The following is a 115,343-nucleotide window of genomic DNA, read 5'->3' as shown; positions in this document are numbered from 1 at the left end:
GCAGGCGGAACCGCGCCACCAACCGCAACCGGTACAAGATCCGCAACCGCCGCTGACAGAAATCCAGCGACGAAAACAAGGCGTGCGCGATCTGGAACGACGTCAACACACCGTGGTCGTAAAGCCAGCCCAACAGCACACGGTCACGGGCGGTCAGCTGGGACTGGACCCGAAGAACCGGATCATCCACCGGCCACCACCTCCTTTTCGGTGCGGATGCCAGCCCCAGGGGGAGAGACCCGAGACCAGGCAGGGTCTGTCGCAGGACAAGCCGACAGCGCTGACAGCCGGCCTGACCTGCGATGTGATACAGAACAAGGGGTCCGTTCCGGGGTCCGGTTGAAGACTGACCTCAACACCGACGCCAACCCGGACCCCGCAACAGGCACCGAAACGGAATCTGTCACCGCCACCGGCACCAAGCCGGAGCGCGCGACGACAAGATGGGCGACGAACACAACAACTCCTTGATCGAGAACAATGAAGATGGGCGACGACCGTCACGACGCCGCAGGGGTACGCAGCCACAGGCGACCGCGGTGGGCTACGGAAAGACGCGCTGTGGAGTTGTCAACGAACACAGGACCCGGCGCACCAGCCGACCCAAGGGGCGGACGAGGACAGCAACGACCGACACGACCACCACAAGGGCAGCAGCGGCAGCAGGTAGCGGCGGAGCAGGGCGGTAAGCAGCCGCACCGACAACGGGCTCGTCTCGGCCTGACACAGATGCTCTGGCGGTCGCAGCATCGCAACGGCCCGATGGAGCGTCGGCTCAACCAGCCGGAGAAAGATCCTTCATCGCGAACCCCCTGTTACCGAGAACTATCGACGGCCCGCCCACCCCAAGCCCCGAACGACCGGCAGCGCTCCCGAAGAAGCGTCACCAGACCGGCCGATCAGACCCGGCGGGCAGACCGCCACGCGGTCACGTGCATACCAGTACGCCTCCGCCAGCAACACCCTGTCAACCAGCATTACCAGCAGCCAATCGCCACGCTCCCCGACCCAGCCGGACGCAATGGCACCCGTTAACCCGCACTGGCACCCAGTGGCACGAAATCCCGGCCGACACAGGCAGAAAAAATCTTGTACCAACCGGACCAGATGTCTCACATTGCGAGACAAAGCTCTCGCGGACAGGCCAGCCAGAGCTACGGCACCGCTTCCCGCTCCCGAAACCACATGCCGGACAGCGATAGAAGGACCGACCGGCGGACGTGCCCCGCCCCGGCAGCACCCCACCTACAGCACGAAGGCGTGCTCAGCCGACATTCCTTCGACCCCGGCCCGATCGGGCACTACCTACCCGACACCTCCCACGCACCGAAGGCGAGATCCACGAGCAGGCGAAGTCACGCCCACCCGCCCCTCATGCCGATGACTTCGCACGTGATCATGCGAGGTGAGCAGCGCAAGCGGGAGGCAGAGACCGTGCCTGCAGGTCCGTTCGGCGTGGGCAAGACTGCAATGGGTAGGCAACAGTATTCGCTATCAAATCCCAAGCGCTGCCTTGATTGCGGCGGCAGCAACGGTCGTTCCGATCGCTGTGGCTCCGGAGAGTGCCCACTTTCCCGCTTGGCGGAGATGGGTCATCGCGCGGGGTCCATCGCCGGCGCTTGCAGCAAGCTGAGCTTTGCTTACTTCCGCGACGGATTCGTCATGCTCCGCAGTATCCGCCTCCTTTCGCAGATGCGCTCGGAGATCCTTCAGCTGTGCGCTCAGTTCATCGACATCGATTCCGGAAGCGGCGCCATCCCAAATCTGCTGAAAATTCACCTGCTCGGCTTTTGCATATCGACCAACAGCCCCCGCTTGGCCAACAGTATAGCTATCACTCATGGCTGCCCTAATCTCTACGATCGAATCCGACACTTGGATGTTTTGCTGCAACCCATCAATAGTCGACGAGTTATTTGAGATCAGTAGTCGACTTTCGATGATGTCAAGCACACGCAAAAGAACTGTAATCTCGTCAGGTTTACCCTCCCCGGCCATGCTAACGCTCAGCTTCCGACGATAAACGTGCATCCTCCGCGCGACGCTGAAGTCTTATCGCCTCAGCGGTTTGACCCAGGACCTCCAGCGTACTCGCGAGATTGTTTAGGCTTGTTGCGACGGCAGGATGGCTTGCGCCGAATGCCGACTCAGTGATCGTCAGCGCTCGTTGTTGGAGCGGCAAAGCATCGGCTGGCCTCCCCAAGTCCGAGTAACTAGTCGCCAAATTTCCCAAGTAAGTTGCGACGCTTGGGTGATCTGACCCGAGTGCAGCTTCGGCAATATCTAACGCACGCTTTTGAATGGGCAACGCCTCGGCAGACCGCCCCAAGGCGCTCAGCGTACTCGCGAGATTGTTTAGGCTTGTTGCGACGGCAGGATGGCTTGCGCCGAATGCCGACTCAGTGATCGTCAGCGCTCGTTGTTGGAGCGGCAAAGCATCGGCTGGCCTCCCCAAGTCCGAGTAACTAGTCGCCAAATTTCCCAAGTAAGTTGCGACGCTTGGGTGATCTGACCCGAGTGCAGCTTCGGCAATATCTAACGCACGCTTTTGAATGGGCAACGCCTCGGCAGACCGCCCCAAGGCGCTCAGCGTACTCGCGAGATTGTTTAGGCTTGTTGCGACGGCAGGATGGCTTGCGCCGAATGCCGACTCAGTGATCGTCAGCGCTCGTTGTTGGAGCGGCAAAGCATCGGCTGGCCTCCCCAAGTCCGAGTAACTAGTCGCCAAATTTCCCAAACTAATTGCAAGGTCTGGATGATTCGGGCCAAATACCGCTTCAGTGATGGCTGAAGCCTGCTTAAGGAGCGTGGCTGCTTCACTGGGCCGACCCACGGCTCGGTAACCAGCAGCAAGATTACCTTGATGGACCGCCACGTCCGGGTGGTCCGGGCCGAGGGCGGCCTCGGCAATAGCCAGAGCACGCTGCTGGAGCGGCAACGCCTCAACAGGTCGACCCAAGGCGCTCAACGTGCTCGCGAGGTTATTCAGTCTGGTCGCGACCGCCGGGTGGTCCGGGCCGAGGGCGGCCTCGGCAATAGCCAGAGCACGCTGCTGGAGCGGCAACGCCTCAACAGGTCGACCCAAGGCGCTCAACGTGCTCGCGAGGTTATTCAGTCTGGTCGCGACCGTCGGGTGGTCTAGACCGAGGGCGGCCTCGGCAATAGCCAGAGCACGCTGCTGGAGCGGCAACGCCTCAACAGGTCGACCCAAGGCGCTCAACGTGCTCGCGAGGTTATTCAGTCTGGTCGCGACCGCCGGGTGGTCCGGGCCGAGGGCGGCCTCGGCAATAGCCAGAGCACGCTGCTGGAGCGGCAACGCCTCAACAGGTCGACCCAAGGCGCTCAACGTGCTCGCGAGGTTATTCAGTCTGGTCGCGACCGTCGGGTGGTCTAGACCGAAAGTGGTCTCCGTGATAGCCAGCGCTCGTTCTGCATTGGCAAGGGCGACGCTGTATTGCCCTTGGATCGACGCGAAGCGGGCGGATGCCTCAAGCAGGGCAGCAACCTGTCCTGATACTGCTTCTGAAGGAAGGTGATCCGCAAGAAAGTCAATGTGCGGAATAAGTTCACGCCATGCCGGCCATGTTCTGAGATCCGCCTCCATGTCTTCGATCGGAATCGAACCGGTGAGGGCGCGCACGGCTGCGGCGGCCGGACTTTGAGACGGATCTGTCTGCGCGTACTTCTGTCTAGCTTGCCTGCGAAGCATTTCCTGCACTAGCGGGTGAATCGAAATCGTCTCGGCATTGAGCGATATCATGCTATAGGACGCTAATACCTGCAAATCCCGGTCGACCGACTCCGAATCCTCTATTGTCGACGTCAAATAATGTCGAGGGATAGATGTCGGTGCAAAGTAGGCCAGGACCTCCACCAGAAAAATTGCAGACTCTCGCCGATCGTTGATGACTGCTAGCGTTACGCCCCAAACGCGGGCGATATCCTGGAGTCCTCGACTTTCCGATTCCACGGCCTCCATTGGCGGCGGTGCCAGCCTCTGCAGCAACTTCAAATACGTAGTTGCGGAAATCTGCCGCTCCACAATGTAGGCGCCAGCTTGGTCCAGCGCGAGCGGTAGATAGCCCAGCTCTGCCGCCAGTTCGGCCATCGCTGCGCGTTCGTCGCGCTGGCCGGTGATACCCGCGAGTAGGGTGACTGCGTCCTCGACCGTTAGGACATCGAGTGGCAACAAAGCAGACCTTTGCCAGTCAATATCGTGGCGCGTGGTGAGGATGATGTTTCCATGCTTGGCCAACTTGGACAACAATGGCGCAACGGTCCGGCGTTCATTCACGTTATCGAGAACTAGCAGCCAGCCACTGTGCGTATGCAACCACTGCATTGCCCATCCAGCCGCGTCCTCCGTAGTCGTGCCGAGGGAAGCATGGGCTGGTTCGAGTCGACGCGCCAGGTCCGCCAGTGAGGCCTGAAGTCTTTCCGCGCTATCCGCAGCCGCCCAGAACACAAGGCCATATCGGTCCGCGTTGCCGGAGGCGTACTGTAGAGCCAGTTCGCTCTTGCCAATTCCGCCTAGCCCTGACACGGCTTGAATCACCGCACTAGCGCTCGCCCCGTCAAAGACTTTCTGCAGCCTCTCAAGGTCGCCGGCGCGACCCACGAAATTCCGGACGGGACTGCGCGGAAGAATCACCAATCGACTCGGTACCGGAACCTGATCCGGCGGCCGCAAAGCTCCGAGTGCGCCGTGATAGATTGTCGCGTTGTCGCCGGTAACGGCGATCCCCGACACATTGTTGATGCTGATCGATCGAGTGCCAGGAGCTGGCAAGCCGGTGACCGATTCGCCGGTCATCGCTGATTGAGGATTCGGCGGTCACCTGAGCTTGCGGCGCCCGGTATTGACCCGATCATAACTTCCTACTCCCTACGAACATCCAAGGGCATCGAGCTCATTTGCAGCGTGCATGCAACCTCATGAGGGCGGCGGACCTATCCAACGCCTGTCCGACTGATCGGCTGTCGCGACACCGGTCTCCTGCGCACCTGGTCGACCTCGCCCGATGCCATCGTCGCTATCACATACGGCATCACCGTAGTCACGCTCTGCCGTGTTCAACGCCACCAGACCTGTTTACACGAGAGGACCACGCCTACAAAAGCACCGATCGGACACATTGACCTCATGATCATGACTTTGGCCAGAGCGGTCAAGGTCTCGTCTTGTGGGGCTTACTCTCATGCCGCCGACCGGGCGCGGTGGGGAAGCCTTGCCGTATCACGCGGCGTGGCGGTCGTGCTGTGCAGCCCGCACCAGATGTCCGGCAGTCTTACGTGTGGTGGTTGGTGGTGTCGAGGATCAGCAGGAACCGGGCTTTGGTGTTGCTATCGGCGAGCGTGAGCGTCTCGTCCAGGGCGGCTTGTGTGGCCATCGTCGGTGGCGGTGTGGGCGTGTGGTGGTGTTCCCAGCCGGAAACCGTCTCGGACGCTACCCCGAGGTGGCGGGCGAAGTCGGGGACGGTCATCCGGAGAGCCTCGCGTAACGCGCGGGTTTCCTGTCCGGTCCACCGGCCGACGACCACCGTCCCACACCCATAGTCAGCCGTCGCCGCGTGAGTGGCCCGGGTGGCGGTCTGGCCGGCGCGCCGCTGGCGTTCCTCGTCCCGCGCCTGCGCCCGCTGGGCGTTGAAGTCCCGTACCAGTGCAGCCATCTGGTCGAACGCCGCGAGCAGCGCCCCTTGTGCATCGACCGCCCGGTCGGCGTCCTGCCAGAACCGACGAACGCTGGTGTCCCGGCCGATCTCGGCGTTGGCTACCGAACTACGGGAGTAACAGATGCTCTTGGCGAGCTGCATCTGCGTCAGCCCCCGCTCGGCACGCCACGCGGCCAACCGCCGACCGAGATCCCTACGCGCCTCGGCCACCTGCTGCTGACTGATCAGCCCCGGCAAGCGCAGACCCGACGAACTCCGACCGTCCACGGCCGGCTGCGTGACCCGCACATTCGTCATCGGTGCCGCCGGTCCGAAAGCCGGGACACCTGGCAAAGGCTTGCCGTAGTCGACGGCACACTCGGTACAGCCGCGAGACGGTCCCGCGCGACATCCGACGGTTCGATCCTCACTTCGACGGATCCCGTGAGGACCGCGACAGCGCCGGTCGTGCGTCGTGACGGACCAGCGCCGTAACAGTCTCGGCGTGGACGTTCAGGGTCACCCGCACCGCCGCCGCTCGGGCCATGATGACCGCACCGTCCGCGGTCACTACCGATACCGGGCGGCCCGGGTCGGCACCGGGTACGGGTGAGGTCCGGTTAGCTTCTGGTCCTGGTTTCTCGGGGCTCGCTTCAGGGTCTTGGGCGTGTCCCTGAATGATGAAGAACCCGAGGTCGGCGTTGGTCGTCTTACCGAGGACTTCCCGCAGCGCCGTGCGGTACGGCTCGAACGGCCATCGGTGCTCCCCTCGTTCGAGCTTGCCGATGTAGCGGGCGTCGACGGCGCTGCGGCATCCTCCGTGCGTGTGGGTGTGGGCGTTGACCGCGTCGGCCAACTCCTGTCGGGGCATCGGGCGCCCCGAGCCCGACGGAGACGGCAGCGCCAGCCGAGTTGCGCCAAGCAGGTTGTTCGGCCCTGGGTGATAGGCCACGACGTTGTTCTCCTGATGTGTTCGTGTGCTCTCGTAGCCGGCGACCGGCCAGGGAGAAGGAGGGGCTATGTCACTGCTTGCGTACGGTCAGGTGGAGATCCTGAACGGCCAGGTGGGTGAGGTCGGGTAGCTGGTCCTCGTCGAGGGTGACCCCGTGCAGGTTGCCGAGCCCGGTCTTCAGGTCGTACAGGCCGTTGCCCCGCAGGTCAGCGCCATGGAGGTGGCAGGAGTCGAGTTCCAGGCGGCCCAGTTGGCAGGACCTCAGGACGATGTTGGGTAGGCGGCAGGACGACCAGGTGGCGTCGGTGAGAAGGCAGTCCACGAAGGCCACGGCTCCGGCTGCGGTGACCCGGGTGAGGGCCGCGTAGTCGAAGCGACAGCCCTCGAACAGCACGTCCTTCAACCGAACATCGGTCAGGCGGGTGCCGGTGAACCGCGAGCCCGTGACGGCACAGCGCTCCATACTGACGCCGGACATGGTGGTGCCGGAGAAGTCGGTACGGGTGATCTCGCAGCCGAAGAGGGACCCGCCCTCCCAACTGATCTCGCTCACGTCGACACCGACGAGCCGGCTGCCACGGATGGTGACGCCGTCCAGGGTGATGCCACGCCAGGAGGCGTTCTCGATGGTGGCGTCAATGAGGTCGTCGGTTGGGTCGCTGATGGTGTCGAGATCATCAGGGTCCAGCTCCGGGAGCAGGATCCGCAGTTCGCCGACTGTCGTGGTCCGCATGTGGTCCTTACCTGTTTCCGAGGGGCGGTGCGAGACGGGCCGGCCGTCGCACCGCCGAGTGTCGGGAGTTCGCTGTCAGCGCTTCTTCTTGTTCCAGTTGTCCCAGCCCGGGCGGCTGTCGAATTTGCCACGGTTGTCCCAGGTGGGCCGGTTGTCGAACTTCGCGGCGTCGATCGACGCTACCGCCCGGGAGGTTGCGACACCGAGACGGTCGAGGTGGTGCGGCGGAGCGTTGACGAGGGCGGCGAGGGCGTCGGTCATGCTGGTCCTCCGGTCGGGGTGAGGTGGTCCGCGGTGGCGTGGACGAGGGCCTGTCGGGTGGTGCGGCAGAAGTTGGTCTCGCGGACGGTGAAGGTGCCGTGTTCGAAGTAGCGGTTGCCGGCCTGTCCGCCACGGCAGAAGTCGTAGAACCCGCACCGGTCGGCGCAGTCGTTGAGCGCGGTGACGAACTCGGTCACGTAACGCAGACCGCCGGCCCGGCCGATCATCGCGATAATCGGTTCCTCGACCACGTTGCCGGCAATGAAGTCCCCGTACTCGGAATCGGTGATGCCGAGCAGTTCCGGTGACAGGAGCACGACCTGGCCGTCCCAGGACACCGTGGGAATCGGTTCATGGGGTGTGTGGTCGACGTGTCCGGCGCGGGCAGCGGTGAGGTAATCGGCCAGCCGGTCCAGGTCACGGATACGCAGCCCGCTCCCGGCGGCTCGGCGTTGCACGAGCCGCCGCCAGAATCGGTACGCGCCCTCCTCCGTCACCGGTTGCCGGGCGGCACCCTCCTGCTCCTCGATGTTGAAGCCCACAGACTGGCACCCAGGCAGGTCGGTGAAGAAGTCAATGAGGTCGTCGGCGTGGTCGATGGTCTCCGGGGTGACGACACAGATCACCGAGTACTCCAGACCCGCGTCAGCGAGCATCTGAACGCCGCGCATCGTCCGATCGACCGTCGGCCTACCGGCGTAGTCGACCCGGTTGCGGTTCAGGGCGCCAGGGCCATCGACGCTGACACCGACCGCGAACCCGTAGGCGGCGAACAGGTCACACCACCTCTGGTTAATCAACGTGACATTGGTCTGGATCTCGTGACGCACCCGCCCCGTTCGCCGTAGCGGCTCGAAGGCGGTGAGCAGGTTCCGGAAGTGGCCGATCGGCGTGGCGGTGGGCTCGCCTCCGTGCCAGACGACGCTGACGGGATGCTCGCTGCCCTGCTGCTCGATCGAGGTGGCGCAGGCCCGCGCCACCTCGACGGTCATGAGGCGGCGGGACCGACGGTCAGGCAGGTAGCAGTAGGCGCAGTCGAGGTTGCAGAAGCTCGTCGGCTGCACCACCAGGGTGTGAAACACCTCCGCGATCGCCGGTCGCCCCACAGCGGTGATCACACCGATGCCGCTCACGATCACTCCTCCTTCGAAGACACTGGTGCGTCGGTCGTCGCCCCGGGAGAGCCGGCGCGTCGCCTGGCCCAGTCGACGAAGCGGTCGAACAGGTCCTCGCAGTTGCTCGTCCCGCTGGCGTCCGGCTGGCTCAGATCGTCGATGGCCTCGTGCAGACATCCGGCCAGATAGAGGAACAGGCCGATCCGGTTGCCCGCGTACTCCGTCAGGAGCGCGCTCCTGGCCCCGTCGCAGGGCCATGGATGGCCGCAGGCGCGGCAGCCCCAGTGCGGACGCGACGGCACATGCTCATAGCCCATCGGGCTGCGACAGCCCGCCGCAGTCGCCGGAGGGTTTCGGTCAACGCTCACCGGCGGATCTCCCCTCGGGTCCGCTGCGCGAAGAACCGACGCCACACATGGGTCAACAGCGGCGGGTCCGCGGTCCCCGCCGGCACGGGCTCTGTCGACGCCGGTGGGCCGGGCCGCTCCTGCTGGCCGTTCGCGTAGCGGGAGGCGTACAGGGTCATGCCCGCTCCCCCGTCACGACGCGTCCTTCGCAGTGGTGGGTCCACCGGACCCCGGTGGACCCACCACTGCCGGCCGGCGGATCGGCAGCGAGGTGACCGCCGCCCGCCCACGCAGCCCTTCTGGCGGTACGCGAACGAGGAGTCAACGGTGCTGCCGGCGGACTGGCCGGTGACGGCAGTTGCGGAGGCGTCGGGTCGCGTTCCGGCCTGTCACCGCTCGGCGCATCCATCCGAATCTCCCTGCTCTGAGACTGCCGCTGACCTACCGGCGCGCCCTGGGAAGGCGGCCCGGCACACCCACCCTCGCCCGGGGCAGGGCATGCACGGAATGTCCTGTCGGTGCACCGCCGGTGCACCTGCGGTAACCCCAGGTGCCGCTACGATCACCAGGCAGGAGACGGTCCGTCGGGAGGACGTGCGATGACTCCGATCACGACCTGGACCGGCCGGGATGCCACCGCCCTGCGCCAGGCGGCGCGGATGAGCGTCACCGCCTTCGCCGAGCACCTGGGCGCGGCCCGCCGGACGGTGGCCAAGTGGAGCAGCCAGGGCGACAACGTCATTCCCCGCGCCGATATGCAGGCCGCGCTGGACACCGTGCTGACCCGAGCCACACCCGACGTCCGCGAACGCTTCGCAGCCCTGCGGGCGACGGGCACCAACGGTGCAGCCGCGAGCACCACGCCACCGCACACCGGCCCGGATGCCGATACTGGTGAGGACAGCCACCACAGCCCGGACTCGGATGGTGACGTGCAACGGCGAGACTTCCTGCGCAGCGCTGCGGTCAGCGTCGCCGCTGCCCCCGGCGTCGCGCCGGTGCTCGACGCGCTCGTCTCGCCCCGGCAACAACCCGCCACGGTGTTGTCCGTGCAACAGTTCTCCGGCAAGGTGGCCGCCGTCAAACGCGACTACCAGGCCTGCCGATACGAACGGGTCCTCGACCAGCTCGGCACGCTGTTACCCGCTCTCGAACCCGCCAGGACGGACGCGGCGGGCACACAGCGAAGGCAGGTCGACGTCCTGGCCGCCGAGCTGTACCACGTCGTCGGTAGCGTCCTGCTCAAGCTGGGCGACCGTGGGATGGCCCTGGTCGCCGCAGAGCGGAGCACCCGAGCCGCCGCAACGAGCCAGGACCCGGTCGCCGTCGCCGCGAGCGCACGGATCATGACCCACGCCCTGATGAGCAACAACCACGACGAGCAAGCCGTGACCCTCGCCGCAGACGCCGCCGCCGCACTCGACCGGGACACCCGCCTCGCGTCGACCGACGCAGTCGCCGTGTACGGCGCCCTCGTCCTACGCGGCGCCGTCGCCGCAGCCCGCCGCGACGACCGGCACACCGCACACACCATGCTCGACGAGGCCACCCACGCCGCGACCCGACTCGGCTACGACGGCAACGACCGCTGGACAGGCTTCGGCGCCACCAACGTCCTGCTGCACCGGGTCAACATCGCCCTCACCCTCGGCGACGCCGGCACCGCCATCACCATCGCCCGCACCATCCCCCTCGGCAAGGTGACCCTCGCCGAACGCAAAGCCACCCTCTACGTCGACGTGGCCCGCGCCTACACCCAGTGGGGACGCCACGAACAGGGCCTCAACGCCCTCCGCACCGCATACGAGATCGCACCCGAAGAGATCCGCTGCCGCCCAGCGGTCCACCGCCTCACCAACGACCTCGCCCACCTCGCCACCGGCCCGGTACGCGCCGCAGTCGTCGACTTCACCCAGACCGCCGGGATCCCCCAGTGACCCCAGGGCACCTCCAGATCGTCGTCTGCGCCGCCGGTCCCGCCCCCGACGTCACCACCCTGATCAACACCGCACACCAACGGTCCTGGACCACGGCGGTCACCGCCACACCCCACGCGATGGACTTCATCGACATCCCAGCCATCGAAAAGTTGACCGGCACATCCGTGCGATCCGACTACCGGGCATCCCCAGGTACCCGCCGCTCGCAACCCGCCGCCGACGCACTGGTCATCGCACCCGCGACCTACAACTCGATCAACAAGATCGCCCTCGGCCTCGCCGACAACTACGCCATGACCACCATCGCCGAACTCATCGGACGACACATACCCACCGTCATCGTCCCCTTCGTCAACACCGCCCTCGCCACCCGGCACCCCTACCGCCACGCCGTGACCAGCCTCCGCGACGAAGGCGTACACATCCTCCTCGGACCCGACCACAACTGGGAACCACACCCACCCGGCACCGGCAACGACCGACGGCTCACCTTCCCCTGGACCACGGCATTCCACGCAGCCGCCGCACTCGCTAAGAAAGCGCAGCCGCAGACGTAACGGCCGCCGGCCGGATCAACCCGGTCACCTCCGTCGACCGACGGCCCGACGCCCACACCACCCGACCAAGCAGCAAGATCATCAAACAGCGGGCAGACGCACAGGCGATGCGGGGGTCCGGACGTCCGCCGACAAGCCGTTCGTCCACCGGAAGCCGGAACGGTCCAACGGCTCCCGAGCACCCACCGAGACACCGGACCACCAACAGAAACGCCAAAAGACTCCGACCCAGGGTGAAACCCCAGGTCAGAGCCCTTCTGGTGGTGCGCCGCCAGGGACTCGAACCCCGAACCCGCGGATTAAGAGTCCGCTGCTCTGCCAGTTGAGCTAGCGGCGCTCGTTGGCAACGGAGAGAACCCTAGCACGCCTCCTGAGCGGGGTTCCAATCCGATACCCGGCTCCACCCTTCGGACACGCTTAAGGGTCAAAAACCCCTAAATCCCTCACGATTGGCGGCGCGGGCGGTGGTAGCTGGCCGTCATGCGGCACGATGTCCGCCAGGTACGCGAGAACAGAGGTGGGAATGGGCATGTTCGCGCGGGCCGGGGCGACGGTAGGCGCCCTGAGCCTGATGGCGTCGCTGGCACTGACCGGGTGCGGTGACGACCAGAAGAAGGCGGAGTTCGTCGACGGTGCGCCCGCCGTCGGCAGCAGCGTCGCCGCCGAGACAGGAACGGCACCGGCCGATCCGGCCACGAGCGCCGACCCGACGCTCAAGGTCAGTCCGGCAGACGGGGCCAAGAGCAGGCCGGTCAGCACCGAGATCTCCGCGAAGCTCCCCGAGGGCGGCAAGGTGACCGACGTCACCCTCACCGCCGCGAACGGCGACAAGGTCGAGGGCCGCTTGCGCGCCGACGGCTCGTCCTGGGTGCCGAACAAGCCCTTGAAGTACGGCACCCGCTACACGGCCACCGTCAACGCCGCCGGCGCCGGCGGCGAGGCCAAGCAGGGCACCAGCACGTTCACGACGATGGCCAAGCCGAAGTCGATGATCGCCTCCGGGCTCTACCTGTTCAGCGACAAGACGTACGGCGTAGGCATGCCGGTCGTCACCGAGTTCCACCCCGGCATCCCGGAGAAGGACCGGGCGGCGGTGCAGAAGCGGATGTTCGTCCGCACCGACCCGCCACAGCCCGGCGCGTGGCACTGGGTCTCCAACGGCACCCAGGCCTACTACCGGGCGCCGGAGTACTGGAAGCCCGGGACCACGATCAGCGTGCGGATCGCGCTGGCCGGCATTCCGCTGAGCAACGGCAAGTACGGCAACGTCGACCGGAGCGCCACCGCCAAGATCGGTCGGGCGTTCGAGATGAAGGTCGACAACGCCACCAAGCAGATGAGCGTCTTCCAGGACGGCCAGCTGCTGCGGAAGATCCCGGTGAGCCTGGGCAAGAAGAGCACCCCCTCCTCCAGCGGCACGATGGTGGTGATGGAGAAGAAGGAGTCCACGGTCTTCGACACCCGCGACGACCCGGACCCGGCCAACCGGTACGTCACCGAGATCGATTTCGCCCAGCGGCTGACGTGGGGCGGCGAGTACATCCACGCCGCGCCCTGGTCCGAGCACGTCCAGGGGCGGCAGAACGTCTCGCACGGCTGCGTCAACGTCTCGATGGCGCAGGCGAAGTGGCTCTTCTCCCAGACCCGGGTCGGCGATCCGATCACTATCAAGGGGACCGAGCGCAAGCTCACTCAGGGCAACGGCTGGACGGCCTGGAGCCTGAGTTGGTCCGAGTTCGTCAAGGGCAGCGCCCTGCCGGTGCCGGAGGGCGGCGCCGGGCCGGCTCTGGCCTGACAGGACCGTCGACACGGGGCGGGCGCCGGATTCCGGCGCCCGCCCCGTCATATGTGAGCACGGTTCGCCAGATGCGCCTTTCGCCGGTTTCCGCCATCCTGGATCGAGTGTTTCTCTTCACCCCCGGCAACGGGTACCTGTTTCCGTGCGTCAGTGAGAGACGATGGGCAACCGGGGCACCACGACAGTGAGGGAATCATGCGCGCAACCCAGGACCAGCTGACCCGGCGCGGTGGTCGACGCCGCGTCTTCGCGGCGGGGCTGCTCGCCGCCGTGTTGGCGCTCACCAGCGCCTGCACCGACGGCGAGGGGGGCAAGCCGTCGTCCTGGCAGGGCGGCGGCGAGAGCGCGCCCAAGGCCGCGGCGACCATCACCGAGCCCGCGGCCGACGCGAAGGACGTGCCGGCGTCCACGGGCATCACCTTCACCACGAAGGAGGCCGAGGACACCGCGGTCGAGTTGAAGGACTCGGCCGGCGCGCCCGTCGCGGGCGCGCTCGCCGCCGACGGCAAGAGCTGGCTGCCCAAGGGCGCCCTGAAGTACGGCGAGACCTACACGGCCACCGTCACGGCGACCGGCGACGACGGCAAGCCGGCGCAGGCGACCAGCACCTTCACCACCATGGCCAAGCCCGGCAACCAGGTACGCGTCAGCAGCTTCCTCGGCGACGACCAGGTCGTCGGCGTCGGCATGCCGCTCATCGTGAAGTTCAGCCGGGCCATCCCCGAGGACTACCGCGACGACGTCCAGCGGCGGATGACGGTGACCTCCACGCCGGCCCAGGAGGGCATCTGGCACTGGGTCAGCCCCACCGAGATCCGGTACCGGCCGAAGGAGTTCTGGAAGGCCGGCAGCACCATCTCCTACCGGGTGCAGGCCGGCGGCCTCCCCCTCGGCGACGGCTGGTACGGCCGGGCGGACCTGACGGTCGACATCAAGACCGGCCCAGCGGTGATCATGACGGTCGACAACAAGACGAAGCGGATGACCGTCACCAAGGACGGCAAGGTGATCAAGACGATCCCCGTCAGCCTCGGTAAGAAGAGCACGCCGTCGTCCAGCGGCACGATGGTGGTCATCGAGAAGCTGCGCAAGACCGTCTTCGACACCTTCGAGGAGCTGGGTCCCGAGGACGGCTACCGCACGAAGATCGACTACGCGCAGCGTCTCACCTGGGGCGGCGAGTTCATCCACGCCGCACCCTGGTCCGAGGGGCAGCAGGGCAGCGTCAACGTCTCGCACGGCTGCGTCAACGTCTCGATGAAGAACGGCGCCTGGCTGTTCGACAACACCCGCGTCGGCGACCCGATCACCGTCAAGGGCACCGAACGCAAGCTCGCCAACGGCAACGGCTGGACCGACTGGAACATGAGCTGGGACGAGTACGTCAAGGGCAGCGCCCTCCCGTACGACCCGGACGCCGCCGCGCCGGACGCCGAGGAGGCCCCCGGCGACGCGACCGAGTCCCCCAGCGCCGAACCGACCGCCTGACCCACCCCGGGGCTCTCGCCCCAGGCGGGAACGACGAAGGCCCCCTCCGGTCGGAGGGGGCCTTCGTGCTGAGGGTGACTGATGGGAATTGAACCCACGACAACCGGGACCACAACCCGGTGCTCTGCCAACTGAGCTACAGCCACCATGCGCTCCGCTCCGGCAGGACCGGGCGGCGTGCGGGACTAATAATAGCCTCACCCCCGCCACCCACGTCCACCGGGTTCCCCGCCCCCGTCCCGGCCCCCAGCCGCGGCGACGGGGGATCTGGGTGCGAAGTGCCCCTGAAGGGGTCGTTTCGTGCCAAGATCCACGAGCATGTGCGCCTGCTGCTACGGGGCGGCGATGGTCGGGTCCGCGCCAGGATCGCCCTCCCGCTGCAACTGTTCCTCGAACATGACGAACGTCCGCCGCCTGATGCCCTGGACCAAGGCCCGCTCCTCCGCCGTCAGAGCACGCCGCTCAGCGGCAGCGACATCCTCGACGGCCCGCACGGTCTCGTACAACGCAAAGATCGGGCCATCGCCCCGCAGATAGTAACCGCGATACGCCTCCACCTCCTGAACGAAATCTTCCGGCGGCCGCGTGAAGATTTCACCGCCCACGGCAAAGACTATCTCCGCAAAGAGCTCATCTTCCCTGTTCCACCCGCCGTCATCTATGGAGACTCGCCACACGCACACTCCACCATCAGGCGACGATACGATCTTGACCGGCGATGCATAGTATCTGAAATACGAAGGAAGAACGAGGCCGGGGGTAGGATTCATGCACTTTCCTGTAGAGTGGAGGTTAATGCGTTCCAGAAGAGTCCCTGCTGACGCCTGATGATACCACCGACAATCGCCGACTCTCGCGCCGTCAACACCCGACCCTCCTCAAGCGCCAGAGCCTCGATGTCTCGCTTGACCTCAAAGAGTGAATGCTCCCAAACGGCCACCTCGTCCAACGCCGCCAGGTGCAGGCGAAACTCCGCCACATGACCATTGGACAACCTGAGCAGTAGTTGAATGTCGCGGTAGCCGCTCCCCTGCGGATTTCGGAAGCGGTCGTTGAACTCCACGATCCGCACCGCAGGATGCCCTCGCAGCCGGTCGAGGGCTCGATACAGGTCGCCAAGCGAGTCGAACTCAACCTTTGCGGCGGCAAGATCGGTCAACCGCGAGGCCTCCCCGTTGTACTTCTTGATCTTGTCTTCAGCGCGCTGCCTAGCCTTGGGCTCGGTCCGCCAGCCTGCCACGCCAACCACGCGATCGCCCTCGTGCGCAAGTTGCTGCGCGAGTACGGTCAACTCCTGCTGCGCGACCGCTGCCTCGCGATAGAGGGTGTCCAGGTATTCAGACCGATATCTGGCATCCGTTCGACGGACATGGTCGAATCCTGGCTGGACCGCGCCACCCGCCTCTGGCGCGACGCTCTCACTGACCCTGCGGTGCTCTTCGGTAAGAGGCGTCGACTCCGGTCTCGATGCGCCCGGATCCTGGGGAGGTGCGCCCATTTCTTCAACCTCATGCACCACAGACTGGAGCACTTCGAGGGCCTGCGGGTGACTTGCCAGGTGATGCAGCGTAACCGGGCGCGCAATCAATGATCTGGCCAACTCCGGCGTCGCCAGTATCAGCCTCACCAACTTTGGTTCCGTCACCAACTGATTCACCAGCGTCTCGGCCAGACATGGTTCACCGGCCGGTGGAGACCGCCAGGTCTGGTCCAGCATGCGTCGGACGCGGCGGTCTTCAAAGAGCGCGGACAGATCCTGCACTGCCGCCTCGGTCAACTGCGGTGCAAGGCGCCGCAGCGTCGGCCCGTCCATTTCTGTCGCCAGCTCGACCGGCGTAACACCCGCACTGAAGATCTGGTCAAGGTCAGAGTTGGCCGTCACGACCCTTCGCGGAGAGATCCCACGCGACGTCAAGACCGTTCGAGCCTCCTCGCGGGCGCTACGGACCTGGTCGCCCGCGAGGTTCGATTGAATCGAACCTCGCGGGGGATCATCGTCGGGGCTACCGGTGCCATCCTCCTGCGCCAGCACTGGATCGGCCGAGCCGGGGCCTTCCAGCAGGTGCATCCGGTTGACGTACAGCTCGTCGTCCGTGGGGTCGTCGGGGCCGGGCCGCCACTCCCGCGACCGGTCCTCCGGCTGCGGCCGTTGCCACTGCTCCGTCACCTCGGCCCGCTGGCTGAACTGCCCCGGCCCGGCCCCGGCGAACGGCATCGGTCGCCCGTCCGCCCCGAGGACCAGAGCGTCGATGCCGGTCACGTTGTGCGGGGCCGGCAGCCCGCTGTGCAGGTAGATCGGCATGTCGGACACGATTCCGCTCTGCGGATCCAGGTAGAGCACGCCGCCGTCCTGGTTCAGCGCCACCCAGGCGTGCGACCCGCCACCCTCGTAGGTGGTGATCAGGAACGCGTAGCTGCCGTGCCCTCCGGCGCGTAGCTGCCTCTCGATGCTGCCGAACCCCCGGTTGACCACACTCCACCTGTCGTCGGCGGGGGTGCCGTCGTCGGGGTCGACGAGCTGCTGGAAGCGCCCGCCGGTGGCGTCCTCGACCCGCCCCGGGCCGCCGAGCTCGCCGCCGAGCGGCCGGCTGATGTCTCCGGCGGCGTACGCGTCGAAGGTGCGGGGCGCGGAGACCCGGGGGCGGCCGTGCATCCACGTCTCGTAGAGGGACAGGGTGCAGTCCAGGCAGTTGATGCCCCGGGTCGGATCGGCGGCGGGCCCGCCGTCGTTGGCGAGCCGGAACCAGCCGCCCCGGCGGGGATCGGCGGTGCGCAGGACCTGCCCGCCGGCGTCGCGGGGCATCGCGCGTTCGAGGTCCGACTGGTGCAGGGCCAACGGGGGCCGGAGCCCGCCCCACTGCCCGTACCGGCGGGACCGGTCGATCGGCGGCGGATGGTCGTCTCCGGTGAGCGCCGAGGGGCCGCCGGTGTCCACCTCGCCGACGACGAGCGACGGATCGTCCGTGTTGATCGAGTAGAAGTCGAGGGGGTCGCTGATCTCGACGAACTGCGGCGTGACCGTGCCGGCTAGCACCGCGTCGGCCAGTTCCCGCGACTCGTGGGCGGCCCGCTCGTCCGCCACCGCCATCCGGTGCCACGACGTCGCGAGGTAGTCCTGCCCGCGGTGCTTCAGGCTGAGCGCGTAGGCGGCGTACTCGCTGGCGCGCCGCTGGAAGAACTCGAACCGGGAACGTAGCTCCTGAGAGTCGTCGTATCGCCGGTTGTCCTCGTGCAGGGCGCGCTGCTGGTGGAAGCGGGCCTGGTAGCGACGCCGGTCGTACGCCTCGCGTTCGGCCCGCCGCCTGGCCTGCCACTCGGGCGACCTGCGCGGCGGCGGAACGGGATGGTCCGCGGACGGCGACCGCGGATCCAACGAGTGCAGCAGCGGAAAGCGGGGTGGTGGGGGCGGGAACGGGCCGTCGTGGCCGGGGGCGGGCGGCCCGGCCACGCCCACCGCGCCCGCGCCGGCCGCCGGCGGGGCCGCCGAGGCCACCGGGGGCGGCGCGACGGTGCCGCTCGCCGGGGCCGGCAGGTGGGGCTTCGCCGGCCCCCCGGGCGCGCCGCCGTCGGTGACGGAAGCGGCGACGGAAGCGACGGGGGCGGTGGCGACGCCCGGGGCGGTGGCGACGGACGAGGGCGGCGGCCCGGCTCCCCGCGTGTCGAGCTGCCCGGGCTCGACCAGGGCGACGGAGGACAGCGTCGGGGCGGCCGTCGCGCGGGGGGCCACCGGCCCGTCGGACGCGCCGGGGGTGCCCGGGGACTGCGCCGCCGGCTCCGTCGGCGCCCCCGCCAACGCGGTCGACCCGTGGCCGGGATGGGCGCCGCCGGCCGGGCCGGCGGAGTGGACGTCGCCGGGCGGTGAGTCGGGTGTCGCGGGCGGGGACGCCGGCTGGTGCGTCCGCAGCGCGTCGCCGGCCGCCTCGGCCGGGGCGGGCTCCGGCCCGGCCACCCCGAGCGTCGGGGCGACGGGGCCGGTGCCCGCCCCGTCGCGCGGCAGCGGGACGGTGGGACGTTCCGGGCCTGTGCCGGGGGTGCCGTCGGTCGGGGTCGGGACGGGCGTCGCATCGGTCGGGGCCGGTGCGGGTCCGCCGAGGTCGGTCGGGGCGAAGGACGCCCCCGCGAGAGCGGCCATCCGGCCGTCGAGGCGGTGGTGCAGCGCCGTGTCGGTCTGGGCGGTGGTCGACCCGGTGGCGCCGGACGCGGCGGCCCGGGCCGCGTCCTCCAGCGACACCAGGCCCTGCCCGGTGGCGACGTTGGCCGCCTGATCGGCGATCACCTCGCCGGTCATCTCCCGGCCGAAGTGCTCGCCGACCCGGGCCGCCCGCCCGGTCGCGTGGCGGCCGAGGCCGGCCAGCGGTGCGGCCGCCCCGCCCGCCAGGCCGCCGAGCGCGGACATCCCCGCGTCGGTCACGTCCAGGCCGTGCCGGCGGCCGGTCGAATTCTGGTACGCCTGCGTGGCGAGCGTGATCCCCGACTCCTCGGCCGCCTCCTCCAGGCCGCCGCGCGCCGCCTTCCGGGCGAGGCCGCGCATGCCGCCCTCGGCCACCCGCTTGGCGGCGCGCTCGCCGGCCTCCTTCAGGCCCTGCTTGAGGGTCTTGCGGGCGAGCTGGGCCAGCAGCTTCTTGAAGATCTGCTGCACGACGAAGCGGCTGGCGGCGATCGCGGCACCGGCGGCGGGCGAGGCGGCACCGGCGGTGAGCACCGCCGCCACCGCGAGGGAGAGCAGCTCGACGACGAGGATGCCCAGCTCGATCCAGACTTCGAGCTTGGCGCCCTCGATGTCGCAGCCGCACCCCTCGACCAGCCGGCCGAGGTCACCGCTCACCGCCAGGAGCACCGGCAGCGGCGCCTCGTCGCCCTCGGCCACCCGCTTCCAGGCCGCGTCGAACGCCTCCGCGACCGCACCGACCCCGCCGTATCCGCTGCGGACCTCGCCGGCGGCGGCGACCGCGTCGGCGCGCGGGCCGGCCAGGGCGTCGGCCACGGCGTACCACTGGTCGGCGAGGTCCCAGACCGCCTTCTCGTCGCCCTCCGGCCACTCCACCCCGATCACCCAGTCGAGCGCCTCGTAGACCCAGCCGGGCAGCTCCCAGGGCGAGTAGTCCAGCGGGTGCGGGATCGGGCTCGGCAGCAGGGTCACGGGGGCCTCGGGTCGTCAGCGCCCGGCGGGCCGCTGGTCGGAGATCCGGTCGAGCCGGCCGGCGTTGTGCGCGTCCGTGCGCACGGAGTTGTCCACCGACCGCACGACGTCCTCACCGAGGTGTTCCAGCGCCCGCCCGAGGCCCGTCCAGGCCCGCAGCAGCGTCTCCTCGAACCCCCGGTACTGCTTCTCGAACGCCGCGCCGATGTCGTCCCGCCCCCAGGGGCGGGCGGCGCTGGCGGCCGCGAGCTGGCCCCCCACCCGGGCCCGCCGGTCGGTGACGGCCTCGCCGGCCGAGGCCAGGTCGGCCCCGCCGCGCCGCGCGCGGCCCGGATCCAACCAGAGCTGTCCGTCGGTCACGTCGCCCGCTCCCCGCCCCGCATGACGGCGTCGGCCCGGCCCAGCAGGGTGTCGAAGTCACCGGTGCGGAGGAACTCCATGGCCCCCGACCCGGCCGGCAGGTAGCCCGCCACGAGTTCCTGGGTGGCGGCGGCCGCGGCGGCGGTGGCGCGGTGGACCGTCGAGGTGATCTTGCGGCTCAGGGCCCCGGCGTCGCGGGCCTGGAGGGCGGCGGGGGTGAGCTCCACCGAGACGACGTCGCCCCGGGCGCCGGCCACCACCGTCACCTGGCCGTCGTCGGAGCGCGCGGTGACCCGCAGCTCCGCGAGCCGGGACCGCAGCTCGTCCAGACCGGACCGGAGCTGGCGGTATTGCCCGTGCACCTCGTCGAACCGGGCTCGCAGCGCCCGGTTGGCCTCCCGGTCCACGCTCTCGGCCAACGTCGACCTCCCCGTCACCCTCGGTACGGCAGACCATACCGGGCGCCACGGATTCCGTGGGGTCCGGTAACTTCGGGTGGGTGATCGACCGTCAGCAGGCCGAACAGCTCGCCACCGTCTGGGCCCACCGGGACTCCCAGCGACTCGGGCACGAGTGCGCCCCGCTGGTCGAGGAGTTCGACCTCGGCTACCTGATCACGTCGACGGTGACCCCGTCCGCCGCGGTTCTCCCGGGCGACCTGCCGACCACCGTGGTGGACAAGGAGACCGGCGAGGTCTCGACGTGGCCGCGCCTGCCGTTCCCCGCCGTGCGGGAGATGTACCGACGCAGCCGGCCCGCGCAGCCCGCGCCGCGCACCGTCGACCCGGCGAGCCAGTTGCTCCGTGAGATCCGCCGCCTGCCGACCCCCGGCACGGCCGCGCACCTGACCGTGGGCGGCCGACTGCACCGCGCGGGGGGAGCCAAGGGCGAGGCGGTGCTGCGGCACCACCGGCTCGTCCGGGACTATCTCGACGCGCAGCCGCCCGGCCACCTGGTCCGGGGGGTGGACCGGCACGCCGAGCTGATCGTCGTGTCGGACGCCCTGCACGAGCACGACCACGAGCGCGCCGCCGCGAGGCAGGCCCCGGCGACCCTCGACGAGGCGCGGGTCCTCTTCGCGGGCAGCCTCTTCGAGCTGTACTGGGTGCGCGAGCCGGGCGACCCGGCGGGCGGGCCGGGCGACCGCCCCTGCGACTCGTGCCTCCGCTTCCTGGTGCACATGAACGTGCTCCCCTGGTCCGACCTGGGGTTCCGGCAGCCCCGGGTGCCGGAACCGGCCCCGGCGCCCGAGCCGGGCCGCTTCCCCGACGAGGTGGCCCACGCCCTCGTCGCCGCCGGCTGGGCCCCGCACGTCGGGGACGAGATCATGGCCGCCGCCGCCGTGCGGGACGTCACGGCCGTCGCCGGAGCCAACCACACCCACGTCGCGTTCCCCGCGGCGGTGGAGGCCATCACCCGGTTCCCCGGCCTGATCGGGTCCCGCCGCGGCCCCGGCCAGCAGGTGTGGATCTCGCGGTTCGACGTCATGCCGCACCTGGTCGCCCACAACGCCGACACGCTCGCGGACTTCGCCGCCGTGCTCGGCGCCCGGCTGTTCCCCCTCGGCACGGAGAACCAGGAGAGCATCATCGCCGTCGACGAGCGGGGCCGGGTCTTCGCGCTGGACCAGGCCGGCGAGTGGTTCCTCGGCGACGACGTCGACGCCGCCCTGACCACCCTGCTGCTCGGCCGGGCCCCCGCCCGCGTCCGCGACGACGGCACCTGGTGACACCAGCCGACGAACGCGACGCCGCCGGCCGGAGGCGCTACAACTGCACCCCGGTGAGGACCAGCACCCGCGCCTCGGTGTAGTCGTCCATGGCGCTGCGCAGGCCCTCCCGCCCGACGCCGCTGCCCTTCACGCCCCCGTACGGCATCTGGTCGGCCCGGTACGACGGCACGTCCCCGACGATCACCCCGCCGACGTCGAGAACCCGGTGAGCGGCGAAGGCGACGTCGAGCCGGTGGGTGAACACGCCGGCCTGCAACCCGTACGCGGAGTCGTTGACGGCGGCGAACGCGGCCGCGTCGTTCTCGACCCGGGCGACCACGAGCACCGGCCCGAAGACCTCCTCGGCGCACACCTTCGCGTCGGCCGGCACGCCGGACAGCACGGTCGGCGGGTAGGTGGCCCCCTCGCGTCGCCCGCCCACCTCGATGGTCGCCCCGGCCACCACGGCCTCGTCGACCCACGCCTCGACCCGCTGCGCGGCCTCGACCGACACCAGGGGGCCGACGTCGGTCAGCGGGTCGGCCGGGTCGCCGGTGCGCAGCGCCTCCACGGCGGCGACCAGCCTCGGCAGGAAGGCGTCGTAGAGCCACTCGTGCACGTACACCCGCTGCACGGCGATGCACGACTGCCCGGCCTGGTAGTTGGAGAAGGTGGCGATCCGCTGCGCGGCGAAGGTGAGGTCCTCGTCGGTGTTCCAGTCCTCGCAGATCACCGCCGCCGCGTTGCCGCCCAGCTCCAGGGTGACGTGCTTGTCGGGCACGGCCCGGCGGATGGCCGCGCCGACCGGCCCGGAGCCGGTGAACGACACCACCGGCAGCCGGGGGTCGGCGACCAGCTCGGCGGCCCGCTCGTTGGGCAGCGGCAGCACCGAGAACATGCCTGCGGGCAGCTCGGTCTCGGCGAGGAGCTCGCCGAGCAGCAGCGCCGACAGCGGGGTGGCGGGGGCCGGCTTCACGACGATCGGCGCGCCGACGGCGATGGCCGGGGCGACCTTGTGCGCGACCAGGTTGAGCGGGAAGTTGAACGGCGCGATCCCCAGCACGGGCCCCTTCGGCGCCCGCCGGACCAGCGCGATCCGCCCGGTGGCGGCCGGGTCGGTGTCGAGGCGTTGCAGCTCGCCGGAGCAGCGGCGGGCCTCCTCGGCCGCCCAGCGGAACGTCGACACCGCCCGCCCCACCTCGGCCCTCGCCCACTTGACCGGCTTGCCGTTCTCGGCGGTGATCAGGTCGGCGACCTCGTCGGTCCGTTCGGCGAGCCGCCGCGAGACGTGGTCCAGGGCCGCCGCGCGGGCGTGCGCGGGCAGGGCCGCGGCCTGCGCCGCCACTGCGGCCGCCGCGGCGACGGCGGCCTCGACCTGGTCGGGCGTGGCGAGCGTGGTACGCCCCACCGGGCGACCGTCGTACGGGTGGGTGACGGTCAGCTCGCCCTCGCCGTGTGCGGGGCGGCCGGCGACGAAGAAGGCTCTCGGCTCCACACCTCGGCAGCGTAGCCGAGCCGCCGCCGCACGGTAACCAGCAACTCCCGCACGGAAACAGTCGCTCATGCCCTTGTCTGCCGCGAATTCAGTAGCGAAGATGGCAGTCAGATTCCGATAACCTCCGCTGTCCGCATCCCCGGCATCCCTCGGAGACACCTGATGAGCGACCAGCAGCAGCTGCGCAACTTCGTCAACGGCGAGTACGTCGATCCTTCCGACGGCGGGTACGCCGACCTGGTCGACCCGTGCACCGGCGAGGTCTTCGCCCAGGCGCCGGTCTCCGGCGCGGCGGACGTGGACGCGGCGATGCGGGCGGCCTCCGTCGCGTTCGAGACGTGGCGGGACGCCACCCCCGGCGAGCGGCAGAAGGCGCTGCTGAAGCTCGCCGACGCCGTGGAGGCGCGGGCGGCCGACCTGGTCGACGCCGAGGTGCGCAACACGGGCAAGCCCCGCCAGCTCACCGCCGAGGAGGAGCTGCCGCCGGCCGTGGACCAGTTCCGGTTCTTCGCCGGGGCGGCCCGGCTGCTGGAGGGCCGCTCCGCCGGGGAGTACATGGCGGGCCACACCTCGTACGTGCGGCGGGAGCCGATCGGCGTCTGCGCGCAGGTCACCCCGTGGAACTACCCGCTGATGATGGCGGTGTGGAAGATCGCCCCGGCCCTCGCCGCCGGCAACACGGTGGTGCTGAAGCCGTCGGACACCACGCCGGTGTCGACGCTGCTGCTGGCCGAGATCGCCGCCGAGTTCCTCCCGCCGGGCGTGTTCAACGTGGTCTGCGGCGACCGGGACACCGGTCGTACCCTCGTGTCGCACCCGACCCCGCAGCTGGTGTCGATCACGGGCTCGACCCGGGCGGGCATGGAGGTCGCCTCCGCCGCCGCGCCGGACCTGAAGCGGACCCACCTGGAGCTGGGCGGCAAGGCCCCGGTGGTGATCTTCGACGACGCGGACGTGGCGGCGGCGGCCGAGGCGATCGCCGTGGGCGGCTACTTCAACGCGGGCCAGGACTGCACGGCGGCGACGCGGGTGCTGGCCGGTCCGGGCATCCACGACGACTTCGTGGCGGCGCTCGCCGAGCAGGCCCGCAACACGCGCACCGGCGCGCCGGACGACGCCGACGTCCTCTACGGCCCGCTGAACAACGCCAACCAGCTCGCCCGGGTCAGCGGCTTCGTCGACCGGCTGCCCGACCACGCGAACGTGCAGACCGGCGGTTCGCGGGTCGGCGAGCGCGGCTTCTTCTACTCCCCCACCGTCGTCTCCGGGGTCCGGCAGGCCGACGAGATCATCCAGCAGGAGGTGTTCGGGCCGGTCATCACCGTGCAGCGCTTCTCCGACGAGGACGAGGCGGTGCGCTGGGCCAACGGCGTCGACTACGGCCTGTCGGCGTCGGTGTGGACGCGCGACCACGGCCGGGCGATGCGGATGACCCGCCGGCTCGACTTCGGCTGCGTCTGGGTCAACACCCACATCCCGTTCGTCTCCGAGATGCCGCACGGCGGGTTCAAGCACTCCGGGCACGGCAAGGACCTGTCGGTCTACAGCCTGGAGGACTACACCCGGATCAAGCACGTCATGCACAACATCGAGGGCTGACCCGTGCCGTCCTCGGAGGAGCTGCACAAGCGGCGGGGCGCGGCCGTGGCGCGGGGCGTCGGCAGCGTCGTCGGCGCGTACGTGGACCGGGCCGGCGGCGGCACGATCACCGACGTCGACGGGCGGGAGTGGATCGACTTCGCCGCCGGCATCGCGGTCACCAACGTCGGCAACTCCGCGCCGCGCGTCGTGGCGGCGGTCCGCGAGCAGGTCGAGCGGTTCACCCACACCTGCTTCATGGTCGCGCCGTACGAGTCGTACGTGGCGGTGTGCGAGCAGCTCAACGCGCTCACCCCGGGCGGCTTCGAGAAGCGCTCCGCGCTGTTCAACTCGGGCGCGGAGGCGGTGGAGAACGCCGTGAAGATCGCCCGGCACGCCACCGGGCGGCCGGCGGTGGTGGTGTTCGACCACGCGTACCACGGGCGGACCAACCTGACGATGGCGCTGACGGCGAAGAACATGCCGTACAAGCACCGGTTCGGCCCGTTCGCCGGCGAGGTCTACCGGGTGCCGATGTCCTACCCGCTGCGCGACGGGGGCCTGTCCGGGGCCGAGGCGGCGGCGCGGGCCATCGAGACGGTGGAGAAGCAGGTCGGCGCGGAGAACGTGGCGGCGCTGCTGATCGAGCCGATCCAGGGCGAGGGCGGTTTCGTCGTACCCGCGCAGGGGTTCCTGCCGGCGCTGCGCGAGTGGGCGACGGCGGCCGGGGTGGTCTTCGTCGCCGACGAGATCCAGACCGGGTTCTGCCGCACCGGCGACTGGTTCGCCTGCGACCACGAGGGCGTCGTGCCGGACCTGGTGACCCTGGCCAAGGGCATCGCGGGCGGGCTGCCGCTGGCGGCCGTGACGGGCCGGGCCGAGCTGATGGACGCGGTGCACGTCGGCGGCCTCGGCGGCACGTACGGCGGCAACCCGGTCGCCTGCGCGGCGGCGCTCGCGTCGATCGAGACCATGCACGAGCTGGACCTGGCCGCCGCCGCCCGCCGGATCGGGGCGACGCTGGCCGACCGGCTGCGCGCCGTCGCCGCCCGCGACGCGCGGATCGCCGAGGTACGCGGCCGGGGCGCGATGCTCGCCGTGGAGCTGGTGCAGCCGGGCACCCTGACCCCGGATCCGGCCGCCGCGGCGGCGGTGTCGGCGGCCTGCCACGCCGCCGGCCTGCTCACCCTGACCTGCGGCACGTACGGCAACGTGCTGCGCTTCCTGCCCCCGCTGGTCATCTCCGACGCGGAGCTGGCCCGGGGCCTGGACATCCTCGACGCCGCCTTCGGCTGAGCCGGGTCCTGCGGAACGGCCGGCGACCCGTCATCGGTCGCCGGCCGCCCCGCAGGACCCGGCCTCAGGGCAGCACCTCTCTCCGCCCAGCGTCTCTCTCCGCCCAGCGTCTCTCTCAGCGCAGCGTCTCGCAGCCCAGCGTCTCTCTCAGCGCAGGACCTCGACCACGTTGCGCCGCACGACGTTCCTGCCCGGCTCCCGCACCAACTCCATCGCGGCGGCGTTGAGCAGCACACAACTGCCCGACGGGCCGGTAACCACCACCGTCACCGCACGACCGTTGTCCAGATTGGTCACCCGCAACCGCGTACCCACCGCGAACCGGTCACTCGTCGCCGCCGGCCCACCACCCTCCGCCGAGAACGTCACCGAACCCTGACACACACTCTGCCGCGCGGGTGTCGCCGTCGTCCCCGTGGGCTGGGCATCGGGCTGGGCGGGCCGCCCTCCGCCGGGCTGGGCCGGCACCCCGCCGGGCTGGGCGGGTGTGCCGCCGCCGTCGAGGCGCTCCACCACGTTGCGCCGCACGACGTTCTTGCCCGGCTCCCGCACCAACTCCATCGCGGCGGCGTTGAGCAGCACACAACTGCCCGACGGGCCGGTAACCACCACCGTCACCGCACGACCGTTGTCCAGATTGGTCACCCGCAACCGCGTACCCACCGCGAACCGGTCACTCGTCGCCGCCGGCCCACCACCCTCCGCCGAGAACGTCACCGAACCCTGACACACACTCTGCCGCGCCGGTGCCGTCTCGGCGAAGCCGAGCCCCGTCCCGACCGCCACCACCGCCGAGGCGACCACGGCCATCCCCGCCGCCAGGACATGCGTCCGCCGTATCCTCACGTGCCTCTCCCGTCGTCCGATGATCGGCCTACGCCGAGCGGTACGGCCTGGGAGCGCTGCCGGGTTCAGCCATCCGCCAGGAAGGTTTCCGATTCCGGAAACCCCCACCCCACCCCACCCCACACTGCCCCACACTGCCCCCGCCCTGCCCTGCCCCCGCCCCCGCCCCCGCGATCTTGCACTTTCGGCCCCCGTGATGCCCGAATACGCCGCTTTCGTCGGGGCCCAAGGTGCAAGATCGCCGGAGCATTGGGGCCGGCGGTCAGGGGAGGAGCGCACGGATCGTCGTGACTATGTGGGCGGGACGGCGGTAGAGGTCACGGTCGGTGAAGTGGCGCATCGTCCAGCCCTCGGAGGCGAGCCAGTTGGCGCGGTCCCGGTCATATCGGAGCCGCTCGCGGTCCAGGTGGGACAAACCGTCGTACTCGATGCCGATCCGCCGTCGGCGGTACCCCAGATCCAGCCGGTAGCGCCTGGCCCCGTCCTCGTCGAGCACCCAGACCTGCGGCTCCGGAACGGGAAGGCCGCCATCGATCAGCACCAGCCGCAGCTGGCTCTCCTGACGACACTCGGCCCGCCCGTCGGCCAGCGGCACCAGAGATCGGGCTTGGCGCACGCCCGGAAGCCCGCCGTGGGACAACATTTCCTCGACGAGGCCATCTCGGCTCACCACGCCCGCCCTCAGCACGGCGTCCAGCACCGGCAAGGCGTCGAGTCGCCGAACCGTACGCGCCAGATCCACCGCGCAGCGCGGGGCCGGCGCGCAGGGCAGCCCTCTCACCAGGACCGGCTCGACTGGCACCGCCGAGTGATGAACCACCACACCTGGCAGCCGGGGCCGGGGCACCTCAGGAGGCAACTGCACATGCACGGCACCCTCGGGAAGGACGCCGAAGCCGTGCAGGCGAGCCGCGGTGTGGCGGGACAGCATCGCCTCGGACGGCAGGCACAGCAGCAGCGCTCGTAGCGCGTCGAGATCCTCGATGGGACCGTCCGCGTAGACGCCTCGTCGCGCCCGCACGACCTGCCCCTTCGCCAGCCGGTTCCGAAGCCGCTTCCGGCTGGTCGACCTCAACACCGACGTCGTACGCCAAAGCTGGGTTCCCATGCCGGCAGGCTGCCCGACGACCCACCCCGACGCCTGACCAACCCTCGCCCCTGTGGACAACGACCGCCCCTGTGGACAACCCCCCAACCCCGCCCCACTGTGCTAGCGCCCTTCCCCTCCCCCTCCACCCCTCGGCGATCTTGCACTTGCGGCCCCAGAAGTGGGCGATTCGCGGCTTTTGACGGGGCCCAAAGTGCAAGATCGCCGACGACTTGGGGTGGGGTGGCGAGGGCAGGGGGTGGGGTGGGGGTGGGGGGGTGGGGGGCGAGGGGGGTGGGGGTTAGTCGTCGCAGCCGTAGCCGTCGTTGTCGCGGTCCAGGTCGTAGATGTCGTCGCCGATGACCTTCACCGGGCCCGTGACGTACGCGGGGCCGTTGCCGCCGCCACCGGCACAGTCGACGTCGCTGGCGATCGGCACGCAGCCGCTGTAGTTGGGGTCGCAGCGGCGTTCCTGCTTCGTGCCCACCGCGACGACCTGGGTGACCGGCTGCTTCGTGACGGCCGACCGGAGCAGCTTCCGGCCGGTGGGCACCCCGTCGGTCAGGGTGACCTGGTACGTCAGTGTGCGGACCCCGTTGACTCCCCTGGTGCGGACGACCCGCTTGCCCTCGGCCAGGGACGAGTCCTTCACCGTTCGCTCGGCGTACCGGATCGTCTGCGTCTCCTGCTCGGTGCGCGTCTCCACGGTCGGGGGCGTGGCCGTCGGCGACGACGGAGCCGCGGAGACGGTGGGCGCCGGCGCGGTAGCCGGCGCGGCCGCCTCGGACACGGCCGGCTCGGGGGCGGCGACGGGCGGGCTGGCCTTGGCGGCCACGGCGGTACGCCCCTGCCCCGGGTCGTCGGCGAGGGTCCCGACGACGGCGGCTCCCGCGCAGCAGAGCAGCACGGTCGACAACAGCACGCCGCCCAGGACGACACCGACCCGCTGGCCGGGCTGGAGGCGACGGAACCATCCCGCCCGGGCAACGGACGGCGCGACGGGGGCGGCGGGGTTTCGGTGGTACGGCGGCTGATGGGTCACGACACCGATTGTCACCAGGGAGGGGCGGCTCGGTAACCGCCGTACCGATCCTCAACGACGTCGATCGGCAAACCGGCCGATACGTACAGTCCGGGGTGGAAACCGGGCAGGCGGCAGCGTGCCCCATCCGGGCGGGCACATTCGTACGGGTCGGCGCGGCGCCTCCGCACGGGGTCGGCGCGGCCCGCCTTCCGGCCGTGCGGGTCCCGTTAAAAGGGGGCCCTTCCTATACCGAAAGCGTTAACAAGGTGCCCTTCCTTTACCGCCGGTCCTCCAGGCCCCAGGGGGAGCCGTAGGCCGTCAGCAGGTCTAGGAACGGGCGCGGGGGCAGCGCCTCGGGGCCGATCACGCCGGTGCCGGCCCACTCGCCCGTGGCGAGGAGTTCCAGGGCGACGACCGGGTTGACGGCGGTCTGCCAGACGACGGCCTGGTGGCCGTACTCGGCCATGGACCATTCGTTGTCGACGACGTGGTAGAGGTAGACCTCGCGGGGCCGGCCGTCCCTGCCCACGCCCGTGACCCAGGTGCCGGCGCAGGTCTTGCCGCGCATCCGGTCGCCGAGAGTGGCCGGGTCGGGCAGGGCGGCGGCGACCACGTCGCGCGGGGACATCGGCACGCCGCGCACGGTGACCGGCTCGGTGGAGTCGAGGCCGAGCTTGTGCAGGGTACGCAGGACCTCGATGAACTCCTCGCCGAGGCCGTACTTGAAGGTGACCCGCCGGGCGTCGACCCAGCGCGGGATGAGCAGCACCTCCTCGTGCTCGACGTTGACGCACTCGACGGGGCCGATGCCCGCGGGGAAGTGGAACACCTCGGGCTCGCTGAACGGTTCGGTGGTGAACCAGCCCCGGTCGCGTTCCCAGATCACCGGCGGGTTGAGGCACTCCTCGATGGTGGTCCAGATGGAGAACGACGGGGCGAAGTCGTAGCCCTCGACGGTCAGGTTCGCGCCGTCGCGTACCCCGATCTCGTCGATCTCGGCGAAGAGTTCGTCGGCGGCGTAGCGGGCGAAGACGTCGGACAGGCCCGGTTCGACGCCGATGCCGCACAGGGCGAGCCGGCCGGCGGACGCCCACCGGTCGGCGACGGCGAACTGCTCGTCGCCGAGCTTGACGCCGGTCTCGGCGTAGGGGCGCTTCGGGTGCGGGTGGGACAGGGACATGGCCATGTCGAGGTAGTCGGCCCCGGCCGCGTACGCGCCGTCGAAGATCGGCATGACGAAGCGCGGGTCGACGGCGTTGAGCACGTGGGTGATCCGGTGTTCGCGGCACAGCGCGGCGACGGCGTCGGCGGAGGAGGCGTCGACGGTCGCGGCGACGAACCGGTCGCCGTGGCCGGCGACGGCCCGCGCGGCGCGGGCGGCGTCGGCGTCGGCGACGACCATGGTGTCGAAGAATGTTCGGCGGGCGGCGATGGCGGCGGCGGCGGAGCCGACCCCGCCGGCGCCGACGAGCAGGATACGCATCAGGAATCGAACCCCAAACCAAGACGATCGAGCGTACGGAGCCACGGGTTGCGCCGGCCGTCGCGCGCGTCGGCGCGGGCCAGCGACCAGCGGGTGAGGTGGATGCCGGCGGCCCGGACGGGCTCCGGCGGGAACGGCAGCGGCCTGCCCCGGACGAGGGCGAGCCGGGTGAGCGGGGTGTCCGCGCCGGCCAGCAGGTCGAGCATGACCCGCGCGCCGAACCGGGTGGCCCCGACGCCGAGGCCGGTGTAGCCGGCGGCGTAGGCGAGGCGGCCGCCGTAGGCGGTGCCGAAGAACGGGCAGAACCGGGTGCAGGTGTCGATGACGCCGCCCCAGCGGTGGCTGAACCGCACGTCGGCGAGCTGCGGGAAGGTGGTGAAGAAGTGCTCGGCGAGGGCGGCGAAGGTGGCCGGGCGCTGCTCCAGCTCGGGGGCGACCCGGTTGCCGTGGTGGTAGACGGCGTCGTAGCCGCCGAACAGGATCCGCCCGTCGCGGGTGATCCGGTAGTAGTGGAACTGGTTGCCGGTGTCGGCGAGGCCCTGCCGGTTGCGCCAGCCGATCGCGTCGCGCTGGGCGGGCGTCAGCGGCTCGGTCATCAGCGCGTAGTCGTAGACGGGCACGACCCAGGCGCGCAGCCGGCGCAGCAGCGGCGGGAACGCGTTGGTGGTGAGCACGACCCGGCGGGCGCGCACGACGCCGGGGGCCTGCTCGACGCCGCCGGCCGTGCTGGCGGCCACGGCGGCGGCGTCGCCGCGCAGCCCGGTGACCCGGGTGTGCTCGTGGATCCGGACGCCCAGGTCGAGGCAGGCGCGGCGCAGGCCCCAGGCGAGCTTCGCCGGGTCGAGCATGGCGACCCGGTCGCGGTCCCACATCCCGCCGAGGTACGTCGGCGAGTCCACCTCGGCGCGCACCTCGTCGCGGCCGAGCAGCCGCACGTCGTGGCCGAAGCCGCGGGCGAGCTCCGCGTCCTCGGCGAGCCCGGCGAGCTGGTACGGCCGCACCGCCACGGCCAGCTCGCCGGTGCGCTCGAAGTCGCAGTCGATGCCGTACGCGTCGACGGTGGCGGCGATCGCGGCGAGGTTCTCCCGGCCGAGGCGTTCCAGCTCGGCGACCTCCCCGGGGAACCGGGCGACGCCGTTGGCGAGGCCGTGGGTGAGCGAGGCGGAGCAGAACCCGCCGTTGCGCCCCGACGCGGCCCAGCCGCAGGTGCCGGCGTCGACGAGCAGCACGTCGGTGTCGGTGTCGGCCTGCTTGGCGAGCAGGGCCGCCCAGAGCCCCCCGTACCCGCCGCCGATCACCAGCAGGTCGGCGGTGTGCGCGCCGGTCAGCGGGGGCAGCGGGTCGGGGCGTTCGGGCCGGTCGAGCCAGTACGGTACGGGCGCCGCGTCGGCGAGCGCCCGGCCGGTATGCGGGAGGATCATGACGGGCTCTTCGCCCGCCGGCCGGTCGCCGGTGCGACCGGGAGGGTGTGCCGGCGGGCCCGCCGCCCGCGCAGCGAGCTGAGCCCGACGAGCAGCAGCGCGACGGCGAACATGGCCGTGCCGATGACGTTGACCTGCGGCGGGATGCCCCGCTGGGCGGCACCCCAGACGTACATGGGGAACGTGACGGTGGTGCCGGCGTTGAAGTTGGTGATGATGAAGTCGTCGAAGCTGAGCGAGAACGCCAGCAGCGCGGCGGCCACGATGCCGGGAAGCACCAGCGGCAGGGTGACCAGGCGGAACGTCTGCCACGGGCTCGCGTACAGGTCGGCGGCGGCCTCCTCCAGCCGGCGGTCCATGCCGGCGAGCCGGGCCTTGACGGTGACCACCACGAACGACACGCAGAACATGACGTGCGCGATGACGACGGTCCAGAAGCCCTGCGGCACCCCGGCGGAGACGAACAGGGCCAGCAGCGAGGTGCCCATGACCAGCTCGGGGGTGGCCATCGGCAGGAAGATCAGCACGTTGATCCCGGAGCGGCCGGTGAACCGGTGCCGCACCAGGGCGAACGCCATCAGCGTGCCGAGCACGGTGGCGACGACGGTGGCGATGAAGCCGATCTGCACGCTGCGCACCACCGCGTCGCACATGTCGGAGGTGGCGCAGGGCTGCCGCCAGTTGTCGAGGGTGAACTCGTTGAAGTCGTACGACAGGCGGCTCGACGGGCGGTTGAACGACAGGGCGGCGACCACGGCGATGGGCAGCGACAGGTAGCCGAGGACGAGCAGGGCGACGCCCATCACCCAGTGGTCGGCGAGCCAGCGGGACAGTTTCACAGCACCTCCTCCGTGCCGGCGCGGCGCAGGTAGACGAAGACCACCGCGAGGATCGCCGCCATCAGCAGGAACGACAGGGCCGCGCCCTGCGGATAGTCCAGCCGGACCAGGAACGCCGAGTCGATGACGTTGCCGACCATGTACTCGTTGGGCGTGCCGAGCAGCTCGGCGTTGATGTAGTCGCCGGTGGCCGGGATGAAGAACAGCAGCGTGCCGGCGATCAGGCCGGGCATCGACAGCGGCAGGGTCACCCGGCGGAACGTCTGCACCGGGCTCGCGTACAGGTCGCCGGCCGCCTCCAGCAGCCGGTAGTCGAGCCGCTCCAGGCTCGCGTACAGCGGCAGCACCAGAAACGGCAGGAAGTTGTACGTCAGCCCGAGCACCACCGCGACGGGGGTGGCGAGCAGCCGGCCGTCGGGGCCGAGCAGGTGCACGTCGCGCAGCAGCCCGACCAGAGCGCCGTTGTCGGACAGGATCGTCTTCCACGCCAGGGTGCGCACCAGGAAGCTGGTGAACATGGGGGCGACGACGCAGACCAGCAGCAGGTTCTTCCACCGGCCGGCCTTCTGGGCGATCGCGTACGCCAGCGGGTAGCCCATCAGCAGGCCCAGCACGAGCGCGATGCCGGCGTAGAGGAACGACCGGCCGAGCTGCGGCCAGTACGCCTGCACCGCGTCGGGATAGTTGCCGAACGCCCAGGTCAGCGCGTACCCGGTGGAGAGCGAGCCGGCGGGGTCGTAGAGGCTCGCGGCGGCGAGCTGGAACAGCGGCACGGCGAAGAACAGCAGCAGCCAGGCCGCGCCGGGCAGGAGCAGCAGGTACGGCAGCAGCCGGTGCCGCCCGCCCCGGGGCGGCGGCGGGGGTGTCGCCGGTTGCCCCGTCGACGTGGGAACGTGGGCCAGCGCGGTCACGAGGACGCACCCACCGGCTCGTCGAGCAGGCCGGCGGTGGCGTCGTCGGCGCCGGGCGGGCGGGGCAGCAGGAACGCGTGCCGGGGGTCCCAGTGCGCCACCACGGACGCGCCGACGGGCACCCGGCCGCCGAGCCCGCTGTTGGCCGCGAACGCGGTCAGTTCGCTGCCCCACCCGGTGCGCACCAGATACTGGGTGCTGACCCCCACGTACGAGGCGTCGGTGACCACCCCGGTCACGTACTGGTGGCCGGCGGGGACCCGGTCGGCGGCGTCGACGAGGTGCAGCTTCTCGGGACGTACCCCCAGGTAGACCGGGCCCGACGCGACGCGGGCGCGGGCGGCGGGCACGGAGTAGCGCGCGCCGTGGGCGGTGACCGGCACGTCGGACCCGGCGGGCCCGGCGGCCTCGGCGGCGAGCAGGTTGGACTGGCCGAGGAAGTTCGCCACGAAGGCGGTGGCCGGGTATTCGTAGATGTCGGCGGGCGCGCCGAGCTGCTCGATCCTCCCGGCGTTCATCACCGCGACCGTGTCGGCCATCGTCATGGCCTCCTCCTGGTCGTGGGTGACGTGCACGAAGGTGATGCCGACCTCGGTCTGGATGCGCTTGAGCTCGATCTGCATCTGCCGGCGCAGCTTCAGGTCGAGCGCGCCGAGCGGCTCGTCGAGCAGCAGCACCTGCGGCCGGTTGATCAGCGCCCGGGCGAGCGCGACGCGCTGCTGCTGCCCGCCGGAGAGCTGGGCGGGCCGGCGGTTGCCGAAGTCGTCGAGCTGCACCAGGGCGAGCATCCGCATGACCTCGTCGTCGACCGAGCGGATGCCGCGCCGGCGCAGCCCGAACGCCACGTTGTCGAAGATGTCGAGGTGCGGGAAGAGCGCGTAGCTCTGGAACACGGTGTTGACCGGCCGCTTGTACGGGCGCAGCCGGGCGATGTCCCGGTCGCCGAGGAGCACCTGCCCGCTCGTCGGCTGCTCCAGGCCGGCGATCATGCGCAGGGTGGTGGTCTTGCCGCACCCGGACGCCCCGAGCAGGGCGAAGAACGAGCCCTGCGGGATGGTCAGGCCGAGGTCGTCGACCGCGGTGAAGATGCCGAACCTCTTGGTCAGGTTGACCAGCCGCAGGTCGCCGGCCGGCACGTCGTGTCCCGTCGTCTTCGCGCTCATCCCCGTCACGCCCCGATGACCTGCTGGAACTTGCCCTCGAACTCCTTCTCCTGCTTCTCGTCCAGGGCCATGAACACCTTGGACTTCGACAGCAGCGCCTCGTCGGGGAAGATCAGCGGGTTGGCGGCCAACTCCGGGTCGATCTTCTCCATCTCGGCCTTCGCGCCCTGCACGGGGCAGATGTAGTTGACGTACGCGGCGAGCTTCGCGGCGACGGCCGGCTCGTAGTAGTAGTTGATCAGCTCTTCGGCGTTCGCCTTGTGGGTGGCCTTGTTGGGCACCATCATGTTGTCGCTGAAGAGCATCACGCCGGAGTCGGGCGCGACAAACTTGATCTTGTCATTCTCCCCGGAGAGCTGGATGACGTCGCCGGACCAGCCGATGCACGCCGCGATGTCGCCCTTGGCGAGGTCGGGGGCGTAGTCGTTGCCGGTGAACCTGCGGATCTGCTTGGAGTCGACGGCCCGCTTGAGCTTGTTGAGCGCGTCGTCGAACTGGGCGGTGGTGAAGTTCGCCGGGTCGTGCCCGTTGGACTGCATGAGCAGGCCCATCGTGTCGCGCATCTCCGACAGCGCGGTGACCTTGCCCTTGAGGTCGGGTCGGGTCAGCAGCTCGTCGACGGTGCGGATCTCCTTGGTGACCGACCCGTTGTACGCGAGACCGGCCAGGCCGGACTGCCACGGGATGGCGATGCGGTTGTCCGGGTCGAAGGAACGGTTGAGCAGCGACGGCAGCAGGTTCGCCGCCACGTTGGGCATCTTCGCCGGGTCGAGCTTCTGGATCCAGCCGAGCCGGATCATCCGGGCCGCCATCCAGTCGGTGAGCACGATGATGTCCCGCCCGGTGCCCTGACAGGCCGCGAGCTGGTTCTGCACCTTGCCGAAGAACTCGTTGTTGTCGTTGATGTCCTCGGTGTAGGTGACCTGGATGCCGGTCTTCGCGACGAACGCGTCCAGGCTGGGGCGCTTGGATTCGTCCTTCTCGTCGACGTCCATGTACTGCGGCCAGTTCGAGAACGCCAGCTTCTTCTCCGTGCCGGAGAGGTCGTCGCTGACGCAGCCGGCCTCGGTCTGCACGGCGCCCTTGGTGCCGCAGCCGGCGAGCGCGCCCGCCGTGGCGAGCATCGCGGCCGAGCCGAGGGTGCCGGTGAGCAGACCACGCCGAGTGAGCGGCCGGAGGGGAGTTCGCATGTGACGACTCCTAGGGGGTCATCGTCGGCGGGCGGGACGGGGGAGGCCCGACGGCGGGAGGGTCTTCAGGCGATGGACGACTGATCCTGACATGAGCCGACCTGCCTCACAAGGGATTCCGTTGCGGGCATAGCAATGCACCACGAATTACGCCAGACTGCGCCAGGGCATTACGATCCCGGTGGAGAACCGGACATGGGGAGCTGACGATGGCCATCCGACAGCAGGAGAGCGGCGGCGGCGGGGGTCGACGCGTCGCCGTGCGTGAAGGTGCCAGTCACGCTCTGCTGGACGACGTCGCCAAGCAGATCATCGAGCAGCTCCAGGAGGACGGCCGCCGGCCGTACGCGACGATCGGCAAGGCCGTCGGCCTCTCCGAGGCGGCGGTGCGCCAGCGGGTGCAGCGGCTGCTCGACGCCGGGGTGATGCAGATCGTCGCGGTCACGGACCCGCTCCAGCTCGGCTTCCCCCGGCAGGCCATGATCGGCCTGCGCACCGACGGCGACCTGGAGACGGTGGCCGACCGGCTCGCCGAGTTCGAGGAGGTCGACTACGTGGTCATCACCGCCGGGTCGTTCGACCTGCTCGCCGAGGTGGTGTGCCGCAACGACGCGCACCTGCTGGAGATCCTGCAACGACTGCGCGCCGTCGACGGGGTGCTCGCCACCGAGGCGTTCGTCTATCTCAAGCTGCGCAAGCAGACCTACAGCTGGGGCACCGCCTGAGCCTGCCCTCCCGGCTGCCCCCGGTGGCCGTCAGCCAGCGCGGCGGGCGAGGCCGACGAAGGCCCGCCAGGCGGCCGGCGCGAAGCTGAGGGTGCCGCCGTCGCGGTCCTTGCTGTCGCGCACCAGCACCCGGCCGGGCAGGTTGTCGGCCACCTCGACGCAGTCGCCGCCGTTGTTGCTGCTGCGGGTCGCGGTGCGCCACCGGGCACCGGCCAGCGCGCCCATGGGTGCGTCCGTCGGCACGTCGGTCAGCTCCACGTCGTCGCCACCTCCCTGATCAGCTCGATCGACTGGCGGCGGGGCAGCGCCTCGCCGGTGACGCTCTCCCACCTGCGCCCCAGGCTAGCAACGTCGACCGGGTCGCTGACGACCTGACCGCGTAGCTGGTTGTCGATATAAGCCAATTCCGTCCCGTCGGGCAAACCGGCGAGGACGAACGGCCCGGCCAGCCCGGTGTGCCACGGGCTCTCGGCCGGGATCACCCGCACCTGCACGTGCTCCCGCCCGGCCAGCGCCGCGAGGTGGGCGGCCTGCCCGGCCATCACCGCCCGGTCACCGACCACCCGACGCAGCACCACCTCGTCGATCACCGCGACGAGTCGCGGCGGGGCCTCGGCGTCGAGGATCGCCTGCCGGTCGAGCCGGCCGGCGACGATCCGCTCCACCTCGGCCGGCGGCAACAGCCCGCCGGTGCTGAGGACCGCCCGCGCGTACGCCTCGGTCTGGAGCAGCCCCGGCACCAGCAGCGGCTGGTAGGAACGGATCGAGATGGCGACCTGCTCCAGCTCGGCCCACTTGCGGAACCAGGGCAGGTCCCGGCGGCGGAACGGCTCCGGCCACAGCTCGGCGGCCTCCCGGCCGAGCACCTTGGCCACCGCCAACCGGGTGCGCGCGTGCGGGATGCGCCCCTGCGACACCCACCGGCCGGCCGTCTTCGGATCGACCCGGACCTTGCCCGCCAGCGACTCGGCGGTCTCCCCCACGGCGGCCATCGCCACCCGCAGCGTCTCGTTGCCCATCGAACCTCCTGTCGCGGTCACGTGTAGTGGGCACCATAGCGACGCAGGGTGCTGGCGGTGGGCCCGAAACGGCAGGTGGCGGCGGGACCTGTTCCGCACGTCTCGCGCGCATTCGAGATGGGTGCCGAACGCCCGCCGGATGCCCCGCCCGCCTGGCCACCCACCCGCCTGCCGGCCTGGCCGCCCGGCCTCAGGGGCACCCGTCCGACGGAGCGAAGTCCCTCACGCCACTAGGGAGCTGATGTCGTAGATGACTCACCCCAGCTCCCCCAGTCCGGGAACGTGCCCGCCGCGCGGGCGGGGGCATGGGTGGGGCGTGAGCGCGGGCGTGGACGGGACAGGGCGGGGTGGGGCGTGAGCGCGGGAGACAGGGACAGGGACAGGCGGATCTTGGAAGATCTCGGCCCCTGATCTTGGAAGATCTCGGCCCCTGGATGTCCGCGGCCAGTGAATGATCCCCGTAGGCGGCCATTTACCGTCCCGCTGATGGCCGGGGTTCTCCCCGTGGATGGCCAGATATCTCCCCGCTGATTGACACCGGATGCTGGTCGGCGAGGGTCGGCGGCGTGAAGAGCGGCAGGGAGATCGTGGAAATCTTGGAGGCCTACGACCTCACGGGTAGTTACCGTGCGGCGGCCGAGCTGGCGGGGTGTGATCACCACACCGTGGCCCGGTATGTGAAGTTGCGGGCGGAGGGCCGCAGCCCCGAGGAACGTGTTCACCGGTCCCGGCCGATCGACGACTTCATGGACAAGATCGAGGAGTTGGTGGCCCGTTCGGGTGGCCGGATCCGCGCCGATGTGGTGCACCGGCGGATCACCGCGATGGGTTTCGCCGGCGGGGAACGCACTACCCGCCGGGCCGTGGCTGGGGTGAAGAAGTCCTGGCAGGCCGGGCAGCGGCGGGTGTTCCGGCCGTGGATTCCCGAGCCGGGGCTGTGGATGCAGTTCGACTGGGGTGAGGGGCCGCGGATCGGCGGTCGGCGCACGTCGTTGTGGTGCGCGTGGCTGCCCTGGTCGAGGTTCCGGGTCGTGATCCCGGTGCTGGACAAGACGTTGCCGACGATCGTGGCATGCCTGGACGCCACATTGCGCCGTCTGGGTGGGGTGCTGGCCTATGTTCTCACCGACAACGAGAAGACGATCACGGTCGAGCACGTCGCGGACATCGCGGTGCGCAATCCGGAGATCGTGCAGGTCGCCCGGCATTACGGGATGACGATCCGCACCTGCGTGCCGGCGGACCCGCAGTCCAAGGGCGGCGCCGAGAACACCGTGAAGATCGCCAAGGCCGACCTGGTCCCGACCAGTGCGAACCTGCTGGACCAGTACCGCAAGTTCTCCGAACTGGAGGCGGCCTGCCGTGACTTCACCACCGGGGTCAACGACCGGATCCACCGCGACACCCGCCGCCGGCCGGCCGAAGCGCTGCGCGAAGAACAACAGCGGCTGCATCCGCTGCCAGCCCAGGCGTTCACGGTCGCGTTCGGCACCACCCGCCGGGTGAACTGGGACTGCACGATCTCGGTCGAGGGCGTGCGCTACTCGGTCCCGCACCACCTGGTCGACACCCGGGTCTGGGCCCGGTTCCACGGCGACGAGCTGATCGTCACCGCCGTCGGCGACACCGGCCCGGCCGAGGTCGCCCGCCATCAGCGGGCCCAGCCCGGACAGCCGTCGATCCACGATGACCACTATCCGCTGAGAGCCCGCCAGGCCGACACCGACCAGCGGGTGCCCCGGGCCCGCACCGCCGACGAGGCCGCGTTCCTGGCCCTCGGCTCCGGCGCCGCCGCCTGGCTGGTCGAAGCCGCCGCCACCGGTGTCCGCGGGGTCCGCCGCAAGATGACCGAGGCCGTCGCCCTGGCCAAGCTGCACGACCCGGCCGACGTCGACCGGGCCCTGGGCACCGCCGCCATGGCCGGCCGGTTCGCCGACAACGACCTGCTCCGGCTGCTGGCCCACCAGCGCGGCGACGACGCCACCGCGACCCGGGCCAGCGAGACCCACAGCCTGCAACCAGGCACTTCTGCCTGGTCCACGTTCGGCACCACGATCGGAGAACAACAGCAGTGACCATCACCCCGCTGCGGGTCACCGGCCCGGCCGGTGACCCCCTCGCCGAAGCGATCGAGCTCACCAAACGGCTGAAACTGCCGCACCTGCGCCGGGCCATGGCCGACCTCGTCCCGACCGCGAAAGCCCAACGCTGGGACCCCGCCGAAGTGGTCCGGGTCCTACTCGCCGAGGAAGCCGCCGGCCGCGACCAGGCCAACCTACGGACCCGCCGCAAACGCGCCGCGTTCCCGTCCGGCAAGACCTTCGGCGACTGGGACGAGACGGCCTCGTCGATCCCGCGGCCGACCCAGGACGCGCTACGCAGCCTGGAATGGGTCCAACGCAAGGAGAACCTGTCGATCTGCGGGCCGTCGGGCACCGGCAAGAGCCACTTCTGCGAGGCCCTCGGCCAGGCCGCCGTCGAGGCCGGCATGACCGTCGCCTGGTTCACCATCGAAGACCTCGGCGTCATGGTCCGCCGGCACCGGCCCGACGACTCAGTCACCCGGGCCATGACCCGGCTGATCCGCACCGATCTGATCATCATCGACGACATCGGGCTGCTACCGGTCTCACCCGACGCCGCCGAAGGCTTCTACCGCCTCGTCGACGCCGCCTACGAACGCCGCAGCCTCGCCGTCAGCTCCAACCTGCACCCTTCCGGCTTCGACGAGATCATGCCCAAGACCCTGGCCACCGCCACCGTCGACCGGCTCCTGCACCACGCCCACGTCGTCGTGACCCAGGGTGACAGCTACCGATTCAACCAAGCCACCGCCGGACAAGGCGTCAAAGCCCTGCACTGAACACAGCACCACCCGCAGCGGGGAACTTAACTGGCCGCCAGCGGGGAGAAACCATGGCCGCCAGCGGGGACAACTACTGGCCGCCTACGGGGCGAACTGACTGGCCATTGACACCTGGAGGGGCCATCCCGCTCCAGGATCTGCGTTCGGGGCGGCCGGGTCGCGGCGGGCGAGGTGCTTGAGAGATGACGTGGGGGCGACCGGGGCGGCGTGGGAGTCGTGGGGCAGCCGAGGCGGCGTGGGAGTGGCGTGAGGGCAACCGGGGCGACGTTGACAGGCGTTAGAGGCGGCCGAGGGCGGGGATGTGGCAGAGGTGGCGGGGGTGGCGGGGGTGGCGGGGGTGGCGGGGGTGGCGGTCGAGGGTTGATGGCGTGGGGACGTGGCGGGAGTAGCCGGAGTGGCGGGGATGCGGGGACCCTGCGGGAGGGGTGGTCTGGGGCGGGCGATGTCGTTGGTGACTCAGCTCCCTAGGGCCAGCCGCGTGCCCGCACCCGGCCATTCCGCGCAACGGCACCGCCCGCGGGAGCCGCAGGGAGCCGGGAGACGCGAGAGATCAATCACGATGCGGATTCCGTTGCCGACAGCGTCACAGCACGCCGAATCCGTCGCCCAGGGAGCCAAGTGCCACCGATACCACTTGCCTTTCGGCGTGCGGCTGTGGGATAACCGTGGGCAGAGCGGCCGGTGTCACCCCTGACCGGCCCGAGACCCGATGGGGCTGACATGGCCAACGCCACCGACCACCTCTGGATGCACTTCACGCGGATGGCCAGCTACTCCGCAGGCGAGGTGCCGACGATCGTGCGCGGCGAGGGCGCGTACGTGTGGGACTCGCAGGGCCGCCGTTACCTGGACGGGCTGGCCGGCCTCTTCGTCGTCAACGCCGGCCACGGGCGCACCGAGCTGGCCGAGGCCGCCGCGAAGCAGGCCGGCGAGCTGGCCTACTTCCCGCTGTGGTCGTACGCGCACCCGAAGGCCGTGGAGCTGGCCGAGAAGATCGCCTCGCTGACCCCCGCCGACCTGAACCGGGTCTTCTTCACCACCGGCGGCTCCGAGGCCGTCGAGTCGGCGTGGAAGCTGGCCCGGGCCTACTTCAAGCGGACCGGCAAGCCCAACAAGCACAAGGTCGTGAGCCGATACCTCGCGTACCACGGCACGTCGATGGGCGCGCTGTCGATCACGGGGCTCCCGGGCATCAAGACCGACTTCGAGCCGCTGGTGCCGGGCGCGGTGAAGGTGCCGAACACGAACTTCTACCGGGCCCCGGAGCACGGCGACTCGCCCGAGGCGTTCGGCCGGTGGGCGGCCGAGGAGATCCGGCGGGCCATCGAGCGGGAGGGGCCGGACACGGTCGCGGCGGTCTTCCTGGAGCCGGTGCAGAACTCCGGCGGCTGCTTCCCGCCGCCGCCCGGCTACTTCGAGCGGGTCCGCGAGATCTGCGACGCGTACGACGTGCTGCTCGTCTCCGACGAGGTGATCTGCTCGTGGGGGCGGCTCGGCGAATACTTCGGCGCGGTCCGCTACGGCTACCGGCCGGACATCATCACCACCGCGAAGGGCATCACCTCGGGGTACGCCCCGCTCGGCGCGATGATCGCCAGCGACCGGCTGATGGAGCCGTTCCTCACCGAGACCGGCATGTTCGCCCACGGGGTGACCTTCGGCGGCCACCCGGTCTCCTGCGCGGTGGCCCTGGCCAACCTGGAGGTGTTCGCCCGGGAGGACCTGATCGGGCACGTCCGGGCCAACGAGGACGCCTTCCGCGCCACCCTGGAGAAGCTGCACGACCTGCCGATCGTCGGCGACATCCGGGGCGACGGCTACTTCTACGGCATCGAGCTGGTGAAGGACAAGGCGACCCGGGCGACGTTCAACGAGGCGGAGTCGGAGCGGCTGCTGCGCGGGTTCCTCTCCACCGCGCTGTTCTCCGCCGGGCTCTACTGCCGGGCCGACGACCGGGGCGACCCCGTCGTTCAGCTCGCCCCGCCGCTGATCGCCGAGCAGCAGCAGTTCGACGAGATGGAGCAGATCCTGCGCGCGGTGCTCACCGAGGCGTGGACCCGGCTGTAGCGCAGCCGCCGCGAACAGGTCCGGCTCATGCGCTACCAGGAGCTGTCGTACTGGCTGTCCACCGTGGACGAACCGTTGACGCCCCGTCCGCCGCTGGGCGGGGACGCCGACGCGGACGTCGTGATCGTCGGGGCCGGGTACACCGGGCTGTGGACGGCGTACTACCTCGCGCTCGCCGACCCGGCGCTGCGGATCACGGTGCTGGAGGCCGAGATCGCCGGGTACGGCGCGTCGGGGCGCAACGGTGGCTGGTGTTCGGCGCTGTTCCCGACCTCGCTGCCGGCGCTGGCCCGTCGGCACGGCCGCGACGCGGCGCTGCGGATGCAGCGGGCCATGCAGGCCACCGTCCGCGAGGTGGGCCGGGTGGCCGCCGCCGAGGGCATCGACTGCGACTGGCACCTCGGCGGGACGGTGACGCTGGCCCGCAGCGCGGCCCAGCTCGGCCGGGCCCGCGCGGAGGTGGCGCAGGCCCACGCGCACGGCCTGACCGCCGACGACCTGGTGCTGCTCGACGCGGCCGAGGCCGCCGCCCGCTGCGCCGCCGACGGGGTACGCGGCGGGACGTACACCCCGCACTGCGCCGTGGTGCACCCGGCCCGGCTGGCGCGCGGGCTGGCCCGGGCGGTCGAGCGTCGGGGGGTGACCGTCCACGAGCGGACGCCGGTGACCGCGATCCGGGCCGGGGCGGCCGTGACCCCGGCCGGGACGGTCCGCGCGCCGGTGGTGGTGCGGGCGACCGAGGGGTACACGCCGGGGCTGCCCGGGCAGCGGCGGACCGTCGCGCCGGTCTACTCGCTGATGGTGGCGACCCCGCCACTGTCCGAGGAGACGTGGGCGCGGATCGGGCTCGCCGGGCGGGAGACGTTCTCCGACCACCGCCACGTGATCATCTACGGGCAGCGCACGGCCGACGGGCGGCTGGCGTTCGGCGGGCGGGGCGCGCCCTACCACTTCGGGTCCCGGGTGCGGCCCGAGTTCGACCGGGAGCCCCGGGTCTTCGCCGCGCTGCGCCGGACGCTGGGCGAGCTGTTTCCGGCGCTCGGGCCGCAGGTGCCGGTGACGCACACCTGGGGCGGCCCGCTGGGCGTGGCCCGCGACTGGTCGGCGTCGGTGGGGCTGGACCGGGCGAGCGGGCTGGCCTGGGCCGGCGGGTACGTCGGCGACGGGGTGGCGACGACGAACCTCGCCGGGCGTACCCTCGCCGATCTGATCCTCGGCGCGGGCAGCGACCTGACCGACCTGCCGTGGGTGGGGCACCGCTCGCCGCGCTGGGAGCCGGAGCCGCTGCGCTGGCTGGCCGTGAACGCGGGCCTGCGGGTGATGCTCTCGGCCGACCGGGCGGAGCTGCGCACGGGCCGGCCGGCCCGGCGGGCCGCCGTGTTCCAGCGCTTCCTGGGCCACTGAGCAGGCCGGGCCCCACGCTGACGGCGTGCGCGGTGCGACCGGCGGTCAGTGGTTCGGCGGGATCACCCGCAGGTGGCCGCGGCGGCCCGTCTGCGGGTTGTGGTGGTGTTGCGGCGCGCCGCCCTGGTCGTCGCTCGGCGGGCGGGGCGGCGCGGGCCGGGCGGCCTCGCGGACGGCCTCGGCGAGGGCGACCAGGTCGTCGGCGCTGGGCGGCGGGGGCTCGAACTCGCCCTCGTGGCGGACCACGTTCCAGCCCCGGGGGGCCGTCAGGCTGCGCGCGTGGGGCTCGCAGAGGTCGTACGTGTGCGGCTCGGCGAAGGCCGCGAGGGGCCCGACCACGGCCGTCGACTCGTTGTAGACATAGGTCAATGTGGCGACCGCTTGCCGGGGGCAGCCGTTTCTTGAGCAGCGCCGTGGTGACCTCACGGCGGGAGGGTATCTCCATTACCGGGTCCGGCGCACCGGTTCGCGTTGCGACACGCCCGTCATCGAGATCACAATTCGCAACATCCGACGCGTCGGGCGGTGACGGGCGGGTCGGCGCGCCGCGACAGCCGCACAGCCGTGGGCGGGGCGACTCGGCGGGCTACCCTGTGCGTCATGACCAGTCCGGAACACCGCCGCCCCGGCCCCGGCCGGCGCGCCCACCGGGACCGGCACGGGCGCGGCCTGCGTGGGCGGCTGGTGCCGGCGACCGTGCCGTTGGCCCGGACCAAGGCCGAGGTCTTCGACGACCTGGTGCTCGACACGGTCGAGACCCTGGAGCGGCGGTTCGCCAAGGAGCTGGCCGGCGTGGAGTTCGCGGTGGAGGACGTGCCGCCCGACCTGAACGTCTACGACTCCGACGTGCTGGAGGACGGCGAGGTGCCGCTGGCCCGGCTGTTGCCGGGGCGTCCCGGCCGGCAGGAGGTCCCGCCCCGGATCGTGCTCTACCGCCGGCCGCTGGAGTTCCGGGCCATGGACCGCGAGGACCTGGCCGACCTGGTGCACGACGTGATCATCGAGCAGGTCGCGAACCTGCTGGGCGTCGACCCGGACGAGCTGGCCTAGCCCGGCCCGGCTTTCCGGGCGCACCCGCCCCGCCCCGGCCGGCAGCGCGGCTGCGCCCCGGCGCGCGCCCCCCGACACGCGCTCCGGACGCCCGGGCCGGGCGGCCCCCACCGCCCCGGCCCGGCGACGCTCAGGCGGCCCGCCGCTTGAGCTTGCGCCGCTCCCGTTCCGAGAGCCCACCCCAGATCCCGAACCGCTCGTCGTGGCCGAGAGCGTATTCCAGGCATTCGGTCTTGACCTCGCACCGCGAGCAGATCCGCTTCGCCTCGCGGGTCGAGCCGCCCTTCTCGGGGAAGAACGCCTCCGGGTCGGTCTGGGAGCAGAGTGCCTGCTCCTGCCACTCCGGCGCGTTCCCGAGCAGGTCGGCCACCTCAAGCTGGCCGTCCATCTAAAGATGCCTCCTTGTCGCGCACCGGCGTCGTCGCCGCTGCAACCCCCCACGCGAAAGGCGTGCGTGTCCGTCCGGTCCCCATTTGTTGCGTTCCGTGCGAACAACCCCATTCAAATTACACGCGTGTAATGCGTGCGCCGTCAAGCCGAACTTGATAATGGAGTCGCCCTCCCGACACGCCGTGGACGGCCCTTGCGGCCGTCCGGCCTCGCAACCTGCCCTATCGATTCAGACCCCGGACGAGTAACGCCCTCCCCGGCGAGTTGCCCGAGTTTTCTTGCCGCGGCGGCCCGCCGGGCGGCTCCGGCGAAGCCGTCGGCGCGGCCTCGGGGGCGGGGCTACGACGCGATGCTGATCTTGGTGGGGCACAGGTTAACGCGACTTGGCCGAGACTGGCCATCGCGCCCGCAACGCCGACAGCGCCCCGTCCACATGATGGACGGGGCGCAGCGGCCGGAGCTGAGCGGTGGGTCAGATCGCCACCGAAGGTACGCTGGTGGGCCAGGTGAACTCCGCGACCGTCCCCCCGGTCACGGTGACCGTCCCGGCGGGTGTGTCCTCATCCCACCAGACGGTATAGAGCCCCGCGGCAAGATCGGGGTAGACGGCACTGTGGAAGGTGCCGTCCTGCACGATGCGCTCACGCACCGCGACGTGGGTGCGCGGCGCGTCCGCGTCGTCGACCCGACTGATCTCGATCTCCCGGCCGTGCAGCTGCCGGCCGGTGTAGATGATCAGGGCACCCGTGTCGCCACCCAGATCGAGGACGACGGTGCCGGTCTCCGTCGGCCCGTACGCGTGGTGATGATGGTGGGCGTGCATCGGTCCGCTCCGTCCGGGTCAGGACGACGCCGGCGGGTTGTTGAACCCGTCGTACGGCGTGCCGAGGAAGGGGAAGTTGCGCAGGAACGGGGCCGTCACGTCGGCGGCGCTCAGCCCCGGCGTGACCGCGCCGGCCGCCGCGTCCGGGGTGAACCCCTTGTCGACCAGCGGCACGGTGACCCCGGCGATGGCCCGCAGCGCGATGCTGACCACGTCGTCGGCGACCCGCCGCCCGTTCGGGAAGCCCGCCAGGTCGCCGCCGAGCACCCCGAACCGGTCCGGCTTGGCGCTGGGCCGGATGGCCGTGTTCAGCCGCAGCATGTCGGCCTGCACGTCGCCGGTGTTGTTGGAGAAGCCCTGGATCAGCCCGGCCGGGATGCCGGTGAGCAGGATCGCCAGCAGGTCCGCGCGGGCCTTCTTCGTCTTGTTCAGCGCGTCCAGCTTGGGGAACACGCCCGGGTAGAGCACCGGGAGCAGGGCGGCCAGCTCCGGCTGCTCGACGAACTTCGCGAACCGCTTGTCCTCCGTGGGCGGCAGCGTGTTCCACTCGTCCTTCTTGGACATCGGCACGATGACCTCGTTGAACAACGGGTTGCCGAGCCGTGACACCTGCACGAACGGGCCGGTCGCGGTGTCCTTCGCCGAGCCGTTGCCGAGGATCCGCGCCTGCTGCCGCGACGCCGACGTCCACACGCCGATGACCGAGGCGCGGTCGTGCGTGCCGTACCGGTTGGCCCGGCGGCGCACCCGGCTCAGCGGCACCTGCACGGCGAGGGTGTGCACGTTCATCCGGTCGGTGGCGTTGACCGGCTCCCCCTCGGCCTTGAACAGCTTCTTGCCGGCCACGTGCAACTGCTGGAACGGCCGCAGGGTGCCCAGGTCGAAGATCGCCCCCAGGTCGACGAAGAACCCGTCGGCGCGCTGCCCGGCGAAGACCTTCTCCCCCGTCGACAGGCTGAACGTGGCCTGCCGGGCCAGGGCCGCGTAGTTCGGGGTGGACAGCGGGCCGACGTTGCACGGCGGGCAGGCCAGCTTGTTGGCCAGCCGGTGCTCCTTGCCGTCGGCGATGCGGGTCAGCGAGTAGAACTGCTTGCGGTTCCAGTTCTTGCTGTCCAGCGACTCGATCGGCCCGGTGTTGTAGAGAAAGCTGTTCGGGTTCGTGATCTCGGTGGTGAATTCGAACCGGTAGGTGACGTCCGGCTTGCCGTCGCCGTCGTTGTCGATATGGATCTCGTACCGCACGTCGTCGCCGAACTCGAAGAAGTTCGGGCCGCCGGAGGGGAGCTGCAACGGCACGTAGTTGGCGATCAGCGTGACCGAGTCGGGACGGTCGGGGCTGACGAACGCGTACAGGTCGGAGCTGTCGGCGACCGGATCCTTCGCGATCTCCGGGGCCTCGCGGTGGGAAGACATGGCGGACCAACCTCACTGGGCAGCAAGCGATCAGGGGAAGAGTGGAGGGGGCCGGCGCAGGGAGCTTGCGCCGGGGAAACGGGACCGGGGTGGCGTCAGCGCTTGCCGGCGGCGCGCCGCAGCCGGTCCGCCAGGCCGCGGTCGCGTACCTCGATCCGGGACGTGCCGACGAAGACGTCCATCGCGTCGCCGCCCCGCAGGTGCACGACGATGGGCTCGTCCTTCTTCCCGCCGGACGACGGGGAGTTCTGCGCCGCGGACAACCCGGGCACGGTGAGCGCGGCGGCCCCGAGGGTGGCACTCGCCGCGGCGGTCAACGTCTGCCGGCGGGTCAGTCGCGGCCAACGCCGCTTCCGCTGATCACTGGACATGGGCAACCTTTCCGGCGCGCGGCGCGTCCGCGCCCGCGGTGACGAAAGGCGGGGCCGGCCGACCGCCGGGCCCGCAGGGGGCCGCCGGCCGCGGCTCTGGCCTCAGCCGCCGCCGGCAGGCAGTGGTACGGCCCGCACGCCGGAAAGGTTCGATGCTAGGGCCGGAGGTGACCGTACGCGGTCGTCCGCTTACGCGCCGGCCGTCCGGCCCGCGCCGCGATGGCCCGCAGCTGCTCCTCGGTGCGCGCCGAGCCGTTGCCCGAGCCGGCCATCCGCGAGATCGTCTCCTCCATCAGCGTGCCGCCCAGGTCGTTGCAGCCGCCGTTGAGCATCGCCGCCGTCCCGGCGTCGCCGAGCTTCACCCAGGAGCACTGGATGTTGTCGATCCGGCCGTGCAGCAGCAGCCGGGCCATCGCGTGCACCGCCCGGTTCTCCCGCCACGTGGGGCCGGGCCGGGCGATGCCGGCGAGGTAGATCGGGGCGTTGGTGTGCACGAACGGCAGCGCCACGAACTCGGTGAACCCGCCGGTGCGGTCCTGCACCCCGGCCAGCACCCGGAAGTGGGCCAGCCACTGCCCGGGGTGGTCGACGTGGCCGTACATCATGGTGGAGCTGGACCGGATGCCGAGCTCGTGGGCCGTCGAGACCACCTCGACCCAGGCGGCGGCCGGCAGCTTGCCCTTGGTGAGCACCCAGCGCACCTCGTCGTCGAGGATCTCGGCGGCGGTGCCCGGGATGGTGTCGAGGCCGGCCTCGCGCAGCCCGGTCAGCCACTCCCGCACCGGCACGCCGGCCTTCGCCGCCGCCGTGACGATCTCCATCGGGGAGAACGCATGCACGTGCATCCCCGGCACCCGGGCCTTGATCGCCCGGATCAGGTCCGCGTAGCCGGTGACCGGCAGCTTCGGGTCGATGCCGCCCTGGAGGCAGACCTCCGTCGCGCCGGCGGCCCACGCCTCCTCGGCCCGGTCGGCCACCTGGTCGACGGAGAGCCGGTAGGCGTCGGCGTCGCGCTCCCGCTGGGCGAACGCGCAGAACCGGCAGCCGACGTAGCAGACGTTGCTGAAGTTGATGTTGCGGTTGACGACGTAGGTGACGTCGTCGCCGACGGTGTCGCGGCGCACGTCGTCGGCGATGCGGCACAGCGCGTCCAGCGCCGGCCCGTCGGCGGCGAACAGGGCGAGCGCCTTCGCCTCGTGGGCCGGCGTCAGCAGCGCCGCCGGGTCGTCGGCGGCCAGCCGCAGCCCGGCCCGCAGCTCGGCGTCCCCGGCGCCGGCGGTCGCCGCCGCGCTCCCGGCCGTGGTCGGTGTCCCGCCGCCGGCCTGGCCCGGCCGCCCGACCTCGGTCCGGGCCGCTCCCGCGCGGCTCGCGTCGGCCTGCGCGGCCACCTCCGACCAGTCGCCGTAGACGTCGTCGAAGTCGCCGCGCCGGTCGCCGGTGCGGCCGGTGGTGTCGATGGTGGCGTGCAGGTCGGTCCGCCCGCCGCCGAACACCTCCTCCGGCTCCTGCCAGGGGCGACCCTGCGGGCGGGCCGTCTCGACGGCGAGCCCGGTCGCCGGGTCGGCCAGCGCGGACACGTGCGGCAGCAGGCGCGGGTCCAGCCACGGGTCGCCGGCCCGGACGTACTCGGGGTAGATCGTCAGCCGCTCGCGCAGCGTGAAGCCGGCCTCCGCAGTGCGCCGGGCCAGCTCGTCGAGCTGCGGCCAGGGGCGCTCCGGGTTGACGTGATCGGGGGTCACCGGCGAGACGCCGCCCCAGTCGTCGATGCCGGCGCGCAGCAGCAGGTCGTATTCGCCGGCGATCAGGTTCGGCGGGGCCTGGATCCGGGCGCCGGGGCCGAGCAGCACCCGTGCCACCGCCACCGTGGCGGCGAGGTCGTGCAGCTCGGCGTCGGGCATGCCGCGCATCGCCGTGTCCGGCTTGGCGCGGAAGTTCTGCACGATCACCTCCTGGAGGTGGCCGTACGCGCGCTGGGCGCGGCGGATCGCGAAGAGCGCGTCGACCCGCTCGGCCGGGGTCTCGCCGATGCCGATCAGGATGCCCGTGGTGAACGGCACCCCGACCCGGCCGGCGTCGTCGAGCACCCGCAGCCGCACCGCCGGCTCCTTGTCGGGCGAGCCGAAGTGCGGGCCGCCCGGCTCCGACCACAGCCGCGTCGCGGTGGTCTCCAGCATCATGCCCATGCTCGGGGCGACGGGCTTGAGCCGCTGGAGCTCCGACCAGGAGAGCACCCCGGGGTTGAGGTGGGGCAGCAGCCCGGTCTCCTCCAGCACCGCCACCGCGCAGGCGCGCAGGTAGTCGAGGGTCGAGTCGTAGCCGCGCGCGTCCAGCCACTCCCGGGCGGCCGGCCAGCGCTCCTCGGGCCGGTCGCCGAGGGTGAACAGCGCCTCCTTGCAGCCCTGCGCCGCGCCCTGCCGGGCGATGGCCAGCACCTCGTCCCGGTCGAGGAAGGCGGCCGGCAGCCGGTGCGGAACGGTGGCGAAGGTGCAGTAGTGGCAGCGGTCCCGGCAGAGCCGGGTCAGCGGGACGAAGACCTTCTTCGAGTACGTGACGACGCCGGGACGGCCGACGTCGCGCAGGCCGGCGTCGCGGATGTCACCGGCGACGCGGAGCAGCTCGTCGAGGGTGCCGCCCCGGGCGGCGAGCAGCGCGGCGGCCTCGTCGACGTCCAGCGCGAGCCCGGAGGCGGCCCGGCGCAGGGCGCGCTCGATGCTGGCCGCGGTGGGGCGGGGCTCGGTGCGATCAACCATCCGCCCAGCCTATGCGCCCTGCCCCCGGCCCTGATCCGCTGGCCAGGCCACCTTCGACGCGACGGCCTCCCCGGACACGGCCGGTGACGGGCGGGCGGTGGCCCACGGCGGCTCTCCGGGCTGACTGTCCGTCACGCCCTGCCGACCCCGACAGACATCCCTCGCTCCCTTTGCTCTGCACCCACGGGCGCAACACCGGGGGCAGGCTGGGCGGATCCAAGGTCGCGGATGGAGCGGGTTCGGCGATCCCGTCACGGTCCGTAGCGCGTTGCGTATCCGGGTGCAGAGCAAAGGGGGCGGGCGGGGTGGCACGCGCCGACCTCGGGCAGTGACGCTCGGCCACGCGACGGTGACCGCTGTGTCGGAAACGCGTCGGGTGGGCTCCCGGCGGCCGTGCCCCGCCAGGGAACCCACCCGACGAACGGCGGCTCAGTCCTCGCGCGGGAAGCGCTGGGTGCGGTCGGCCTCGGCGTCAGGGTTGCGCTCGCCGCCCGAAGCGCCCGGCTCGCCGGGCTGACGCGGGATCGCCTGGGTCGGGTCGGCCGACGGCGGCTGCCCGAACGGCGGCGCGGACGCCGCCATGGGCTGCGGCGGGGGGAACGGCGAGGCCGGCTGCGCGCCCGCCGGGGGCGGCGTGAACGGAGGGCCGGACTGCGGCGGGGCCGGGTACGGCGGCGCGGAGGCCGGGGGCGCGGACGCCGGCGGGGCGGAGAACGGCGGGGCGGCGGCCGGGGGCGCGGACGCCGGGGCGAACGGCGAGGCCGGCTGCCCGTACTGGCCGGGCTGGCCGGCGGGGGCGTGGCCGGGCTGCTGGCCGGCGACCGGGTAGCCGGCCTGCTGCCCGGCGGGCGGCCAACCGCCCTGCTGCGCCGGGCCCCACCCCTGCGGACCCGGCTGACCGGGCTGCTGCTGCGGCCAGCCCGGTTGCGGCTGGCCGTACATGCCGGGGGCCGGCTTCGGCTTCGGGGTGAAGTAGAGGGCGCGCCAGACCCGGAAGACCACGAACGCGCCGGACGCGAAGATCGCCAGCCAGGCGGCCCGGGTCAGCAGGCCGAGGAAGGCGTCGAGCACCTCCGCCTTGGCCAGCCGGTCCACCGTCCAGATCAGCAGGGTGAGCGCGGCGAGCAGGGCGGCGAAGGCGTACTCGCCCAGCGCCACCTGGACGATCAGCTTCGCCCGCTGCGCCACCGGGGCGACGTGCGTGGCGAGCAGCACGGCCAGCACCGGCAGCACGGCCGCCTCCGGGCCGGCGAACGCCATAAAGCCGCTGTCCGCCCGGGTGTAGAAGGTGCTGCCCTCGGTCGGGGCGAGCAGCCGGATCAGGCCGACGAACAGCAGCACGGCGTTCGCGCCGAGCAGCGCCAGCGCGATCAGCTCGCGTAACGGGTCGGTGAGGCGACGGGCCGGGGTGGCGGGGTGGGACGCGGGCGTCGCGTCACCGGACGCGGGCTCGGCGGGGCTGGTCACGAACTCCCCCTCGGGGCGGTAACGGACAGTTGCCGAAGTGAGCCTAGTCTCCCCGGGCACCGGCGACCCCGGCACGGGGCGTGCGGGAGGATGGGCGGCATGCGCATCGTCGTACTGGCCGGCGGCATCGGGGGGGCCCGATTCCTGCTCGGCGTCCGGGCGTACGCCCGCGAGGTGGGCGCCGAGGTGACCGCCGTGGTCAACGTCGGCGACGACCTCTACCTGCACGGGCTCAAGGTCTGCCCCGACCTGGACAGCGTCATGTACACCCTGGGCGGCGGGGCCGACGCCGAGCGGGGCTGGGGCCGGGCCGACGAGACCTGGACGGTGAAGTCGGAGCTGGCCGCGTACGGCGCGGAGCCGACCTGGTTCGGGCTCGGCGACCGGGACGTCGCCACCCACCTGGTGCGCACCACGATGCTCACCGGCGGGTACCCGCTGTCTGCGGTCACCGAGGCGCTGGCGGCGCGCTGGCAGCCCGGCGTACGCCTGCTGCCGGCGACCGACGACCGGCTGGAGACGCACGTGGTGGTGAGCGACCCCGACGGCGGCGGACAGCGGGCGATCCACTTCCAGGAGTGGTGGATCCGGTACCGCGCCGGCATCCCCACCCACCGGTTCGTCTTCGTCGGCGCGGAGGCGGCGAAGCCCGCGCCCGGCGTGCTCGACGCGGTCGCCGCCGCCGACGTGGTGCTGGTCGCGCCGAGCAACCCGGTGGTGAGCGTCGCCCCGGTGCTGGCCGTGCCGGGGCTGCGCGAGGCGCTCGCCGCCGGCCGGGCCCCGGTGGTCGGGGTGTCCCCGATCGTCGGCGGGGCGGCGGTGCGCGGGATGGCCGACCGCTGCCTGGCCGTGCTCGGCGTCGAGTGCAGCGCCGCCGGGGTGGGCGGCCTCTACGGCGGCCGGTCCTCCGGCGGGCTGCTGGACGGCTGGCTGGTGGCCCCCGAGGACGCCGACACGGTGGTGCCGGGCGTGCCGGTGCGGGCGGTCCCGCTGCTGATGACCGACGAGGCGGCGACGGCGGCGATGGTGCGGGCGGCGGTGGAGCTGGCGTGAGGCTGGAGATCCTGCCGGTGCTGGGCATCGGCGACGTCACCGAGGGTGACGACCTGGCGGCGCTGATCGCCACCGCCGCGCCGTGGCTGCGCGACGGCGACGTGCTCGTGGTGACCAGCAAGATCGTCTCCAAGGCGGAGGGGCGGCTGGTGGACGTGCCGGCCGACGGGCCGGAGCGGCTGGCCGCCCGGGACGAGGCGCTGGCCGCCGAGACCGCCCGGGTGGTGGCCACCCGGGGGGCGACCCGGATCGTGCAGACCCACCACGGCTTCGTGATGGCGTCGGCCGGCATCGACGCCTCGAACGTCGACAAGACCCGGCTGGTGCTGCTCCCGCAGGACCCGGACGCCTCGGCGCGGGCCCTGCGGGCGGCGCTGCGCGAGCGCTACGACCTGGACGTCGCGGTGATCGTCACCGACACGATGGGCCGCCCCTGGCGCAACGGCCTCACCGACGTGGCGCTCGGGGTGGCCGGGATGCCGGCGATCCGCGACCACCGGGGCGAGGTCGACCCGTACGGCAACGAGCTCCAGCTCACCCAGATGGCGGTCGTGGACGAGCTGGCCGGCGCCGGCGAGCTGATCAAGGGCAAGTGCGACCAGGTCCCCGTGGCCGTGGTGCGCGGCTACCTCACCGCGACCGCGCCCGACGACGGCGTCGGCGCGCGGGCGCTGGTCCGCGACGCGGAGCTGGACCTGTTCTCGCTCGGCACGGCGGAGGCGCGCGCGGCCGGGCTGGCTGCCGCCGCGACCCTGTCCGACGGCCCCGGCGAGGCCCCCGCCGACCCGGCGGCGGTGGCGCGGGCCATCGCCGCGGTGGCCGGCGTGGTCGCCCCCGGCACGGCCTTCACCCCCGTCACCGACGCCGAGGTACGCGCGGCGCTGGTCGCCACCGTGCCCGGCTGGCCGCAGCGGGCCACCGTCCTGGTGCTCGGGCAGCCGCCGACGCCGGTCGACCCGGCCGGCCTGGTGCGCCTCGGCGCGGATCTGCAACGCCTGCGCACCGCCCTGGCCGCCGAGGGCGTCCCGTCGGCCCTGCTGCCGCCCCCGCCGGGCAGCACGGCCGCCGCCTGCCTGGCGCTCTGAGCCGAGCGGAACGGCCCGCCGGCCCCGGCCGGGGCTACGGCCCGCCTGCTGACGCCGTGGGTCGCCCGCTGACGCTGTGCGGCCCGCCTGCCAGGGCTGCGGATCGCCCGCCGGGGCTGCGGATCGCCCGCTGGCGCTGCGGGTCGCCCGGCCGGGCTCACGCGTCGAGGATGGCGCGGCCCAGTGGGGTGAGGGTGTGCAGGACGGTGTTGCGGTCACGGTGGCTCACCAGCAGGCCGGCGTTGCGCAGCACGGTGGCGTGCTGGCTCGCCGCCGCCGGGGAGATGCGCAGCCGGCGGGCCACCTCGCCGGTGGTGCAGCCGGCGTCGGTGGCCTCCAGCACCGCCGCCCGGGTGCGGCCGAGCAGCGCGGCCAGCGCGTCCCGCCCGGCGCCGGCCCGGGTCGACGCGCCGCCGCCGACCTCCGCCGGGACGAGCCCGCCCAGCCGGTCCACCGGATAGACGAGCACCGGTGGCAGGTCCGGGTCGGCCAGCGCCACGGGGGTGCCGGCGCAGAAGAACGACGGCACCAGCAGCAGGCCCCGGCCGTCGAGGTGCAGCTCCCGGCTCTCCGGGTAGCCGTGGATCTCCAACACCCCCGACTCCCAGCGGGCGAGCGGGCGGAAGCTGTCGAGCAGCCCCGCGACGCCCCCGTCGAGCAGGGCGCGGGCGCGCCGCATCCGGTCCGATTCGATCGCGGCCTGGATGTGCGCCCAGTACGGGCTCAGCGCCAGCTCGCGGTACCGCTCCATGGAGTCCGTCAGGTGGCGCAGCACCTCGGGCTCGCCCCGGGCCAGCGCGGCCGCCGAGGAGGGCAGCGGGTGCTCCCCGGCCATCCGGGTCATGTCGCGGCGCAGCAGCCGCACGGGGGTGCTGCGGACGGCCTCCAGGCCCTCCGTCAGCCCCTGAAGGCCCTCGTGCGGGGTGAGGAAGTCGGGGAAGTAGCCCCGCCCCGGGTTCAGCGCGAACAGCAGCCGGAGCGGCTCCGCGCCGACCAGCCGGCGCAGCTCCCGGGAGACGCCCCGCCGCCAGCCGGAGGTCAGCGGGTCCGGGCTGCGGACCTGGAGCACGTGCACGCTGAGGATCAGCTCCCAGAGCGGGTCCGCGCCCGGGGCCACCCGGGTCCGGAGGACGTCGTCGGGCGAGAAATAGATCTTCAGCATTGGGTCGCTCCCGTGCGGCGGGCAGAGAGGGAGGCACTGCCGACCGTTCGCACTGTACCCGGGCGGCAGTTATCTCCACTTTTAAGCGTGGGCTGAAAAACCTCGACGTCCCCGGTCGGCCTTCGGCATGCTCTGGGTTGTCCCGCACGGGCCGTCCGTCATAGACGCCGGCCCGAGCCACCGGGGCCGGGGAGGATCCGGCGGACGGGCGGCACCACGAGGGTCTGCGGCCCTTGCTCCGCAGAGGTGTCCCCGTCCGCCAACCCGGCCGGGCCGAGGCCCGCCCGGCTCTGGGCGCCCGGTCAGTCGATCCAGAGCGCGACCCGGTGGTCCTCGTCCGTGACGTACCAGCAACGGCCGTCGGCCTCGGCCAGCCCCTCCACGTGGTGGAACGGTGCCAGGTCCGCCACCAGCTCGCCCGGCACGAGGTGCCCGGCCGCCTTCTCCAGCCGGAACCGGACGTGCCGCGAGGTGACGTCGCCGCCCTGCGGATGGTCGTCGAGCAGCACCGAACCCTTGCCCAGCGCGTCGATCGAGCCGACGATCGCCGCGTAGCCGCCGTCGGGCAGCGGCACGAGCGCGCGGAAGCCGGTGAGCGCCCCCGGCGGGGTCACGCCGGTCAGGGCGTACGCGCCGAGGGCCCGCGGCCAGTCCCCGCCGTCGAAACTCTCCGGCACCCCGGCCACCTCGACCAGGATCGGCTCCCCGTCGACGGTCACCGGGAAGCGCAGGCCGAGCAGCACCGTCCCGTGCGGGGTGAACGCCGCCGCCTCGACGTTGAGCGGCAGGTCGCCCTCGGCGAGCCGGCTCACCCAGCCCTTCGCGCGGGCGGTGCCCCGGGCCACCGTCTCGCCGATGAACCGTTCCCGCACCCGCCGACCCGGCGGCAGGGTGGCCAGCTCGGCGGCGGCCAGCGCGTCGTTGACCGCCCGGTGCAGCCGGAACCGGTTGCGCACCACCCGCACGGGCAGCCGGCCGCCGACGGCGTCGTCCTCGCGGAACCGGGCCACGAACGCACGTCGGGGGCGCAGCGGGCCCGCCTTCGAGCCGAAGTGGGAGCCGAAGACGTAGACCCAGCCGTCGTGGTGGGCCAGCGCCTCGCCGTCCTCGGTGCGGCCGTTCTCGACGCCGGCGTCGGCGTCGACGTGGTGGGCGGACCACTCGCCGTCGTCGTGTTCGAGCAGCAGGGCCAGGCACTGCTCGACCGGGCCCTCGTCGAGGACGGTCCAGAATCCACGCCGGGCACGGTGGGCGGCGAGCACGGCCGGCGAGCGCACCGGCAGCAGATCACTGGCCTCGTTGCCGGCGACGACGAACTCGACAAGTCGCAAGGTCACCCGCATAGGGTGGCACCCGTGCCAGATGCAAGGAAGGGCCCCCTGTTAACGCATTCTGTCGAGCAGGGGCCCCCGCTTAACAGCCATGTCCCCAGGTACGCGGCGCTGCACGGCGACGCGACCGCCGTACTCGAAGGGTGGACGCCGACCGGCGCGGCGGCCGGCGCGGCCCGGGACCGCACCCTGGAGCTGCTGGCCGCCGGGCCGGTGGCCCTGGCCCGCGAGCACCGGGCCGGACACGTGACGGCCAGCGCGCTGGTGCTCGACCCGACCGGCGGGCGGGTGCTGCTCTGCCTGCACGGCAAGTTCCGCAAGTGGGTGCAGCTCGGCGGGCACTGCGAGCCCGCCGACCGGACCCTGGCCGGCGCGGCGCTGCGCGAGGCCGGCGAGGAGTCGGGCATCGCCGGCCTTGTCGTCGACCCGGTCCCGATCGACGTGGACGTCCACGAGGTCGCCTGCCAGGGCGGGTCGCTGCACTACGACGTGCGGTTCGCGGTCTTCGCGCCGGCGGGCGCGACGGAACGGGTCAGCGACGAGTCCGAGGCGCTCGGCTGGTTCGCGCCGGACCGGCTGCCGGAGCCGCTGGCCGGCGGCACCGCCCAGCTCGTCGCCCCGGCCCTGGCCGCCCTGCGCCGCCGCACCGGCTGACCCGGCCCGCCCGGCTGACCCGGCCCGCCCGGCCGCCAAGTTGCGGGCGACCGGGAGACCGTGCGACCGGGCGACTGGGCGGCGGGACAGTGGGCCTGCGACCGGACAGCGGGCCGCCGCCCGCCCGGGGTCAGACCAGGTTCTCCTCGCCCCGGTCCTTCAGCTCGTCGACCAGGGCCTTCACGTCCTGGGCGCGGTCGCGGGGGCAGACCAGCACGGCGTCCGGGGTGTCGACGACGATCAGGTCGTGCACGCCGAGGGCGGCCACCAGCCGGCCGGAGTGCGGCACCACGACCAGCCCGCTGGCGTCGCGCAGCAGCACGCCCGGCTTGGCGTCGGTGCCCAGGACCACGTTGCCGGCCGCGTCGGCGGGCAGGACGTCGCCGAGGGTGTGGAAGTCGCCGACGTCGTTCCAGCCGAAGTCGCCGGGGACGGTGGCGACCCGCCCGGCGGTCGCCGCGCCCTCCATCACCGCGTAGTCGACGGAGATCTTCGGCAGGGTCGGCCAGACCGTGCCGAGGACGTCGTCCTGCTCGGGGGTGCCCCAGGCGGCGGCGATCGCGGTGATCCCGGCGTGCAGCGCCGGCTGCTGGCGGGCCAGCTCCGCGAGGAACACGTCGACCCGCCAGACGAACATGCTGGCGTTCCAGAGGTGGTGCCCGGAGCGGAGGTACGCCTCGGCGACCTCGGCGGCCGGCTTCTCCTTGAACTCCAGCACCGGCCGCAGTGGACCGTCGGCGGCCGGGTCGCCGGTGTGCAGGTAGCCGTAGCCGGTCTCGGCGCGCGTCGGGGTGATGCCCACCGTCATCAGCAGCCCCTGCTCCGCGCCGGTCACCGCCTCGGCGACCGTGGCCCGCCAGACGTCGGCGTCGCGGATCAGGTGGTCGGCGGCGAAGGAGCCCATCACCGCGCCCGGCTCGCGCTGCGCGATCACCGCCGCGGCGAGGGCGATGGCCGCGCAGGAGTCCCGGGGTGAGGGCTCGACGAGGATGTTCTCCTCGGGCAGGCCGGCCAGTTGCCGCGCCACCGCCGCGACGTGCGCGGCTCCGGTGACCACCAGGGTGCGCTCCGGCGTGGTCAGCGGAGCCAGCCGGTCCACCGTTGCCTGGAGCAGGGACGCGGGGGTGCCGGTGAGCGGGTGGAGGAACTTGGGATGGCCCGCACGGGACAACGGCCACAACCTTGTGCCGCTGCCGCCCGCCGGGATGACGGCGTAGAGCATCAGCACATCATGCCCGAACCCGCACGGTACGGGCGCATCGTCACGCCGCGCGGCGTCAGGCGCGGGCCCGGGTCCACGCCGCGATGTGCACCTCGGCGCTGGACTCCCAGGTGAACTCCTTCGCCCGGTCGAAGCCCGCCTTGGCCAGCGACAGCCGGCGCTGCTCGTCGTCGAGCAGGGCGGCCAGGTCGGTGGCGATCTGCTCCGGGGCCTCGCTCGTGTACGCCACCGCGTCGCCGCCGACCTCGGGCAGCGACAGCCGCGGCGTGGTCAGCACCGGTGCGGCGCAGGCCATGGCCTCCAGGATCGGCAGGCCGAACCCCTCGCCGTACGACGGGTAGGCGGCGACCAGCGCGCCGCCGAGGAAGCCGGGCAGGTCGGCGTAGCGCAGGTAACCCGGGCGCAGCAGGCGCAGGTGCGACGGCACCTCGGCGACGGCCCGGTCGATGTCGTCGTCGTGCCCCTGACCGCCGGCGACCACCAGGGCGGGCGGGTCCTGCCGGTCGGCGACCGCGCGCGCCCAGCCCCGGATCAGGTTCGGGACGTTCTTGCGGGGCTCCTTCGCGCCGAGGAAGGCGACGTAGCTGCTGTCGCCGAGCCCCAGCCGGGCCCGGACCCGGGCCTTCTCCTCCTCGCCGGGCGCGTGGAAGGCGGCGTGGTCGACCCCGTGGTAGGCGACGTCGATGCGGGTCGGGTCGGCGTCGAGCAGCCGGATCAGCTCGTCGCGGGTGGCCTTGCTGGGCACGATCACCCGGGCGGCCCGGCGCAGCGACGTCTTGATCGCGCTGCGGAAGAACGTGCGGCGGGACTTGTCGTAGTGCTCCGGCTCGGTGAAGAACGTCGCGTCGTGCACGGTCACCGTGACCGGACAACCCGCCCGCAACGGGCAGGTGTAGAAGGGCGAGTGCAGCACCTGCGCGCCGACCTGCTGGGCCAGCAGCGGCAGGCCGGTCTGCTCCCAGGCGAGCCGGGCCGGGCGGTGGGCCACGGCGGCCGGGGCGGCGACGATCTCCGCGCCGGGCAGCATCCGGGAGTAGCGCTCCAGGTCGGTGCGCAGGCCGACCACGGCCAGGTCGACCCCGTGGCCGCACACCTTCCCGAGGGCGCCGAGCAGACCGTCGACGTATCGACCGACGCCGCCCCGGTCGGCGGGGACACTCGTGGCGTCGATGAGTACGCGGGGCGGACGACCGGCGGTCACGGGGCGACTCCTTGCGGTGGCGAATCTGTGGGGAACAACACTCCGGGCAAGCCTACGCCGGTGCCGGGCCCGGTCGCTGACTGCGACCCGACCGTTCGTCGACTTGTCACCGTCGAGGGATACGGGTCCCGGCGGCGTATCGTTCGCGCCGATGGCCGACAACATTGCCCGGGTGTTCGCCGCGGCGATCGCACCCGATCCCGCGCAACCCCTGCTGACCTGGTACGACGACGCCACCGGCGAGCGCACCGAACTGTCCGGCGCGACGCTGGCGAACTGGGTGGCGAAGACCGCCAACCTGCTGACCGACGAGGTGGCCGCCGGCCCGGGCGAGTCGGCCGGGGCGCTGCTCCCACCGCACTGGCAGACCGCCGCCGTGCTGCTGGGCTGCTGGTCGGCCGGACTGGTGGTGGTCGACGCGCCGGGGGCGGTGGAGGTGCTCTTCGCCGCCGCCGACCGGGTCGGCGAGGCCGACGCCTGGCCGGCCGGCGAGCGGTACGCGCTGGCGCTCGCCCCGTTCGCCCTGCCGCTGCGCGAGGTGCCCGCCGGCTTCGCCGACTACGTGGTCGCCGTGCGCGCGCACGGCGACCACTTCACCCCGTACGCCGCCGGTGGGCCGGCCGACGCGGAGCTGCTGGGCCGCGCGGCGGCCCGGGCCGCGGAGCTGGGGCTCGCCCGGGGCGACCGGGTCCTGCTGGACGTGGCCGCCCACCCGGACCCGGTCGACTGGCTGCTCGCCCCGCTGGTGGCCGGCGCGTCGACGGTGCTGTGCGCCAACGCCGACCCGGCCCGGCTGCCCGCCCGTGCCGAGACGGAACGGGTCACCCGCACCCTGGCCTGACGGGCGTCCGGGCGGGGCGGCCCGGGGCAGCAGGCGGGGCGGCCCGGGACAACGGTCAGGAGCGGGCCGGCGCCTCGGGGGCGGGGCGGCGCTGGGCGAACGCGGCGAAGGCCGTCAGCGACTCCGGGTTGGCCAGGGCGCCCTTGGCCGCCGCGTCGTCCACCGGTGTGCCGGTGAGGATCTTCTTCACCGGCACCTCCAGCTTCTTGGCGCTCAGCGTGCGCGGCACGGCCCGGACCTGGTGGATCTCGTCGGGCACGTGCCGGGGCGACAGGGCGGTACGCAGCTCGCGGCAGATCTTCTTCCGCAGCGCGTCGTCGAGTTCGAGCCCGTCGGCGAGCACCACGAACAGCAGCAGCTCCCCCGCGCCGCCCTCGTCGTCCTCCAGGTGCACCACCACCGAGTCGACGACCTCGTCGAGGCCCTCGACGACGGAGTAGAACTCGGCGGTGCCGAGCCGCACGCCGCCCCGGTTGAGGGTGGCGTCGGACCGGCCGGTGATCACGCAGCCGCCCCGCTCGTTGATCGTGATCCAGTCGCCGTGCCGCCACACGCCCGGGTAGAGCTCGAAGTACGCCTCCCGGTAGCGGGACCCGTCCGTGTCGTTCCAGAACCCGACCGGCATGCTCGGCATCGGCGCGGTGATGACCAGCTCGCCCAGCTCGCCGAGGACCGGCGTGCCGTCGGCCGAACGCGCCTCCACCCGCGCGCCGAGCGCCCGGCAGGTGATCTCCCCGGCGTGCACCGGCAGCAGCGGCACCCCGCCGACGAACCCGGTGCACACGTCCGTGCCGCCGGAGAGCGACTGGAGCTGGAGGTCGGTGCCGACCGCCTCGTAGACCCAGGTGAAGCCCTCGGCGGGCAGCGGCGCGCCGGTGGAGCCGACGCCGCGCAGCGCGGACAGGTCGGCGACCTCGCGCGGCACCAGCCCGGCCTTGCGGCAGGCCAGCAGGAACGGCGCGGAGGTGCCGAAGTAGGTGGTGCCGGTCTCGGCGGCCAGCCGCCACAGCCCGCCCAGGTCGGGGTGGCCCGGGTTGCCGTCGAACAGCACGATCGCCGCGCCGACCGCCGGCGCGGAGACCAGGAAGTTCCACATCATCCAGCCGGTGGTGGTGAACCAGAAGAACCGGTCGCCCGGGCCCAGGTCGTGGTGCAGGGCGAGCATCTTCAGGTGTTCCAGCAGGATCCCGCCGTGGCCGTGCACGATCGGCTTGGGCAGCCCGGTGGTGCCGGAGGAGTAGAGCACGTACAGCGGGTGGTCGAACGGCACGCCGGCGAAGGTCAGCGGCTCGTCGGTCGGCGCGGCCAGCTCCGCCCACGGCAGCGCACCGTCGGGGGCCGGGCCGGCCGGGTCGAGGTACGCGACGGCGACGGTGTGCTCCAGCGACGGCAGGGCGGCCCGGATCGCGGCCACCTCGCCGCGCCGGTCGACGGGCTTGTCGCCGTACCGGTAGCCGTCGACGGCGACGAGGACCTTCGGCTCGATCTGCCGCCACCGGTCGGTGACGCTGCGGGTGCCGAACTCCGGCGCGCAGGACGAGAAGATCGCGCCGAGGCTGGCGGTGGCCAGCAGCAGCACGTACGTCTCGGGGATGTTCGGCGCGTACGCGGCGACCCGGTCGCCGGGGCCGACGCCGAGGCGGCGCAGCCCGGCCGCCACCCGGCGGACCTGCTCGCGCAGCCCGACGGCGGTCAGGGTCTGCGGCGCGCGGGTCTGCCCGTGCGCGATCACCACCGGGTCGTCGTCGCCGAGCCCCGGCATGCGCAGTACGTTCTCGGCGTAGTTGAGCGTGGCCCCGGGGAACCAGCGGGCGCCCGGCATCGCCGGGTCGGCCAGGGTGGCCGTCGGCTCGGTATGCGCGACGACGCCGAAGTGGTCCCAGACGGTGCGCCAGAACCCGTCGAGGTCGGTGACCGACCACTCCCACAGCGCGGCGTAGTCGGCGAACTCCAGCCCCCGGTGCTCCGCCAGCCAACGCAGGTAGGCACCGATCCGGGACCGCTCGCGCACGTCCGCCGGCGGTGTCCACAGCACGTCACCCACAGCTCCACCCTCCTCCAGGCCCGGACCGCGCCGTCACGTGGGCCGTGATGCCATCTTGCCCTATGTCGCAGGGACATTGTCCGCCCCGGTCCCCACCCGCCGGGGCGTGCCCGCCCCACACCCCCGCCGCCCGCGCTGTGTGGGGTGCAAGGAAGGGCCCCTTGTTAACGCATACGGTAGAGAAGGGCACCCTTCTCACACCCGGCCGGCGGGCGGCGGGCGGGGCGGTGGCGGGCGGGGCGGCCAGGCGGGCGGGGCGGGGCGGGTCAGGCCTCGCGGTGGGCCTGGATCGCGCGGCGGCGGGCCAGCCGGTGGGCGCGGCGGATCTCCGCCTCCCGGTAGCGGCGCTCGTCCTCCGGGGTCTCCGGCAGCACCGGCCGGACCGGGCGGGGCAGGCCGCCCACGTCCACCCCCACGAAGACCAGGTACGCCGTGGCGACCGGCACCGGCTCGTCCTCGGCCGAGTCCCAGCGCTCGGCGACCACCCGCACGCCCACCTCCATCGAGGTCTGCCCGGTCCAGTTGACCTGGGCGTGCGCGTGCACCAGGTCGCCCACCCGGACCGCCTCGGAGAACACGATCTCGTCGATCGCGGCCGTCACCGCCGTGCCGCCGCTGTGCCGGGCCGCCGCCGCGCCCGCCACGTCGTCGACGAACTTCATCAACACCCCTCCGTGCACGGTCCCGTACAGATTGACATCGACCGCGGTCATGATTCGACTGAGCGTGACGCGGGAGTACGACGTGGGTTTTCCCTGCGGGGGCGCAGAGGGCTGCGGCGCGGCGGAGGGGTGATCTGTCATGCCGGAAACGGTACGGTGCGCCAATGCGACATCTCTGGAGCTTCCTCGCCGGGCTGGCGGTGGCGCCCGTCACCTGGGCGCTGCTCGCGCTCGGGCAGGACGGGTCGACCCGCACGATCACCCGGTGGGTGGAGATCGGCACGTTCAACACGGCCAACCTGATCGAGCCGGGCGTCTACCTGGCCGTCGCCGGCGTCCTGCTCGGTCTGCTCGGCACCCTGCGATTCTCGCCGCTCGGCCCGCTGGTCGCCGGGCTGCTGCTGATCGCCCCGTACGTCGGGATGTTCGTCGCGCCGTTCGAGGTGCGCGACCGCGTCCCGGAGGGCTGGAAGGCGCTGGGCGACCCGCTGCCGCTGTTCCTGCCCGTGCAGAACGGCACACTCTTCCTGGTCGGCGCGCTGCTGCTGATGGCCACGTTCAGCAGGCAGCGGTGGCGGCGCTGGCCCCGGCCGGCGGTCGCGCCCGCGCCGGCGCAGCGGCCGGAGGACACCGGCCCCGGCACCTTCACGCTCACCGACTGGCCGTCGGGCGGCAGCGCGGCGGAGCGGGACACCGCCCCGCTCACCCTGGGCTACCCGGACCAGCCGCCGCCGGAGCCGCTGCCCCGCCGCACGGCCGGCGAGTCTCCCTGGTCGGCCCCGCCGCGTCGCGCCGAGGACACCACGACCGAGCTGCGCTGACGAGACCACCGTCGGGCCCGGGGCGCGCGGGTCTCCCCGCCGCCGCGCCCCGGCCCGGCACGTCGAGTGGGCCGGAAGCCAACACCTCTGGCCCGGCACGTCGAGCCAACCGGACGCCGGCACCCCGGGCCCTGCCGGCCCCGCCGTCGGCCGGGGCCACGCCAGGAGCCGGACCGGCGGGTCAGCCGCGCAGGAGCTGGCGGGCCATCACGATGCGCTGGACCTGGTTGGTGCCCTCGTAGATCTGGGTGATCTTGGCGTCCCGCATCATCCGCTCGACCGGGTAGTCGCGGGTGTAGCCGTACCCGCCGAGCAGCTGCACGGCGTCGGTGGTGATCTCCATGGCGGCGTCGGAGGCGAAGCACTTGGCCGCCGCGCCGAAGTAGGTCAGGTCGGCGTCGCCCCGCTCGGACTTTCCGGCGGCGGCGTACGTCAACTGGCGCGCCGCCTCCAGCTTCATGCCCATGTCGGCGAGCATGAACTGGACGCCCTGGAACTCGGCGACCGCCTTGCCGAACTGCTTGCGCTCCTGGACGTACCCCTTGGCGTAGTCGAGCGCGCCCTGGGCGATGCCGACGGCCTGCGCGGCGATGGTGACCCGGGTGTGGTCGAGGGTCTTCATGGCGGTGGCGAAGCCCGTGCCCTCCGCGCCGATCATGCGGTCGGCGGGGATGCGGACGTTGTCGAGGTAGACCTCACGGGTCGGCGAGCCCTTGATGCCGAGCTTCTTCTCCGGGGCGCCGAAGCTAACGCCCTGGTCAGACTTTTCGACCACGAACGCCGAAATGCCCTTGGAACGGGCTGTGGGATCCGTCACGGCGAAGACGGTGTAGAAATCCGACACTCCGGCGTTGGTGATCCACCGCTTCACCCCGTTGAGCACCCAGTGGTCGCCGTCGCGGACCGCCCGGGTGGTCATCGACGCGGCGTCGCTGCCGGCCTCCGGCTCGGAGAGGCAGTAGGAGAACATCGCCTCACCGGCGGCCACCGGGGTCAGGTAGGCACGCTTGAGCTCGTCGGAGCCGGCCAGGATCAGCGGCATGGTGCCCAGCTTGTTGACCGCCGGGATCAGCGAGGACGAGGCGCAGGCCCGGGCGACCTCCTCGATCACGATGGCCGTGGCCAGGGCATCCGCGCCGGCGCCGCCGTATTCGACGGGGATGTGCGGCGCGTGGAAGTCGGCGGAACGCAACGCGTCGTAGGACGCCTTGGGGAACTCGCCCGTCTCGTCGGCCTCGGCGGCGTGCGGGGCCACCTTCGCCGCACAGACCTCACGCACCGCCTCGCGGACGGCCTCGTGCTCCTCGGGCAACCGGTAGACGTCGAACGACTGCTCTGCGGCCATGTCGGCCCCTCCCCTTCACGGCTATCATGCCCAGTCTGTAGCGTCTCGGAACCGCCGACCGCGCAGACTGAAGGATAGCGACCAGCGCTCAGTTGATCCTTACCGGCGCGTAGGCTCGGGCCTGACCGAAGCGTCGACGCGACGCGGCGCGCGGAGGTCGACGCGGCACGGCGAGCAGAAAACGACACAATTCCCCTTCGGTGCCGGCCAGGCGCCGCAGCCGAATGCGACGCGAGCAAGCGCCGCCAGCGCGAGCGGAGAAGACAGGCGTGACGATCCCGTACCCGAACACCCAACCGATGCCGGCCATCGCCGCGGTCACGCCGCCGTCGGGCGCGGCCCGCCCCCGGGTCACCTTCCTCGGCACCGGGTACCTCGGTGCGACGTACGCCATCTGTTACGCGGAGCTGGGCTACGAGGTGCTCGGCTTCGACGTCGACGCCGACAAGATCGCCAAGCTGAACGCGGGCGAGGTGCCGATCCACGAGCCCGGCCTCGACGAGCTGCTGCGGCGCAACCTGGCCGCCGGCCGGCTGCGGTTCAGCACCGACATCGCCGAGACCGCCGACTTCGGCGACGTGCACTTCATCTGCGTGGGCACCCCGCAGCGGGCCGACGGGATGGGCGCCGACCTGTCGTACGTCGAGGCGTCCGTGACCGGCCTCGCCCAGCACCTGACCCGCAAGGCGCTGATCGTCGGCAAGTCCACCGTCCCCGTCGGCACCGCCGAGTGGGTGGAGCAGCTCGTCGGCAAGCACACCCCGCCCGACCTCGGCGTCGAGGTGGCGTGGAGCCCCGAGTTCCTCCAGGAGGGCTTCGCCGTCGACGACGTGCTGCGTCCCAACCGGATCGTGGTCGGCGTCAAGAGCGACTGGGCCAACGGCATGCTCTACGCCGCCCACAAGGGCGTCTTCGACCTGGCCGCCACCGAGGACCGCGAGGTCCCGCTGGTGGTCACCGACTTCGCCACCGCCGAGCTGGTCAAGGTCGCCGCGAACGCCTTCCTGGCCACCAAGATCTCGTTCATCAACGCGATGGCCGAGGTGTGCGAGGTGGCCGGCGGCGACGTCACCCAGCTCGCCAAGGCCATCGGGTACGACCCCCGCATCGGCAACCGGTTCCTCCAGGCCGGGCTCGGTTTCGGCGGGGCGTGCCTGCCCAAGGACATCCGCGCCTTCCAGGCCCGGGCGCAGGAGCTGGGGGCCGGCGAGGCGCTGCGCTTCCTGCACGAGGTCGACCTGATCAACCTGCGCCGCCGGACCCGGGTGATCGCGCTGGCCGCCGAGCTGCTCGGCCGCCGCGCCGGGCCCGCCGGTCCGGACCTGTCCGGCACCCGGATCGCCGTGCTGGGCGCCACGTTCAAGCCCAACACCGACGACGTACGCGACGCCCCGGCGCTCGCCGTCGCCGGGCTGCTCGGCAAGGCCGGGGCGGACGTCCACGTGTTCGACCCGCAGGGCGCCGAGAACGCCCGCCGGGTGGCCCCCGAGCTGACGTACGAGTCCACGATGGCCGACGCGGTGACCGGGGCGGACCTGGTCTGCGTGCTCACCGAGTGGGCCGACTTCCGCAACGCCGACCCGGTGGCCCTCGGCGAGCTGGTCGCCGGCCGCCGCGTGGTCGACGGCCGCAACTGCCTCGACGCGACACTGTGGAGCCAGGCCGGCTGGGAGTACCGGGGCATGGGCCGCCCCTGACCCCCTGACGACGGCGGCGACGGCCGGTCCCGGACGAGATCCGGGGCCGGCCGTCGCGTGTCCGGTCCCCCGGCCGGCCGCCCGGGTCGCCCCGTCGGCGTCCCCGGTCGACCCCGACGGGCTCCCCCGTCGCCCATTCGTCACCGCCGAACCGCCGACAGGTGTCGAAATCCGCGCCGCCTCAGGGCATGCTGCGACAGTGGTAGTCCACAGTGCGGGCCGGCCGGGTGGAGGGGTGTCGTCGTGCAGACCTTTCAGTGCACCTCGTGCAGTCGGGAGATCAAGCCGGCCGCCCAGTGCCCGCACTGCGGCGCGCACCAGCCCCAGTGGGCCGGGCACCTCGCGGAGGTCGAGCGCTCGATCGCGGAGATGAAGGCCCGCGAGGCCGCCATCGCCGCCGAGCAGCGCCAGATCGCCGCGAAGATGCAGGCCGCGCTCTTCCAGCGGGACATCCTGAGCCACGCCACCGAGGAACGCCTCAAGCAGGCCGCCCGCCCCCGACGCGTGCTGCGCCGCCGCCCCGGCCGCCGTCCGCCGACCGCGACGACGGGGGCCCCGCCCCGGGTGCCCCGCCAGGGCGCCGCCCCGCCCCCGCCGCAGGATCCGCCGCCCCCGCCGCCGTCGGCGGCCCGCTGGCTGGACGCCGACGACCCCGAGAATCCACCGGAGGCGTCGTCGCGCGAGGTGCAGAACATCCCCCTCGGGCTGGGGGCGCTGCTGCTCGCCGTGGCGGCGGTGGTCTTCGCCCTGGTGGCCACCAGCTCGATGGACGCCCTGTCCCGGCTCGGGGTCCTGCTCGTCGCCACGGTGCTGCTGCTGCTCGCCCCGCCCGTGCTGGCCCGGCGCGGGCTCACCTCGACCGCCGAGACGATCTCCGCCGTCGGCCTGCTGCTGGTGCCCCTCGCCGGTTACGCACTGTGGACGGCGGACCTCATCGGCGGCGGGGGCGCGTCCGGCGCGGTCTTCGCCGGGGTGATCTTCCTGGTCACCGCCGTCGTCGGGTTCGGCTACGCCCTCTTCACGGGGCTGCGCGCCCCCCGCTTCGCCACCGTGCTGGCCGCGCAGCCGGTGCTGCCGCTGCTGGCGTACGACCGGGTGTCCGGGCCGGTCGGCTGGGCCCTGGTGCTGACCGCCGTCGCCGTGGTCGACCTCTGGCTGGCCCGTTCGCCGGTGACGGTGGAGCGGCCGGTGCGTCAGGACCTGCCGGACGGCCGGCTCGGCCCGCCCGCTCCGCCGCCCCGCCGACCCGCCGAGGACGGCCCCGCCGGGGCGGACCTGTCCGCCGAGGACGCCGTGCACCGACCCGCCGGGGCCGGCCGGGCCACCCGGCCCGGCGGGGAGAGGCGGCCGGAGGGCGACCCGGAGGAGGCCGGCGAGGTGCTCGACGCCTCCGCCGGGGTGCCGGCCGGCGAGCCGCCGGCCCGCCCGGTGCCGGCCCTGCGCGAGCTGACCTGGCTGCTGCACGGCGTCGCGGTGGCGCTGGCCCTGGCTTACGCGGTGACGGCGGTGCTGCGCGCCGCCTCGGTGCCGACGGCGGCCGGGGCGGGCACGGTGTTGCTGCTGGCCGCCCTGGTGGGGCTGGGCGGCGCGCTGGTGCTGCGCCGGCCGCCGCTGCCGGACGTGGCCGCCGGCGTGCTCACCCTCGCGGTGATCGGCGCGCTGGGCCGGGTCGCGTCGGTGGCGTTCCCCGGCCGGGCCCTGCTGCTCGTCGCCGCCGTCATCACCCTCACCGGCCTGGCGGTGCGGGCCCTGCCGGAGGCCGCCCGGCGCGGCCCGCAGCTCGCCTCGGCGGCGGCGCTCACGGTCAGCGGCCTGGTGGTGGCCGTCGGCGCGCTGCGCGCCGGGCTGGCCCCGGCCCTGGCCGCCGTCCCGGCCTGGACGGCCGACCTCGACCGGTACCCCGCCGAGCTGGCCGCCTCCGTCGGCCCGGCGGCCTGGCAGCTCGCCGCCAGCGCCTTCCTGCTCACCGTCGCCGCCGTGCTGGCGCTGCCCGCGCAGATCCGCCGCGAGTTCGCGGTGGCCGGGGCGGCGCTGACCGCGCTGGCCGTCCCCGCGTCGTTCGGCCTGGGCTGGGTGGCCGCGCCGTGGCCGCTGGTGGCCGCCGCGATCGGCATCGGCGCGGTCGGGCTCACCGCCACGACGGCCCGGTCCGCCACGGTGCACGCGGTCGCCGCCGCCGTCGTCGGCCTGCTCGGCGCGGCCGCCGGGCTGGCCCGCCCGGCGCTGACCGCCGCCGTGCTGCTCGCCCTCTTCGTGGGCGGCGCGCTGGTGGCGGTGGTGCCCCGGATCCGGATGACCGCCGCAGCCGCCGCGGACACCGTCGCCAACTGGGCCGCCGGCGGGGCGGCGTTCGCGCTGCCGGGGTCGGTGGCGGCGTTCGTCGCCGCGACCGTGCCGACCGATCCGACGCCGACCCCGGCGAGCCTGCGCGTGGTCACGGTGCCGGTGCTGGCGGCGAGCTTCCTCGCGGTCTGCGTCACCCTCGGCTACGCGGCCCTCGTGCAGGTCTCCGAGCGGCGCATCCCCATGCCGCTGGCGCTGGGCACCGGGCTCGGGGCGCTGGTGGTGACGGCCGCCGCGTTCACCGCGCCGGGGGGCACCGCCGCCGACGCCTGGGTGGGCGGGCTGCTGTTCGTGGCCGGCCTGCTGGTCTTCCTCGCCCCGTCGATCGACGCGGGGCGGCGCGCGGACCTGACGCTCGACGGCTCCGACCTGGCCACGGCGGCGGTCACCGCGGCGCTGGTCGCGACCCTGGTCCGGGTCGCGGCGGTGCTCACCCCGGGCGGGCAGCTCGTGGTGGCCGCCGCGCTGGTGGCGGTGGTCGCGGTGGTCGCGCGGGCCATGCCGGAGGAGTGGCGGCGCGGGCCGATCCTCGGCCTCGCCGTCGGCGGCACCCTGATCGGGCTGCTCGCGGGCTGGAGCGCGCTGCGCGGCGGCTGGGGCGTGCTGGCCGTACCCGGCCCGATCTGGGCGGGCGACCTGTCCGGCTGGCCGGCCGCGCCGACCGGCGGGTCCACCTGGCAGGCCCCGGTCGCCCTGGCCCTGCTCGGGGTCGCCGCCGGGGTGCTGCTGCCGCATCCGTGGAAGCACGACGTCTCGGGCGTCGCCGCCGTGCTCGCCACCATCGGCCTCCCGGCCGCCTTCGAGCTGCCCTGGTGGTCGCCGGTGCTGGTCGGCCTGGCGGTCGCCACGGCCTTCGGGACGGCCGCCGCCGCGTCGCTCGACCCGCGCGCCGGGCTGTCCCGGGCGGCCGTGGCCGGGGCGGTCGCCCTGCACGCGGCCGGCGCCGGGCTCGTCCGGCCGTGGACGACCGCGCTGGCGCTGGGCGGCATCGCGCTCATCGGCGTGGTCGTGGCCGCCCTGTCCCGGGTGTTCGCCGCCCCGCTGGTGGACGACGTCACCACCGAGGGGATGCCGCCGCACCTGGTGCAGATCGGCGGGGTCGCCGCCGGGGCGGCGCTGCTCGCGCTCCCCGGCGCGGTGGCCGCGCTGGCCGCCGGGTCCGGCCGGTCGCCCGGGGTGGTGCTGACGGCCGCGTTGGCCGCGTCGAGCCTGGGCCTGGCCGCGGTCGCCGCGGTCCGCCGGCAGGTGCCCCAATACCTTCCGTACGCCAGCGCGGCGATCGTCGGCGGCGCGACCGTCAGCGCCGTCGCCGCCATCGTGGCGGGGCTGCCCTCCGGCGTCTACGCGGCGGCCGCCGCGCTGCTCGGGGTGCTCGCCGAGCTGGTCCGCGCGTCGACCGTGCCGCCGGCCGGCTCGGCGCAACGGGTCCGGCGCTGGACGGTGCTGCTCGACGGCGCGCTGCGCCGGGACCCCGACGACGACGGGACTTCGGTGCGTTGGCGGGTCAGCCCGGCGGCCGGCGCGCTGGCCGCCGCGGCGCTGCCCGTCGCGCTGGCCGTGTTCTCGCTCGCGCCCGCGCTGGAGGTGGCGCTGGTCGAGCCGTACCGGGCGCTGGGGCGGGTGTGGCAGGGGCCACCGCCGGAGCTGCTCGCCCCGCCCCCCGACGCGGTCGACCCGACGCACGTGCTGACCGCGCTGCTGCTCACGTTGACCGCGGCGCTGGCCGCCGTCGGGCTCAGCGGCGGGCGGCGGTCCCGGGCGGTGCCGGTGGTGCTGCCCGGGGCGGCGGTGACCCTGCTGATCACGCCGACGGCCCTGGGCCACGGCTGGCCGGTGAGCGTGCTGGCCGCCCTGTCGGTGTTCACGATCTCGATGCTGGGGCTGGCGCTCAGCCCGCCCCCGCCGGTCGCGGAGCGGGCGCGGTCGCTGCGTACCGCCCGGGTGTTGGTCTTCGTGATCGGCCTGGCCGGCGGCGGGGCCGGGCTGCTGGGCAGCCTGGCCACCCGGGAGCTGACCCTGTTCACGCTGGGCGGGGCGGTCGGCGTGGGCGTCGTCGCGGCCCTGTACGGCACCACGCAGCGGGCCCGCATCCTCGGCTGGTTGTTCGCCTCGCTGACGGCGCAGTTGTTCGTGCTGGTCGTGGGCCTGGTGGTGGGCCTGGCCGCGGTCTGGTCCGCGTTCGGGGTGCTGGCCGTCGGCGCGGCCCTCCAGGTGTTCGCCGCGACCCTGCCCCGGCTGCGCCGGCCGGAGGCCCGCCGCGAGGCGGCCACGGTGGAGTGGAGCGGGTTCGCCGCCGCGCTGATCGCCCTGGCGCTGGCCTTCGACTCGCCCCGGCACATCGCCGCGCTGCTGGCTGCCTGGGGCGCCGTGCTCGGGGTGGCGGCGGCCCGGCCCGGCCGGCAGCCGGTGGAGCGGCGGATCCTGTTCTGGGCGGTGGTCTGCTGCGAGATCGTCGCCTGGTGGATCCTGATGCGGGTCGCCGACGTGGCGCTGCCGGAGGCCTACACCCTGCCGTTCGCGGCGCTGGCCCTGCTGGTGGGGGTGCTGGAGCTGCGGCAGCGGCCGGACCTGTCGAGCTGGGTGGCGTACGGGCCGGCGCTGGTCGCCGCGTTCGTGCCGACCCTGGCGGTCGTGCTGGCCACCGACTCCAGCATGCTGCGGCAGGTGCTGCTGCTGCTCGGCGCGGTGGCGGTGCTGATCTTCGGCACCACCAGCCAGCAGCAGGCCCCGGTGATCGTCGGCGCGGCGGTCACCGCGATCGCGGCGGTGCACGCGCTGTTCAGCCTGGGCCCCTGGCTGGTGCTGATCCCGGTGGGGCTGGTGCTGCTGGTGCTCGGGGCGAGCAACGAGCGCCGCCGCCGCGCGCAGGACCGCCTCCAGACGGCCCTGCGCGGCATGAAATGACGATCAGGTCAGGCCAGGGAGGCGTGGAGGGCGGCTTCCTTGTCGGCGACGAGCTGTTCCAGGCTCGCCTGGTAGGCCACCATGCGCGCCCGCAGTTCCTCGTCGGCGGCGGCAAGGATGCGGACGGCGAGCAGCCCGGCGTTGCGGGCGTTGCCGATCGACACGGTGGCCACCGGCACGCCGGCCGGCATCTGCACGATGGACAGCAGCGAGTCCATGCCGTCGAGGTGCTTCAGCGGCACCGGCACGCCGATCACCGGCAGCGGGGTGACCGAGGCGACCATGCCGGGCAGGTGGGCCGCCCCGCCCGCCCCGGCGATGATCACCTTGAGGCCCCGGTCGGCGGCGGTGCGGCCGTACTCGATCATCTTGCCGGGGGTGCGGTGGGCGGAGACGACGCCCACCTCGTAGCCGACCCCGAACTCGGCGAGGGCCTCGCCGGCGGCCTGCATGGTCGGCCAGTCCGAGTCGCTGCCCATGATCAAACCGACGGTGGTCATGCCGGCGTCCCCTCCGTCAGCCAGTGGGCGGCCCGGGCGGCCCGCGCCCGCACGTCCGCCAGGTCGTCGCCGAGCACCGTGACGTGCCCGATCTTGCGGCCGGGGCGCACCTGCTTGCCGTACAGGTGGACCTTCGCGCCCGGCTCGGCGGCGAAGAGGTGGTGCAGCCGCTCGTCGATGGAGATGCCGCCCGGCTGCCCGCCGAGCACGTTCGCCATCACCACGACGGGGGCGGCGAGCGAGGTGTCGCCCATCGGATAGTCGAGCACGGCCCGCAGGTGCTGCTCGAACTGCGACGTGCGGGCCCCCTCGATCGTCCAGTGGCCCGAGTTGTGCGGGCGCATGGCCAGCTCGTTGACCACCAGCCCGGCCGGGGTCTCGAACAGCTCCACGGCGAGCAGGCCGACCACGCCGAGCGCGGTGGCCAGGTCGATGGCGAGCTGCTGGGCGGCCACGGCCAGCTCCTCGGGCAGGCCCGGCGCGGGGGCGAGCACCTCGACGCAGATGCCGCCCACCTGCACGGTCTCCACCACCGGGTACGCGGCGACCTGCCCGAACGGCGAGCGGGCCACCTGCACGGCCAGCTCCCGGCGCAGCGCGACCCGTTCCTCGACGATCAGCCGGGTGCCGCCGGCGAGCAGGGTGGTCGCCAGCTCGGCGGCCTGCGCGGCATCGTCGACCGGCCAGACGCCCCGGCCGTCGTAGCCGCCCCGGGCCGCCTTCAGCACCACCGGCCAGCCCTGCGCGTCGCCGAAGGCGACCAGGTCGGCCGGGTCGGCGACGGGCCGCCACGCCGGGTTGGGCGCGCCCAGCTCGCCGAGCCGCTCCCGCATGACCCGCTTGTCCTGGGCGTGCAGCAGGGCGTCGGCGGGCGGGAAGAGCTTCACGCCCTCGGCGGCGAGGGCACGGATGTGCTCCGTCGGCACGTGCTCGTGGTCGAAGGTGACCACGTCGCAGCCCTTCGCGAAGGTGCGCAGGGCGGCGAGGTCGGTGTGGTCGCCGTACTGGACGTCGGCGGCGACGAGGGCCGCCCCGTCGTCCGGGGCCTGCGCGAGCACGCGCAGCGACTGACCGAGGGCGATCGCGGCCTGGTGGGTCATCCGGGCCAGCTGGCCGCCCCCCACCATGCCGACAACTGGCAGACCGGTTCGGGTATCCATCTCGCGGGCCAGCCTAGCGGCGGCTCCGCCGCCAGCGGGGCGAGGGGTGAGCGGGGCACCCCGCTATACCGAAAGCGTCAACAGGGGGCCCTTCCTTACAGCTGGGCGAGGAGGTCGTCGACGGTCGTGACCGGGCGTTGGCAGACAAATCCCCGGCAGACGTACGCGGTGGGCCGCCCGTCGCGCATCGGCCGGTCGGCGAGCAGCGGCACGCCCGGCTGGTCGGGGCGGCCCGCGACCAGCACCGCGCCCGGCGGGGCGTGCCGGTACGCGGCGGCGACGAGCGGGTCGCCGGCCGGGTCGCCGGTCGCCACGGCGATCTCGAACGGGCCGGACAGCAGCGCCTCGCCGGCCGCCGCCGCGTAGCCGGTGAACCGGGCGTGCCGGGCGACGATCGGCGCGACGGTGGCGAGGGCGGCCTCGGCGGCCTCCCGGTAGCGGGTCTCGCCGCTCAGCGCCGCGTACGTGACCAGGGCGGCGGCGATCGCGGACCGGCCGGACGGGGTGGCGTTGTCGGTCGGGTCGGCCGGCCGGGTGACGAGCTGCTCGGCGTCGTCGGCGGTGTCGTAGAACCCGCCGTCGGGGGCGGCGAACCGGGCCAGGGCGGTGTCGAGCAGGCCGCCGGCCAGCTCCAGCCAGCGCCCCTCGCCGGTGAGCTGGTGCATGGCGCAGAACGCCTCGGCCACGCAGCCGTAGTCCTCCAGCACCCCGGCCGGCGCGCCGACCACGCCGTCGCGGGAGACCCGGCGCAGCCGGCCGTCGACGAGGTGCACCCGGGCCAGGTGTTCGGCGGTCTCCCGCAGCGCGCCGTCGGCGACGATCGTGACTCCCTCCAGCAGGTTGGCGTCGGCCTCGTCGCCGCCCGCGCCGGTGCCGGTGTCCGTGCCGGTGTTGGTGCCGAGGGTCTCGACGAGGCGGACGAACTCGGCGAGCGCGGTGACCGCCAGCCCGTTCCAGGCGGCCACCACCTTGTCGTCGCGGGCCGGCTGGGGGCGGGTGTCGCGGGCCGCGAGGAGCCGCCCGACGATGTCGCGCCAGCGGCCCCGGACCGCCGGGTCGGCGTCGTCGACGTCCCGGGCCAGCCGCAACACGCTCGTGCCGTGTTCGAAGGTGCCGGACTCGGTGACCGCGAAGAGGTCGGCGGCCCAGCGGCCGTCGGACTCCCCCAGCACCTCGACGAGCTGGGCCGGGGTCCAGGCGTACGTGAGCCCCTCGACGCCCTCGGTGTCGGCGTCCAGCGCGGACGCGAAGCCCTCGCCGGGCCGGTGCAGCTCGTCGGCGAGGAACCGGGCGGTGTCGCGGGCGACGCGCCGGGCGAGCGGGTCGCCGGTTAGCCGCCACAGGTGGGTGTAGACGCGCAGCAGCAGCGCGTTGTCGTAGAGCATCTTCTCGAAGTGCGGCACCGTCCAGTGCCCGTCCACCGAGTAGCGGGCGAAGCCGCCGGCCAGCTGGTCGTGGATGCCGCCCCGGGCCATCGCCTCGGCGGTGTGCCGGGCGATCTCCAGGCTCTCGGCGGAGCCGGTGCGCTGGTGGTGGCGCAGCAGGAAGAGCAGGTTCAGGTGCGGCGGGAACTTCGGGGCCCCGCCGAAGCCGCCGTTTTCCCGGTCGTACTCCCGGGCGAGCTGGGCGGCGGCGGCGTCGAGCAGGTCGGCGGTGAGCGGGGCGGTCGGGCCGCCGACGGCCTGCGCGCCGCCGATCGCCTCGACCACGGCGGCGCCCTGTTGCAGCACGGCCTCGCGCTGCTCCCGCCAGGCGGTGCCGACGGACTCCAGGAGCCGGACGAAGTTGGGCTTCGGGAAGTAGGTGCCGCAGAAGAACGGGGTGCCGTCCGGGGTGGCGAAGACCGTCATCGGCCAGCCGCCCTGCCCGGTCATCGCCTGGGTGGCGGTCATGTAGACGGCGTCGACGTCGGGCCGCTCCTCGCGGTCCACCTTGATCGCCACGAAGCCGTCGTTGAGCAGCTTGCCGACGGCCTCGTCCTCGAACGACTCGTGTGCCATCACGTGACACCAGTGGCAGGCCGCGTAGCCGACGGAGACCAGCACCGGCACGTCGCGCCGCTTCGCCTCGGCGAACGCCTCGTCGCACCACGGCCACCAGTCCACCGGGTTGTCGGCGTGCTGGAGGAGGTACGGGCTGGTGGCGCTCGCGAGTCGGTTCACCGGTCGACCATATCCAGCGTCCGCCGGGGCGGCACCCCGGTCCCGGGCAGCCCCCGGGGCACCATTAATCGTCTTGTTGACACAAAGTCGCCCCACGCCTACCGTGGACTTATCGTCAGATGCACATGAACATGTGCGGCGCGCGGCGCCGCGCGCAAGCGGCCACCCCCTCCACGGCCACCCACGACAGTCCAGAGATGGGACGTCATGACGAATCACGCACCGACCGGCCCGGTCCCGACCGTGCCGGCCGCCCACCCGGCCCCGACCCCGCCGCCCCCCGTCTCCAGCGCCACCCGGCACCTCTGCGCCGGCGCGTACCTCGACGAGGAGTTCCAGCGCGCCAGCCTCAACGAGGTCTACCACCAGCGCGACCGCCTGGTCGCCCCGTCGTACGGCTTCGACCTGCCCACGGTGCTGCACCACTGCCTCCGGGCCCGCCGGCTCGCCGTCGTACGCGACGTGGCGATCCTCGGCATGCTGCTGCTGTCCGCCTGCGTGTCCGCGCTGGCCACCACCGTCGTCATCGGCCTGCTGGCGCTGGCCTACGTCTTCTCCTGCGTCTGGCAGGTCATCAGGCAGACCGCCCTGGAGCTCCGCAACGGCCAGTCCGCGAGCGCCGGGCTCATCGTCGGCCAGGCGACGATCCTGCGGTTCCGGCTCCTGTCCGCGGCCCTCATCTTCGTCCTGGTCAGCACGGCCATGGGCCTGTTCGCCACGCTGAAGTACGCCGCCGCCCCGTACTCGTACTCGGACGAGGTCGACCCCCTCGCCGGGCTGCACCCGGCCGTCGTCCTGGCGCTGCTGGTGCTCACCCTCGCGCCGCCGGTCGTGGCGAACCTGGTGCGGCAGAGCCAGCTCGACGGGTTCGCCCCGGGCCGGACCCCACCGCCCCCGGGCGCCACCAGCCGGTTCGCCGAGATCCGGCAGCAGAAGGGCGGCAACACCGTCGTCTTCTCCGACTACCGGCCGTTCGTCGGCTCGGGGATCGTGCTGAAGAACTGGAGCTTCGCCCAGCGGCTGGTCCGGGCCGGCAACCCGCTGGCCGGCCCGACGCCGGAGGCCGAACGGGAGTTCCCCACCGCGCCCTTCGGCGCGGCCGAGCTGATCGCCCACCTGCGGGACGAACTCGGCACGCTGGCCACCCAACGGCAGGCCGAGGGGCAACTGCCCGGCCTGACCGTCGACGACCGGATCTTCCTCGCCGGCACCGAGGTCGCGTACCTCGTGCCGTACACCCGGCCCGAGTGGATCCCGGAGATCATCCGCCAGCCCACCGCGCCGGCCCGGCACTTCCTGGTCTGCCAGATGATCTCGTGGCGCGGTGAGCTGGTCACCACCGTCTACGTGCACGTGGCGGTCCAGGGCCGGTCGCTCTACATGGACTTCACCTCGACCGCGCTGCCGCCCTGCGACGAGCGGTTCCGGGTGGTCGACCAGGTCGGTGGGACCGGCCCCGCAGCATACCTGCGGGCCGTGGCACGGGGTCTCGTCGACGCTCCCGCGACCATCGGCCGCGCCCCGCTCAACCTCTTCTGGGCCGGGCTCGACGCCCTCGCCAACTCCTCCTGGTTCGGCTCCGCCGGGCCACCCCGGCAGGGGTACGACCACGGGGCCCGCGTCAGCGTCCGGGAGCTGGGGATGGCCGCCGACACCCGGCACCACCTCCAGACCCAGGAGGTCGACAAGCACCAGCAGATCATCGAGCGTCGGCTGCTCGCCGCCGTCCTCGACTTCCTGGAGGACCGGGGCGTGGACACCAGCGAGTACCGCCAGCGGGCCGCGACCCTGCTCAACGCGGGCGCCATCGTCACCGGCGGCAGCCTCACGGTGCAGGGCAACGTGACCAGCACCCAGACGAACAAGACGCACCTCGGCACGGGGGCGGGGCGATGAGCGCCGAGGGGGCCCGCAACACCGGCCTGCACGTCACCGGCGGGACCGTCTCGGTCGGCGGCAACGTCAACGCCGTCCAGCACCAGCACCACCATGCCGCCGCGCGGGAGTCCCTGGCGGCGGCCGACCGCCGGGCCCAGCGGCCGACCGACATCGGGATCCTCACGGTCCTCGCCGAGGAGATGGCGGCGGTCGTCGAGATGCTGGGCCGGGCGGCCGACCACCGGGCCGAGCAGACGTACGGCGGCCGGACCGTGCACCGGGCCACCCTCGCAGCCGACGGCGGCCCGGTCCGGGTGGTCGCCGCCCAGGCCCTCGAACCCGGCACGCACTCCGCCGCCTCCGCCTACCAGGAGCTGCGCCGACGGTTCGCGCCGCCGCTCGTGCTGCTGGTCGGCATCGCCGGCGGGGTCCGCGCCGACGTCCCGGTCGGCGACGTGGTCCTCGCCGACGAGGTGATCTGGTACGACAGCCGCCGGGAGACCGAGGACGGGCCCCGCCGCCGGGGGCGGATCCAGGCGACCGCGCCGGTGCTGCGGCACCGGATCAACGACTTCCTCGTCCGGCACGGCCCCGTCGTGCGCCCCGGGCCCGACGGCGCCTTCCGCGTCCACCGGGGGCCGATCGGCTCGGGCAACGCGGTGGTGACCGATGCCGGCTCGGGCATCCGCTCCTGGCTGGCCGAGGTGCACGAGAAGACCCTGGCCGTGGAGACGGAGGCGGCCGGGGTGGCCCAGGCGTTCTACGAGGAGATCGCCGACGACCGGGCGTTGCGGGGCTGGATGACCGTCCGGGGCATCTCGGACCGGGCCGACCGGCACAAGGGGCACGCCGACCACGAGCTCGCGGCGCGGCACGCGGCGCTCGTCGTCGAGCGGCTCCTGCCCTACCTGCGCCTGGTCGAGGAGGACCGGTGAGCGACGCCGACGGCGTACGCCGCCCCGGGCGGTCTCCCGCCCGGACGGCTGCGCTGGCCCGCAGGCTGACCGGCGGGGAGCTGGAGGCGTACCTCGTCTCCGGGACGGCGTTGGTCGTCGGCGCGCTCGGGCTGCTGAACGTGACCAGCCCGGACGTGGTCGCCGCCGCCACCCTGGCCGTGCTCGGCGTGATCACCTTCGACCTGCTGACCGGGCGACGCCGGCTGCGGCGCGTCGAGTCCGTCCTCCGCGGGGTGGCCGACGGCCTGCGCCCCGCGGGGGCCGGCTCCGTCGACCCGCTGCTCACCGCCGCCGCGCCGGAGGCGGCGGCGCTGGCCGGCGCGCGGGACATCCGACTGGTCGGGGTGACCCTGAGCCGGACGATCCGCAGCCAGCTCGACGTCCTGCGGCAGCAGTTGGCCGACGGGGCGACGGTGCGGGTCGCGCTCATCGACCCGACCGGCCCGGCGCCGGAGGAGGCGGCCCGCCGCAACGGGCTGGACGCCAACGGCGGCGAGGTGTTCGCACGCCGGGTCCAGCCCACCATCGACCTGCTGGACTACCTGGCGACGCAGGCGACCGGCGGCGGGCGGCTGGAGGTCCGGCTGCTCCACTTCGTCCCCGCCTTCGGCATGGTGCTGGTCGACCCGGAGGACCCGACCGGACGGATCTCGATCGACATCTACTCGCACCGGCCCGACGGTCGGGAGGCGACGGTGACGTTGCGTGCCGACCGCGATCCGGTCTGGTGCCGGCACTTCGTGCGCGAGTTCGACCGGGTCTGGGCCGCCGGCCGCAGCGGCGATGACCGAAGCCGCGCCTGATCGGGATGGCCGCGTCGACCGGGGGCGCGGCCGCTACCCTTCCGGTGTGTCCGACCAGCGCACCGCCTTCCAGATCGCCATCGACCTGGCGATCCTCACGATCCGTGACGAGCGGCTGGCGGTTCTGCTGATAGAGCGCGGCAAGCCGCCGTACGCGGGGCGGGCCGCGCTGCCCGGCGGGTTCGTCCGGGCCGGCGAGGATCTGGACGACACGGCGCTGCGGGAGCTGTCGGAGGAGACCGGCCTGGACGGCCGGACGCTGCACCTGGAGCAGGTGCGCACGTACGCGACGCCGGGACGGGACCCGCGCGGCCCGGTCGCCTCGGTGGCGTACCTGGCCATCGCACCCGACCTGCCGGTGCCGGTGGCCGGCACCGACGCGGCGCGGGCCCGGTGGGAGCCGATCGACCACGACCGGCTCGGCCACGGCTGGCTCGCCTTCGACCACGACACCATCCTGGCCGACGCCCTGGAGCGGGCCCGGGCCAAACTGGAATACTCCCCGCTGGCCACGGCGTTCTGCGGCGACACGTTCACCATCGGCGAGCTGCGCGCGGTCTACGAGGCCGTCTGGCAGGTCCGCCTCGACCCACGCAACTTCCACCGCAAGGTGACCGGGGTCAACGGGTTCGTGGTGCCCACCGGCCAGCGGCGCAGCCCGCCCACCGGCCGCCCGGCCGCGCTGTACCGGCGCGGCGACGCCACCCTGCTCTATCCGGCCATGCTCCGCCCGGGAACCGGTCGACAGTAGACCCATCGCTGTACTTCAATCGACGGGAAGCCGGGGCCCGTCGCCACGCCTGGCGTGGCGACGGGTTCCATCGCACGCCCCGCCGAGGAGACCCGCATGCGCCGACCCCGTTCCCTGCCCGCGCTCACGTCGATCGCGGTGCTCGCGGCGCTCGTCGCCGCAGGCCCCGCCGAGGCCGCCGTCGACCCCGGGGCCCGGCTCTCGGCGACCACCGCCGTCGGCACCCACAACGCGTACGACAAGGGGACGTACGACTACCTGGCGCAGGCCCTCGACGACCGGCCCGGGATGATCGAGCTGGACGTGTGGCCCGACATCGTGGCCAACCAGTGGCGGGTCAGCCACTCCAACCCGCTCGGCAACAACAACAACTGCGTCGCCGCCACCAGCGCCGCCCAGCTCTACACCGGCACCCGCAACAAGAACCTCGAACACTGCCTCGACGACATCCGGCTCTGGCTCACCGCCCACCCCGACGCCGGCCCGCTGCACCTCAAACTGGAGCTGAAGACCGGCTTCAGCGCCCGCACCGGGCAGGGGCCGGCGCAGCTCGACGCGCTGCTCGCCGCCCGGCTCGGCCAGGCCGTGTTCCGCCCCGCCGACCTCCTGGGCGGGCACGCCACCCTCGACGCCGCCGCCCGCGCCGACAACTGGCCCACCCGGCAGCAACTCGCCGGCCAGGTCGTCGTGCACCTCATCCCCGGCACCGTCGAGGAGAGCAACCCCACCGACAAGCTGTGGACCGACATCGAGTACGCCCAGCACCTCGCCGCGCTCGCCGCCGCCGGCACCCTCGGCTCGGCGCAGGCGTTCCCGGCGGTGCACCGCGCCCAGGCCGGCGACCCCCGCACCCGCTACACCGACACCGCCCTGCGCCCCTGGTTCGTCGTCTTCGACGGCGACGCGTCGGCGTACGTCACCGGCGGCATCGACACCGCCTGGTACGACACCAACCACTACCTGCTGGTGATGACCGACGCGCAGAACGTCCCCCCGGCCGTGGGGAACACGGATGCGACCGCTGCGGCGGCCCGGGTGGCGCAACTGGCGCGGGCGCACGCGAGCATCGCCTCGGCCGACTGGGCGGCCCTGCCCAGCGTGGTCGACGACGTCCTCCCCCGCGGCTGACCGACCCGCGCCACACCGCTACCGAGGGCATCCGTTCGATCGCTCTGCGCGTAACGTGCGAGGTGGTGCCTGTCGGCAGTGGCGACGGGCACCACCCAGCCCCCTACCTGGAGCGGTCATGACCGAACAGTCGTTCGCCGTCCGCCTGCGGCAGCTCCGACACGAGCGTGGACTGTCGCTGCGCGGCCTGGCAAAGCTCACGTACCACGGGAAGTCCTACCTGCACGAGCTGGAAACCGGTGCGAAGGCACCCAGCCCGCAGGTGGCTCGCCGGCTCGACGACGCCCTGCGCGCCAGGGGAGAACTCGTCGCGCTGGCCGGCACCCGCCCAGGCCTGCGCCGCCGCGAACTCGTCGCCGGCCTGGCCGCAGCGCTGCCCCACTCGTTACTCACCCACGGTCGACGCATCGGCGCGGCCACCCCCGCTCGGCTCCTCGAACGCACCGCGCGCCTGCGCCGCCTGGACAACCATCTCGGCGGTGCCGACACCTACCACCTGTACGCGGCCGAGGTCGATGCGACCGCGCGCCTTGCCCGCGAAGGGTCCTACCGCGACGACACCGGCCGCCAACTCCTTGCCGTCCTTGCCGAGCAGGCCCAACTCGCTGGCTGGTCCGCCTTCGACGCCGGCCGCCACGATGACGCCGAGCGGCTCTACCGGCTGAGCCTCTCCGCCGCGCATGACGCGGACGACGCGGCACTTGCGGGCAATGGGCTGGCGTTCCTGGCTTATCAGCAGCTCGCCCTCACCGGCCAGGCCACCGACACCGCCACCGCAGCCTGTGAAAGGACGGGCACGACCGCCACGCCACGGGTACGGGCGCTGCTGCACCTACGTGCCGCCTGGGCCCATGCTCTCACTGGTGACGATGGGGCCACCCACCGCCACCTCGATCTCGGAACCGCCTGTCTCGCCGAGCACGATGGTCGCGCCGAACCCGACTGGGTGTACTGGGTCGACGCCACAGAGGGCGAGATCATGACTGGCCGCTGCTGGGCGGTGTTGCACCGGCCGGTCCGAGCAGTCCCCGTCCTTGAGCGGGCGATACTGCGCTTCGATGACACGTACGCCAGGGACAAGGCCCTCTACCTGTCCTGGTTGGCGGACGCCTACCTCGACGCCAACGAGATCGAGCAGGCCTGCGCAACCGCCGTCCTGGCGGCACGGCTGTCCGTCGATGTCGGCTCGCCCCGACCCGGCCAGCGGCTGGAAGCCGTCCTCAACCGGTTGTCGCCACACGCGGCGCTGCCCTGCGTCGTCGAACTCAGCGCTCTCGTCGCCGAGGCCGCTAAACGTCCACCGACCGCGCCACCCACGCCAGATAAGCGGTAGAACCACGCACGATCGGCACGGCGGTCACCTGAGGGTTGCTCCACGAATGCTCGTCGAGCAGATACCGCTCCAACTCCGGGTAGCGGGCGGCGGTGGTGAAGAACAGGACTTGCCACTCCTCGCCGACGCCCCGCTCGCCGTGGTGCCAGAACACGCTGGTCACCGGCCCCACGACCTGAGCGCCGGCGGCGAGCCGGCCGGCCACCGCGCCCTCGGCGAGAAGCACGCCACCATCACGGCTGTCCGTCGCCGTGGCCACCTGGAGATAGTCAGTCATCAAGCTCACCATATCGGGCTCTTTCGTCTGCGGATGGGGCGGACAAGCTGCGGACGCAAACCTCCTGGACGTGTCCGGGCATCGATCCCAGGCTGAACAGGAAGGCGAGGCACGGCCGACCGAAGGAGCCCAGGTCACATGATCGACAACGCGCCGTCCGGTACGCCGGCCGAGCGCCGGGGCCGGGCTCCGCCGCCCGTCGGTAGACTTACCCGGCCCGTGAGCTGCCCCGATTCCCGATCACCAGGAGAGCGCAACCGTGCAGGTATCCCAGGCCCTGGACATCATGGAAGCCCTCTTTCGGGCCGCCGAACACCCGGACATCACGGCCGTCGAGCGGTACGGCCGGGACGACCAGCCCGGCGGCCAGTCCCCACCGGGCGTGAAGGTCGTCCACCGGTCCGGATCGACCGGGATGCTCTGGGCCGCCGTGCCGCCGCGGGACGCCGCAGCGGTGCCACCACCCGACGAGATGCCGCCGCCGAGGCTGCGCGCGGCACGGGTGCTCGTGTTCGCCCACCGGCTTCTCGACGCCGCACGGCCAGAGCAGTTCGCCGGCTGGGAGCTGTGCCGTCAGCCCGGCGTCGAAGTGCCGGTCGCCGCCGCTCTCCGGATCACCGCCCACGACAAATCGGTGATCTACCTTCGTGGCACGTCCGCCAGCGGAGCGGGTGCCGAGCCGGCAGAGGACCCTCATCCGGACTATCTGATCCCCGAAGGAGTCCGGTCAGGCGCCTGAGTCTGAACGCCCTGGACCCGCGCTCGTCGAGGTCAGGAGGCGCCGTCGGCGCGCAGGGGGACGACGTTCGCCTGGGACGTGTCCACCAGCGACCCGAGCACCGCGCTGATCTTGTCCGCCGGCATGGGCTTGAAGAAGTGGTAGCCCTGGGCGGCCGTGCAGCCCAGCTCGGCCAGGGCGAGCCGCTGCTCGGCGGTCTCCACGCCCTCGGCGACCACCCGCAGGCCCAGCTCGTGAGCGAGCCCGACGGTGGCCCGGACGATGGCCGCCGCCTCCGGTGAGTCCGCCATCCGGATCACGAACGACCGGTCGACCTTCAGCTCGTCCACGGCGATGCGGGTCACGAACGCCAGCGACGAGAAGCCGGTGCCGAAGTCGTCCACGGCGAGCTGCACGCCCATCGACCGCAGGGTGGCCAGCACCTCGTCGATGACCTCCAGCTCGCTCATCACCACCGTCTCGGTGATCTCCAGCACCAGCCGGTGCGGCGGCACCTGGTGGCGGCGCAGCGCCTCGCCGATCTCGACGGGCAGCCGGGGGTCGAGCAGGCTGCGAGCCGACAGGTTCACCGAGATCGGCACGTCGAGGCCGGCGCGGGCCCAGTCGGCGGCCACGGTGAGCGCCTTGTCCAGCACGTACCGGGTGAACGTGCCGAGCTGCTCGCTGTTCTCCACCGGCCGGATGAAGTCGGCGGGGCCGAGCCAGCCCCGGCGCGGGTGCCGCCAGCGGATCAGCGCCTCCACGCCGGTCGGCGCGCCGGTGGCGAGGTCCACCGCCGGCTGGAGCGCCAGCACGAGCTGGTCGTCGGCGGCGAGGGCCTCCCGCAGCTCCGCGAGCAGCGCGAGCTGGTCGGTGCTCGCGGCGTCCTTCGAGCTGTCGTACGCGGCGACGCTGCCGCCGCCCTCCTTCGCCTGGTACATCGCGATGTCGGCCCGGCGCAGCAGCTCCGTCAGGTCGGCGGTGCCGGCGTCGGCCACCACCACCCCCACGGACGCCTCGATGGACATCCGCACCCCGGCCACCTCGGTCGGGGCGGCGAGCCGCTCGGCGATCTCCCGGGCCTGGCGCAGCGCGTACGCCATGGGTGCGGTCCGGCCGCCGACCACCGGGACCGACGTCAGCAGCAGGGCGAACTCGTCGCCGCCGAGCCGGCCGAGCAGGTCCCCGGAGCGGGTCAGCGCGCCGAGCCGGTTGGCGGTCAGCCGCAGCAGCTGGTCGCCGGCGGCGTGCCCGAGGGTGTCGTTGACCTCCTTGAACTGGTCGATGTCGAGCAGCAGCAGGGCGACGGGGTGGTCGTGCGCGCGCTGCCGCAGCGCCTGGTCGCCCTTGCCGAGCATGGCGGCCCGGTTGAGCAGGCCGGTCAGCGGGTCGTGCACCGCCTCGTACGACGAACGGGCGGTGACCAGGCGCAGCTCGCGGTGGGTGGCGGCGTCGTGCAGGGCGGCGGCGAGGGCGTCGGAGAACGCGGCGGCGGCGTCCTGCTCGCGGGCGTTGGGCGGCGCCGAGCGGGGGAAGCGGACCCGCAGCTCGCCGACCTGGGTGCTGCCGACGGTCAGCGGGCGGACCAGCTCGTGCGGGCCGGCGGCGGCAACGGTGGGCGGGTCGATCTCGCGGTCGGTCACCCGGCCGCCGCTGTCGCCCCGGTAGCGTCGCCACCGGCCGTCGCCCCGCGCCACGTCCACGTCGACCAGCTCGGCGCCGAAGAGGGTCAGCGCGCCGGTGACCGCCGCCGTGGCGACGCCCCGCTCGTCGAGCTGGTTGAGCGCGGCGGTGGCCTCGGCGAAGGCCCGCCAGGTGCGCCGCTCCTGGTCGGCCCGGAGCCGGTGCCGGTAGGTCTGCTGGAGCAGCCAGAGCACCGGCGGGAACGCGAGCAGCCAGCGGGCGTCGAGTTCGAGCAGGGCGACGGCGGCCAGGCCGACGGCCACGTTCCCGACGAACATGAGCAGCTTGCCGCGCAGCGCGGCGAGCAGCGGCGGCCCCATCGGCACGCCGTGTCGCAGGGCGACGGCGACCCCGCCGAGCCAGGCGGTGGCGAGCAGGTACGTCACCGCGCCGGCCGCCAGCGCCAGCGCCAGCTCCGGGGTGGGGGCGGCGAGCAGGGGCGCGCCGAGGGTGGTGGTGACCGCGACGGCGAGGGCGGTGCCGGCGCTCAGCGAGGCGGCGATGCGGACCGTCTCCAGGGGCGGCTGGCGGTCGGCGGCCAGGGAGAGGAGCCCCCAGGCGAGCCCGGCGCCGACGAGCGTGGTGGCCGGGAGCCAGCCGGCGGGGACCAGGTGGAGCCCGACGACGAGGGCCGCCTCGCCCCAGGTGGTGCTGACCATGCCCGAGGCGGTGCGGAACCGCAGCCGGGCGAGCTGGGCGACCACGACGACGGCGACGCCGATGCCGAACCGGGCGAGCGGCGGGAGCGGGTCGTCGGGTGGCAGGTGGGTGGGGAGGGTGAGGCCGATCGCGGCGGCCACGAGGGCGGTGAGCGCCACGGCGACGGTCAGCACGAGGACCCGGTACGGGGTGCTCCGCTCCGCCGACCGGTCGGGGTGGGCGTCGACCGGCTCCGGCGGGCCGGGGACGGCGCTGACCGGCTCCGGCAGGTCGAGCGGGTCGTCGGCCCTGGCGGAGGTCACCGACCTCCCCCGTCCACCGGTCGCCACGCCGCCGCGCGGGCGGCCGGTCGCGGCGCACGGCGGGCAGCCGGGCGGCGCGCCGCATGACGGGCAGCCCGTCGCACCGCGCAACGGGCAGCCGTCGCTGACCCGGTCATCGGTGCCCCCTCCCGCGCGGCCCGGGGACTTTTGGTCCCCCGGCGGAAGGCTAAGCCAAAGCCGGGGAGCGCAACAGGGGGCGACGGCCGGCTTCGGCGTGAATCACGCCCCGATCACCCGTTTCCGTGCTGCTGGGGGCCCTTCGGGGCGGTCGAGCGTGAGTCGTGCCCCAAGGTCCCGTCTGTCGGATCGACGACTGTGGCGTCGGCTCGCCCCGCCTCGGTGGCCGCCGGCCCGCCCCCGACGGCGTCGACCCGGCCCGCGTCCGCGGGCTCGCCGGGCGCGGGGAAGTGGTCGGGCAGGCGGCGCAGCCGGGAGTTCATGTTGCGGATGAGCAGCACGGTGGCGGTGCCCAGCAGCACGATGAGGAAGAGGCCCATCGGGCCGGCCAGGCCGCCCGTGCGCGTGTCACCGAAGTTGTTCTGCGCGAGCACCTGGGCGGCGGTCAGCATGGTGTTCCTCCGGATCGTGGCAGGCCCCCAGGGTAGCCCGGCCCCGGATCGGCGGTCACGGCCGGCTCACTGAGCCGCCCGGGCCGGGCGACCCGCGCGGCTCCGGCCGGCTCAGCAGGCATGGGCCGTCTCGCGGACGCCGGCGAAGAGGTCGGACTCGGGCAGCGGGCTGTCCACCACCGACCGGGCGAGCTGGAAATCCTCCGTGGGCCAGGCCTGCCGCTGGAGCTCCATCGGCACGTGGAACCAGAAGCCGTCCGGGTCGATCTGGGTGGCATGGGCGCGCAGCGCGTCGTCGCGGACCGGGAAGTAGTCGGCGCACTCGACGCGGGTGGTGATCCGGGGGCCCTTGTCGGGCCGCTCGTCCCAGCGCTTGAGCCACTCCTCGTAGGGCGACGCGAGGCCGGCGGCGAGCATGCCCTCGTGCAGCGCCAGGATCTTGCCCTTGGAGAAGCCCACGTCGTAGTAGAGCTTGAGCGGCTGCCAGGGCTCGCCGAGGTCGGGGTGGCGCTCCGGGTCGCCGGCGGCGTCGAACGCGGCGACGGTGATCTTGTGGGTCATGATGTGGTCGGGGTGCGGGTAGCCGCCCTCCTCGTCGTACGTGGTGATCACGTGCGGACGGAACTGCCGAATCAGCCGCACCAGCGGACCCGCGGCGACCTCGACGTCCTGGAGGGCGAAGCAGCCCTCGGGCAGCGGCGGCAGCGGGTCGCCCTCGGGCAGCCCCGAGTCGACGAAGCCCAGCCACGCCTGCTTCACGCCGAGGACGGCACGGGCGGCGTCCATCTCGGCGCGGCGGATCTCGGCGATGTTGGCCCACACGTCCGGCCGGTCCATCTTCGGGTTGAGCACGCTGCCGCGCTCGCCACCGGTGCACGTCACGACCAGCACGTCGACCCCCTCGGCGACGTACTTCGCCATGGTCGCGGCACCCTTGCTCGACTCGTCGTCGGGGTGCGCGTGGACGGCCATGAGACGCAGCTGCTCTGCCACTTACGGCGCTCCTCGTCTGTGCCCACCGGCGCTGCCTGCCGGCGTCGCCCGCCGACCTGTCATCCTTACCTCAGCGAAGGTGACTGAGGACTCGTCCACAAGCCGGCGCCGGGCTGGAAAGATTGGACTCTGCCATTCTTGCCGATGGGGCCGACAACAACGCCAGGAGACCGCCGCCGGTGACCGAGACGCACGCCACAATCACGCCGGGTGCGCCCGTGTTCCCGCCGGGCCGCTACGGCCGGCGCAGGGAGCCGGGCCGACGCCGGCCGGTGTTGGTCGCGCTGCTCGCGACGGCCCTGGTGGCGGCACTCGGGCTGGCGGCGTTCAGCATGTACGGCAAGTACGGCGACCCGGCCTACGACGCCCAGGTGATCACGTATACGGACATCACCGACTCCCAGGTGGTGGTCGACTTCCGGGTGACGGTCCCGGCGGGCGGCTCGGCGACCTGCGTGCTGCGGGCCCGCTCGCACGACGGGGCGGAGGTGGCCCGCGAGGAGGTCACCGTGACCGCCCGGCCGGGCGAGTCCCGGGCCGCCGCCCGGCATCGGCTGGCCACCACGGCCCGGCCTTTCATCGGTGAGGTGGTGCGCTGCCGACAGGCCGACTGAGCTGCTGAAACACCACCGCGCCACGCGCACCGCGGGTCTCGCCGCCAGCACCCGCGGTGATCGTCCGCACCCGGACGGGCACGGCACTGGTAACTTGGTAGTTCACCCGTCAGCCAGTCCGCACAACCGAGGAGATCGCCTGTGTCCAACAACGGGAACGAGGCGCCCGCCACCTGGCTGTCCCAGGACGCGCACGACCGCCTCCAGGCTGAGCTCGACGAGCTGATCGCCAACCGGCCCGTGATCGCGGCCGAGATCAACGCGCGGCGCGAGGAGGGCGACCTCCGGGAGAACGGCGGCTACCACGCCGCCCGCGAGGAGCAGGGCAAGCAGGAGGGGCGGATCCTCTACTTGAAGGAGCTGCTCCGCACCGCCAAGGTCGGCGAGGCGCCGAGCGCCGACACGGTCTCGCCCGGGATGGTCGTCACGATCTACTTCGACGACGACACCGACGACACCGAGACCTTCCTGCTCGGCTCGCGGGAGATCTCCTCCACCACGGAGCTGACCGTCTACAGCCCCGAGTCGGCGCTGGGCAAGTCGATCCTGGGCAGCCGGCCCGGCCAGACGGTGACCTACACCGCGCCCAGTGGCGCGGACATCAAGGTGACCGTGGTCAAGTTCGAGCCGTTCACCAGCTGACCGGCCGCCGCGCCGGACAACTGTTAACAAGGGCCCCTTGTGCAACGAAATGCGTTAACAAGGGGCCCTTCCTTGCACCGGCGGCAGCTCAGCGGTCGGCGGCGAAGACCACCTGGTAGCCGCTGGCCCGCAGGGCGCTGATCAGCGTGTCGGAGTGCTCGACGCCGCGGGTCTCCACCGACAGCGCCACCTCGACCTCGCCGAGCCGCAGGTGCGGGTTGGCCCGCTGGTGCTCCACGTCGACCACGTTCGCCCGGTGCTCGGCGATCTCGTGCAGCAGCGAGGCGAGCTGCCCGGGGCGGTCCGAGCAGCGCACGGTCACCCGCAGGTAGCGCCCGGCCGCCGCGAGCCCGTGCTCGATCACCCGCAGCATCAGCAGCGGGTCGATGTTGCCGCCGGAGAGCACCGCCACCACCGGCGTGGCGACCTGCACCGTGCCCGCCAGCAGCGCCGCCACCCCGACCGCGCCGGCCGGCTCGACGACCTGCTTGCCCCGCTCCAGCAGCATCAGCAGCGCCCGGGAGATGTCCTCCTCGGACACCGTGACGATCTCGTCGACGAGCTTGCGGACGTGGTTGAAGGTGATCTCCCCCGGGCGGCCCACCGCGATGCCGTCGGCGATGGTGCTGAACGCCGGCAGGCGTACCGGCTCGCCGGCCGCCAGCGAGGGCGGATAGGCCGCCGCGCCCGCCGCCTGCACCCCGACCAGCCGCACGTCGGGCCGCAGCGCCTTCGCCGCCACCGCCATGCCGGAGATCAGGCCGCCGCCGCCGACCCCGGTGACGATCGTCCGCACGTCCGGGCACTGCTCCAGGATCTCCAGCGCCACGGTGCCCTGACCAGCGATGACGTCCGGGTGGTCGAACGGGTGGATGAGGATCGCCCCGGTCCGCTCGGCGAAGGTCTGCGCCGCCACCAGCGACTCGTCGACGGTGTTGCCCATCAGCTCGACCTGCGCGCCGTACCCCTTGGTGGCGGCGACCTTCGGCAGCGGCGCGTTCACCGGCATGAAGACCGTGGCGTGGGTGCCGACCAGCCCGGCGGCGAGGGCCACCCCCTGCGCGTGGTTGCCGGCGCTCGCGGCCACCACGCCCCGCTCGCGCTCCGCCGCCGACAGCCGGGAGATCCGCACGTACGCCCCGCGCACCTTGTACGAGCCGGCGCGCTGCACGTTCTCGCACTTGAGCCACACCGGCCCGCCGAACGCGGCGCTCAGCGGGCGGGAGGGCTCCAGCGGGGTGGTGCGGGTGACGCCGGCGAGCAGCTCCCGCGCGGCGCGTACCTCGGCGAGGCCGACCAGTTCCGTCATGCCCCGATCGTGCCACCACCGGCACCGCCCGACGGCGGCGACACCGGCCGCTACCTGCGGCTACGAGCCGGTCACGGCGGGCCGGCCGGTCACGCGACGGCCGGCGACCCCGTGCCGACGCGGGGGTAGCCGGGGGCGTGCCGGGCCCACGGGGCCTGCATCTCGAACTGGCCGGCGACGCCGAGCAGCAGCAGCTCCGAGCCGGGCGGCCCGACGAGTTGCACCGCCACCGGCAGGCCGTCGGGACGGCGGCCCACCGGCACCACGATCGCGGGCAGGCCGGCGATGTTCCACGGGGCGGCGAACGGGGCGTACCGGATGCTGGCCTTCATGTTCGCCGCCCAGGACCGGCCCGACCAGCCGGCGGCCTCCGGTGGCTGGCCCGCCAGCGCCGGGGTGAGCAGCAGGTCGACCGAGTGGTCGGCGAAGAAGCCGACGGAGCGCTCGCGCCAGGCGACCCGGTCGGACTCGCGGACGTACCCCCGGCGTTGCGCCCACTCCCCCAGCGCGACGTGCCGGCGGCTGCGCCGCTGGAGGGCGCGCGGGTCGAGCCCGGCGGCCCGCACGTCGGCGGCGGCCGCGGCGAACCAGGTGGCGAGGCCGGCCAGGCCGAGGCGGGTCGGGTAGACCGGGTCGGCGGGCACGGTGTCGTGGCCGGCGGCGGCGAGCAGCCGGCCGGCGGCGGCGACCGCGTCCCGGTTCGGCGCGTCCGGGGCGACGCCGCGCACCGGGGAACGCAGCGAGACGCCCACCCGCAGCCGCTGCGGCGGGACCAGCTTCTCCTGCGGGCGGCCGGCGAGCACCTGGAAGCCGACCGCCGCGTCGGCGACGGTGGACGTCAGCATGCCGTGCTCGGTGAGGCCGAACCAGTCGTCGGCGCCGAGCTGGCACGGCACCACGCCCCGGCCCGGCTTGAGCCCGACGAGGCCGCAGCAGGCCGCCGGGATGCGGATCGAGCCGAGGCCGTCGTTGCCGTGCGCCATCGGCACCAGCCCGGCGGCCACCGCCGCCGCCGCGCCGCCGGACGAGCCGCCGGGGGTGCGCCGCGGGTCCCACGGGTTGCGGGTGACCGCGCTCGCGTCGTCGGTGAGCGCCCAGAGGCCCAGCTCGGGCATCCGGGTCACCCCGAGGATCACCGCGCCCGCGCCGCGCAGCCGCCGGACCACCTCGTGGTCGGCCTCGGCGACGGCGCTGCGCACCGCGGCCGAGCCGTGCCAGGTGGGCAGGCCGGCGACGGCGGTGTTCTCCTTGACCGCGACCGGCACCCCGGCCAGCGGGAGGTTGGCCAGCTCCTCCTGCTCGTCGACCTTCTCCGCCTCGGTGATCGCCTCGCCGCCGCGCACCGTGCGGAACGCGGCGAGGTCGGCGTCGGAGCGGGCGATGTGGTCGAGGTGGTCGGCCACGACCTGCGTGGCGGAGACGTCACCCCGGCGTACGCCGCGGGCGATCTGCTTCGCGGTCGCGCCCACCCAGGTCGGCATGAGGTCCTGCACGGCCACCCTCCCTCACCAGCGGTCAGCCCAGTGCCTGCTCCAGATCGGCGAGCAGGTCGTCGACCGTCTCGATGCCGACAGACAGTCGCACGAGATCACCGGGAACTTCAAGCGGCGAGCCGGCGGCACTTGCGTGTGTCATCCGGCCCGGGTGCTCGATCAGGGACTCCACCCCGCCGAGGGACTCGGCGAGCACGAACAGCTTCGCCCGGTTGCAGATCTCGACGGCGTGCTCCTCGCCGCCGGCCGCCCGGAACGAGATCATGCCGCCGAACCGGCGCATCTGCTTGGCGGCCACCTCGTGCCCGGGGTGCGACGGCAGGCCCGGGTAGATCACCTGGGCCACCTTCGCGTGCCCGTCGAGGTACGCGGCGATCCGCTCGGCGTTGTCGCAGTGCCGGTCCATCCGTACGCCGAGGGTCTTGATGCCGCGCAGGGTCAGCCAGGCGTCGAACGGGCCGTTGACCGCGCCCATCGCGTTCTGGTGGTAGCGCAGCTCCTCGCCGAGCGTCCGGTCGGCGGCGACCAGCGCGCCGCCGACGACGTCGGAGTGCCCGCCGACGTACTTGGTGGTGGAGTGCACCACCACGTCCGCGCCGAACGCGATCGGCTGCTGGAGGTACGGGGAGGCGAACGTGTTGTCGACCACCAGCAGCGCGCCGGCGTCGTGGGCCACGGCGGCCAGGGCGGCGATGTCGGCGATGCCGAGCAGCGGGTTGGTCGGCGTCTCCAGCCACACGATCCGCGTCGCACCGGGCCGGATCGCGGCCCGCACGGCGTCGACGTCGGAGACCTTCGCCGGGGTGTACGCCAGCCCCCACCGCTCGGCGACCCTGGCGAACAGCCGGTACGTGCCGCCGTACGCGTCGTCGGGGATGACCACGTGGTCGCCCGGCTTGCAGACGGTGCGCAGCAGGGCGTCCTCGGCGGCCAGGCCGCTGGCGAAGGCCAGCCCGACCGGGCCGCCCTCCAGCGCGGCGAGGCACTCCTGGAGGGCGTCGCGGGTCGGGTTGCCGGAGCGGCTGTACTCGTAGCCCTGCCGGGGCGCGCCGACGGCGTCCTGGGCGTACGTGCTGGTCTGGTAGATCGGTGGGATCACCGCGCCGGTGCGGGCCTCCGGGTCCTGGCCGGCGTGGATCGCGAGCGTATCGAAGCCGTGGTTCATGCCGCAGACGTTAGCCGGTGGGAAGGAGGGGCCCCTTGTTAACGCCTACGGTAGAGAAGGGTTCCCCGCTCACCGCCTCCTGACCGTGCGACGGGGCGGGGGCACGGCGCGGAAGGCGGGGGGCGGGGCGCGGGGCTAGCCTGGCCGGGTGGGCGGGTGTGTGTTCTGCGGGATCGTGGCCGGCGACGTCCCGGCGTTCCGGGTCGTCGACACCCCGGAGGGGGTGGCGTTCCTCGACACCCGGCCCGTGTTCAAGGGCCACCTGCTGGTGGTGCCGCGCGCCCACCTGGTGACCCTGGCCGACCTGCCGGCGGGCGAGCTGCCCGGCTACTTCGGGCTGGTGCAGCGGCTCGCCGTGGCCGTCGAGGCGGGCCTGGGGGCCGGCGGCACGTTCGTGGCGATGAACAACAAGGTGTCCCAGTCGGTGCCGCACCTGCACACCCACATCGTGCCGAGGACGAAGGGCGACGGCCTGCGCGGGTTCTTCTGGCCGCGCACCCGCTACGCCGACGACGCCGAGGCCGGGGCGTACGCCGAACGGGTCGCCGCCGCCCTGGCCTGACGCCCGCGCCCGACCGGCGTCGGTTACCCGCTGCCGGGGCGGGTAAGGAACCGGGGCCCGGCGGTGTTGCACGCGGGGAGAGGTACGAGAGGAGTTCCACCGTGTTCCTTCGTCGCATGCCCGCCGAGCTGCCCACCCCCGACCGGGCCCTGCCCGGCCGCCCGATCGCGATGCCGATCGGCGACCGCCACGAGGTGCTCGGCTCCTCGCTGAAGGGGCCGTTCCCGGCCGGCGCGCAGGTCGCCGTGTTCGGGATGGGCTGTTTCTGGGGCGCCGAGCGGCTGTTCTGGACCCTGCCCGGCGTATTCACCACCTCCGTCGGCTACGCGGGCGGGATCACCCCGAACCCGACGTACGAGGAGGTCTGCTCGGGCATGACCGGGCACACCGAGGTCGTCCAGGTCGTCTACGACCCCACCGTGATCAGCTACGAGGACCTGCTGAAGGTGTTCTGGGAGAACCACGACCCGACCCAGGGCATGCGCCAGGGCAACGACGTGGGCACCCAGTACCGGTCGGCGATCTACGCCAGCACCGACGAGCAGCTCGCCACCGCCACCGCGTCGCGGGACGCGTTCGCGCCGATCGTGGCGCGGGCCGGCAAGGGTGAGATCACCACGGAGATCGCCCGGCTCGGCGACTACTTCTTCGCCGAGGACTACCACCAGCAGTATCTCGCGCCGACGAAGAACCCGAACGGTTACTGCAACCACGGCCCCAATGGCATGACTTGTCCGGTTGGTGTGGCCAAGACGGCCTAGACCCGCAGGCCACCGGGCTACGGCCCGGTGGCCTGTGCCGCCGATCCTCAAGATCTGCACAGACTTCGCGCCAGTTACTGCCTATACTTCGAGCATGACTGTCGTGCCGTTCACCGACGCCCGCAACCGTCTCTCGGAACTCATCGACGAGGTGAGCTCGACCCACGAACGGATAGAGATCACCAAGCACGGCCACACCGCCGCGGTGCTCATCTCCGCCGACGATCTCGCGGCATTGGAGGAGACCCTGGAAGTCCTGTCCAGTGGCGAGGCCATGCGGCAACTTGCCGAATCCAAGGCGGCGGTCGAGGCCGGTGACGTCCTCGATGCCGACGAACTCGCGGCGTTGATGGCGAAGCGGTCGAAGCAGGCACGGTGACCGGCACCGCCCCCGACCCCTACCGACTTCAGGTCACCGGCCCGGCCGCACGCGCCCTGGCCGGACGGCTGCCGGAGAAGATCGCCGCCGCGGTCTACGAGTTCATCACCACCGTTCTCCTCGACAACCCGCATCGCGTCGGCAGACGACTGCTCCTGCCGCTGTTCGAGGGGACGTGGTCGGCCAGGCGCGGCACGTACCGCGTCCTCTACGAGATCGACGAGGACGACCGCGTCGTGACCGTGACGGCCATCGAACACCGCGCCGATGCCTACCGGTCGCGTTGATCCAACCCGCACCGCCGGCTGGCCCCACCGACCGAGCGCGACGGCCCGGACGCGACACGCGTCCGGGCCGTCGCCCGTCAGGCGGGGCGGAGCACGACGGTCCAGGTGGTCGTGGTGGTGCTGGCCGCCGCGGCGGTCGCGCCGAGGCCGCCGTACGCGCCGGTGGGCACCGACGCGCCCGAGTCGGCGAGCAGCCCGGTGACCCGTCCCCCGCCGGTCTGCGAGCCGTTGCTGCGCACCTGCACCCCGGGCGGCGGGGTCAGCGCGGTCGAGGTGGCGTCGCCGTGCAGCCAGTACGACACGACCCACCCGCGCTCGGCAGCGACCGGGGCGATCGGGGTGACCCGGGTTGCGGAGCTGGCCGGGTCGGCGGCGCTGGCGAAGGCGGCCACCGGGGCGGCCGGGTCCGTGCCCCGGTAGGCGGCGAGCACCAGGTTCCCCTTCGACTGCTTGCCGAGGGTGACCCGCAGGGTCGTCCCGGCGTCACCGGCGGCGGCGACCTTCCACCAGGCGGTCGTGGTGGCGTAGCCGCCGTCGAGGCGCTCCAGGCGCGTCCAGCCGGTGACCCCGGTGGGCTCCCCGGTGTCGGCGTGGGTGTTCTGGCTGAGGAACAGCAGCAGGGTGTCGCCCGGCTGGACTCCGGCGGGCACGACGACGGAGTGGTTGGTGACGTTCGCGTTGGCGGTGGCCTGCCCGACGTACGAGATCAGTTCCGGCAGCGGCGCGACGGTGACGTCCCGGGTGGCGGTGCCGGTGGCCCCCCGGTCGTCGGTGACGGTGACCGCGACGCGGTAGGTGCCGGCCTGCGCGTACGTGTGGGTGGTGGTGGGGACGCTGGCGGTGCCGGCGGTCGCGCCGTCGCCGAAGTCCCAGGCGTGGTCCTGGACGGCGCCGTCGGCGTCGGTGGAGCCGGCGGCGGAGAACGCGCACACCAGCCCGGAGCAGGAGGCGGCGAGGTCGGCTCTCGGCGGGGTGTTGGCCGCGCCGCCGGCGCCCTTGACGAGCCGGATCCAGTCGATGTCCCCGGCGAAGTAGTCGCAGGTGACGTTCACGCCGTCGCAGGAGCTCTTGCCGCCGATCGAGAGCTGCCAGTTGTTGGTGATCGTCCCGGTGGGGCCGGTGAGCCGGCTGGTGCGGACGCCGTCGACGTACATCTCGACGTAGCTGGCGGTGCGGTTGCAGGTGACGGTGTGCCACCGCCCGTCGGAGATGGACGTGCCGGTGTAGCCGGTGCGCGTCGCCCCGTCGCCGCCCCGGAACATGCACCGGGGCTTGCCCTCGGGCGCCTCGAACTTCCAGTAGCCGCCGGCCGTGCCGCCCTGCCCCTTCTGCATGATGTTGCCGAAGGACTTCGTGGTGCGGTAGCGGATCGAGAACGAGAAGTCGCCGGCCTCGGGGTTGAAGTCGTTGCTCGCCGGCACCAGGTCCACGTGCCCCGGCACGTACTCCTTGTCGGCGGGGTTGTGGTAGGCGAAGCGGTGGGCGGTGGCGCCGTCGTAGCGCGTCCCGGCCACCACCTCGTCGCCGACGCGGCCGTGCCGGCCGTTGCCGCTGCTGTCGGTGAGCACGGTGCCGCCGGCCGCCTCGTCCATGCTCCAGAAGGCCACGGTGCGGGTGGCGACGGCCTGCGCCGGGGAGACCCCGGCCAGCACGCCGGCCGCCGCGACCACCGCCGCCAGCGCCAGCCGGCCGACGGTACGCACGCCGCGTCCGGTCCGCACGCCTGTCCGTCGCGTCGCGCGCATGGTCATCGCCTCCTCGTGGGCCCGACCTCACCCTGGCACGACGTCGTTCGGCGCTGAATGCCCCGTCCGGGGGACAACGGGTCACCGGCGGCGGGCGGGGCGCGGCCGTCCGGCCGGGTACGGTCGGCCGTGGGCCCGGCGGCGTCGCACCGATGCGGGGTTTCTCACAACCGGCCGGGCAGGTCGGGCGGGCAGGTGAGCGCGGCGGCGGCGGGTCCGCGCGGAGGCGTCGACGGCGGCGGCCCGCCGGGGCGTGACGGCGCGCATCTTAGCAAGCACGTAACGCCGACGACATCATCTCAACAGGCGAGCGGGGCTCACCTCTGGCAGCATTGTCTGGCATGTGCGGACTGGCTGGGGAGTTCCGCCGTGACGGCTCGCGGGCCGACGTCGCGGCGGTGGAACGCATGGCGGCCATGATGAGCGACCGGGGGCCCGACGACAGCGGCGTGTGGTCCCAGGGGGCGACCGCTCTCGGCCACCGCCGCCTCAAGATCATCGACCTGTCGGCGGCGAGCGGGCAGCCGCTGGTCGACCCGGCGTCGGGGCTGACGGGCGTCTTCAACGGCTGCGTCTACAACTACCGCGAGCTGCGCGAGGAGTTGCAGGCCAGGGGGCACCGCTTCTTCTCCTCCGGCGACAGCGAGGTGGTCGTCAAGGCGTACGCCGAGTGGGGGCTCGACTTCGTCGACCACCTGGTCGGGATGTTCGCCGTGGCGATCAGCGAGCGGGACACCGGCCGCCTCGTGCTGGCCCGCGACCGGCTCGGCATCAAGCCGCTCTACGTGGCCGAGTCCCCGGGCGTGGTGCGCTTCGCCAGCACCCTGCCCGCGCTGCTGGCCGGCGGCGGCGTCGACACCGCCATCGACCCGGTGGCGCTGGCCCACTACCTGAGCTTCCACAGCATCGTGCCGCCGCCGCGCACCATCCTGCGCGGGGTCGCCAAGCTGCCCCCGGCCACCGTCCGGGTCTACGAGGCCGACGGCACCACCCACGAGCGGGTCTACTGGGACCCGGCGTTCACCCGGCGTGCGGAGCGGGCCGGGTGGTCCGCCCGCGACTGGGAGGACGCCCTGCTGGAGTCGCTGACCACGGCGGTGCGCCGCCGGATGGTCGCCGACGTGCCGGTCGGCGTGCTGCTCTCCGGCGGGCTGGACTCCAGCCTGGTCGTCGCCCTGCTCGCCGAGCAGGGCCAGCGCGGGCTGGCCACGTTCTCCATCGGCTTCGACGCCGTCGGCGGCCGCTCCGGCGACGAGTTCGTCTACTCCGACATCGTGGCGAAGACCTTCGACACCGACCACCACCAGATCCGGGTGGCCGCCCGGGACCTGCTGCCCCCGCTGGAGGCGGCGGTGGCGGCGATGAGCGAGCCGATGGTCAGCCACGACTGCGTGGCGTTCTGGCTGCTCAGCCAGGAGGTGTCCCGGCACGTCAAGGTGGTCCAGTCCGGCCAGGGCGCGGACGAGATCCTGGGCGGCTACCACTGGTACCCGCCGCTGGCCGGCGTCGACCGGGAGCGGGCCGTCGAGACGTACGCGAAGGCGTTCCTCGACCGGGACGCGGCCGGGCTGGCCCGGGTGCTGGACCCGGCGTGGCTGGCCGACGGCGACCCGGCGCGGGAGTTCGTGGCCGCCCACCTGGCCCGGCCCGGCGCGCAGACCGCCGTCGACGCGGGCCTGCGGATCGACACCCAGATCATGCTGACCGACGACCCGGTGAAGCGGGTCGACAACATGACCATGGCGCACGGGCTGGAGGCCCGGGTGCCGTTCCTCGACCACGAGTTCGTGGAGCTCGCCGCGACCTGCCCGCCGGAGCTGAAGCTGGCCCAGGGCGGCAAGGGCGTGCTGAAGGAGATCGGCCGCCGGGTCCTGCCGCACGAGGTCATCGACCGGCCGAAGGGTTACTTCCCCGTGCCGGGCCTCACCCACCTGGAGGGCAAGCTCCTCGACCGGGTACGCGACGCGCTGCACGCGCCCGCCGCCCGCCACCGCAACCTGTTCCGCACCGAGTACGTCGACGCGCTGCTGGCCGACCCGAACGCCGAACTCACCCCGTTGAACGGAAACAAGCTGTGGCAGCTGGGACTCCTGGAAATGTGGCTCCAGAGCCACGGAATCGACTGACCGTGAGCGACACCCTGGCGACCGGGACGGCGCGCACCGACCGGGAGCGGGTGCTGGGCCGCCGCCGCGAACGGGTGGGGCCGGGCGGTGACCCGGTGGCGCCCGCCCCGGCCCGGCCGGACGCCCCGGACGGGCCGGCCGAGGGGGAACAGCCGGCCGGCGGCGGCGTGGTGCTCGACTGCGGCTGGGGGCGGCTGGTGTTCGGCCAGACGTTCACCGAGCAGGCCGCCGTGGCGGCGGTGCTGCGCTCGGAGGCGGCCGGGGCGCGGGACATCTGCATCTACCTGCGCGACCCGCACGTGCTGGTGTCCCGGCTGCCCGACGAGCTGTTCATCGACCCGTCGCTGACGTACCGGCTGCGGCTGCCCGCGCCGCCGGCCGCCGCCGACGAGCGCGACGGGCTGCCCGGGCTGCGGATCCGGACGCTGCGCGACGCGGACGACGCCGACGCGGTGAACCGGATCTACGCCCGCAACGGCATGGTCACCGCCCCGGTCGACGTGCTCGTCGACAACGCCCGCACCGACCGGTTCCTGCACCTGGTAGCCGAGGACGCCACCGGGGACGTGGTCGGCACGATCACCGGCGTGGACCACGTCGCGGTCTTCGCCGACCCGGACAACGGGGCGAGCCTGTGGTGCCTCACCGTCGACTTCAACACCGCGCCGCCCGGCACCGGCCAGGCGCTGCTGACGGAGCTGGCGGCCCGGCTCACCGCGCGCGGGCGGGCGTTCGTCGACCTGTCGGTGCTGGCCGAGAACACCGGGGCGATCCGGCTGTACGAGCGGCTCGGCTTCTACCGCACCGCGACGCTCTGTGTGAAGCGGAAGAACCCGATCAACGAGCGGCTGTTCCTGCCGGCCGCCCCGAAGGGGTACGACCGGCTCAACCCGTACGCGAAGATCGTCGCGGACGAGGCGATGCGCCGGGGCATCCGGGTGGAGGTCACCGACCCGGAGTGGGGCGAGCTGCGGCTGAGCAACGGCGGCCGGACGATCGTCACCCGCGAGTCGCTGTCCGAGCTGACCTCGGCGGTGGCGATGAGCCGCTGCGACGACAAGCGGGTCACCCGGCGCATCCTCACCGAGGCGGGCCTGTCGGTGCCGGCCGGGCGCACCGCGACCGGCGACGACGCCGACGTCGAGTTCCTGGCCGAGGTGGGCCGGGTGGTGGTGAAGCCGGCGCGCGGCGAGCAGGGCAACGGCATCACCGTCGGCGTACGCACGCCGGAGGCGCTGACCGCCGCCGTGGCGCTGGCCCGCGGCTTCTGCCCGGACGTGCTGATCGAGCAGATGCGCGACGGCGAGGACCTGCGGGTGATCGTCATCGACCACGAGGTCGTGGCCGCCGCCGTCCGGCGGCCCGCCCAGGTCACCGGCGACGGGGTGCACGACGTCGCCGAGCTGATCGAGCGGCAGAGCCGCCGCCGGGCCGCCGCCACCGGGGGCGAGTCGCGCATCCCCGTCGACGACATGACCCGGGAGGTCGTCGCCGACGCCGGCTACGAGCTGAGCGACGTGCTGCCCGAGGGGACGGTGCTGGCCGTGCGCCGCACCGCGAACCTGCACACCGGCGGGACGATCCACGACGTGACGGGCGAGCTGCACCCGGCGATCGCCGAGGCGTGCGTGGCGGCCAGCCGGGCGCTGGACATCCCGGTGACCGGGCTGGATCTGCTGGTCAGCGCCCCGGACGCCCCGGAGCACGTGTTCATCGAGGCGAACGAGCGGCCCGGCCTGGCCAACCACGAGCCGCAGCCGACCGCCGAGCGCTTCGTCGACCTCCTCTTTCCCGGCACGCGGGCACCGCAACGCCTCTGGACACCGGCGGGTGCGGCAAGCTCTCAGGCATGACCGCACGCAAACCCGTCCCGCTGAAGATCGACCTGGACTACCTCCGCCAGGTGCTGGTGGAGCTGCTGGAGATCCCGAGCCCGTCGGGGCGCACCGACCACGTGCAGCAGTACGTGGGCGAGCGCCTCTCCGCGCTCGGGATCTCCTCCACGCTGACCCGGCGCGGCGCGCTCAGCGCCTGCCTGCCGGGGCCCCGGGAGACCGGGGCGGACCGGGCGGTCGTGGTGCACACCGACACCATCGGCGGGATGGTGAAGCGGCTCAAGGAGAACGGCCGGCTGGAGCTGATGCAGGTCGGCACGCACAGCGCCCGGTTCGCCGAGGGCGCGCACGTGCGGATCTTCACCGACGACCTGGACCGGGTGATCAGCGGCCAGGTGCTGCCGCTGAAGGCCAGCGGGCACCGCTACAACGAGGCCGTCGACCTCCAGGGGGTCGGCTGGGAGCAGGTCGAGGTGCGGGTCGACGAGCCCGTGGCCGACGAGGCCGGGCTGCGGGCGCTGGGCATCGACGTCGGGGACTTCGTGGCGTTCCTGCCGAACCCGACGATCACCCCGAGCGGGTACGTCAAGTCCCGGCACCTGGACGACAAGGCCGGGGTCGCGGCGGTGCTGACCGCGTTCAAGGCGATGGTCGACGCGGGCGTCACCCCGGCGGTGACCGCGCACCTGCTGGTGACGGTGACCGAGGAGATCGGGCACGGGGCGAGCCACGGCCTCGACCCGGACGTCGCCGAGATCGTCTCCGTGGACGCCGCGGTGGTCGCCCCCGGGCAGCAGTCCCGGGAGAACGCGGCCACCCTGGCCATGGGCGACGGGGTGGGCCCGTTCGACTACCACCTGACCCGCAACCTCGCCTCGATCGCCCGCGAGCACGGGGTGGACCTGGTCCGCGACGTCTTCGAGTTCTACCGCTCGGACGTGGCGGCGGCGGTGGAGGCGGGCGCGCACGCCCGGGTGGCGCTGCTCGGCTTCGGGGTGGACGCCACCCACGGCCACGAGCGCACCCACCTCGACGGGCTGGGCCACCTCACCCAGTTGCTCTGCCTCTACCTCCAGAGCGACCTGGTGTTCCCCGAGTGGGACGCCGAGCCCGAGGGCGACCTGGCCGACTTCCCGTCGCTGGCGGTGCAGCCGGCCAGCGAGGAGGGGCCACGCGAGGGCCCGATCGGCATCGCCGACTGACCGCTGCGGCCGCGCCGGCCGCCCGGTCGGGCGGCCGGCGCGGCCGGGTCACCGGGCGCGGCGCTCCGCGGCGTCGAGGAGCGCGATCAGCGCCTCGGTCGTCCGCAGCACCGCGTCCCGGGCGGCCGGGTCGCGGGTGATCGACTTCTCCGCCCGGTCGGCCAACTGCTCCAGCAGCGCGCCCGCGCGGGCCGTGTTGCCGGCGGTGCCGGCCTGCTCGGCCCGCCGGAGCCGGTCCTCCAGGCGGGCCGCCGCGTACTCGCTGATCCGGCCGGCGGCCACGTACTCGCCGATCAGGTCACGCAGGTCCGAGTACCAGGCGGGGTCGCGGGTGAACGACCGGGGCAGGTGCCCGGCGTCGGCGGCGAGCAGCGTCGCGGCGACGCTGGCGTCGACGTACGACCGGACGGTCGGGTAGAGCGTGGCGAGCTGCGCGTCGGTCAGCGGCACCGAACTGCCGTCGAGGAAACAGAAGCCGGGCCCGCTGTTGCTGCCGCTGTTGATCCGCAGCGGCACCTCGTGCTGGGCGAGCCGGATGCCGCCGAGGGCGAGCCCGAGGTCGTCCCGGGCGACGGCCGGCGGCGTCGTGCCGGTCATGTCGATCCGGGGCGCGGCCGGCGGAGCGACGCCGTGGGCGACCCAGGCGACGGTGTGGTCGTACACCGCGTTCTGCACCATGTGCTGCGGCACCCGCGACAGGGAGGGCAGCGTGCAGGTCTGCGGCTCGCCCGGGTAGCCACCCGGGTAGCTGCCGATGTCCCGCTTGCGCAGCGGACCGTAGTCGGTGATCAGCTTCCAGTCGCCGTGCGACGCGCCGGCGACCTCCCAGGACCGCAGGACCGGCGAGTCGGCCTGGGACCGCGCCGCCGCGGGCAGGATGCCGCTGGCGACGTCCCCTTCGGAGTTGAGCCGGAACACCGGGGTCGCGAGGTCGGTGCGCAGCACCCCGCCGCCGCCGTGCAGGACGACCGCGTCGAGCACGTTCGCCGAGCGCTGGACGCCGTTGTAGTAGTTCGCGAGCCGGCCGGCCGACTGTGAGTGACCGGTGGCGATCACGTACCGGGGGGCGGGCAGCCGGCCCAGCGGGTCGACGCCGGTCGGGTGGCGGACCGCCTTCACCGCCTGGCTGAAGACGTCGTACGAGAGGCTGTCGTCGGTGACCGTGCCGCCCACCGTGAGGTCCAGCGGACCGTAGCGGCCCGGGCTCCACGCCTTGAGCCCGGTGGCCGAGTGCAGCCCGGCCCGCTGGGCGGAGACCCCGACCCAGGCGTATCCCTCCCGGATCAGGTGCTCGTGCGACTGGAACCAGTCGACCTCCTGGTCCCACTGGTTGCTGACGTTGTTCCACTCGGCGATCACGACGCCGTTGAACTTCCCGGTGTTGGCCGGGCGGCGGACGACCAGCCGGGTGCCGTACGGCTGGTCGGCGCCGAGCACTGCCGCGTCCTGGGTGCCCTGCACGGCGTAGCGGGTGGCGGTGCCGAAGAGGAAGAACTCCTCCTCGACGTACCCGGCGGCGGCAAGGTCGACGTCGGTGGCGAGGAACGGGTAGCCGTGCCGGGAGTCGCCGACCGGGGTGGTCCGGGCGATCGGGCCGGCGACCACCGGATTCGCCACGTTCGCGCCGGTGGCGGTGGACTGCCGGGGCGGGGTCGGGCCGGCCGGTCGGCCGGCCGCGGCTGCCGGGGCGACCGGTCCGGCGGTCACGGCCAACGCGCCGGCCAGACCGAACGCGATCAGTGATCGTCGGGCGGGTGTTCGGGGGGTGGTGGCGGGGAGGACGGGCACGGTTCACCTCACTGGGAAGCGCCCGAGGGGACGACCCGGGCGGGGGCGAGATGCGGCTGGTCGAAGTGTGGCTGGTCGAGATCTGCTGCTCAGACTGCGTGGAACAGACAGTAATGCCCAGTTGAGGCGAAAGATAGGCCAGACAAGCACGAACTTTCGACGATCCAGACGAAAGTCTGCCGGCTCCGCCCGGCGAGAGTTCCTCAAAAATCACTACCGGCACCCGGGATCCAGTGGGTAGCGTGGCGGTACACGGGAAAGGAGGTGGTCCAGACTTGTATAGCAATCGGACTCGTGAGGTGGCTGTCCGCTAGCCGCTGTCCTCGACAGTGAGAACCTGCCCGCCGCGAGGCGGGTGCACGATCGTCGAGACCGTGTGGCAGCGGTGCGGCGAAACCACGACAGCCACCCGACCCCCGGGGTGCCGGCCAAGTCCAGCCGGCCCGTGCGCGAGCACGGAAGCCCCGGGGGTCGCTTCATGTATCCGCCGGGGAGAGCGCCGTGTCCATGCGTGAACTGGTGGTGCTCGGGACGGCCAGCCAGACCCCGACCCGGGCACGCAACCACAACGGGTACGTGCTGCGCTGGGACGACGAGGTGATCCTCTTCGACCCGGGCGAGGGCAGCCAGCGGCAGCTCCTGCACACCGGCGTCACCGCCACCGACCTGACCCGGATCTGCGTCACCCACTTCCACGGCGACCACTGCCTCGGGCTGCCCGGCACCATCCAGCGACTGTCGCTGGACCGGGTTCCGCGCCCGGTGGCGGTGCACTTCCCGGCCGGCGGGGCCGACTACTTCGCCCGGCTGCGGCACGCCAGCTCCTTCCACGAGACCGCCGAGCTGGCCGTCGAGCCGATCAGCGCCGACGGTCAGCGGGTCGCCCTGCGCGGCGGCGGCGTCCTGGAGGCCCGCCGGCTGCGGCACCCCATCGAGACGTACGGCTACCGGCTCGTCGAGCCGGACGGCTGCCGGATGCTGCCCCAGCGGCTGGCCGCGTACGGGATATCCGGCCCGGCCGTCGGCGAGCTGCTGCGCGCCGGCCACCTCGACGTCGGCGGGCGGCGCGTCACCCGCGACGAGGTGAGCGTGACCCGCCCCGGGCAGCGGTTCGCGTTCGTGATGGACACCGGGCTCTGCGACAACGTGTACGCCCTCGCCGAGCACGCCGACCTGCTGGTCATCGAGTCGACGTTCCTGGCGAGCGAGGCCGCGCTCGCCGCCGAGGCCGGGCACCTCACCGCCGGTCAGGCCGCTCAGGTGGCGGCCGAGTCGGGGGTACGCACGCTGGTGCTCACCCACTTCTCCCAGCGCTACGGCGACGCCCGGCGCTTCGCCGACGAGGCCCGCGAGCACTTCGCCGGTGAGCTGGTCGTCGCCGAGGACCTGACGACCGTCCCGGTGCCGCCCCGGCGGGTACCCTCGGCCGGGTGACGATCACCCTCCGCCACGCCACCGTCGACGACCTGCGTGCCGTGGGGGCGCTGCACCAGCGCTCCCGGGTGGCCGCGTACTCGTCGTTCCTGCCGGCGGAGGCCCTCGCGGACCCGACGCAGGAGGCGATGGGGTGGTACTGGGTGGAGCGGTGGACCTGGGAGCGCGACGACCACCTGATGACCGTCGCCGAGCGTGACGGCCGGCTGGTCGGCTTCAGCTACGTGGGCCCGGACGACGCGGGCGACCCGGCGACCGGGCTGCTCAACGCCATCCACCTCGAACCCGCCGAGCGGGGCCGGGGCACCGGCCGGGCGCTGATGGACGACGCGCTGGCCACCATGCGCGACCGGGGCCGGACGCGGGCGGTGCTGTGGGTGCTGGCCGGCAACGCGCCGGCCCGGCGCTTCTACGAGCGGGGCGGCTGGCGGCCCACCGGCGAGCGCCGGGAGGAGCTGATCGGCACCGCCCGCACCCCCCAGCTCCGCTACGCCCGAGAGGTGTAAGGAAGGGCCCCCTCTTAACGCATACGGTAGAGAAGGGTCCCCTTCTTACCCTGACGCCCCGGCGAGGCGAGGCGGGGCGGGGCGAGGCGGGGCGGGGCGCGAGGCGGGGCGGGACGGGCGGGGCGGGTGCATCACGAGCCGTCCCGGTCGGAGTCGACCGAGAAGTTGATCACGCCGAGGTGGCCGTCGCCGTCCTCGACGACCTTCATCAGCATGCTGTCGGCGTAGATCGTGTCGTTGTCGTTGAAGGTGTCCCGCCCGGTGTGCGCCGCGTACGGCGCGGCGGCGTACACCTTGGTGTTGAGGGCCTCGTCGAACATCATCTGGGTGGTCAGCACCCGATTGTTGTCGACGTGCACCATCGCGTGGATGTGCGTGGTGCGGCCCCGGTACCAGCCCGGCCAGATGGTGGTGAACTCGACGATCCCGTCGGAGTTGGTGACCTGGGCCCCGCGCAGGTAACGCTTGTCGTCGGTGGGCGTGAGGTCGGCCGCCGACCCCTCGGAGCCGCCGCCCGGCGCCGCGCCGCCGCCGGGAGCGCCGCTCGGCGGGGTCCCTCCGCCCGGTCCGCCGCTCGGCGGGGTGCCGTCGGGAGCGCCGCTCGGCGGGGTCCCTCCACCCGGTCCGCCGCTCGGCGGAGCGCCGCCGCCCTGCGCGCCACCCGCGCCGGACGACTGCGCCTCCGCACCCGAGTACAGCCCTGCGGCGTCGCAGTGCCAGATCTCCACGACGGCGTTGGCCAGGGGCCCGCACTGCTCGCTGTCCTGCACCCGGATCGCCACCCGCAGCCGGGTGCCCTCCCGGTCCTCCCGGATGTCGCTGCGGATCTTGTCGGCGTCGAAGTAGTACGGGCCCTGGGTGGTGCTCGCCGTCAGCGTGCACGTGCCGGCCTCGGCGAACAGCGCGGTCAGGTCGGCGGACGTGCTGGCGGTGGCCTGCGGGGAGAGCGTCTCGCCGGTGGACGTGGTGACCGTGCCGCCGTCCCGCCCGCAGGCGGCCAGCAGGCCGGCGAGCCCGACCGAGCCGATTCCGGCGATCAGCCGGCGGCGGCTGACCCGCTGCCCTTCGTGGTGGTCGAGGTGGTGGTGCATGGGTTCCTCCCGGGTTCGGCGCTCGTCGGCTGGTCCCGACGCTAGACACGCCCGGCCGGGGCCCTCTGTGCCCCGCTTGTGGCCGGGCTGTGAATGCCCGCCCCGCCGGTCGGCCCGACAACCACCCCGGGAGGCCGGCCCGGCGACCACCCCGGAGCGTCGGACCGGCGACCGCCCCGAAAGGTCGACCACCGCCCCGGAAAGTCGGCCCGGCGGCTGATCCGACCGGCGGTTATACCGGATGCATACCGGTGGCTCGCATGCTCGCGGCAGTCCGGCCGGCACGGGCCGGAGCGAGGGAGAAGGTTGCATGCGACACCGAGCAACGAGCCGGCTGCTGGCCGGCCTGACCGTCGTCGCCGTGACGGCGGTCGGCACCGGACGGCCCGCCGCCGCCGACCCGGCCGCCGGGCCGCCACCGGCCGCCGCCACGCAGATCACGACCGCACAGCTCTCGGCAGCCGACGCCGGCCGGGTGACGACCGCCGTCGCTCCGGCGGTCGTCGCACCCCAGTCGAAGACCGGGTTGGCCGTCATGAGCCCGTGGAGCCTGCGGCCCGCCGTCGAACCGAACCTCACCGACGCGCAGCGCGTCGCGTTCGAGGACCAGATGATCAAGGACCTGGTCGAGGCCAAGGTCAAGACGGTACGCCTGGAGATCGCCGCCCCCGGCGAGACGGCCGTCGACTTCACGCTCTACCGCCGGTTGATCGACAAGCTGCCCAGCGACGTCAAGGTCATCGCGGTGCTGAACTTCGCCCTGGTCGAGGGCGGGGTCAGCAACAGCGGGGTGCCGGCGAGCGAGCCCTACCTGTACCAGTTGCAGGACTCCGTGGCGGTCAGCCAGTACCCGGAGTACGGCACCACGACGAAGTTCATGAAGGTGTGGATCGACAAGGCGCTGTCGGTGGTCACCACGTTCGGCAGCCGGCTGGCCGCCGTCGAGGTGCTCAACGAGGCCAACAAGCTGTACCACCCCGGCACCGCCGCGCACCCCGGCCCGTACGTGGTGCCGGGCGACGCGTACGGCCGGCTGATCGGAAAGTTCTACCGGTACTGCCGGCTCGCCGGCAGCAAGCCCTGCGGCAGCACGGTCAAGGTGATCACGCACGGGATGCACCCCGCGATGGACGGCGGTGACTCCGGCACCGCCAACGACGACACCAATCACCTGAGCGGGGTGCTGAGCTCCGCCTCGGTCGCCGCGTTCCGCTCGGCCAACGGCGGGGCGTGGCCGTTCGACGGGATCGGCTACCACCCGTACCCCTTCGCGATGGGGCTGAGCCTGCCCGGCGGCTACGCCAACACCGCCACGGCGACGCTGCTGGCCGGCATCAACGGCCGCCTCGACGCCGTCCGGGCGGTGCTCAACGCCGCGGGCGTGCCGCAGTCCACCTCGCTGTTCTGGCTCACCGAGGTCGGCTTCAACTCCAACGACGTGGCCGCGTCCACCCTGGAGGAGAAGGAGGCCAAACAGGGCCAGTACGTCAAGGACGTCTTCACCGCCCTGGCCAACCGCGCCGACACCGCCCAGGCGATCTGGTACCGCTACCACCAGGGCAACGCCGACGCCCCGGCGGAGAACTGGGGGCTGGTGGCGCACACCGACCGCGTCTACTCGAAGCTGCCGCCCCGCTACAAGCGGGCGTACTGCGACTTCGTCTGGGAGCGGGGGGTCGGCGCCACCGAGCACTGCCCGCGCCCGAAGGAGGTCGTCTGGCGCACCTACTTCAACAACGTGCTCTACCCGGTCAGTTACTGGGAGATGCCGCAGTACGTGGTGGACGCCGGGGCGTCGTACCCGTCGTGGCATGTCCAGCAGGACATCGGCGGGCAGGTCAAGCAGCTCAGCGGCTACTGCTCGCCGGTCGACAAGTACCTCTGCTCGACGTCGGACTACAGCCGGTTCCCGGTGCCGTCCGCCCGGGACGCCTCGGCGCGGTTCCGGGTGCGCTTCGCCGGGCTCGGCATGACCGGCCCCTGGTCGGACTGGATGTCGTACAGCCCGCTGATCGGCTCGGGGGCCGGGGTCTACGGGCCGGCCTCGGGGGCGACGCTCAACTTCAAGACCCAGTACGTCTCGTTCCCGGTGGCGGTGCCGACCCAGTGGCTGCGCAACAACCCGGGCGGCCAGCCGTTCATGCGCTTCCACCAGAGCACCGCGAACGGCGGGTGGGTCCGGCTGTGGAGCCGGCCGAGCATGCCGACCACCGGGTCCGACTACCAGGAGACCTCCGACCACGTGCTGTACGTGTTCAACCTCAGCATCACCGCCGACTCCAGCCGGTCGTTCACCGCCGGCCCGGTGCAGTTCCTGTTCGGCATCGCCCCGGCGGCCTGCAAGACCGACGTCGCACAGTGCCTGCCGACCAACACGGCCGAGACCATCACCTACTCGTTCAACCACTCCTAGCGCCGCGGTGGGCGGCGGCGGCGCGCCGCCGCCCACCCGTCGGGACACCCTCGGCATGTCGGCGGGCGGGCCTACAATCATCGACTGAGTTGATCGTCAGGATGGGCTCGCGCCGGCTGCCGTGGGGGTTCGGATACTCGTTCGCATTCTCGGCCCGGTCGAGGCGGAGCTGGCCGGCGAGCCGGTTCCGCTGGGGCCGCCCAAGCAGCGTGCGGTGCTCGCCGTCCTGGTGCTCCGGCCGGGTCGGCCGACCGCCGTCGCCGACCTGGTGGACGCCCTGTGGCCCGCCGCCCCGCCCCGGTCCGCGCTGAAGAACCTCCAGCTCTACGTGCACCAGCTCCGCAAGCTGCTCCCCGGCGGGCTCACCTTCGGCAACGGGGCCTACCGGCTCGACCCGGGCGCCTACCGCCTCGACGCCGACGAGTTCGACGCCCGGGTCACCGTGGCCCGGCGGCTGGCCGCGGGCGGCGACCTGGCCGCCGCGCGCGACGCGTACGACGACGCCCTGCTCTGGTGGCGCGGCCCGGCGCTGGCCGACCTCGTCGGCCGGGGCCTGCTCTGCGGCGAGGCCGCCGCGCTGGACCAGGGCCGGCTGCGGGCGATCGGCGAGTCGGTGGAGACGGTGTTGCGCCTGGGCGGGCACGAGGACCTGCTCCCCCGGCTCGCCCGTCTGGTCGCCGACCACCCGCTGCACGAACGCTTCCGGGAACAGCAGGTACGCGCGCTCCAGGCGGCCGGCCGGCACGCGGAGGCGGTCGCCGCGTACCGGGAGGCCGAGCGGGTCCTCGCCGACGACCTCGGCGTGCCCCCCGGCCCGGCCCTGCGGGCGCTGGCCCCCGGGCTGCGCCGCCCGGCCGTGGCCGCCCCGGCGCGGGTCAGCCGGCCCGTGCCGGCGGAGCTGCCCGCCGACATCCCCGACTTCACGGGGCGGCACGAGCAGGTCGCCGACGCCGTCGCCTTCCTCGGCCGGCCGCCGGCCGCGGCGATGCGGATCTGGGCGCTCTCCGGCACCGCCGGGGTCGGCAAGAGCTGCCTCGCCGTGCACGTCGCGCACCGGCTCCGGCCGCACTTCCCCGACGGCCAGCTCCACGTGAGCCTGCACGGCCAGGGCGCGCACCGGGTCGACCCGGCGGACGTGCTGGCCCGCTTCCTGCGCGCGCTCGGCATGACCGACCAGCAGCTCCCGGTCGAGTTCGACGAGCGGGTCCGCTGCTACCGCAGCCGGCTGGCCGACCGCCGGGTCCTCGTGGTCCTCGACGACGCGGCCGACGAGCAGCAGGTACGACCGCTGCTGCCCGGCGGCCCGGGGTGCGCCGCCGTCGTCACCAGCCGGATGCCGCTGGCCGGGCTGGCCGGGGCGCGGGCGCTGCACCTCGACGTGCTCGACCGGGAGCAGGCCGTGGAGCTGCTCGCCGCAGCGGCGGGCCCCGCCCGGGTGGCGGCCGAGCCCGCGGCGGCCGGCGCGATCGTCGAGCTGTGCGGCCGGCTGCCGCTGGCCGTCCGGGTCGCCTCCGCCCGGCTGGCGACCCGGGGCCACTGGAGCCTGAACCGGTTCGCCGACCGGCTCGCCGACGGCCGGCGTCGACTCGACGAGCTGCGCGTCGGCGACCTCGACGTCCGGGCCAGCTTCCAGCTCAGCTACGACGGCCTCGAACCGGCCGCCCGCCGGGCGTTCCACCTGCTCGCCCTGCTCGACCAGCCCACCGTCACCGGCTGGCTCGCCGCCGCGCTGCTCGACGCCGCCCCGGCCGACGCCGAGGACACGCTGGACCAGCTCGTGGACGCCCAGCTGCTGCAACCGACCGGCGGCGACCGGGACCGGTACCACACCCACGACCTGCTGCGGGTCTACGCGGCCGAGCAGGCGGCCGTCGCCGAGCCGGCGGGCGACCGGGCGGCGGCCCTGGACCGCGCCTTCGCCGCCTGGGTGGCCGCCGCCGAGCGGTCCGCCGCCGCGCTGACCGGCGCCGCCGGGGCGGGCCGGTTCGGGGCGGAGGCGCGCCGCTGGTTCGCCCGGGAACAGACCGACGTCGTGGCGGCCCTGGGCCAGGCGCACCGGACCGGGCGGTGGGAGGTGACCTGGCGGCTGGCGCGGGCGTTGACCATGTTCCTGGCGGAACGGTCGCAGTGGAGCGCCTGGCAGGTCACCCACGAGCTCGCCCAGGACGCCGCCTACCGGGCCGGCAACGCCGACGTGGCCGCCGACCTGGCCGAGCGGCTCGGCGACCTGTACCGGGACCGGGGCCGGTTCGACCGGGCCGAGACGTACTTCCGGCGGTCGCTGGAGCTGGCCGAGACGACCGGCAGCCCCGTGCGCAGGGCGTACGCGCTGCGCGGCCTGGGCGACGCCCGGTGGGGGCACGGCGACGCCGAGGGGGCCGTCGGCCGGTACGTCGAGGCGCTCCCGCTGTTCGAGGCGGCGGGCGAGCACCAGGGCAGCGCGCACGCCCTGCGCGGGCTGTCGGTGGCGTACCGGGGGCTCGGCCGGCTCGACGAGGCGCTGGACGTGGCCCGGCGCAGCGTCGGCGCGTTCCGGGCCCTCGGCGACCGCTCCGGCGAGACGTACGCGCGCCGCACGCTGGGCGGCATCCACCTGGACCTCGGGCACCTCGACGAGGCCGAGGAGTGCTTCCTGCACTGCCACGCCGGCTTCGAGCGGCTCGGCGACCGGCTGGGCATGGCGGCGGCCCTGCTCGGGCTCGGCATGGCCCAGGTCGAGCAGGGCCGGCACGACGAGGCGCGGGAGACGTACCACCGCTGCCGGGAGACCTTCGCCGAGGTCGCCGACCCGCTCGGCGAGGCGTACGCCCGGCGCGGGCTGGGCGACGCGCTCACCGGGTCCGGCCGGCTGGACGAGGCGCACGCGGAGCTGGCGGCCGCCCTGGCGGTCTTCGTCGCGCACGCCGACCCGCGGTGGGAGGCGTACGCCCGGACCAGCCTCGGCACCCTGTTCCTGGCCCGGGGCGAGCCCGCGGCGGCCCGGGAGCACCTCCGCCGGGCGCTGGCGATCTTCGACCGGATGGGCGCCCGGCTGTGGTCGGCACGCGCCCGGGAGCTGCTCGCCCGGGCCGGCGCAGGCGGGGCCGGGCCCTCGCCCGGCTGACGGCGCGGTCGGCCCCTGCGACCGCCGCGGGTCGACCCCCGCGCCGATATACCAGCGCTATACCGGGGGCCGACATCCTCGCCCGGAAGGCGCCCGGCGCACGTGCCGGGGCCGAGTTGCGGAGGCAGGATGAACAGCTTCGGATTCCGGCGTCGCCGCCGGGTCGCCCTGGTGCTCGTGCCGGCGCTGGCCGGCACGCTGCTGGCGGCCGTGGGCCCGGCGGCACCCGCGCGCGCCGCCGAGGGGGGCGACCTGGTGATCGCCAACGTGCTGTGGCGGGTCGCCGTCGGTTCCCGGCCCGACCTGATGACCACCAACAACCCCGCCGAGCGGGACCAGTTCCCCGTCGACGGGCAGACCCACTACGTGCCGAAGTACTCGGGCTCCGGGCGGTCGGCCCTCTACCGGCTGCACAATCCGAACTGGTACGGCGGCTCCGACCACATGGACTCCCGTACCGCCGGCGAGGCCGGCTTCGGCACCGAGTACGCCCTCGGCTACCCGTACACCTCGCAGGCCGCCGGCACGCAGCCGTACCTGCGCACCTTCAACGGGTGCACCGGCGACCACGGCACCCGGTCGCAGAACGAGGGGGCGAAGCCCTGCTACGGCGACGAGGCGGGCGGCCACGGGTACGCCTGGCCCCGGTACCTCAACACGGCGACGTCGCTGGCGTCGCTGAGCGCGGGCGGGGTGACCATCTCGTCCAACCGGGTCACCGGCGGGGCGCTGTGGAACTGGACGTACGACGGCACCCAGTACATCAACAACCTCGACTACGGCCGGCAGTTGCAGTCGTCGCTGTTCTTCTCCCGGGACGGGGTGACGGCCAACCCGACCGAGGCCGGCGACACCTGGTCCAACCCGGCCTGGCCGGCGTACCGGCGGCACGGGTCGCCGCTGCTGGCCCTGAACACGGACGCCGCGTCGAAGACCCAGTCCACCCGGTCGATGCCGATCGACTTCGTCCCGCAGAACTTCGGCGGCGGCGAGCAGAACCCGGCGATCTACCGGGACTTCCAGCTCGGCAAGGACATCACCCTGGACTGGGGCGGCCTCGGCCCGGTCGCCCGGTACCAGACGGTGCTGAACTCACCGGCCCTGACCTACCCGGGCATCGAGGTCCCGACGGCGTACCTGCGGGCCGAGTTCAACCGCTACTTCACCTACGACGCGGTCAGCCAGACGCTGACCGAGCGCACCAACTTCGGCCAGTGCTCCGACGCGAGCTACTTCTCCTGGACGCCGCCGAACCGGGGCGGGGTGATCATCGCCAACGCCGACCTGACCAAGGCGATGGCGGTGTACGGCGCGAACACCAGCCAGGGCGGCTCGGTGTCGGAGATGCGGATGTACAAGTTCATCGGCGGCGGGTGCGGCACGGGCACCGGCGAGTTCGACATCGCCTCGTCGAAGTTCACCGTGCTGCGGCACGGCAACGTCGGGGCCGGCGAGAAGCGCTTCAACAGCTGGGTGATGACCGGCTCGGTCGGCCAGATCCAGGGGTGGATGAACACGCTGCGCTCCTGGGGAGCGGCGTGACCGTCGCCTGAGCGGTAAGGAGGGGCCCCCTGTTAACGCATACGGTAGAGAAGGGTGCCCCTCTCACCCTGACCCCCGGTGCGCCGGCCAGCCGGCCGACGGTCGCGGCGGTGATCCGGTGCCCGTTCGGGCTGAAGGTGGCGTGGGTGCGTCGTGGCCGTCCTGCACCCGGTCGGAGGCCGCCGGTGGCGGGTTGGCCGGGGCCGGGCTACTTCGCGGAGCTGTTCTTCGCCGTGCGGCAAGGGCCTTCAGTCGACCAGCCCCGCGCGGAACGCGGTGATCGCCAGTTGGACCCGGTTGCCGGCCGCGAGCTTCTCGAAGAGGTGCGTGACGTGGCTCTTCACGGTCGCCTCGCT

The 115,343-nt window shown here is 73.0% G+C and carries 95 protein-coding genes and 2 tRNA genes (2 of these 97 cut by a window edge); 41 read left to right on the top strand and 56 right to left on the bottom strand.

Translation table 11 applies throughout. From position 1 onward, the window contains the following. The 10 genes from O7633_RS25790 to amcA (O7633_RS25745) all read right to left on the bottom strand — a co-directional run. Window positions 1-190 carry the beginning of a replication-relaxation family protein gene (locus O7633_RS25790; protein ID WP_282324226.1) on the bottom strand. It extends 698 nt beyond the left edge of the window, so the window shows 190 of its 888 coding nt (coding positions 1-190); its start codon is at window positions 188-190; its stop codon lies off the left edge, out of view. 1,304 nt (window positions 191-1,494) lie between these two features. Continuing rightward, window positions 1,495-1,953 (bottom strand): hypothetical protein, encoded by a 459-nt coding sequence (locus tag O7633_RS25785; RefSeq protein WP_282324225.1) that lies wholly within the window; start codon window positions 1,951-1,953, stop codon window positions 1,495-1,497. A 46-nt stretch (window positions 1,954-1,999) separates the two neighbouring features. Continuing rightward, entirely contained in the window at window positions 2,000-4,813 is a 2,814-nt protein-coding gene (gene fxsT, locus O7633_RS25780) for an FxSxx-COOH system tetratricopeptide repeat protein (protein ID WP_282324224.1), read from the bottom strand. A gap of 475 nt (window positions 4,814-5,288) precedes the next feature. Further along, window positions 5,289-5,969, bottom strand: coding sequence for a helix-turn-helix domain-containing protein (locus O7633_RS25775; RefSeq protein ID WP_282324223.1), 681 nt, complete (start codon window positions 5,967-5,969; stop codon window positions 5,289-5,291). 109 nt (window positions 5,970-6,078) lie between these two features. Beyond that, window positions 6,079-6,522, bottom strand: a complete 444-nt coding sequence (locus tag O7633_RS25770) for a hypothetical protein (RefSeq protein WP_282324222.1) — start codon at window positions 6,520-6,522, stop codon at window positions 6,079-6,081. Between the two features lie 151 nt (window positions 6,523-6,673). Then, window positions 6,674-7,336 (bottom strand): pentapeptide repeat-containing protein, encoded by a 663-nt coding sequence (locus O7633_RS25765; protein WP_282324221.1) that lies wholly within the window; start codon window positions 7,334-7,336, stop codon window positions 6,674-6,676. Between the two features lie 75 nt (window positions 7,337-7,411). Continuing rightward, window positions 7,412-7,597, bottom strand: a complete 186-nt coding sequence (amcA, locus tag O7633_RS25760) for a multiple cyclophane-containing RiPP AmcA (RefSeq protein WP_043962014.1) — start codon at window positions 7,595-7,597, stop codon at window positions 7,412-7,414. Continuing rightward, window positions 7,594-8,730, bottom strand: a complete 1,137-nt coding sequence (gene amcB, locus O7633_RS25755) for a cyclophane-forming radical SAM peptide maturase AmcB (RefSeq protein WP_282324220.1) — start codon at window positions 8,728-8,730, stop codon at window positions 7,594-7,596. The genes amcA (O7633_RS25760) and amcB overlap by 4 nt, the downstream gene beginning before the upstream one ends. Window positions 8,731-8,732: 2 nt before the next feature. Continuing rightward, window positions 8,733-9,029 carry a hypothetical protein gene (locus O7633_RS25750; protein ID WP_282328648.1) on the bottom strand — a complete coding sequence of 99 codons (297 nt, stop codon included), beginning with the start codon at window positions 9,027-9,029 and terminating at the stop codon, window positions 8,733-8,735. A gap of 47 nt (window positions 9,030-9,076) precedes the next feature. After that, entirely contained in the window at window positions 9,077-9,238 is a 162-nt protein-coding gene (gene amcA, locus O7633_RS25745) for a multiple cyclophane-containing RiPP AmcA (protein ID WP_282324219.1), read from the bottom strand. Between the two features lie 420 nt (window positions 9,239-9,658). On the opposite strand from amcA (O7633_RS25745), the gene O7633_RS25740 reads away from it, so the two are divergent. Then, complete coding sequence (locus O7633_RS25740; RefSeq protein WP_282324218.1) at window positions 9,659-10,996, top strand: hypothetical protein; 1,338 nt, start codon at window positions 9,659-9,661, stop codon at window positions 10,994-10,996. Then, window positions 10,993-11,556 (top strand): flavoprotein, encoded by a 564-nt coding sequence (locus tag O7633_RS25735; protein ID WP_282324217.1) that lies wholly within the window; start codon window positions 10,993-10,995, stop codon window positions 11,554-11,556. The genes O7633_RS25740 and O7633_RS25735 overlap by 4 nt, the downstream gene beginning before the upstream one ends. A 261-nt stretch (window positions 11,557-11,817) precedes the next feature. On the opposite strand, the gene O7633_RS25730 is transcribed toward O7633_RS25735, so the two are convergent. Next, a tRNA-Lys gene (locus tag O7633_RS25730) sits at window positions 11,818-11,893 on the bottom strand. Between the two features lie 186 nt (window positions 11,894-12,079). Between O7633_RS25730 and O7633_RS25725 the strand changes: the two genes are divergently transcribed. After that, complete coding sequence (locus O7633_RS25725; protein WP_278132241.1) at window positions 12,080-13,351, top strand: Ig-like domain-containing protein; 1,272 nt, start codon at window positions 12,080-12,082, stop codon at window positions 13,349-13,351. A 198-nt stretch (window positions 13,352-13,549) separates the two neighbouring features. After that, on the top strand, window positions 13,550-14,842 hold the full coding sequence (locus O7633_RS25720) for an Ig-like domain-containing protein (protein WP_282324216.1): 1,293 nt from the start codon (window positions 13,550-13,552) through the stop codon (window positions 14,840-14,842). Between the two features lie 73 nt (window positions 14,843-14,915). Here the strand turns inward: O7633_RS25720 and O7633_RS25715 are convergent. From O7633_RS25715 to O7633_RS25695, 5 genes are all read right to left on the bottom strand, one after another. Beyond that, a tRNA-His gene (locus tag O7633_RS25715) sits at window positions 14,916-14,988 on the bottom strand. Window positions 14,989-15,174: 186 nt separating this feature from the next. Further along, the gene (locus O7633_RS25710) at window positions 15,175-15,612 is read right to left on the bottom strand and encodes a hypothetical protein (RefSeq protein ID WP_282324215.1); all 438 of its coding nucleotides are present in this window, start codon (window positions 15,610-15,612) and stop codon (window positions 15,175-15,177) included. Next, window positions 15,609-19,982: a toxin glutamine deamidase domain-containing protein gene (locus tag O7633_RS25705; protein ID WP_282324214.1), complete on the bottom strand. Its 4,374-nt coding sequence runs from the start codon at window positions 19,980-19,982 to the stop codon at window positions 15,609-15,611. The genes O7633_RS25710 and O7633_RS25705 overlap by 4 nt, the downstream gene beginning before the upstream one ends. A gap of 15 nt (window positions 19,983-19,997) precedes the next feature. Continuing rightward, window positions 19,998-20,342: a hypothetical protein gene (locus O7633_RS25700; protein ID WP_278132233.1), complete on the bottom strand. Its 345-nt coding sequence runs from the start codon at window positions 20,340-20,342 to the stop codon at window positions 19,998-20,000. Then, entirely contained in the window at window positions 20,339-20,761 is a 423-nt protein-coding gene (locus O7633_RS25695; protein ID WP_282324213.1) for a YbaB/EbfC family nucleoid-associated protein, read from the bottom strand. Before O7633_RS25695 ends, O7633_RS25700 begins: the two co-directional genes overlap by 4 nt. Window positions 20,762-20,841: 80 nt before the next feature. Here O7633_RS25695 and O7633_RS25690 point away from each other — a divergent pair, with 80 nt between their 5' ends. After that, complete coding sequence (locus O7633_RS25690; protein WP_282324212.1) at window positions 20,842-22,071, top strand: SUKH-3 domain-containing protein; 1,230 nt, start codon at window positions 20,842-20,844, stop codon at window positions 22,069-22,071. Between the two features lie 37 nt (window positions 22,072-22,108). On the opposite strand, the gene O7633_RS25685 is transcribed toward O7633_RS25690, so the two are convergent. Further along, window positions 22,109-23,548, bottom strand: a complete 1,440-nt coding sequence (locus O7633_RS25685) for an aldehyde dehydrogenase family protein (protein ID WP_282324211.1) — start codon at window positions 23,546-23,548, stop codon at window positions 22,109-22,111. A gap of 162 nt (window positions 23,549-23,710) precedes the next feature. Between O7633_RS25685 and O7633_RS25680 the strand changes: the two genes are divergently transcribed. Together O7633_RS25680 and gabT are read left to right on the top strand one after the other, a co-directional pair. Then, window positions 23,711-25,147: a gamma-aminobutyraldehyde dehydrogenase gene (locus O7633_RS25680; protein WP_282324210.1), complete on the top strand. Its 1,437-nt coding sequence runs from the start codon at window positions 23,711-23,713 to the stop codon at window positions 25,145-25,147. 3 nt (window positions 25,148-25,150) lie between these two features. Then, the gene (gabT, locus tag O7633_RS25675; protein ID WP_282324209.1) at window positions 25,151-26,422 is read left to right on the top strand and encodes a 4-aminobutyrate--2-oxoglutarate transaminase; all 1,272 of its coding nucleotides are present in this window, start codon (window positions 25,151-25,153) and stop codon (window positions 26,420-26,422) included. A gap of 147 nt (window positions 26,423-26,569) precedes the next feature. Here the strand turns inward: gabT and O7633_RS25670 are convergent, their stop codons facing one another. The 9 genes from O7633_RS25670 to O7633_RS25630 all read right to left on the bottom strand — a co-directional run bounded on the left by O7633_RS25670 (window position 26,570) and on the right by O7633_RS25630 (window position 36,386). Next, on the bottom strand, window positions 26,570-27,268 hold the full coding sequence (locus tag O7633_RS25670) for a hypothetical protein (protein ID WP_282324208.1): 699 nt from the start codon (window positions 27,266-27,268) through the stop codon (window positions 26,570-26,572). Between the two features lie 262 nt (window positions 27,269-27,530). Continuing rightward, a complete protein-coding gene (locus tag O7633_RS25665; protein WP_282324207.1) occupies window positions 27,531-28,376 on the bottom strand; it encodes a DUF559 domain-containing protein in 846 nt (281 codons plus the stop codon). Between the two features lie 280 nt (window positions 28,377-28,656). Continuing rightward, complete coding sequence (locus tag O7633_RS25660) at window positions 28,657-29,397, bottom strand: G5 domain-containing protein (RefSeq protein ID WP_282324206.1); 741 nt, start codon at window positions 29,395-29,397, stop codon at window positions 28,657-28,659. A 259-nt stretch (window positions 29,398-29,656) separates the two neighbouring features. Further along, window positions 29,657-30,862, bottom strand: coding sequence for a saccharopine dehydrogenase C-terminal domain-containing protein (locus O7633_RS25655; protein ID WP_282324205.1), 1,206 nt, complete (start codon window positions 30,860-30,862; stop codon window positions 29,657-29,659). Then, window positions 30,862-32,283 (bottom strand): FAD-dependent oxidoreductase, encoded by a 1,422-nt coding sequence (locus tag O7633_RS25650; RefSeq protein WP_282324204.1) that lies wholly within the window; start codon window positions 32,281-32,283, stop codon window positions 30,862-30,864. Before O7633_RS25650 ends, O7633_RS25655 begins: the two co-directional genes overlap by 1 nt. Next, complete coding sequence (locus tag O7633_RS25645) at window positions 32,280-33,122, bottom strand: ABC transporter permease (RefSeq protein ID WP_282324203.1); 843 nt, start codon at window positions 33,120-33,122, stop codon at window positions 32,280-32,282. Before O7633_RS25645 ends, O7633_RS25650 begins: the two co-directional genes overlap by 4 nt. After that, window positions 33,119-34,033, bottom strand: coding sequence for an ABC transporter permease (locus O7633_RS25640; protein WP_074476602.1), 915 nt, complete (start codon window positions 34,031-34,033; stop codon window positions 33,119-33,121). The genes O7633_RS25645 and O7633_RS25640 overlap by 4 nt, the downstream gene beginning before the upstream one ends. Further along, the gene (locus O7633_RS25635; RefSeq protein WP_282324202.1) at window positions 34,030-35,196 is read right to left on the bottom strand and encodes an ABC transporter ATP-binding protein; all 1,167 of its coding nucleotides are present in this window, start codon (window positions 35,194-35,196) and stop codon (window positions 34,030-34,032) included. Before O7633_RS25635 ends, O7633_RS25640 begins: the two co-directional genes overlap by 4 nt. Before the next feature lie 5 nt (window positions 35,197-35,201). Beyond that, the gene (locus O7633_RS25630) at window positions 35,202-36,386 is read right to left on the bottom strand and encodes a spermidine/putrescine ABC transporter substrate-binding protein (protein WP_282324201.1); all 1,185 of its coding nucleotides are present in this window, start codon (window positions 36,384-36,386) and stop codon (window positions 35,202-35,204) included. A 209-nt stretch (window positions 36,387-36,595) separates the two neighbouring features. On the opposite strand from O7633_RS25630, the gene O7633_RS25625 reads away from it, so the two are divergent. Next, window positions 36,596-37,111, top strand: a complete 516-nt coding sequence (locus O7633_RS25625) for an Lrp/AsnC family transcriptional regulator (RefSeq protein WP_074476604.1) — start codon at window positions 36,596-36,598, stop codon at window positions 37,109-37,111. 30 nt (window positions 37,112-37,141) lie between these two features. On the opposite strand, the gene O7633_RS25620 is transcribed toward O7633_RS25625, so the two are convergent. Next, the gene (locus tag O7633_RS25620; protein WP_282328647.1) at window positions 37,142-37,336 is read right to left on the bottom strand and encodes a DUF397 domain-containing protein; all 195 of its coding nucleotides are present in this window, start codon (window positions 37,334-37,336) and stop codon (window positions 37,142-37,144) included. A gap of 23 nt (window positions 37,337-37,359) precedes the next feature. After that, on the bottom strand, window positions 37,360-38,130 hold the full coding sequence (locus tag O7633_RS25615) for a DUF5753 domain-containing protein (RefSeq protein ID WP_282324200.1): 771 nt from the start codon (window positions 38,128-38,130) through the stop codon (window positions 37,360-37,362). A 566-nt stretch (window positions 38,131-38,696) separates the two neighbouring features. Here O7633_RS25615 and istA point away from each other — a divergent pair. The 4 genes from istA to O7633_RS25595 all read left to right on the top strand — a co-directional run bounded on the left by istA (window position 38,697) and on the right by O7633_RS25595 (window position 44,467). Then, window positions 38,697-40,205, top strand: coding sequence for an IS21 family transposase (istA, locus tag O7633_RS25610; protein ID WP_282324199.1), 1,509 nt, complete (start codon window positions 38,697-38,699; stop codon window positions 40,203-40,205). Further along, window positions 40,202-40,993 carry an IS21-like element helper ATPase IstB gene (gene istB, locus O7633_RS25605; RefSeq protein WP_282324198.1) on the top strand — a complete coding sequence of 264 codons (792 nt, stop codon included), beginning with the start codon at window positions 40,202-40,204 and terminating at the stop codon, window positions 40,991-40,993. Before istA ends, istB begins: the two co-directional genes overlap by 4 nt. A 723-nt stretch (window positions 40,994-41,716) precedes the next feature. Beyond that, window positions 41,717-43,063 carry an aspartate aminotransferase family protein gene (locus tag O7633_RS25600; protein ID WP_282324197.1) on the top strand — a complete coding sequence of 449 codons (1,347 nt, stop codon included), beginning with the start codon at window positions 41,717-41,719 and terminating at the stop codon, window positions 43,061-43,063. A gap of 27 nt (window positions 43,064-43,090) precedes the next feature. Next, window positions 43,091-44,467 carry an FAD-binding oxidoreductase gene (locus tag O7633_RS25595; RefSeq protein WP_282324196.1) on the top strand — a complete coding sequence of 459 codons (1,377 nt, stop codon included), beginning with the start codon at window positions 43,091-43,093 and terminating at the stop codon, window positions 44,465-44,467. 45 nt (window positions 44,468-44,512) lie between these two features. On the opposite strand, the gene O7633_RS25590 is transcribed toward O7633_RS25595, so the two are convergent. Further along, entirely contained in the window at window positions 44,513-44,893 is a 381-nt protein-coding gene (locus O7633_RS25590; protein ID WP_043961989.1) for a DUF3499 domain-containing protein, read from the bottom strand. Between the two features lie 174 nt (window positions 44,894-45,067). On the opposite strand from O7633_RS25590, the gene O7633_RS25585 reads away from it, so the two are divergent. Beyond that, window positions 45,068-45,517 (top strand): metallopeptidase family protein, encoded by a 450-nt coding sequence (locus O7633_RS25585; protein ID WP_007455785.1) that lies wholly within the window; start codon window positions 45,068-45,070, stop codon window positions 45,515-45,517. Between the two features lie 130 nt (window positions 45,518-45,647). On the opposite strand, the gene O7633_RS25580 is transcribed toward O7633_RS25585, so the two are convergent. From O7633_RS25580 to O7633_RS25555, 6 genes are all read right to left on the bottom strand, one after another. Further along, a complete protein-coding gene (locus O7633_RS25580) occupies window positions 45,648-45,905 on the bottom strand; it encodes a WhiB family transcriptional regulator (protein WP_007074725.1) in 258 nt (85 codons plus the stop codon). 474 nt (window positions 45,906-46,379) lie between these two features. Further along, window positions 46,380-46,730, bottom strand: coding sequence for a phospholipase (locus tag O7633_RS25575; protein ID WP_282324193.1), 351 nt, complete (start codon window positions 46,728-46,730; stop codon window positions 46,380-46,382). 18 nt (window positions 46,731-46,748) lie between these two features. Further along, window positions 46,749-48,143 (bottom strand): DUF4331 domain-containing protein, encoded by a 1,395-nt coding sequence (locus O7633_RS25570; RefSeq protein WP_178063459.1) that lies wholly within the window; start codon window positions 48,141-48,143, stop codon window positions 46,749-46,751. A 95-nt stretch (window positions 48,144-48,238) separates the two neighbouring features. Further along, complete coding sequence (locus O7633_RS25565) at window positions 48,239-48,514, bottom strand: hypothetical protein (protein WP_043961986.1); 276 nt, start codon at window positions 48,512-48,514, stop codon at window positions 48,239-48,241. A gap of 155 nt (window positions 48,515-48,669) precedes the next feature. After that, window positions 48,670-51,264 carry a bifunctional FO biosynthesis protein CofGH gene (locus tag O7633_RS25560; RefSeq protein ID WP_282324192.1) on the bottom strand — a complete coding sequence of 865 codons (2,595 nt, stop codon included), beginning with the start codon at window positions 51,262-51,264 and terminating at the stop codon, window positions 48,670-48,672. 429 nt (window positions 51,265-51,693) lie between these two features. After that, complete coding sequence (locus O7633_RS25555; RefSeq protein ID WP_282324191.1) at window positions 51,694-52,731, bottom strand: hypothetical protein; 1,038 nt, start codon at window positions 52,729-52,731, stop codon at window positions 51,694-51,696. A gap of 99 nt (window positions 52,732-52,830) precedes the next feature. Here O7633_RS25555 and cofD point away from each other — a divergent pair, with 99 nt between their 5' ends. Beyond that, window positions 52,831-53,784: a 2-phospho-L-lactate transferase gene (gene cofD, locus O7633_RS25550; protein ID WP_282324190.1), complete on the top strand. Its 954-nt coding sequence runs from the start codon at window positions 52,831-52,833 to the stop codon at window positions 53,782-53,784. Further along, entirely contained in the window at window positions 53,781-54,869 is a 1,089-nt protein-coding gene (locus O7633_RS25545; protein ID WP_282324189.1) for a coenzyme F420-0:L-glutamate ligase, read from the top strand. The genes cofD and O7633_RS25545 overlap by 4 nt, the downstream gene beginning before the upstream one ends. Window positions 54,870-55,026: 157 nt before the next feature. Here the strand turns inward: O7633_RS25545 and O7633_RS25540 are convergent, their stop codons facing one another. Then, window positions 55,027-56,031: a winged helix-turn-helix domain-containing protein gene (locus O7633_RS25540; protein ID WP_074476615.1), complete on the bottom strand. Its 1,005-nt coding sequence runs from the start codon at window positions 56,029-56,031 to the stop codon at window positions 55,027-55,029. 302 nt (window positions 56,032-56,333) lie between these two features. Beyond that, window positions 56,334-57,368: a hypothetical protein gene (locus O7633_RS25535; protein ID WP_282324188.1), complete on the bottom strand. Its 1,035-nt coding sequence runs from the start codon at window positions 57,366-57,368 to the stop codon at window positions 56,334-56,336. A 42-nt stretch (window positions 57,369-57,410) separates the two neighbouring features. Here O7633_RS25535 and O7633_RS25530 point away from each other — a divergent pair, with 42 nt between their 5' ends. After that, a complete protein-coding gene (locus O7633_RS25530) occupies window positions 57,411-58,016 on the top strand; it encodes an NUDIX domain-containing protein (protein WP_282328646.1) in 606 nt (201 codons plus the stop codon). A 130-nt stretch (window positions 58,017-58,146) separates the two neighbouring features. Here O7633_RS25530 and O7633_RS25525 read toward each other — a convergent pair whose 3' ends face one another. After that, window positions 58,147-59,238 carry a sugar phosphate nucleotidyltransferase gene (locus O7633_RS25525; RefSeq protein ID WP_074476786.1) on the bottom strand — a complete coding sequence of 364 codons (1,092 nt, stop codon included), beginning with the start codon at window positions 59,236-59,238 and terminating at the stop codon, window positions 58,147-58,149. 55 nt (window positions 59,239-59,293) lie between these two features. Further along, on the bottom strand, window positions 59,294-60,439 hold the full coding sequence (locus O7633_RS25520) for a glycosyltransferase family 1 protein (protein WP_178063453.1): 1,146 nt from the start codon (window positions 60,437-60,439) through the stop codon (window positions 59,294-59,296). Between the two features lie 151 nt (window positions 60,440-60,590). Between O7633_RS25520 and O7633_RS25515 the strand changes: the two genes are divergently transcribed. After that, the gene (locus tag O7633_RS25515) at window positions 60,591-61,280 is read left to right on the top strand and encodes a TIGR03089 family protein (RefSeq protein WP_282324187.1); all 690 of its coding nucleotides are present in this window, start codon (window positions 60,591-60,593) and stop codon (window positions 61,278-61,280) included. A gap of 55 nt (window positions 61,281-61,335) precedes the next feature. Here O7633_RS25515 and O7633_RS25510 read toward each other — a convergent pair whose 3' ends face one another. Both O7633_RS25510 and O7633_RS25505 read right to left on the bottom strand, forming a co-directional pair. Beyond that, window positions 61,336-63,324 carry an acetoacetate--CoA ligase gene (locus O7633_RS25510; RefSeq protein WP_282324186.1) on the bottom strand — a complete coding sequence of 663 codons (1,989 nt, stop codon included), beginning with the start codon at window positions 63,322-63,324 and terminating at the stop codon, window positions 61,336-61,338. A 266-nt stretch (window positions 63,325-63,590) separates the two neighbouring features. Then, window positions 63,591-64,127 carry a hotdog domain-containing protein gene (locus O7633_RS25505; RefSeq protein ID WP_282324185.1) on the bottom strand — a complete coding sequence of 179 codons (537 nt, stop codon included), beginning with the start codon at window positions 64,125-64,127 and terminating at the stop codon, window positions 63,591-63,593. Between the two features lie 23 nt (window positions 64,128-64,150). On the opposite strand from O7633_RS25505, the gene O7633_RS25500 reads away from it, so the two are divergent. Further along, window positions 64,151-64,807, top strand: coding sequence for a hypothetical protein (locus O7633_RS25500; RefSeq protein WP_282324184.1), 657 nt, complete (start codon window positions 64,151-64,153; stop codon window positions 64,805-64,807). Between the two features lie 181 nt (window positions 64,808-64,988). Here O7633_RS25500 and O7633_RS25495 read toward each other — a convergent pair whose 3' ends face one another. Further along, window positions 64,989-66,152 (bottom strand): acyl-CoA dehydrogenase family protein, encoded by a 1,164-nt coding sequence (locus tag O7633_RS25495; RefSeq protein ID WP_074476621.1) that lies wholly within the window; start codon window positions 66,150-66,152, stop codon window positions 64,989-64,991. A 269-nt stretch (window positions 66,153-66,421) separates the two neighbouring features. Between O7633_RS25495 and O7633_RS25490 the strand changes: the two genes are divergently transcribed. Together O7633_RS25490 and O7633_RS25485 are read left to right on the top strand one after the other, a co-directional pair. Then, on the top strand, window positions 66,422-67,849 hold the full coding sequence (locus O7633_RS25490) for a UDP-glucose/GDP-mannose dehydrogenase family protein (protein WP_178063448.1): 1,428 nt from the start codon (window positions 66,422-66,424) through the stop codon (window positions 67,847-67,849). A gap of 243 nt (window positions 67,850-68,092) precedes the next feature. Then, window positions 68,093-73,096 carry a permease gene (locus O7633_RS25485; RefSeq protein ID WP_282324183.1) on the top strand — a complete coding sequence of 1,668 codons (5,004 nt, stop codon included), beginning with the start codon at window positions 68,093-68,095 and terminating at the stop codon, window positions 73,094-73,096. A gap of 8 nt (window positions 73,097-73,104) precedes the next feature. Here O7633_RS25485 and purE read toward each other — a convergent pair whose 3' ends face one another. The 3 genes from purE to O7633_RS25470 form a co-directional block, all read right to left on the bottom strand. Next, window positions 73,105-73,596: a 5-(carboxyamino)imidazole ribonucleotide mutase gene (gene purE, locus O7633_RS25480; RefSeq protein WP_282324182.1), complete on the bottom strand. Its 492-nt coding sequence runs from the start codon at window positions 73,594-73,596 to the stop codon at window positions 73,105-73,107. Further along, on the bottom strand, window positions 73,593-74,756 hold the full coding sequence (locus O7633_RS25475; RefSeq protein ID WP_282324181.1) for a 5-(carboxyamino)imidazole ribonucleotide synthase: 1,164 nt from the start codon (window positions 74,754-74,756) through the stop codon (window positions 73,593-73,595). Before O7633_RS25475 ends, purE begins: the two co-directional genes overlap by 4 nt. A gap of 95 nt (window positions 74,757-74,851) precedes the next feature. Further along, window positions 74,852-76,918, bottom strand: a complete 2,067-nt coding sequence (locus tag O7633_RS25470; RefSeq protein ID WP_282324180.1) for a thioredoxin domain-containing protein — start codon at window positions 76,916-76,918, stop codon at window positions 74,852-74,854. A 207-nt stretch (window positions 76,919-77,125) separates the two neighbouring features. On the opposite strand from O7633_RS25470, the gene O7633_RS25465 reads away from it, so the two are divergent. The 6 genes from O7633_RS25465 to O7633_RS25440 all read left to right on the top strand — a co-directional run bounded on the left by O7633_RS25465 (window position 77,126) and on the right by O7633_RS25440 (window position 83,767). Continuing rightward, window positions 77,126-78,814 (top strand): hypothetical protein, encoded by a 1,689-nt coding sequence (locus O7633_RS25465; protein WP_282324179.1) that lies wholly within the window; start codon window positions 77,126-77,128, stop codon window positions 78,812-78,814. Beyond that, on the top strand, window positions 78,811-79,731 hold the full coding sequence (locus O7633_RS25460; protein ID WP_282324178.1) for a 5'-methylthioadenosine/S-adenosylhomocysteine nucleosidase: 921 nt from the start codon (window positions 78,811-78,813) through the stop codon (window positions 79,729-79,731). Before O7633_RS25465 ends, O7633_RS25460 begins: the two co-directional genes overlap by 4 nt. Then, a complete protein-coding gene (locus O7633_RS25455) occupies window positions 79,728-80,555 on the top strand; it encodes a hypothetical protein (protein WP_282324177.1) in 828 nt (275 codons plus the stop codon). Before O7633_RS25460 ends, O7633_RS25455 begins: the two co-directional genes overlap by 4 nt. A 46-nt stretch (window positions 80,556-80,601) precedes the next feature. Continuing rightward, the gene (locus tag O7633_RS25450; RefSeq protein ID WP_282324176.1) at window positions 80,602-81,306 is read left to right on the top strand and encodes an NUDIX domain-containing protein; all 705 of its coding nucleotides are present in this window, start codon (window positions 80,602-80,604) and stop codon (window positions 81,304-81,306) included. Window positions 81,307-81,402: 96 nt separating this feature from the next. Then, window positions 81,403-82,434, top strand: coding sequence for a phosphatidylinositol-specific phospholipase C domain-containing protein (locus O7633_RS25445; RefSeq protein WP_282324175.1), 1,032 nt, complete (start codon window positions 81,403-81,405; stop codon window positions 82,432-82,434). 118 nt (window positions 82,435-82,552) lie between these two features. Beyond that, window positions 82,553-83,767 (top strand): helix-turn-helix domain-containing protein, encoded by a 1,215-nt coding sequence (locus O7633_RS25440; protein ID WP_282324174.1) that lies wholly within the window; start codon window positions 82,553-82,555, stop codon window positions 83,765-83,767. Here the strand turns inward: O7633_RS25440 and cutA are convergent. After that, complete coding sequence (cutA, locus tag O7633_RS25435; protein WP_282324173.1) at window positions 83,724-84,044, bottom strand: divalent-cation tolerance protein CutA; 321 nt, start codon at window positions 84,042-84,044, stop codon at window positions 83,724-83,726. The two genes, O7633_RS25440 and cutA, sit on opposite strands and share 44 nt — an antisense overlap. A 259-nt stretch (window positions 84,045-84,303) precedes the next feature. On the opposite strand from cutA, the gene O7633_RS25430 reads away from it, so the two are divergent. Continuing rightward, entirely contained in the window at window positions 84,304-84,783 is a 480-nt protein-coding gene (locus tag O7633_RS25430; RefSeq protein WP_282324172.1) for a hypothetical protein, read from the top strand. Between the two features lie 32 nt (window positions 84,784-84,815). Here O7633_RS25430 and O7633_RS25425 read toward each other — a convergent pair whose 3' ends face one another. From O7633_RS25425 to mca, 3 genes are all read right to left on the bottom strand, one after another. Beyond that, window positions 84,816-87,263: a bifunctional diguanylate cyclase/phosphodiesterase gene (locus tag O7633_RS25425; RefSeq protein ID WP_282328645.1), complete on the bottom strand. Its 2,448-nt coding sequence runs from the start codon at window positions 87,261-87,263 to the stop codon at window positions 84,816-84,818. Window positions 87,264-87,658: 395 nt separating this feature from the next. Continuing rightward, the gene (locus tag O7633_RS25420; protein ID WP_282324171.1) at window positions 87,659-87,997 is read right to left on the bottom strand and encodes a hypothetical protein; all 339 of its coding nucleotides are present in this window, start codon (window positions 87,995-87,997) and stop codon (window positions 87,659-87,661) included. A gap of 111 nt (window positions 87,998-88,108) precedes the next feature. Next, the gene (gene mca, locus O7633_RS25415; protein WP_278132157.1) at window positions 88,109-88,990 is read right to left on the bottom strand and encodes a mycothiol conjugate amidase Mca; all 882 of its coding nucleotides are present in this window, start codon (window positions 88,988-88,990) and stop codon (window positions 88,109-88,111) included. A 179-nt stretch (window positions 88,991-89,169) separates the two neighbouring features. On the opposite strand from mca, the gene O7633_RS25410 reads away from it, so the two are divergent. Both O7633_RS25410 and greA read left to right on the top strand, forming a co-directional pair. After that, on the top strand, window positions 89,170-89,604 hold the full coding sequence (locus O7633_RS25410; RefSeq protein WP_178063434.1) for a DUF4307 domain-containing protein: 435 nt from the start codon (window positions 89,170-89,172) through the stop codon (window positions 89,602-89,604). Between the two features lie 141 nt (window positions 89,605-89,745). Next, window positions 89,746-90,246, top strand: a complete 501-nt coding sequence (greA, locus tag O7633_RS25405) for a transcription elongation factor GreA (protein ID WP_278132154.1) — start codon at window positions 89,746-89,748, stop codon at window positions 90,244-90,246. 88 nt (window positions 90,247-90,334) lie between these two features. On the opposite strand, the gene ilvA is transcribed toward greA, so the two are convergent. The 3 genes from ilvA to O7633_RS25390 all read right to left on the bottom strand — a co-directional run bounded on the left by ilvA (window position 90,335) and on the right by O7633_RS25390 (window position 94,213). Further along, complete coding sequence (gene ilvA, locus O7633_RS25400; protein WP_282324170.1) at window positions 90,335-91,555, bottom strand: threonine ammonia-lyase; 1,221 nt, start codon at window positions 91,553-91,555, stop codon at window positions 90,335-90,337. A gap of 89 nt (window positions 91,556-91,644) precedes the next feature. Then, a complete protein-coding gene (locus O7633_RS25395; protein WP_278132151.1) occupies window positions 91,645-93,054 on the bottom strand; it encodes an amidase family protein in 1,410 nt (469 codons plus the stop codon). A gap of 16 nt (window positions 93,055-93,070) precedes the next feature. Then, complete coding sequence (locus O7633_RS25390; RefSeq protein ID WP_278132149.1) at window positions 93,071-94,213, bottom strand: cystathionine gamma-synthase; 1,143 nt, start codon at window positions 94,211-94,213, stop codon at window positions 93,071-93,073. A gap of 148 nt (window positions 94,214-94,361) precedes the next feature. On the opposite strand from O7633_RS25390, the gene O7633_RS25385 reads away from it, so the two are divergent. From O7633_RS25385 to O7633_RS25370, 4 genes are all read left to right on the top strand, one after another. After that, window positions 94,362-94,775: an HIT family protein gene (locus tag O7633_RS25385; RefSeq protein ID WP_282324169.1), complete on the top strand. Its 414-nt coding sequence runs from the start codon at window positions 94,362-94,364 to the stop codon at window positions 94,773-94,775. 101 nt (window positions 94,776-94,876) lie between these two features. Then, window positions 94,877-95,536, top strand: a complete 660-nt coding sequence (msrA, locus tag O7633_RS25380; RefSeq protein WP_282324168.1) for a peptide-methionine (S)-S-oxide reductase MsrA — start codon at window positions 94,877-94,879, stop codon at window positions 95,534-95,536. A 94-nt stretch (window positions 95,537-95,630) separates the two neighbouring features. Further along, the gene (locus O7633_RS25375; protein WP_282324167.1) at window positions 95,631-95,915 is read left to right on the top strand and encodes a type II toxin-antitoxin system Phd/YefM family antitoxin; all 285 of its coding nucleotides are present in this window, start codon (window positions 95,631-95,633) and stop codon (window positions 95,913-95,915) included. Beyond that, window positions 95,912-96,202 carry a type II toxin-antitoxin system RelE/ParE family toxin gene (locus O7633_RS25370; protein WP_282324166.1) on the top strand — a complete coding sequence of 97 codons (291 nt, stop codon included), beginning with the start codon at window positions 95,912-95,914 and terminating at the stop codon, window positions 96,200-96,202. Before O7633_RS25375 ends, O7633_RS25370 begins: the two co-directional genes overlap by 4 nt. Before the next feature lie 77 nt (window positions 96,203-96,279). Here O7633_RS25370 and O7633_RS25365 read toward each other — a convergent pair whose 3' ends face one another. Further along, window positions 96,280-97,923, bottom strand: a complete 1,644-nt coding sequence (locus tag O7633_RS25365; protein ID WP_282324165.1) for a PKD domain-containing protein — start codon at window positions 97,921-97,923, stop codon at window positions 96,280-96,282. A 365-nt stretch (window positions 97,924-98,288) separates the two neighbouring features. Between O7633_RS25365 and O7633_RS25360 the strand changes: the two genes are divergently transcribed. Genes O7633_RS25360 through O7633_RS25350 form a run of 3 tightly spaced genes read left to right on the top strand, consistent with a single transcriptional unit; the run spans window position 98,289 to window position 103,110 of the window. Continuing rightward, window positions 98,289-100,073 (top strand): N-acetylglutaminylglutamine amidotransferase, encoded by a 1,785-nt coding sequence (locus O7633_RS25360; protein WP_282324164.1) that lies wholly within the window; start codon window positions 98,289-98,291, stop codon window positions 100,071-100,073. A gap of 2 nt (window positions 100,074-100,075) precedes the next feature. Continuing rightward, window positions 100,076-101,926 carry an N-acetylglutaminylglutamine synthetase gene (gene ngg / locus O7633_RS25355; RefSeq protein WP_282324163.1) on the top strand — a complete coding sequence of 617 codons (1,851 nt, stop codon included), beginning with the start codon at window positions 100,076-100,078 and terminating at the stop codon, window positions 101,924-101,926. Then, window positions 101,923-103,110: an osmoprotectant NAGGN system M42 family peptidase gene (locus O7633_RS25350; protein ID WP_074476645.1), complete on the top strand. Its 1,188-nt coding sequence runs from the start codon at window positions 101,923-101,925 to the stop codon at window positions 103,108-103,110. Before ngg ends, O7633_RS25350 begins: the two co-directional genes overlap by 4 nt. Before the next feature lie 48 nt (window positions 103,111-103,158). On the opposite strand, the gene O7633_RS25345 is transcribed toward O7633_RS25350, so the two are convergent. Next, window positions 103,159-104,898 (bottom strand): alpha/beta hydrolase domain-containing protein, encoded by a 1,740-nt coding sequence (locus O7633_RS25345; RefSeq protein WP_282324161.1) that lies wholly within the window; start codon window positions 104,896-104,898, stop codon window positions 103,159-103,161. Between the two features lie 501 nt (window positions 104,899-105,399). Between O7633_RS25345 and O7633_RS25340 the strand changes: the two genes are divergently transcribed. Both O7633_RS25340 and O7633_RS25335 read left to right on the top strand, forming a co-directional pair. Next, window positions 105,400-106,332 carry a ribonuclease Z gene (locus O7633_RS25340; RefSeq protein WP_282324160.1) on the top strand — a complete coding sequence of 311 codons (933 nt, stop codon included), beginning with the start codon at window positions 105,400-105,402 and terminating at the stop codon, window positions 106,330-106,332. Continuing rightward, on the top strand, window positions 106,329-106,838 hold the full coding sequence (locus tag O7633_RS25335; RefSeq protein WP_282324159.1) for a GNAT family N-acetyltransferase: 510 nt from the start codon (window positions 106,329-106,331) through the stop codon (window positions 106,836-106,838). The genes O7633_RS25340 and O7633_RS25335 overlap by 4 nt, the downstream gene beginning before the upstream one ends. A gap of 131 nt (window positions 106,839-106,969) precedes the next feature. On the opposite strand, the gene O7633_RS25330 is transcribed toward O7633_RS25335, so the two are convergent. Continuing rightward, window positions 106,970-107,929: a hypothetical protein gene (locus tag O7633_RS25330; RefSeq protein WP_282324158.1), complete on the bottom strand. Its 960-nt coding sequence runs from the start codon at window positions 107,927-107,929 to the stop codon at window positions 106,970-106,972. Between the two features lie 310 nt (window positions 107,930-108,239). Here O7633_RS25330 and O7633_RS25325 point away from each other — a divergent pair, with 310 nt between their 5' ends. The 3 genes from O7633_RS25325 to O7633_RS25315 all read left to right on the top strand — a co-directional run bounded on the left by O7633_RS25325 (window position 108,240) and on the right by O7633_RS25315 (window position 114,987). Next, complete coding sequence (locus tag O7633_RS25325; RefSeq protein WP_278132128.1) at window positions 108,240-110,342, top strand: hypothetical protein; 2,103 nt, start codon at window positions 108,240-108,242, stop codon at window positions 110,340-110,342. Between the two features lie 121 nt (window positions 110,343-110,463). Continuing rightward, on the top strand, window positions 110,464-113,445 hold the full coding sequence (locus O7633_RS25320; RefSeq protein ID WP_282324157.1) for a BTAD domain-containing putative transcriptional regulator: 2,982 nt from the start codon (window positions 110,464-110,466) through the stop codon (window positions 113,443-113,445). A 129-nt stretch (window positions 113,446-113,574) separates the two neighbouring features. Continuing rightward, the gene (locus O7633_RS25315) at window positions 113,575-114,987 is read left to right on the top strand and encodes a hypothetical protein (RefSeq protein ID WP_282324156.1); all 1,413 of its coding nucleotides are present in this window, start codon (window positions 113,575-113,577) and stop codon (window positions 114,985-114,987) included. A gap of 248 nt (window positions 114,988-115,235) precedes the next feature. Here the strand turns inward: O7633_RS25315 and O7633_RS25310 are convergent, their stop codons facing one another. Continuing rightward, window positions 115,236-115,343, bottom strand: partial view of a response regulator transcription factor gene (locus tag O7633_RS25310; RefSeq protein WP_278132123.1) — the 3' end only. It continues 546 nt past the right edge of the window; the window shows 108 of its 654 coding nt (coding positions 547-654); its start codon lies off the right edge, out of view; its stop codon occupies window positions 115,236-115,238.

This window comes from Micromonospora sp. WMMD712 (genome assembly GCF_029581295.1).
GTDB lineage: Bacteria > Actinomycetota > Actinomycetes > Mycobacteriales > Micromonosporaceae > Micromonospora > Micromonospora carbonacea.
This window is presented reverse-complemented; position numbering and strand designations above follow the sequence as displayed.

Bases quoted from the DNA above. Each gene is read 5' to 3' on its own strand.
- fxsT (WP_282324224.1), bottom strand. From the start codon at position 4,813: ATGACCGGCGAATCGGTCACCGGCTTGCCAGCTCCTGGCACTCGATCG.
- O7633_RS25775 (WP_282324223.1), bottom strand. From the start codon at position 5,969: ATGACGAATGTGCGGGTCACGCAGCCGGCCGTGGACGGTCGGAGTTCG.
- O7633_RS25770 (WP_282324222.1), bottom strand. From the start codon at position 6,522: ATGCCCCGACAGGAGTTGGCCGACGCGGTCAACGCCCACACCCACACG.
- O7633_RS25765 (WP_282324221.1), bottom strand. From the start codon at position 7,336: ATGCGGACCACGACAGTCGGCGAACTGCGGATCCTGCTCCCGGAGCTG.
- amcA (WP_043962014.1), bottom strand. From the start codon at position 7,597: ATGACCGACGCCCTCGCCGCCCTCGTCAACGCTCCGCCGCACCACCTC.
- O7633_RS25750 (WP_282328648.1), bottom strand. From the start codon at position 9,029: ATGGGCTATGAGCATGTGCCGTCGCGTCCGCACTGGGGCTGCCGCGCC.
- amcA (WP_282324219.1), bottom strand. From the start codon at position 9,238: ATGACCCTGTACGCCTCCCGCTACGCGAACGGCCAGCAGGAGCGGCCC.
- O7633_RS25740 (WP_282324218.1), top strand. From the start codon at position 9,659: ATGACTCCGATCACGACCTGGACCGGCCGGGATGCCACCGCCCTGCGC.
- O7633_RS25725 (WP_278132241.1), top strand. From the start codon at position 12,080: ATGGGCATGTTCGCGCGGGCCGGGGCGACGGTAGGCGCCCTGAGCCTG.
- O7633_RS25720 (WP_282324216.1), top strand. From the start codon at position 13,550: ATGCGCGCAACCCAGGACCAGCTGACCCGGCGCGGTGGTCGACGCCGC.
- O7633_RS25710 (WP_282324215.1), bottom strand. From the start codon at position 15,612: ATGAATCCTACCCCCGGCCTCGTTCTTCCTTCGTATTTCAGATACTAT.
- O7633_RS25680 (WP_282324210.1), top strand. From the start codon at position 23,711: ATGAGCGACCAGCAGCAGCTGCGCAACTTCGTCAACGGCGAGTACGTC.
- O7633_RS25665 (WP_282324207.1), bottom strand. From the start codon at position 28,376: ATGGGAACCCAGCTTTGGCGTACGACGTCGGTGTTGAGGTCGACCAGC.
- O7633_RS25655 (WP_282324205.1), bottom strand. From the start codon at position 30,862: ATGCGTATCCTGCTCGTCGGCGCCGGCGGGGTCGGCTCCGCCGCCGCC.
- O7633_RS25650 (WP_282324204.1), bottom strand. From the start codon at position 32,283: ATGATCCTCCCGCATACCGGCCGGGCGCTCGCCGACGCGGCGCCCGTA.
- O7633_RS25635 (WP_282324202.1), bottom strand. From the start codon at position 35,196: ATGAGCGCGAAGACGACGGGACACGACGTGCCGGCCGGCGACCTGCGG.
- O7633_RS25630 (WP_282324201.1), bottom strand. From the start codon at position 36,386: ATGCGAACTCCCCTCCGGCCGCTCACTCGGCGTGGTCTGCTCACCGGC.
- O7633_RS25625 (WP_074476604.1), top strand. From the start codon at position 36,596: ATGGCCATCCGACAGCAGGAGAGCGGCGGCGGCGGGGGTCGACGCGTC.
- O7633_RS25620 (WP_282328647.1), bottom strand. From the start codon at position 37,336: ATGGGCGCGCTGGCCGGTGCCCGGTGGCGCACCGCGACCCGCAGCAGC.
- O7633_RS25615 (WP_282324200.1), bottom strand. From the start codon at position 38,130: ATGGGCAACGAGACGCTGCGGGTGGCGATGGCCGCCGTGGGGGAGACC.
- O7633_RS25600 (WP_282324197.1), top strand. From the start codon at position 41,717: ATGGCCAACGCCACCGACCACCTCTGGATGCACTTCACGCGGATGGCC.
- O7633_RS25595 (WP_282324196.1), top strand. From the start codon at position 43,091: ATGCGCTACCAGGAGCTGTCGTACTGGCTGTCCACCGTGGACGAACCG.
- O7633_RS25585 (WP_007455785.1), top strand. From the start codon at position 45,068: ATGACCAGTCCGGAACACCGCCGCCCCGGCCCCGGCCGGCGCGCCCAC.
- O7633_RS25580 (WP_007074725.1), bottom strand. From the start codon at position 45,905: ATGGACGGCCAGCTTGAGGTGGCCGACCTGCTCGGGAACGCGCCGGAG.
- O7633_RS25575 (WP_282324193.1), bottom strand. From the start codon at position 46,730: ATGCACGCCCACCATCATCACCACGCGTACGGGCCGACGGAGACCGGC.
- O7633_RS25570 (WP_178063459.1), bottom strand. From the start codon at position 48,143: ATGTCTTCCCACCGCGAGGCCCCGGAGATCGCGAAGGATCCGGTCGCC.
- O7633_RS25565 (WP_043961986.1), bottom strand. From the start codon at position 48,514: ATGTCCAGTGATCAGCGGAAGCGGCGTTGGCCGCGACTGACCCGCCGG.
- O7633_RS25560 (WP_282324192.1), bottom strand. From the start codon at position 51,264: ATGGTTGATCGCACCGAGCCCCGCCCCACCGCGGCCAGCATCGAGCGC.
- cofD (WP_282324190.1), top strand. From the start codon at position 52,831: ATGCGCATCGTCGTACTGGCCGGCGGCATCGGGGGGGCCCGATTCCTG.
- O7633_RS25540 (WP_074476615.1), bottom strand. From the start codon at position 56,031: ATGCTGAAGATCTATTTCTCGCCCGACGACGTCCTCCGGACCCGGGTG.
- O7633_RS25525 (WP_074476786.1), bottom strand. From the start codon at position 59,238: ATGCTCTACGCCGTCATCCCGGCGGGCGGCAGCGGCACAAGGTTGTGG.
- O7633_RS25515 (WP_282324187.1), top strand. From the start codon at position 60,591: ATGGCCGACAACATTGCCCGGGTGTTCGCCGCGGCGATCGCACCCGAT.
- O7633_RS25505 (WP_282324185.1), bottom strand. From the start codon at position 64,127: ATGACAGATCACCCCTCCGCCGCGCCGCAGCCCTCTGCGCCCCCGCAG.
- O7633_RS25500 (WP_282324184.1), top strand. From the start codon at position 64,151: ATGCGACATCTCTGGAGCTTCCTCGCCGGGCTGGCGGTGGCGCCCGTC.
- O7633_RS25495 (WP_074476621.1), bottom strand. From the start codon at position 66,152: ATGGCCGCAGAGCAGTCGTTCGACGTCTACCGGTTGCCCGAGGAGCAC.
- purE (WP_282324182.1), bottom strand. From the start codon at position 73,596: ATGACCACCGTCGGTTTGATCATGGGCAGCGACTCGGACTGGCCGACC.
- O7633_RS25475 (WP_282324181.1), bottom strand. From the start codon at position 74,756: ATGGATACCCGAACCGGTCTGCCAGTTGTCGGCATGGTGGGGGGCGGC.
- O7633_RS25465 (WP_282324179.1), top strand. From the start codon at position 77,126: ATGACGAATCACGCACCGACCGGCCCGGTCCCGACCGTGCCGGCCGCC.
- O7633_RS25460 (WP_282324178.1), top strand. From the start codon at position 78,811: ATGAGCGCCGAGGGGGCCCGCAACACCGGCCTGCACGTCACCGGCGGG.
- O7633_RS25445 (WP_282324175.1), top strand. From the start codon at position 81,403: ATGCGCCGACCCCGTTCCCTGCCCGCGCTCACGTCGATCGCGGTGCTC.
- O7633_RS25440 (WP_282324174.1), top strand. From the start codon at position 82,553: ATGACCGAACAGTCGTTCGCCGTCCGCCTGCGGCAGCTCCGACACGAG.
- cutA (WP_282324173.1), bottom strand. From the start codon at position 84,044: ATGACTGACTATCTCCAGGTGGCCACGGCGACGGACAGCCGTGATGGT.
- O7633_RS25420 (WP_282324171.1), bottom strand. From the start codon at position 87,997: ATGCTGACCGCCGCCCAGGTGCTCGCGCAGAACAACTTCGGTGACACG.
- ilvA (WP_282324170.1), bottom strand. From the start codon at position 91,555: ATGACGGAACTGGTCGGCCTCGCCGAGGTACGCGCCGCGCGGGAGCTG.
- O7633_RS25390 (WP_278132149.1), bottom strand. From the start codon at position 94,213: ATGAACCACGGCTTCGATACGCTCGCGATCCACGCCGGCCAGGACCCG.
- O7633_RS25375 (WP_282324167.1), top strand. From the start codon at position 95,631: ATGACTGTCGTGCCGTTCACCGACGCCCGCAACCGTCTCTCGGAACTC.
- O7633_RS25360 (WP_282324164.1), top strand. From the start codon at position 98,289: ATGTGCGGACTGGCTGGGGAGTTCCGCCGTGACGGCTCGCGGGCCGAC.
- O7633_RS25350 (WP_074476645.1), top strand. From the start codon at position 101,923: ATGACCGCACGCAAACCCGTCCCGCTGAAGATCGACCTGGACTACCTC.
- O7633_RS25330 (WP_282324158.1), bottom strand. From the start codon at position 107,929: ATGCACCACCACCTCGACCACCACGAAGGGCAGCGGGTCAGCCGCCGC.
- O7633_RS25325 (WP_278132128.1), top strand. From the start codon at position 108,240: ATGCGACACCGAGCAACGAGCCGGCTGCTGGCCGGCCTGACCGTCGTC.
- O7633_RS25315 (WP_282324156.1), top strand. From the start codon at position 113,575: ATGAACAGCTTCGGATTCCGGCGTCGCCGCCGGGTCGCCCTGGTGCTC.